108 protein-coding genes, 3 tRNA genes and 1 pseudogene (2 of these 112 only partly in view) are annotated in these 114,534 nt (G+C 65.6%); 59 read left to right on the top strand and 53 right to left on the bottom strand.

The features are described 5' to 3' along the window. Together BH683_RS19015 and BH683_RS19020 are read left to right on the top strand one after the other, a co-directional pair. Positions 1-765, top strand: partial view of an alpha-hydroxy acid oxidase gene (locus BH683_RS19015; protein ID WP_084837842.1) — the 3' portion only. 492 nt of this gene lie to the left of the window's left edge; only the last 765 of its 1,257 coding nucleotides appear in the window; its start codon lies beyond the left edge, outside the window; the stop codon is at positions 763-765. A 9-nt stretch (positions 766-774) separates the two neighbouring features. Then, positions 775-2,736 carry an amino acid transporter gene (locus tag BH683_RS19020; protein ID WP_084837843.1) on the top strand — a complete coding sequence of 654 codons (1,962 nt, stop codon included), beginning with the start codon at positions 775-777 and terminating at the stop codon, positions 2,734-2,736. A 10-nt stretch (positions 2,737-2,746) separates the two neighbouring features. Here the strand turns inward: BH683_RS19020 and BH683_RS19025 are convergent, their stop codons facing one another. Then, positions 2,747-4,153: an FAD-binding oxidoreductase gene (locus BH683_RS19025; protein ID WP_246833466.1), complete on the bottom strand. Its 1,407-nt coding sequence runs from the start codon at positions 4,151-4,153 to the stop codon at positions 2,747-2,749. A 169-nt stretch (positions 4,154-4,322) separates the two neighbouring features. Here BH683_RS19025 and BH683_RS19030 point away from each other — a divergent pair, with 169 nt between their 5' ends. Further along, positions 4,323-5,354, top strand: coding sequence for an alpha/beta hydrolase family protein (locus tag BH683_RS19030; protein WP_084837963.1), 1,032 nt, complete (start codon positions 4,323-4,325; stop codon positions 5,352-5,354). Here the strand turns inward: BH683_RS19030 and BH683_RS19035 are convergent. Then, positions 5,351-5,632, bottom strand: a complete 282-nt coding sequence (locus BH683_RS19035) for a hypothetical protein (protein ID WP_084837844.1) — start codon at positions 5,630-5,632, stop codon at positions 5,351-5,353. The genes BH683_RS19030 and BH683_RS19035 overlap by 4 nt on opposite strands. 156 nt (positions 5,633-5,788) lie before the next feature. Between BH683_RS19035 and BH683_RS19040 the strand changes: the two genes are divergently transcribed. The 5 genes from BH683_RS19040 to BH683_RS19060 all read left to right on the top strand — a co-directional run bounded on the left by BH683_RS19040 (position 5,789) and on the right by BH683_RS19060 (position 11,254). Continuing rightward, a complete protein-coding gene (locus BH683_RS19040; RefSeq protein ID WP_084837845.1) occupies positions 5,789-7,252 on the top strand; it encodes an aldehyde dehydrogenase family protein in 1,464 nt (487 codons plus the stop codon). Between the two features lie 91 nt (positions 7,253-7,343). After that, positions 7,344-7,868: a hypothetical protein gene (locus tag BH683_RS19045; protein WP_094647580.1), complete on the top strand. Its 525-nt coding sequence runs from the start codon at positions 7,344-7,346 to the stop codon at positions 7,866-7,868. A gap of 30 nt (positions 7,869-7,898) precedes the next feature. Beyond that, positions 7,899-8,762, top strand: coding sequence for an LLM class flavin-dependent oxidoreductase (locus BH683_RS19050; protein ID WP_084837846.1), 864 nt, complete (start codon positions 7,899-7,901; stop codon positions 8,760-8,762). Between the two features lie 57 nt (positions 8,763-8,819). Further along, positions 8,820-10,256 (top strand): cytochrome ubiquinol oxidase subunit I, encoded by a 1,437-nt coding sequence (locus BH683_RS19055; protein ID WP_094647582.1) that lies wholly within the window; start codon positions 8,820-8,822, stop codon positions 10,254-10,256. Next, complete coding sequence (locus BH683_RS19060) at positions 10,253-11,254, top strand: cytochrome d ubiquinol oxidase subunit II (protein ID WP_084837847.1); 1,002 nt, start codon at positions 10,253-10,255, stop codon at positions 11,252-11,254. Before BH683_RS19055 ends, BH683_RS19060 begins: the two co-directional genes overlap by 4 nt. 13 nt (positions 11,255-11,267) lie before the next feature. Here the strand turns inward: BH683_RS19060 and BH683_RS19065 are convergent, their stop codons facing one another. From BH683_RS19065 to BH683_RS19080, 4 genes are all read right to left on the bottom strand, one after another. Further along, a complete protein-coding gene (locus BH683_RS19065) occupies positions 11,268-13,763 on the bottom strand; it encodes a polynucleotide kinase-phosphatase (protein ID WP_084837848.1) in 2,496 nt (831 codons plus the stop codon). After that, on the bottom strand, positions 13,760-15,172 hold the full coding sequence (locus BH683_RS19070; RefSeq protein ID WP_084837849.1) for a 3' terminal RNA ribose 2'-O-methyltransferase Hen1: 1,413 nt from the start codon (positions 15,170-15,172) through the stop codon (positions 13,760-13,762). Before BH683_RS19070 ends, BH683_RS19065 begins: the two co-directional genes overlap by 4 nt. A 39-nt stretch (positions 15,173-15,211) precedes the next feature. Continuing rightward, a complete protein-coding gene (locus BH683_RS19075; RefSeq protein WP_084837850.1) occupies positions 15,212-17,218 on the bottom strand; it encodes a DUF222 domain-containing protein in 2,007 nt (668 codons plus the stop codon). Positions 17,219-17,340: 122 nt separating this feature from the next. Continuing rightward, complete coding sequence (locus BH683_RS19080; protein WP_084837851.1) at positions 17,341-18,225, bottom strand: hypothetical protein; 885 nt, start codon at positions 18,223-18,225, stop codon at positions 17,341-17,343. Between the two features lie 314 nt (positions 18,226-18,539). Between BH683_RS19080 and lon the strand changes: the two genes are divergently transcribed. The 3 genes and pseudogenes from lon to BH683_RS19095 all read left to right on the top strand — a co-directional run bounded on the left by lon (position 18,540) and on the right by BH683_RS19095 (position 21,379). Beyond that, positions 18,540-20,864, top strand: a complete 2,325-nt coding sequence (gene lon, locus BH683_RS19085; RefSeq protein ID WP_084837852.1) for an endopeptidase La — start codon at positions 18,540-18,542, stop codon at positions 20,862-20,864. A gap of 67 nt (positions 20,865-20,931) precedes the next feature. Continuing rightward, positions 20,932-21,051: pseudogene (locus tag BH683_RS29030) on the top strand (nitroreductase family deazaflavin-dependent oxidoreductase); the annotation flags it as partial. Position 21,052: 1 nt separating this feature from the next. After that, on the top strand, positions 21,053-21,379 hold the full coding sequence (locus BH683_RS19095; RefSeq protein ID WP_084837853.1) for a TfoX/Sxy family protein: 327 nt from the start codon (positions 21,053-21,055) through the stop codon (positions 21,377-21,379). 12 nt (positions 21,380-21,391) lie between these two features. On the opposite strand, the gene BH683_RS19100 is transcribed toward BH683_RS19095, so the two are convergent. Both BH683_RS19100 and BH683_RS19105 read right to left on the bottom strand, forming a co-directional pair. After that, positions 21,392-22,228: a DUF4436 family protein gene (locus tag BH683_RS19100; protein WP_084837854.1), complete on the bottom strand. Its 837-nt coding sequence runs from the start codon at positions 22,226-22,228 to the stop codon at positions 21,392-21,394. Positions 22,229-22,244: 16 nt separating this feature from the next. Further along, positions 22,245-22,622, bottom strand: a complete 378-nt coding sequence (locus BH683_RS19105) for a hypothetical protein (protein WP_246833467.1) — start codon at positions 22,620-22,622, stop codon at positions 22,245-22,247. Between the two features lie 75 nt (positions 22,623-22,697). Here BH683_RS19105 and BH683_RS19110 point away from each other — a divergent pair, with 75 nt between their 5' ends. Beyond that, on the top strand, positions 22,698-23,138 hold the full coding sequence (locus BH683_RS19110) for an SRPBCC family protein (protein ID WP_084837856.1): 441 nt from the start codon (positions 22,698-22,700) through the stop codon (positions 23,136-23,138). Between the two features lie 12 nt (positions 23,139-23,150). Here BH683_RS19110 and leuS read toward each other — a convergent pair whose 3' ends face one another. Next, on the bottom strand, positions 23,151-25,997 hold the full coding sequence (leuS, locus tag BH683_RS19115) for a leucine--tRNA ligase (protein ID WP_084837857.1): 2,847 nt from the start codon (positions 25,995-25,997) through the stop codon (positions 23,151-23,153). Between the two features lie 83 nt (positions 25,998-26,080). On the opposite strand from leuS, the gene BH683_RS19120 reads away from it, so the two are divergent. Then, positions 26,081-26,524, top strand: coding sequence for an SdpI family protein (locus tag BH683_RS19120; RefSeq protein WP_084837858.1), 444 nt, complete (start codon positions 26,081-26,083; stop codon positions 26,522-26,524). A 3-nt stretch (positions 26,525-26,527) separates the two neighbouring features. Here the strand turns inward: BH683_RS19120 and BH683_RS19125 are convergent, their stop codons facing one another. From BH683_RS19125 to BH683_RS19135, 3 genes are all read right to left on the bottom strand, one after another. Next, a complete protein-coding gene (locus tag BH683_RS19125; protein ID WP_084837859.1) occupies positions 26,528-26,785 on the bottom strand; it encodes a DUF3072 domain-containing protein in 258 nt (85 codons plus the stop codon). 21 nt (positions 26,786-26,806) lie between these two features. After that, entirely contained in the window at positions 26,807-28,840 is a 2,034-nt protein-coding gene (locus BH683_RS19130; RefSeq protein ID WP_084837860.1) for a CocE/NonD family hydrolase, read from the bottom strand. 103 nt (positions 28,841-28,943) lie between these two features. Beyond that, positions 28,944-29,519 carry a YqgE/AlgH family protein gene (locus BH683_RS19135; RefSeq protein ID WP_084837861.1) on the bottom strand — a complete coding sequence of 192 codons (576 nt, stop codon included), beginning with the start codon at positions 29,517-29,519 and terminating at the stop codon, positions 28,944-28,946. Positions 29,520-29,607: 88 nt separating this feature from the next. On the opposite strand from BH683_RS19135, the gene BH683_RS19140 reads away from it, so the two are divergent. Beyond that, positions 29,608-31,014 carry an MFS transporter gene (locus BH683_RS19140; protein WP_246833468.1) on the top strand — a complete coding sequence of 469 codons (1,407 nt, stop codon included), beginning with the start codon at positions 29,608-29,610 and terminating at the stop codon, positions 31,012-31,014. Beyond that, positions 30,983-31,831 (top strand): LLM class flavin-dependent oxidoreductase, encoded by an 849-nt coding sequence (locus BH683_RS19145; protein ID WP_084837862.1) that lies wholly within the window; start codon positions 30,983-30,985, stop codon positions 31,829-31,831. Before BH683_RS19140 ends, BH683_RS19145 begins: the two co-directional genes overlap by 32 nt. Positions 31,832-31,838: 7 nt before the next feature. Here the strand turns inward: BH683_RS19145 and BH683_RS19150 are convergent, their stop codons facing one another. Next, positions 31,839-32,528: an EthD domain-containing protein gene (locus tag BH683_RS19150; protein ID WP_084837863.1), complete on the bottom strand. Its 690-nt coding sequence runs from the start codon at positions 32,526-32,528 to the stop codon at positions 31,839-31,841. Positions 32,529-32,590: 62 nt separating this feature from the next. Here BH683_RS19150 and BH683_RS19155 point away from each other — a divergent pair, with 62 nt between their 5' ends. From BH683_RS19155 to BH683_RS19165, 3 genes are read left to right on the top strand one after another with little or no spacing between them, the layout of a single operon-like run. Next, the gene (locus tag BH683_RS19155; protein ID WP_143695264.1) at positions 32,591-33,004 is read left to right on the top strand and encodes a hypothetical protein; all 414 of its coding nucleotides are present in this window, start codon (positions 32,591-32,593) and stop codon (positions 33,002-33,004) included. After that, positions 33,001-33,417, top strand: a complete 417-nt coding sequence (locus BH683_RS19160; protein ID WP_084892657.1) for a hypothetical protein — start codon at positions 33,001-33,003, stop codon at positions 33,415-33,417. Before BH683_RS19155 ends, BH683_RS19160 begins: the two co-directional genes overlap by 4 nt. Then, entirely contained in the window at positions 33,414-34,226 is an 813-nt protein-coding gene (locus BH683_RS19165; protein WP_084837866.1) for a hypothetical protein, read from the top strand. Before BH683_RS19160 ends, BH683_RS19165 begins: the two co-directional genes overlap by 4 nt. A 1-nt stretch (position 34,227) precedes the next feature. Here BH683_RS19165 and BH683_RS19170 read toward each other — a convergent pair whose 3' ends face one another. Then, entirely contained in the window at positions 34,228-34,791 is a 564-nt protein-coding gene (locus BH683_RS19170; protein WP_084837867.1) for a hypothetical protein, read from the bottom strand. Positions 34,792-34,901: 110 nt separating this feature from the next. On the opposite strand from BH683_RS19170, the gene BH683_RS19175 reads away from it, so the two are divergent. After that, positions 34,902-35,993, top strand: a complete 1,092-nt coding sequence (locus BH683_RS19175) for an aminotransferase class V-fold PLP-dependent enzyme (protein ID WP_084837868.1) — start codon at positions 34,902-34,904, stop codon at positions 35,991-35,993. Here the strand turns inward: BH683_RS19175 and BH683_RS19180 are convergent. From BH683_RS19180 to BH683_RS19190, 3 genes are read right to left on the bottom strand one after another with little or no spacing between them, the layout of a single operon-like run. Further along, complete coding sequence (locus tag BH683_RS19180) at positions 35,987-37,153, bottom strand: acyl-CoA dehydrogenase family protein (RefSeq protein ID WP_084837966.1); 1,167 nt, start codon at positions 37,151-37,153, stop codon at positions 35,987-35,989. The genes BH683_RS19175 and BH683_RS19180 overlap by 7 nt on opposite strands. 16 nt (positions 37,154-37,169) lie before the next feature. Next, positions 37,170-38,735, bottom strand: a complete 1,566-nt coding sequence (locus BH683_RS19185; protein ID WP_246833469.1) for a glycerol-3-phosphate dehydrogenase/oxidase — start codon at positions 38,733-38,735, stop codon at positions 37,170-37,172. Then, complete coding sequence (locus tag BH683_RS19190; RefSeq protein ID WP_084837870.1) at positions 38,732-39,340, bottom strand: TetR/AcrR family transcriptional regulator; 609 nt, start codon at positions 39,338-39,340, stop codon at positions 38,732-38,734. Before BH683_RS19190 ends, BH683_RS19185 begins: the two co-directional genes overlap by 4 nt. A gap of 62 nt (positions 39,341-39,402) precedes the next feature. Here BH683_RS19190 and BH683_RS19195 point away from each other — a divergent pair, with 62 nt between their 5' ends. From BH683_RS19195 to BH683_RS19205, 3 genes are read left to right on the top strand one after another with little or no spacing between them, the layout of a single operon-like run. Beyond that, complete coding sequence (locus tag BH683_RS19195) at positions 39,403-40,980, top strand: FAD-binding oxidoreductase (protein ID WP_084837967.1); 1,578 nt, start codon at positions 39,403-39,405, stop codon at positions 40,978-40,980. Next, positions 40,977-41,903 (top strand): diacylglycerol kinase, encoded by a 927-nt coding sequence (locus BH683_RS19200; protein WP_084837871.1) that lies wholly within the window; start codon positions 40,977-40,979, stop codon positions 41,901-41,903. Before BH683_RS19195 ends, BH683_RS19200 begins: the two co-directional genes overlap by 4 nt. After that, a complete protein-coding gene (locus BH683_RS19205; protein WP_084837872.1) occupies positions 41,890-42,696 on the top strand; it encodes a transglutaminase family protein in 807 nt (268 codons plus the stop codon). Before BH683_RS19200 ends, BH683_RS19205 begins: the two co-directional genes overlap by 14 nt. Positions 42,697-42,702: 6 nt before the next feature. Here BH683_RS19205 and BH683_RS19210 read toward each other — a convergent pair whose 3' ends face one another. After that, positions 42,703-44,172, bottom strand: a complete 1,470-nt coding sequence (locus BH683_RS19210) for a CCA tRNA nucleotidyltransferase (RefSeq protein ID WP_246833470.1) — start codon at positions 44,170-44,172, stop codon at positions 42,703-42,705. Positions 44,173-44,275: 103 nt separating this feature from the next. On the opposite strand from BH683_RS19210, the gene BH683_RS19215 reads away from it, so the two are divergent. From BH683_RS19215 to BH683_RS19230, 4 genes are read left to right on the top strand one after another with little or no spacing between them, the layout of a single operon-like run. Next, the gene (locus BH683_RS19215) at positions 44,276-45,343 is read left to right on the top strand and encodes an NUDIX hydrolase (RefSeq protein WP_084837874.1); all 1,068 of its coding nucleotides are present in this window, start codon (positions 44,276-44,278) and stop codon (positions 45,341-45,343) included. 11 nt (positions 45,344-45,354) lie between these two features. Beyond that, a complete protein-coding gene (locus BH683_RS19220) occupies positions 45,355-47,856 on the top strand; it encodes a DUF6049 family protein (protein ID WP_143696094.1) in 2,502 nt (833 codons plus the stop codon). Between the two features lie 26 nt (positions 47,857-47,882). Then, positions 47,883-51,470, top strand: a complete 3,588-nt coding sequence (murJ, locus tag BH683_RS19225; RefSeq protein ID WP_246833482.1) for a murein biosynthesis integral membrane protein MurJ — start codon at positions 47,883-47,885, stop codon at positions 51,468-51,470. Continuing rightward, on the top strand, positions 51,470-52,087 hold the full coding sequence (locus tag BH683_RS19230) for a DNA-3-methyladenine glycosylase I (protein WP_084837877.1): 618 nt from the start codon (positions 51,470-51,472) through the stop codon (positions 52,085-52,087). The genes murJ and BH683_RS19230 overlap by 1 nt, the downstream gene beginning before the upstream one ends. Here BH683_RS19230 and BH683_RS19235 read toward each other — a convergent pair. Beyond that, entirely contained in the window at positions 52,084-52,644 is a 561-nt protein-coding gene (locus BH683_RS19235) for an NUDIX domain-containing protein (RefSeq protein ID WP_210405239.1), read from the bottom strand. The genes BH683_RS19230 and BH683_RS19235 overlap by 4 nt on opposite strands. An 86-nt stretch (positions 52,645-52,730) precedes the next feature. On the opposite strand from BH683_RS19235, the gene BH683_RS19240 reads away from it, so the two are divergent. Further along, positions 52,731-53,642 (top strand): phosphodiesterase, encoded by a 912-nt coding sequence (locus BH683_RS19240; RefSeq protein ID WP_084837878.1) that lies wholly within the window; start codon positions 52,731-52,733, stop codon positions 53,640-53,642. A gap of 16 nt (positions 53,643-53,658) precedes the next feature. Here BH683_RS19240 and BH683_RS19245 read toward each other — a convergent pair whose 3' ends face one another. Beyond that, complete coding sequence (locus BH683_RS19245) at positions 53,659-55,107, bottom strand: stealth family protein (RefSeq protein ID WP_084837969.1); 1,449 nt, start codon at positions 55,105-55,107, stop codon at positions 53,659-53,661. 316 nt (positions 55,108-55,423) lie between these two features. On the opposite strand from BH683_RS19245, the gene sigM reads away from it, so the two are divergent. Then, the gene (sigM, locus tag BH683_RS19250) at positions 55,424-56,014 is read left to right on the top strand and encodes an RNA polymerase sigma factor SigM (protein WP_084837879.1); all 591 of its coding nucleotides are present in this window, start codon (positions 55,424-55,426) and stop codon (positions 56,012-56,014) included. Between the two features lie 9 nt (positions 56,015-56,023). Here sigM and BH683_RS19255 read toward each other — a convergent pair whose 3' ends face one another. Beyond that, positions 56,024-56,755, bottom strand: a complete 732-nt coding sequence (locus tag BH683_RS19255; protein WP_084837880.1) for a TetR/AcrR family transcriptional regulator C-terminal domain-containing protein — start codon at positions 56,753-56,755, stop codon at positions 56,024-56,026. Between the two features lie 100 nt (positions 56,756-56,855). Between BH683_RS19255 and BH683_RS19260 the strand changes: the two genes are divergently transcribed. Then, a complete protein-coding gene (locus BH683_RS19260; protein ID WP_246833471.1) occupies positions 56,856-58,346 on the top strand; it encodes an MFS transporter in 1,491 nt (496 codons plus the stop codon). Between the two features lie 54 nt (positions 58,347-58,400). Continuing rightward, positions 58,401-58,964, top strand: a complete 564-nt coding sequence (mug, locus tag BH683_RS19265) for a G/U mismatch-specific DNA glycosylase (protein ID WP_084837882.1) — start codon at positions 58,401-58,403, stop codon at positions 58,962-58,964. 670 nt (positions 58,965-59,634) lie between these two features. Here the strand turns inward: mug and BH683_RS19270 are convergent. Continuing rightward, a complete protein-coding gene (locus BH683_RS19270) occupies positions 59,635-60,564 on the bottom strand; it encodes a phosphatase PAP2 family protein (RefSeq protein WP_168187079.1) in 930 nt (309 codons plus the stop codon). A gap of 188 nt (positions 60,565-60,752) precedes the next feature. Between BH683_RS19270 and trxB the strand changes: the two genes are divergently transcribed. The 3 genes from trxB (at position 60,753) to BH683_RS19285 (ending at position 63,485) form a co-directional block, all read left to right on the top strand. Beyond that, a complete protein-coding gene (gene trxB, locus BH683_RS19275; RefSeq protein WP_084837884.1) occupies positions 60,753-61,739 on the top strand; it encodes a thioredoxin-disulfide reductase in 987 nt (328 codons plus the stop codon). Between the two features lie 66 nt (positions 61,740-61,805). After that, positions 61,806-62,138, top strand: a complete 333-nt coding sequence (gene trxA, locus BH683_RS19280; protein ID WP_084837885.1) for a thioredoxin — start codon at positions 61,806-61,808, stop codon at positions 62,136-62,138. A 168-nt stretch (positions 62,139-62,306) separates the two neighbouring features. Next, positions 62,307-63,485: an N-acetylmuramoyl-L-alanine amidase gene (locus BH683_RS19285; protein ID WP_084837886.1), complete on the top strand. Its 1,179-nt coding sequence runs from the start codon at positions 62,307-62,309 to the stop codon at positions 63,483-63,485. Here the strand turns inward: BH683_RS19285 and BH683_RS19290 are convergent. The 9 genes from BH683_RS19290 to rpmH form a co-directional block, all read right to left on the bottom strand. Further along, entirely contained in the window at positions 63,456-64,163 is a 708-nt protein-coding gene (locus BH683_RS19290; RefSeq protein ID WP_094647586.1) for a hypothetical protein, read from the bottom strand. The two genes, BH683_RS19285 and BH683_RS19290, sit on opposite strands and share 30 nt — an antisense overlap. A 256-nt stretch (positions 64,164-64,419) precedes the next feature. Next, on the bottom strand, positions 64,420-65,403 hold the full coding sequence (locus BH683_RS19295) for a ParB/RepB/Spo0J family partition protein (RefSeq protein ID WP_246833483.1): 984 nt from the start codon (positions 65,401-65,403) through the stop codon (positions 64,420-64,422). Positions 65,404-65,504: 101 nt separating this feature from the next. Further along, the gene (locus BH683_RS19300; RefSeq protein ID WP_094647602.1) at positions 65,505-66,374 is read right to left on the bottom strand and encodes a ParA family protein; all 870 of its coding nucleotides are present in this window, start codon (positions 66,372-66,374) and stop codon (positions 65,505-65,507) included. A 134-nt stretch (positions 66,375-66,508) separates the two neighbouring features. Beyond that, positions 66,509-67,201 (bottom strand): 16S rRNA (guanine(527)-N(7))-methyltransferase RsmG, encoded by a 693-nt coding sequence (gene rsmG / locus BH683_RS19305; protein WP_084837890.1) that lies wholly within the window; start codon positions 67,199-67,201, stop codon positions 66,509-66,511. Positions 67,202-67,324: 123 nt separating this feature from the next. Next, positions 67,325-67,939, bottom strand: coding sequence for a protein jag (locus BH683_RS19310; RefSeq protein ID WP_084837891.1), 615 nt, complete (start codon positions 67,937-67,939; stop codon positions 67,325-67,327). A gap of 47 nt (positions 67,940-67,986) precedes the next feature. Then, on the bottom strand, positions 67,987-69,198 hold the full coding sequence (gene yidC, locus BH683_RS19315; RefSeq protein ID WP_084837892.1) for a membrane protein insertase YidC: 1,212 nt from the start codon (positions 69,196-69,198) through the stop codon (positions 67,987-67,989). Positions 69,199-69,201: 3 nt separating this feature from the next. Continuing rightward, positions 69,202-69,558: a membrane protein insertion efficiency factor YidD gene (gene yidD, locus BH683_RS19320; RefSeq protein WP_084837893.1), complete on the bottom strand. Its 357-nt coding sequence runs from the start codon at positions 69,556-69,558 to the stop codon at positions 69,202-69,204. Beyond that, positions 69,558-69,923, bottom strand: coding sequence for a ribonuclease P protein component (gene rnpA, locus BH683_RS19325; protein WP_246833472.1), 366 nt, complete (start codon positions 69,921-69,923; stop codon positions 69,558-69,560). Before rnpA ends, yidD begins: the two co-directional genes overlap by 1 nt. 47 nt (positions 69,924-69,970) lie before the next feature. Beyond that, entirely contained in the window at positions 69,971-70,114 is a 144-nt protein-coding gene (gene rpmH, locus BH683_RS19330) for a 50S ribosomal protein L34 (protein ID WP_084837894.1), read from the bottom strand. A gap of 439 nt (positions 70,115-70,553) precedes the next feature. Between rpmH and dnaA the strand changes: the two genes are divergently transcribed. The 11 genes from dnaA to BH683_RS19385 all read left to right on the top strand — a co-directional run bounded on the left by dnaA (position 70,554) and on the right by BH683_RS19385 (position 84,076). Beyond that, positions 70,554-72,131, top strand: a complete 1,578-nt coding sequence (gene dnaA / locus BH683_RS19335) for a chromosomal replication initiator protein DnaA (protein ID WP_084837895.1) — start codon at positions 70,554-70,556, stop codon at positions 72,129-72,131. 623 nt (positions 72,132-72,754) lie between these two features. After that, entirely contained in the window at positions 72,755-73,924 is a 1,170-nt protein-coding gene (gene dnaN / locus BH683_RS19340) for a DNA polymerase III subunit beta (RefSeq protein ID WP_084837896.1), read from the top strand. An 89-nt stretch (positions 73,925-74,013) separates the two neighbouring features. Then, positions 74,014-74,913, top strand: coding sequence for a phosphogluconate dehydrogenase (NAD(+)-dependent, decarboxylating) (gene gnd, locus BH683_RS19345; protein WP_084837897.1), 900 nt, complete (start codon positions 74,014-74,016; stop codon positions 74,911-74,913). Positions 74,914-74,936: 23 nt separating this feature from the next. Beyond that, a complete protein-coding gene (gene recF / locus BH683_RS19350; RefSeq protein ID WP_084837898.1) occupies positions 74,937-76,100 on the top strand; it encodes a DNA replication/repair protein RecF in 1,164 nt (387 codons plus the stop codon). A 2-nt stretch (positions 76,101-76,102) separates the two neighbouring features. Then, a complete protein-coding gene (locus tag BH683_RS19355) occupies positions 76,103-76,645 on the top strand; it encodes a DUF721 family protein (RefSeq protein ID WP_084837899.1) in 543 nt (180 codons plus the stop codon). Positions 76,646-76,935: 290 nt separating this feature from the next. Next, positions 76,936-79,098, top strand: coding sequence for a DNA topoisomerase (ATP-hydrolyzing) subunit B (gene gyrB, locus BH683_RS19360; protein WP_084837900.1), 2,163 nt, complete (start codon positions 76,936-76,938; stop codon positions 79,096-79,098). Between the two features lie 41 nt (positions 79,099-79,139). Beyond that, on the top strand, positions 79,140-81,647 hold the full coding sequence (gene gyrA, locus BH683_RS19365; protein WP_084837901.1) for a DNA gyrase subunit A: 2,508 nt from the start codon (positions 79,140-79,142) through the stop codon (positions 81,645-81,647). A 60-nt stretch (positions 81,648-81,707) separates the two neighbouring features. Then, the gene (locus BH683_RS29170) at positions 81,708-82,724 is read left to right on the top strand and encodes a DUF3566 domain-containing protein (RefSeq protein WP_084837902.1); all 1,017 of its coding nucleotides are present in this window, start codon (positions 81,708-81,710) and stop codon (positions 82,722-82,724) included. A 66-nt stretch (positions 82,725-82,790) separates the two neighbouring features. Further along, positions 82,791-82,864, top strand: a tRNA-Ile gene (locus tag BH683_RS19375). Between the two features lie 170 nt (positions 82,865-83,034). Further along, positions 83,035-83,107, top strand: a tRNA-Ala gene (locus BH683_RS19380). A gap of 42 nt (positions 83,108-83,149) precedes the next feature. Then, complete coding sequence (locus tag BH683_RS19385) at positions 83,150-84,076, top strand: LLM class F420-dependent oxidoreductase (RefSeq protein WP_084837971.1); 927 nt, start codon at positions 83,150-83,152, stop codon at positions 84,074-84,076. A 19-nt stretch (positions 84,077-84,095) separates the two neighbouring features. Here BH683_RS19385 and BH683_RS19390 read toward each other — a convergent pair whose 3' ends face one another. The 5 genes from BH683_RS19390 to BH683_RS19410 all read right to left on the bottom strand — a co-directional run bounded on the left by BH683_RS19390 (position 84,096) and on the right by BH683_RS19410 (position 87,318). After that, the gene (locus tag BH683_RS19390; RefSeq protein WP_084837903.1) at positions 84,096-84,611 is read right to left on the bottom strand and encodes a DUF1707 domain-containing protein; all 516 of its coding nucleotides are present in this window, start codon (positions 84,609-84,611) and stop codon (positions 84,096-84,098) included. Between the two features lie 6 nt (positions 84,612-84,617). Next, positions 84,618-85,241 carry a DUF4190 domain-containing protein gene (locus BH683_RS29040; protein WP_246833473.1) on the bottom strand — a complete coding sequence of 208 codons (624 nt, stop codon included), beginning with the start codon at positions 85,239-85,241 and terminating at the stop codon, positions 84,618-84,620. Between the two features lie 28 nt (positions 85,242-85,269). Further along, the gene (cwsA, locus tag BH683_RS19400; RefSeq protein ID WP_084837905.1) at positions 85,270-85,695 is read right to left on the bottom strand and encodes a cell wall synthesis protein CwsA; all 426 of its coding nucleotides are present in this window, start codon (positions 85,693-85,695) and stop codon (positions 85,270-85,272) included. A gap of 67 nt (positions 85,696-85,762) precedes the next feature. Then, entirely contained in the window at positions 85,763-86,479 is a 717-nt protein-coding gene (locus tag BH683_RS19405) for a GAF and ANTAR domain-containing protein (protein WP_084837906.1), read from the bottom strand. 56 nt (positions 86,480-86,535) lie between these two features. Next, complete coding sequence (locus BH683_RS19410) at positions 86,536-87,318, bottom strand: GAF and ANTAR domain-containing protein (protein ID WP_168187080.1); 783 nt, start codon at positions 87,316-87,318, stop codon at positions 86,536-86,538. A gap of 73 nt (positions 87,319-87,391) precedes the next feature. Between BH683_RS19410 and BH683_RS19415 the strand changes: the two genes are divergently transcribed. Both BH683_RS19415 and BH683_RS19420 read left to right on the top strand, forming a co-directional pair. Beyond that, on the top strand, positions 87,392-87,922 hold the full coding sequence (locus BH683_RS19415) for a peptidylprolyl isomerase (RefSeq protein ID WP_084837972.1): 531 nt from the start codon (positions 87,392-87,394) through the stop codon (positions 87,920-87,922). A gap of 10 nt (positions 87,923-87,932) precedes the next feature. Next, the gene (locus tag BH683_RS19420) at positions 87,933-88,811 is read left to right on the top strand and encodes a rhomboid family intramembrane serine protease (protein ID WP_246833474.1); all 879 of its coding nucleotides are present in this window, start codon (positions 87,933-87,935) and stop codon (positions 88,809-88,811) included. A gap of 1 nt (position 88,812) precedes the next feature. Here the strand turns inward: BH683_RS19420 and BH683_RS19425 are convergent, their stop codons facing one another. Together BH683_RS19425 and crgA are read right to left on the bottom strand one after the other, a co-directional pair. Next, the gene (locus BH683_RS19425) at positions 88,813-89,277 is read right to left on the bottom strand and encodes a PH domain-containing protein (RefSeq protein ID WP_084837909.1); all 465 of its coding nucleotides are present in this window, start codon (positions 89,275-89,277) and stop codon (positions 88,813-88,815) included. Between the two features lie 102 nt (positions 89,278-89,379). Then, the gene (gene crgA, locus BH683_RS19430) at positions 89,380-89,670 is read right to left on the bottom strand and encodes a cell division protein CrgA (RefSeq protein ID WP_084837910.1); all 291 of its coding nucleotides are present in this window, start codon (positions 89,668-89,670) and stop codon (positions 89,380-89,382) included. Between the two features lie 99 nt (positions 89,671-89,769). On the opposite strand from crgA, the gene BH683_RS19435 reads away from it, so the two are divergent. Next, a complete protein-coding gene (locus BH683_RS19435) occupies positions 89,770-90,450 on the top strand; it encodes an aminodeoxychorismate/anthranilate synthase component II (protein ID WP_246833475.1) in 681 nt (226 codons plus the stop codon). A gap of 11 nt (positions 90,451-90,461) precedes the next feature. Beyond that, positions 90,462-91,109, top strand: coding sequence for a TetR/AcrR family transcriptional regulator (locus BH683_RS19440; RefSeq protein ID WP_084837911.1), 648 nt, complete (start codon positions 90,462-90,464; stop codon positions 91,107-91,109). A gap of 19 nt (positions 91,110-91,128) precedes the next feature. On the opposite strand, the gene pknB is transcribed toward BH683_RS19440, so the two are convergent. The 7 genes from pknB to BH683_RS19475 form a co-directional block, all read right to left on the bottom strand. Then, positions 91,129-93,036, bottom strand: coding sequence for a Stk1 family PASTA domain-containing Ser/Thr kinase (pknB, locus tag BH683_RS19445; RefSeq protein ID WP_094647588.1), 1,908 nt, complete (start codon positions 93,034-93,036; stop codon positions 91,129-91,131). Then, positions 93,036-94,403, bottom strand: a complete 1,368-nt coding sequence (locus BH683_RS19450) for a protein kinase (RefSeq protein ID WP_084837974.1) — start codon at positions 94,401-94,403, stop codon at positions 93,036-93,038. Before BH683_RS19450 ends, pknB begins: the two co-directional genes overlap by 1 nt. Before the next feature lie 4 nt (positions 94,404-94,407). Then, positions 94,408-95,910 carry a penicillin-binding protein 2 gene (locus tag BH683_RS19455; protein WP_084837913.1) on the bottom strand — a complete coding sequence of 501 codons (1,503 nt, stop codon included), beginning with the start codon at positions 95,908-95,910 and terminating at the stop codon, positions 94,408-94,410. Beyond that, positions 95,907-97,340, bottom strand: coding sequence for an FtsW/RodA/SpoVE family cell cycle protein (locus BH683_RS19460; protein ID WP_084837914.1), 1,434 nt, complete (start codon positions 97,338-97,340; stop codon positions 95,907-95,909). Before BH683_RS19460 ends, BH683_RS19455 begins: the two co-directional genes overlap by 4 nt. Next, entirely contained in the window at positions 97,340-98,824 is a 1,485-nt protein-coding gene (locus BH683_RS19465; RefSeq protein ID WP_084837915.1) for a protein phosphatase 2C domain-containing protein, read from the bottom strand. Before BH683_RS19465 ends, BH683_RS19460 begins: the two co-directional genes overlap by 1 nt. After that, positions 98,821-99,285, bottom strand: a complete 465-nt coding sequence (locus BH683_RS19470; RefSeq protein ID WP_084837916.1) for an FHA domain-containing protein — start codon at positions 99,283-99,285, stop codon at positions 98,821-98,823. Before BH683_RS19470 ends, BH683_RS19465 begins: the two co-directional genes overlap by 4 nt. A 112-nt stretch (positions 99,286-99,397) precedes the next feature. Beyond that, positions 99,398-100,777 (bottom strand): FhaA domain-containing protein, encoded by a 1,380-nt coding sequence (locus BH683_RS19475; RefSeq protein WP_084837917.1) that lies wholly within the window; start codon positions 100,775-100,777, stop codon positions 99,398-99,400. Between the two features lie 314 nt (positions 100,778-101,091). Here BH683_RS19475 and BH683_RS19480 point away from each other — a divergent pair. Beyond that, positions 101,092-101,177: transfer RNA gene (locus BH683_RS19480), tRNA-Leu, on the top strand. Between the two features lie 107 nt (positions 101,178-101,284). Further along, positions 101,285-101,989: a hypothetical protein gene (locus tag BH683_RS19485; RefSeq protein WP_084837918.1), complete on the top strand. Its 705-nt coding sequence runs from the start codon at positions 101,285-101,287 to the stop codon at positions 101,987-101,989. 13 nt (positions 101,990-102,002) lie between these two features. Here BH683_RS19485 and BH683_RS19490 read toward each other — a convergent pair whose 3' ends face one another. Beyond that, a complete protein-coding gene (locus BH683_RS19490; protein ID WP_084837919.1) occupies positions 102,003-102,641 on the bottom strand; it encodes a vitamin K epoxide reductase family protein in 639 nt (212 codons plus the stop codon). Positions 102,642-102,763: 122 nt separating this feature from the next. Here BH683_RS19490 and BH683_RS19495 point away from each other — a divergent pair, with 122 nt between their 5' ends. Further along, a complete protein-coding gene (locus BH683_RS19495; RefSeq protein WP_084837920.1) occupies positions 102,764-103,717 on the top strand; it encodes a 2-dehydropantoate 2-reductase in 954 nt (317 codons plus the stop codon). A gap of 17 nt (positions 103,718-103,734) precedes the next feature. On the opposite strand, the gene BH683_RS19500 is transcribed toward BH683_RS19495, so the two are convergent. Next, the gene (locus tag BH683_RS19500; protein WP_084837921.1) at positions 103,735-104,853 is read right to left on the bottom strand and encodes a 3-isopropylmalate dehydrogenase; all 1,119 of its coding nucleotides are present in this window, start codon (positions 104,851-104,853) and stop codon (positions 103,735-103,737) included. 185 nt (positions 104,854-105,038) lie between these two features. On the opposite strand from BH683_RS19500, the gene BH683_RS19505 reads away from it, so the two are divergent. Together BH683_RS19505 and BH683_RS19510 are read left to right on the top strand one after the other, a co-directional pair. After that, entirely contained in the window at positions 105,039-105,821 is a 783-nt protein-coding gene (locus BH683_RS19505) for an SHOCT domain-containing protein (protein ID WP_084837922.1), read from the top strand. A 45-nt stretch (positions 105,822-105,866) separates the two neighbouring features. Further along, positions 105,867-106,223: a DUF2834 domain-containing protein gene (locus tag BH683_RS19510; RefSeq protein WP_084837923.1), complete on the top strand. Its 357-nt coding sequence runs from the start codon at positions 105,867-105,869 to the stop codon at positions 106,221-106,223. 23 nt (positions 106,224-106,246) lie between these two features. Here the strand turns inward: BH683_RS19510 and BH683_RS19515 are convergent, their stop codons facing one another. Both BH683_RS19515 and BH683_RS19520 read right to left on the bottom strand, forming a co-directional pair. Then, the gene (locus BH683_RS19515) at positions 106,247-107,611 is read right to left on the bottom strand and encodes an MFS transporter (protein WP_084837924.1); all 1,365 of its coding nucleotides are present in this window, start codon (positions 107,609-107,611) and stop codon (positions 106,247-106,249) included. A 25-nt stretch (positions 107,612-107,636) separates the two neighbouring features. Beyond that, positions 107,637-108,527 carry an alpha/beta hydrolase gene (locus BH683_RS19520; protein ID WP_084837975.1) on the bottom strand — a complete coding sequence of 297 codons (891 nt, stop codon included), beginning with the start codon at positions 108,525-108,527 and terminating at the stop codon, positions 107,637-107,639. A 100-nt stretch (positions 108,528-108,627) separates the two neighbouring features. Between BH683_RS19520 and BH683_RS19525 the strand changes: the two genes are divergently transcribed. Continuing rightward, positions 108,628-109,149, top strand: a complete 522-nt coding sequence (locus tag BH683_RS19525; RefSeq protein WP_084837925.1) for a DUF6328 family protein — start codon at positions 108,628-108,630, stop codon at positions 109,147-109,149. On the opposite strand, the gene BH683_RS19530 is transcribed toward BH683_RS19525, so the two are convergent. Further along, a complete protein-coding gene (locus BH683_RS19530; RefSeq protein WP_084837926.1) occupies positions 109,131-109,703 on the bottom strand; it encodes a GrpB family protein in 573 nt (190 codons plus the stop codon). The two genes, BH683_RS19525 and BH683_RS19530, sit on opposite strands and share 19 nt — an antisense overlap. A 52-nt stretch (positions 109,704-109,755) precedes the next feature. On the opposite strand from BH683_RS19530, the gene BH683_RS19535 reads away from it, so the two are divergent. The 3 genes from BH683_RS19535 to BH683_RS19545 all read left to right on the top strand — a co-directional run bounded on the left by BH683_RS19535 (position 109,756) and on the right by BH683_RS19545 (position 111,572). Continuing rightward, positions 109,756-110,217 carry a guanosine-3',5'-bis(diphosphate) 3'-pyrophosphohydrolase gene (locus tag BH683_RS19535; protein WP_210405245.1) on the top strand — a complete coding sequence of 154 codons (462 nt, stop codon included), beginning with the start codon at positions 109,756-109,758 and terminating at the stop codon, positions 110,215-110,217. A gap of 63 nt (positions 110,218-110,280) precedes the next feature. Next, entirely contained in the window at positions 110,281-111,150 is an 870-nt protein-coding gene (locus tag BH683_RS19540; RefSeq protein WP_084837928.1) for a hypothetical protein, read from the top strand. Between the two features lie 20 nt (positions 111,151-111,170). Next, positions 111,171-111,572 carry a nitroreductase/quinone reductase family protein gene (locus BH683_RS19545; protein ID WP_084837929.1) on the top strand — a complete coding sequence of 134 codons (402 nt, stop codon included), beginning with the start codon at positions 111,171-111,173 and terminating at the stop codon, positions 111,570-111,572. Positions 111,573-111,594: 22 nt separating this feature from the next. Here BH683_RS19545 and BH683_RS19550 read toward each other — a convergent pair whose 3' ends face one another. Beyond that, on the bottom strand, positions 111,595-112,011 hold the full coding sequence (locus BH683_RS19550) for a YccF domain-containing protein (RefSeq protein ID WP_084837930.1): 417 nt from the start codon (positions 112,009-112,011) through the stop codon (positions 111,595-111,597). 102 nt (positions 112,012-112,113) lie between these two features. Between BH683_RS19550 and BH683_RS19555 the strand changes: the two genes are divergently transcribed. Next, a complete protein-coding gene (locus tag BH683_RS19555; protein ID WP_084837931.1) occupies positions 112,114-112,329 on the top strand; it encodes a hypothetical protein in 216 nt (71 codons plus the stop codon). 1 nt (position 112,330) lies between these two features. Here BH683_RS19555 and BH683_RS19560 read toward each other — a convergent pair whose 3' ends face one another. After that, entirely contained in the window at positions 112,331-112,975 is a 645-nt protein-coding gene (locus BH683_RS19560) for a response regulator transcription factor (protein WP_084837932.1), read from the bottom strand. Then, entirely contained in the window at positions 112,966-114,081 is a 1,116-nt protein-coding gene (locus BH683_RS19565) for a histidine kinase (RefSeq protein WP_084837933.1), read from the bottom strand. Before BH683_RS19565 ends, BH683_RS19560 begins: the two co-directional genes overlap by 10 nt. 218 nt (positions 114,082-114,299) lie before the next feature. Here BH683_RS19565 and BH683_RS19570 point away from each other — a divergent pair, with 218 nt between their 5' ends. Further along, positions 114,300-114,534 carry the beginning of an MMPL family transporter gene (locus BH683_RS19570; RefSeq protein WP_246833476.1) on the top strand. Its footprint extends 1,913 nt past the window's final position, so only the first 235 of its 2,148 coding nucleotides appear in the window; its start codon is at positions 114,300-114,302; its stop codon lies off the right edge, out of view.

Consider the following 114,534-nt stretch of genomic DNA (forward strand, 5'->3'; position numbering starts at 1 on the left):
CGTGACCGGTCCATGGCGCTCGTCGACCGCGCCGCAAGAGCCGGCTACGACACGCTGCTGGTGACGGTCGATGTCCCGGTCGCCGGAGCCCGCCTGCGCGACAAGCGAAACGGCTTCTCGATCCCGCCGCAACTGACGCTGGGCACCGTCGCGAACGCGATCCCGCGACCCTGGTGGTGGTACGACTTCCTGACCACCGAACCGCTGTCCTTCGCGTCGCTGGACCGCTGGTCCGGAACGGTCGGCGAGCTGCTCGACACGATGTTCGACCCCACCGTCGACTTCGACGATCTGCGGTGGATCCGCGATCAATGGCCCGGCAAGGTCGTGGTCAAGGGCATCCAGAACCTCGACGACGCAAAGAAGGTCGCCGGCGTCGGGGTGGACGGCATCATCCTGTCCAATCATGGTGGACGCCAACTCGACCGGGCACCCATCCCGTTTCACCTGCTGCCCGAGATCGTCCGCGAGGTGGGCAGCGAGTATGAGGTGCACCTCGACACCGGCATCATGTCCGGCGCGGACATCGTCGCCGCGATCGCCCTCGGTGCCCGCTTCACCCTCCTCGGCCGGGCCTACCTCTACGGGCTGATGGCCGGTGGTGAAGACGGCGTGAACCGCATGATCGAGATCGTCGGCGAGCAGGTCGCACGGACCATGCGGTTGCTCGGGGTCACGTCCCTCGAGGAACTCGGACCACAGCACGTCACCCAGCTCGTCCGGCTGGCGCCGCGAATTCACACGTCGTTGTCGCCGAACCCATAGATTGAGCTCATGCGGCACCGACTGAAGGCCTGGCTCCTCAGTGACATCACCGAAGAACCGGCCGGCCAGCTCGGGCCGCTGCGCAGGCCCAGTCGCGATGAGCACAAACACTCGTGGTGGAAGGTCATGTGCCTCACGGGCGTCGACTACTTCTCCACCCTCGGCTACCAACCCGCCATCGCCGCGCTGGCCGCCGGCCTCCTCGCGCCACTGGCCACCCTCGTCCTGGTCCTGCTGACCCTCTTCGGGGCACTACCGGTCTATCGGCGCGTGGCCAGGGAGAGCCCCCACGGCGAGGGATCGATCGCCATGCTCGCGAGCCACCTCCCGAGGTGGGGTGGCAAGCTGTTCATCCTGGTACTGCTGGGCTTTGCCGCCACCGACTTCTTGATCACCATGACGCTGTCGACCGCCGATGCGTCCGCACATCTGATCGCCAATCCCTTTGCCCCGTCTTTCTTGTCGGGCAAGCAGGTGATCGTCACCATCGTGCTGTTGATGCTGCTCACCGCGGTGTTCCTGAAAGGCTTCACCGATGCCATCGGCATCGCCGTAGGCCTGGTGACGGTGTTTCTGACGCTCAACTTCGTCGTGATCCTCGACAGCTTCTGGGAGATCGCCCAGGACCCCCACCTCATCACCGAGTGGCGGTCGGCCCTGACGACGGAGCACAGCAATCCGTGGATGATGATCGCCATCGCCCTCATCGTGTTCCCCAAGCTGGCGCTGGGTCTGTCCGGTTTCGAGACCGGGGTCGCGGTGATGCCTCAGATCGAGGGCGATCCCGGTGACACCGAGGACAACCCCCGTGGCCGGATCCGCGGGGTGCGCCGGCTGCTGACGACGGCGGCACTGATCATGTGCGGCTTCCTCATCACCTCGTCGATCGTGACCACGATCCTGATTCCCCAGAAGGAGTTCGAGGCGGGCGGCGAAGCCAACGGGCGGGCCCTCGCGTACCTGGCCCACGAAAACCTCGGCAACGTCTTCGGCACGATCTACGATCTGAGCACCATCGCGATCCTGTGGTTCGCCGGCGCGTCGGCGCTGGCCGGACTCCTCAACCTCGTCCCGCGTTACCTTCCCCGTTTCGGAATGGCTCCCGAGTGGGCGCGGGCCGTACGGCCGTTGGTGCTCGTGTTCGCCCTGATAGCCATCTTCGTCACGGTCTACTTCAAGGCCAGCGTCGACGCTCAGAGCAGCGCCTACGCCACCGGTGTACTGGTCCTCATCACCTCGGCCACCATCGCGGTCACCCTCTCCGCGCACGCCCACCATCACCGCTCGAAGACCTGGATGTTCGGTGTCGTGGCCGTGATCTTCGCGTACACCACCATCGTGAACATCGTCGAACGTCCCGAGGGCGTCCAGGTCGCCTCGTTCTTCATCGGCGCCATCCTCGTGGTGTCGCTGCTCTCGCGGGTGAACCGGGCATTCGAGCTCCGTGCCACGTCCCTCGAGTTCGACGAGACCGCAACAGAGTTCATCGCCGAAGCAGCCGCGGAGGGGAACATCGAGATCGTGGCCCACGACCCACACAGCGTCGAGGTCGGGGAGACGGAGCGCAGCGGAGCTCGACCATGGAGCAACTACGACGAGAAGGCAGTACAGCAACGGGCAGACAGCAGGCTCGGACCCAACGTCCACATCATCTTCCTCGAGGTCAACGTCACCGATTCGTCGGAGTTCGCCACCGACCTGCTCGTCCATGGACGCAGGCGCGGTGACCACCGCGTGCTGTGGGTGGACAGTCCCGCCGTCCCGAACTCCATCGCCGCGATCCTGCTACACATCCGCGACGAGACCGGCACGGTCCCGAACGTGTACTTCCAGTGGTCCGAGGGCAATCCACTGCTGAATCTGCTGCGATTCCTGTTCATCGGGATGGGCGAGGTGGCCCCGGTGACCCGCGAAGTGTTGCGCCGGGCCGAACCGGCGGTCCCGGACCGGCCGAAGGTGCACATCGGCTGAGTCCGGATTCTCACAGCGGATAGGTCGAGAACACGCCCCTCGGGTCGTACGCGGCGCGCAGCGCTCGCAACCGCTCCAGGTTGCCGCCGAACGCCGCCTCGAGTTCGGCGTCGGTTTCGGCAAAACCCGGCCGTACCTCCACGCTGTAGAACCCCGTCGTATGGCCGGCCAGCACTGCGATGGTGTCTCGGGCCCAGTTCAGACAGGCGGGCCCATCCGCCGCATCGTCCCAGATCGCATTCAGCGGAATGTTCCACTCGCTGCCCCGGCCCCAGAACGCGGTGTCGGTGTCGCCCACATCAGCGAGTGCACCGCCGGTCTGCTGAAAGTCGATCCGGCAGAACGGCGTCGGGGCGGCTCGGACCTGCTTCGCCAGGGCCTGGGCGACCGATTCGTCCAGTGTCGGTCCGACGAACACCGCTTTCCCGTAGAAGGACCCGCGCCGATCTCCTGGCTCCGGCAATGACAGCGGTGCCGGGTCGGCGCCGCCGGCACCGGGTGGGGTGTACTCCGGAAGTCCGCTGAGATATCGCCCGGTCATCTCGGAGCGGTAGTACCGATGTCGAGAAGCGTTTTCCACTTCGCTTGCTGCCAGACGACTTTCGGCGATATCGGTTGCATCTTGGCTGGAACACGTTGTGTAGACAAAGAATATCGGTTCACCGGGCACCAGGTCGGAGTAGCCCAGGACCGCGCCCATCATCGTGTGCCGCGGCACCCGGGGAGCAACCCGGAAGTACGTCGGCAACGCATCGAGCCCGAGCACCATCCGATCCACCCACACGGGTCCCGCCTTGTGGGTACGCAACGTCGCGGAGGTGATGACGCCGAACGGGGGCGCACAACCACGCACGGCCCACCACAGATCAGCGTCGTGGCCGCCACTTTCGTCAGACAAACGAACAACACGGCCTGAGGGAAGTACCAGTTCGACCTCGACGAGGTGATCGATCGTCAGTCCGAGACTGCGGGTGAAGTACCCGACGCCGCCCCGCGACATCAGGCCGAAGCCGGCGTGCGCGGCGATCCCGACCGGAACGATCCGCCCCGCGGGAGCCAGGGCGTCGAGCATGGCTCCGACCGTGGCACCACCGGCGACCACCACCCGGTCACCCTCCTGACGTGCGGAGTTCATGTGTCGCGAAAGATCGAGCAGAACGGCGCCGTCGGCAACACAATTCGAGCTCAGTCCGCCACCGCGAACAGTGACGCCGAGGCCGCATTCATTCGCCGCACGCATCACAGTGGCCACGTCGCCGGTCGTCGCCGGTGACACCACGCAGGCGGGGCGCCGTCGCGAGGCGTCCGGGAAAAACACGCGCCCAAGAGTTTCGGCGTACCCCGCGGTGTCCGGTAGGTGAACCGACCCGGGCAGCTCGGCCGCCAAACGGTCGAGATGCGCTGGCTGGATGTCCACGAGGCGCCTCCTGATCACGGTGGCTCAGCGCCAGCCCGTTGCTGAAGTCTCGCAGAGAACGCCCGGAGACGACCCCTCTATCACCGACCTGTGGTATTCCTTCACGTAAGCCGCTCGGTTACGAACGCGGCAGTCGGGGTGAATCAAGGGGAAGTTCATGGGTACCTGCATGGGTCCAGCTGCATCACGCCGCCGCACAGCACGTCTGCTGATCGGCGTCCTCGCGACCGGCCTCGTGCTGGCCACGACCCCCGCGATCAGCTCCGCGGACGCAGACCCCGATGCCGCGACAGTGGCACCCGACGGGTCGCATCTGGTCAGTCTCACCCTCGGCGAGGGCCGCAGAGCGGACGCCGAGGTCTACTCCGCGGCGATGGACAAGAACATTCCGCTGAAGCTGCTCATAGCGCCCGGCGACGAACCGAGACCTACCTTGTACGTGCTCGACGGCGTCGGTGGCGCTGAGCCCGAGAACGGCATCTTGGACTGGGCCGACGCAGCAGAGTTCTATGAGACCAAAGACGTCAACGTGGTCGCGACGGTCGGTGGCGACTCCAGCTACTTCACCGACTGGCAGAAAGACGATCCAGAACTCGGGCGCAACAAGTGGGCCACCTTCCTCACCGAGGAGCTGCCCCCGATCATCAATTCGACCCTGAACACCACCGGCAAGAACGCGATCGTCGGCCTGTCCATGTCCGCGACGTCCGTCCTGGCCCTGTCGATCAAGAGTCCCGATCTCTACGAGGGGGTGGCATCGTTCAGCGGCTGCGCTCAGACGAGCGATCCGCTGGGCCGGGCCTACGTGTGGATCACCGTGGCGAACTTCGGCGGCAATCCTGACAACATGTGGGGTAAGCCGGATGATCCCGCTTGGGAAGCCAACGACCCCTATATCCACGCCGCCGGCCTGCGCGGGACCGCGCTCTACATAGCCAACGCGTCGGGGCTGCCGGGGCAATACGACAACCTCGAGGCCGACAATGTCGACGGTGAGGTGAGCCAGTTGATCGCCCAGCTCACCGCAGGAGGGGTGATCGAGGCCGCCACCAACCAGTGCACCCACAACCTGAAGAGTCGGCTCGACTCACTCGGCATCCCCGCGACCTACAACCTCAAGGACCGTGGCACCCACTCCTGGGACTATTGGCGGGACGACATCCACGACTCGTGGCCGCTGCTGGAAGAGTCGATCAACTAGAAACCCAGGCCCATCCAGTCGGTCGCGACGAAATCCCTTTCCAAAGAGCGCGCCTCGACTTTCACCTCATCCGGATCAGGGTCCAGGCCGTCGGCCGCGATCGCGCGTAGCGCCGCGGTCACGCCGGCCTCGTACGTCTCGAATCCCCCGATGATCTCGCTGTCGGCCCGCCACCACACCAACAGATGAGTGCCGTTGGGCGATGGGCAGAATCCGATCACCTGACCGTCTTTGGCCAACGTCGGGCAGTCGTCCGGGAAGCCGTCGGTTTCGCTCATGGGACGCACACTATGTGAAGGAGCGGACATTCATTTCTCCACGCCAGGCAGCTCTCGAACCGTGTTTTGGTGACGCGCAGCGAGGGCATTCGGTAGGTCAGCCAGCTCGGGTCGAACCAAGGCTCTCCGGGTCGAACGACGGAAGGGCAGCTGCCGATGACATCGCACTACAGCGGAATGGAATTGCTACCGATCGCAGGCAACTGGGGTGTGGGAGGCAGCCCCCAGACGCTGGAGAACATCGATCCGTACACCGGTGAGTCGCTGACACATATGCACTTGGCGACGACCATCGACGTGGACGATGCCTTCGCGGGTGCCGCAGAGCAGCAACCGGCGTGGGCGGCGCTACCGGCGCAGAAGAGGGCCGACGTGTTTCATCGCGCCGCCCGCATCATGGAGGACCGCAAGGACGAGATCGTCGATTGGCTCACCCGCGAGGCCGGCGCGATCAGGGCGCGGGCGGAGTGGGAGTGGATGGCCGTTCGGGCGGTGATGCTCGAAGCTGCCTCCTATCCCAGCAGGGTCAGCGGCCGCATCCTCCCGGCCGACCTCATACCGGGCAAGGAGAATCGGGTCTATCGGCGGCCGCTCGGGACAGTTGCCGTAATCAGCCCCTGGAACTTCCCGATGCAACTGTCGAACCGGTCAGTGGCCCCCGCCTTGGCGGTCGGCAATGCGGTGGTGCTCAAACCGTCCAGCGACACACCGGTCACCGGTGGCCTGCTGCTGGCAAAAATCTACGAAGAGGCCGGGCTCCCACCAGGGCTCCTGAGCGTGGTGGTGGGTAAGTCGAGCGAGATAGGTGATCACCTCGCGGCGCACCCCTCGGCAGGATTGACGTCGTTCACCGGATCCACCGCGGTCGGTCGGCACCTCGCCGAACAGGCACCGCTACAGAAGATGTCGTTGGAACTCGGTGGCAACGGCCCATTGGTGATACTCGAGGACGCGCCGATCGAAAGGGCCGTCTCCGCTGCGGTCTTCGGCTCGTACTTTCACCAGGGACAGGTGTGCATGGCAACCAATCGCATCATTGTCGACGAACGACTGCACGCCGAGTTCGTCGAACGCCTCCGCGAGCGCGTGAGCGCTCTGACGTGCGGCGATCCTTCTGATCCGGACACCGACATCGGTCCGGTGATCAACCAGAAGCAGTTCGACGCCGTCCTCGAGAAGATCGACTGTGCACGCCGGCAGGGTGCCGATGTGTTCGCCGCCGGCTCCCCGTGCGGTCCGACCGGCCGGGTGCTGCCGCCTCACGTGATCGTGGGCGACAACAACGTCGCCACCGCGAGCGAGGAAGTCTTCGGTCCCGTGGCGACGGTGATCAAGGCGACGGACGACGACCACGCCCTGGCGATCGCCAATGACACCGACTACGGACTGTCGAGCGCGGTGATCACCGCCGACACCGAGCGTGGTGTCCGGTTCGCGCTGCGCATGGAGGCGGGGATGACCCACGTCAACGACACCACCGTCAACGACGAACCGAACACTGCCTTCGGCGGGGAGAAGAACTCGGGCGTCGGCCGGTTCGGAGGCGAATGGGCCATCTCAGAGTTCACCACCGATCACTGGATCAGTGTTCAGCACACCGAACGGACTTACGCCATCTGATCACCACCTCTGGTCACGCCGGGCCTACGTGTTTGCCGTCACACCCGGCCGGGTACTCGCGCGGCACCATCGAACATGTCTGGAGCTGGTCATGAACACCGCAGTTTGGATCGTCATCGCCGTCGTCGTGGTCCTCCTTGTCATCGCGCTCATCGCGCTGCTGACGCGGAAGCGGCGCGCACAACGGCGCGTCGAGGCCGGTCAGATCCGGGAAGAGGCGTCGCATCGCGTGAACGAAGTGCAACGTCGGGAAGCCATCGCCGAAGAATCGGCGGCCAAGGCCCGCCGAGCGCAGGCCGATGCAGAAGCGAAGGCAGCCGAGGCCAAGCGGCTCCAGCACGAAGCACAGTCGCAACAGGGGCACGCCGCCTCATCGCGTCAGGAACTGGACGCCGAGTTCCAGCGCGCCGACAAGCTCGACCCGGACGTGCCTCGTTCGGGCCGCCACGAAGGCGACGTCCAGGACGTGAACGATCAGAACGTGAACGACCAGCGTGGCGGTCAGGCTCCTCCCACGGTCCCCAATGGCGGCAATCGGGGTGGCGGCGTCAACTTGGACCCGAACGGACAGACGCCTCGCCAGGACGGCCAACCGGGCCGGCACGCACCGCACTGATCTGTCGCCGGTCGGCGCTACTGTTTCCACATGCGCTACGGGATCTCGATTCTGCCGGACCAGTCGTGGCACGAGGCGCGCCCCAAGTGGGAGCGCGTCGAGGAGATGGGCTTCGACCACGGCTGGGTGTTCGACCACCTCGTCTGGGGCGGTCTGCCCGACGCGCGGTGGTTTTCCAGCATCCCGACCATGACCGCGCTGGCGCTGGTGACTTCTGAGCTCAAGCTCGGATCGTTCGTGGTCTCCCCGAACTTTCGTCACCCGGTGTCTTTCTCCCGCGAGGTCGAGACCCTCCTCGACATCGCTGGTGACCGGCTTCTGCTGGGGCTCGGTGCCGGCGGCACCCCCGACGACGGTCTCCAGGGTGAGCCCGCGATGACACCGAAACAGAAGGTCGACCGGTTCCAGGAGTTCACGCTGCTCCTCGATCGGCTCCTCGACGAGGATCACGTGAGCGCGGACGGTCAGTACTACCAAGCCCGCAACATGCGGCTGGTCGGCGGATCCGTCCGCGAGCGGGTGCCGTTCATCCTGGCGGGCAACGGCCCTCGCTCTGTCCGGTTTGCCGTCGAGCACGGCGACGCCTGGATGACGACGGGCGTGAAATCAGAGACGCTCGACGAGTGGTTTGCCGGAGTCGCACGCAGCTGCGAGGTACTCGAGGAAGCGTTGGTCCGAGCGAATCGAGACGCCTCCACCTTCGACCGGTACCTCAACGTCGATGCGTCACCCCAATTCTCGTTGGCCAGCCTCGACTCGTTCGACGAACTGGTGGGACGAGCGGGCGAGCTCGGGTTCACCGACGTGATCATCCACTGGCCCCGCGACGGTGATCCGTTCCGCGGTTCGGTGAAGATGCTGGACGCCCTGGCCGAGCGTGGTTTCACCCCGTAGTTGGGCCGAAACACGCGACATCCGGCGCGAACACCGGGTTCATGTTAAAAAAGTCACGTGAGCGCAACGCAGCTCGTCTTGGCTCTGCCCGAGGTCGACCCGCTGCCCTGGGCACGCTCGCAGATGGCCTTCACCCTTGCGTTCCACATCATCCTGGTTCCCCTCGGGGTCTCATGGGCGTTCATGACGCTGATCGCCAACTACCGCGGTCTACGTCACGGCGACGCCGACGCGATGCGTCTCGCGCAGCGATGGTCGAAATACATGGCGGTCACGTTCGCTGTCGGCGCGGTGACCGGGACCGTGCTCTCTTTCGAGTTCGGTCTGCTGTGGCCTGAGTTCATGAGCCAGTGGGGTGAAGCGTTCGGGATCCCGTTTGCCTTCGAGGGGTTGTTCTTCTTCACCGAAGCGATTTTCGTGGCCATCTACATCTACGGATGGAAGCGGCTCAAGCCTTGGACCCATTTCGTCACCGGTATCCCGATCGTCCTCGCCGGCATCCTCGGTAGTGCATCCGTCATCGCCGCCAACGCGTGGATGAACACACCCTCCGGGTTCACCCTCGACGCGGCAGGCAAGGTCGTCGAGGTCGATCCCCTCGAGGTCATCTTCAACAAGTCCATGCCGCTGCAATCGGCGCACATGATCGTGGCGGCCTACGTCGTGGGCGGGTTCCTGGTCGCATCCGTGTATGCGGTCGGCATGCTTCGCGGCAGGCGCGACCATTACCACCGCCTGGGCTTCGTCATCCCGTTCTCGGTGGCGAGCGTCGCCATGATCCCGCAGATGGCCATCGGAGATGCCCTGGCGCGCTGGGTCTATCAGAACCAGCCGATGAAGTTCGCCGCCATGGAGATCGTTCCGGAAACGAGCGGCGACGTACCCGAGACCCTGCTCGGCCGCATCAACGACGACGGCACGGTCAGCGGTGGCATACCCATCCCCGGGATGGCGTCCATCCTGTCCGACCCCTCGTCTGGCACGTCCACTGTGGTGCAAGGGCTGAACAGCTTCCCGGTGGCCGACCGCCCCACCTACTCCCAGGCCAACACCGTTCACCTCGCCTGGGATGTGATGGTGGGCCTCGGATCGTTCCTGATGGTGATCGCGCTCTGGTACGGACTGTGCTGGATCTTCCGGAAAGACATGCCACAGAGCAAACTGTTCCTGCGAGTCGCCGCGTGCTGCGGCGTGCTGGCCGTGATCACGATGGAGGCGGGCTGGATCGTCTCCGAGGTCGGCAGGCAACCGCGGATCGTCTACAACTACATGAAAGTGGAGGACGCAGCCACCGGAAACACCAGCGTCTGGATCACTTTCATCGTCGTCGTACTGATCTACCTGGCGCTCGGGGTGACCACCGTGCTGGTGCTCCGGCACATGAGCCGCCGGTTCCGTGCAGCCGACGCGGCCGAGCAATCGGACGACGATGTCGGTGTTCCGTACGGCCCGACCGGTGACCCCGAGCCTGCTTCATCGGTACCGGACCCATGAGCGACGTGATCGCGATCGTCCTGATGATCGGCATCATCGCGTATGCCGTGTTCGGGGGCGCCGACTTCGGGGCGGGATTCTGGGATCTCGTCGCCGGCGGTACGGACGCCGGAGCGCGCCCGCGCGAGGTGATAGACCGTTCCATCGGCCCCGTGTGGGAGGCCAACCATGTCTGGCTGATCTTCAGTTTTGTGGTTCTGTGGACCGCGTTCCCCGAGGTGTACGCGTCGATCACGTTGACCCTGTTCGTCCCTCTCACGATCGCAGCGCTGGGAATAGTGCTGCGGGGCTCGAGCTTTGCCTTCCGCAAGGCTGTGCTGCGCACCCGTGACCGGCGGCGCTTCGGCGCGGTCTTCGCGACGTCGTCGGTCCTGGTCCCGTATTGCCTGGGCGCGGTGATCGGCGCCATCGCGTCGGGGCAGGTGCCACCGGGCGGCACAGCCGGCGACTCGTTCGCGAGCTGGATGAACCCGGTGTCGATCCTGGGTGGTGTGCTCGCCGTCGTCGTGGCCGCCTACCTCGCCGCGGTCAACCTCATCTGCGATGCCCGCCGACTCGCCGACGACGAGATGGTCGAGTATTTCCGTCGACGGGCGATGGGCGCAGCGGTCGTCGCAGGGATCGCGCTCGCGGTCGGCGTTGTGGTGCTCCGCGAATACGCACCGTATCTCTTCGACGGACTCACCTCGAGGGCCTTGCCCTTGATGATCGCGTCCGGGATCTGCGGGGTGGCATCACTGGCGCTGATCGTCCGCCGCGATACCCGGTTCTCGCAGTGGCTCTCGGGTGCGGCGGTGGTGGCGGCGCTCGTTGCCTATGGCGTCGCGCAGACGCCCTACCTGCTGCCGGAGACCGTCACGGTGACCGAGGCGGCAGCACCGTCGGGCACGTTGGGTGCGCTGCTGGTGGCCACCGCCGCGGCCGGACTGATCGTACTTCCGTCTCTCGGCCTGCTCTACGTGCTGGACCGGAAGAACCTCTTGCCCGAGGAAGGCTGAACGAGCCGGGGCTTCACAGGCGTGGATCAACCGGTTCGGACTCCATGGCGAGAACACCGAACACGCATTGGTGCACTCTCCAGACGGGTTCACCCGCCACCGCTCGGCGGATGGATTCGAGACCGAGAGCGTACTCGCGCAGAGCCATCGACCGCTTGTGGCCGAGATTGCGCTGCTTGAGGCGCGAGAGCGTCGACGGGTCGGTGTAGTCCGCTCCGTAGATGATGCGCAGGTATTCGGGTCCACGGACCTTGAGTCCCGGCTGTGCCAGGCCTTTCGGGCCGCGGACCAGATTGTTCAGCGGCTTGACCACCATGCCTTCCCCGCCATTGGCCGTCAGGTCCTCCCACCACTCGACGCCGGCAGCAAGGGACGTTTCGTCGGCGGTGTCCACCACCAGACGCCTCGTCGACCTGAACAACTCAGGGTCGTTGTGTACCAGACGGTCCGCGATATCGAGGTGCCACAGGTGATCGTGTTTCTCGTAGGTTCCCGCGTCACTCGCCAGCACCTGGAAGGGCGCAACCTGAATACCCAGCGCATTGTCGATCGGCTGCACGTAGTGACGGTACGAGTCCACAAACCGCTGGGCGTTGTCAGCCCTCGACCGCGTTCGAGCGAGCAGATCTCCGACATCCGCGCCACGCGCTGCTGCTGCCTCGAGCACGCCTATGGTCGCCGGAACGGCGGCGGTCGCAGCCGCACCGACCTTCGCGTACTGACTGCGGACCATTGCCTCGGCCTTTGCGGTCCACGGCAGTATCTCGGTGTCGAGCAACAACCAGCTTGCCCCCAGTTCGGTCCAGATGCCTGCTTCGGCAACGGCATCAGCGATTCGGTTCAGTACCTCCGTCTGCCGGTCGGCATCAAAGAACGCCCGTCCGGTGCGCGAGTAGATGACGCCGGAACCATCCACGCTCACGCGCACGATGGCGCGCGACCCCATGTGCTTCTCCTCGCAGATGACGCGGTCGACGGCACGCTTCGCGTAGTGACTGAACGCCTCGTCCGGATATTCGAGGACCCCGTCCCGCGACGAGCTGTCGACCGGCGACATCGTCGGCGGCAGGTAGATCAGCTGCGCAGGGGCAATCGCGAACCGGCTCATGACTTCCAGAGCTCCGGCCGCATTCTCCTCACGCAACGACAGTCGCCCCATGTGCTCGGTCTCGATCACGCGGTGACCGAGGATGTCGGTCAGGGTCAAGACCTCCAGATCACGATCCGGAGGAGCCAACGGGCGCACCGGCTCGTAGTGGGTGGCAGTGGCAGGCACCGAGACCACCTCACGCTCTGGGTAGCGCAGCGCCGTCAGTGCGCCACCGAACACACACCCGGTGTCCAGGCACATGGTGTTGTTGATCCACTCGGTCTCCGGCACCGGAGTGTGCCCGTACAACACCATCGCGGACCCACGGTAGTCATCGGCCCAGGGGTACCGGACCGGCATGCCGAACTCATCGGTTTCACCACTGGTGTCGCCGTACAGGGCGAATGCTCGCACCCGACCCGACGCCCGGCCGTGGTACTTCTCCTTCAGACCCGCATGCGCGACAACGAGTTTGCCGTCGTCCAGCACGTAGTGAGCGACGAGCCCGTCGCAGAACCGACGTACGTCGCTGACAAACGACTCGTCCTCGGATGCCAGCTGATCGAGTGTCTCCTGCAGACCATGGGTTGGCTTGACGTCCTTGCGCCCCAGCGCGCGAACAAGTTTCGCCTCGTGATTGCCTGAGACACACAGCGCACTGCCGCTTCGGACCATGCCCATCACCAGACGCAGCACACCAGGCGAATCCGGTCCGCGATCGACCAGATCGCCGACGAAGATCGCTCTCCGGCCGGCGGGATGCGACGCGTCGACCGGGCGACCACTCCCATCACGGGTGATCACGTAGCCCAGGGAGACGAGCAGCGTCTCGAGTTCCTCGCGACACCCGTGCACGTCGCCGATCACATCGAACGGACCGTGCTGTTCGCGCTGATCATTGAACAGCCGGGTTCGAACGATCGACGCCTCCGCGACAGCCTCAGCCGAGTCCAGAACGTGGATCGTGCGAAATCCCTCGCGTTTGAGGCTGCGCAGTGACCGCCGCAACTGATCGTGCTGGCGCTTGATGACGTGCGTGCCGAAGTCGCGGTCAGGTCGAGACGCGTTGCGCTCCGCCGATACCGCGATCGGCAGGTCCAGGACGATCGCCACCGGGAGCACGTCGTGGTCCTTGGCCAACGCGAGCAACGACTTTCGGGACGAGGGCTGCACGTTGGTCGCATCGATCACCGTCAGACGACCCCGGTCGAGACGTTTGCCCGCGATGTACTCGAGCAGGGCGAACGCATCCGACGTCGCGGCCTGGTCGTTCGGATCGTCGGAGACCATCGCGCGGCAGGCGTCGCTGGACACCACTTCCGTCGGCGCGAAGTGTGTGGCGGCGAACGTCGACTTGCCCGATCCGCTGGTGCCGACGAGGACAACCAGCGACAGTTCGGGAATACTCAATTCGCTCATGCGCTTTCCCCCGTCTCCACCAGTCGCCCGAAGATGGCCATCTGTGTCGGCGACCCGACCTCGTTGTCGAGATCGCCCACCGGGCGCATCACGACGTCATAACCGTAAGTCTCACCGACAGACCCGGCCCAGGTGGTGAACTCACCTCGAGTCCACTCGAAGCGGTGGTCAGGGTGCCTAAATCCGCCGCCCTGTAACGCCGGATAGTGCACGTTGTATTCGGAATTCGGTGTCGTGACCACGACATGACGTGGACGCATCGCGCCGAAGACGTTGGCCACCACGGCAGGGAGCCGGTCGGGGTCGATGTGCTCGATGACCTCCATCAGGATGGCCAGATCAACCCCTTCCAGGCGTTCGTCCTCGTACTGCAGCGATGACAGCAGCAACGACAACCGGGCCGACTGGCGCTCGGTCATGTCTGCCACGTGCAGACGCTTCGCTGCCTTCGTCAGTGAGGTGTCCGAGACTTCCGTACCGATCACGCGTGCAACCCCCTGAACCTTGAGCAACGCCCCCAGGAGTGCTCCGGGACCGCATCCGAGATCGACGACCGTCGCCGGGCGCAGGTCATTCACGACCTCGAGAACCGCGTCGTGGCGCAGGCGGACGAGAGGGCGCGACACGGCAGGCTCCTCCTCCTGCACTGCTTCTTCGACGGGTCTGTCATCCAATTCGACCAGCCGCTGAGCCGCAGCGTCTTTCAGCGCGCGCTGGTGGGCAAGGTAGCGATGCGTGATCAGTTCGCGTTCCGGGTGCGTCGCAAGCCATCCCGATCCTGCCCTGACCAGCTTGTCGACCTCAGCATCATCGACCCAGTAGTGTTTGGCGTCGTCGAGAACCGGTAGCAACACGTAGAGGTGGTTCAGCGCCTCCGACAGCCGCAGATCGCCCTGAAGGGTCACCGACGCCAATGGGGCGTCGCCCCACTCCGGCCGGGTCGCATCCAACGGGATCGGATCCGCCGTCACGTTCCATCCCATCGGCTCGAACAGGCGGGTCAGCAGATCCGGGATACCCGGTACCGCAGGCAGCGTGATGGTCAGCGGTAGCTCAGTGTCGACCAGATCCGCACGTGCCGTGCAATGCCCGTTCAGCGCAGACCGGAAGACCTTGGCCATCGCCACCGACAGCAGCGAGGAAGCAACGTACGGACGATCGTTGACGTACTGCCCGAGCGCGAATCCGTCGTTCGCGCCAGATCGGCCACGTACCAACGCGACCGGATCGACCTCGAGGACCATAGCGACCGTGCACCGATCACCGCTGACCTCCGGATAAAAGACATGCGCCGTTCCGCCGTAGACGGGGAACTGCTGCACCTTCTCTGGATGCTTGTGCAGCAGGAAGCCCAGATCGCTCGGCACTGCAAAGGCCGGCGATCGTTCGGCGGAGATGGTCAACAGCATCAGGACAGTCTGACCTATGCACCCTGTCCAGAACACCGGTTATTCATCGAGCAGTTCTCGGCGCAGTCGGTTGCGATTGCGTTCCTGTTGTCGACGTTGATGTTTGGCTTCGGTTCTGGACCGGGTGCGGGTTGGTTGATCCGGTTTTCGTCTACGCGGCGGCGCCGGGGTCGGGTCTTCCCATTCTATGTTTCGCAACGCGGGAAAGAGATCGTCACCGGTCCAGGCAGGACCGTCGTAGGTGCGGCCTTCGGGTGTGATGACCACCGTTCGGGTACGCCCTTGACGGTCGACGTACTGGTCATCTACCCAATCCGAATGCGTCTTCAGCAGGTGATGGAAACGACAAAGCGCTTTCATCCCCGTCGGATGGGTATGGCCGCCCGCGGCGGGGTCCTCGTGGTTGTATTCGGTGCTGTGATCGAGATCGGCGGTCCAGGCGGACTGGTTGCAGCCGGGCCACATGCAATACAGGTCACGCATCCGAAGGTAGGCATCAAGAACCGCCGACGGTCGGTAGTGGTTGCCGCGTTTGACCGGCGGAAGCGGGATCACCTCGAAGGCGCGCGGTGTGACCTTGTCCCAGTCGACGTTGTCCAGATTGCCGAATCGGGGATCCTTCGGCGGCGCGGGCATGTTCATCGTCGTGGGGGCAGCCTTCTTCGCCGCGCGGCGGGCTGCGCGATTCGGTTGCGACGACGAGCAAGCGCCGTGTGCACCCGCATCCGAGTGTTCCCTGGACGCATCCTGGTGAGGAGCCGCGCCATCATTCGATGCGGTGCCGCCCGGCTCTTCACCGGTTTCGGCCTCGGCCTTGGTCTCGGTCTCGTGCTCGTGCTCGGTTTCGGATTCGTCGGTTTCGTCTTCGTCGGTGACGTCCTCGCCCGGGTCGACGGTCGCCTGTGCGCCTGAATCCTCTGCGCTAGCAGGTTTTTCGGATCCTGATGCTGGCTCTGCTGGTTTCGGCATGGGTTCTGCTGGTTCTGGCGTGGGCACTGCCGGTTCCGGTTTGGGCTCCGCTGGTTCTGGCGTGGGCTCCGGCGCAGCTTCGGGTGCTGGTCTCTTCTTGTTGCCCGTGGGCCGCACTGTGGTCGAGTCCTGCTTGGCGAGGTCGCGAGCGTGTTCGGCGGAAATGACGCCATGGCCTTCGAGGTAGCCGGGCTCGTCGTCTTCACCGTCGAGCGTGGACTGGTTGGCGATGGCATGGAGCACGATCTTGACGTCGACCCCACCGATCTGCTGCGTCTTGACCAGCGGCCAGATCTCCGCCTCACAGGGATGCTCGTCGTCCTCATCACACAAGCACTCGAACTCGCGGCCCATCGTGATCGCGAACAACGCATCAGACATCCGCTGAGCCTTCTTGCGCGGATCGCGTCGGCAGGTCGACTTCGCCAACATCTCCAAGCGCTTCATGATGATCGCTGTGTGCTCGGCCGACAACGTCGCGGTGAGGCTGCTCATCCCGTTCTGCTCACCGTCACTCCACACCCCACGCTTGTCCTTGGCGTCCTTGCGGTCGTCGCGGATCAGGTCCGGATCGCGCCGGAAGATGGTGGCATCGATCATGTCCCGCATCGCCTTGCTCGACCACGACCCTTTGCCGCGCAGGCTCTCTGCGATGTCGCGGTCGATGTCGGCGGCATGGTCAGTGCCCTCGATCAGATCGGTACGCGAGACGATCTTCGGGATGTGATGCCAGGCCACCAGACCGTGCTTGAGGGCCAATGCCACCTTCGGCAACCGGTCCCGCAATGCGAGCGCACAGGTGAGATGACTTTCCGCTGCCGTCTGGGACAGACGGTTCGCCAAAGCCAAGCGAGCTGCGGCCTGGACGTACGCGTCCTGCAGGAAATCATGGGAGGCTACGCTTTCGGCTTCGAGCTGCCGGTGCAGTTCGGCGGCATAGGTGTAGCGGGCCCATTCCAGATAACCCTGCCCGGTCAAGGCCCGCTCGATCGAGGCCAACAAGTCGTTGGCCCGCAACGACATCGCCGGCGTTATCCCGGTGATGGAAGGGTCCAGACTCGGCCACGGTTCGAACATACTTGCTAACTTACGGCAGGGGTCTGACACGCCGACGACCAAAACAGGCCTACCGCGACCCCGGATCAAGATTCATCTGTTCAGATGACAAACAACCCTGTTCGCTACTTCTATTTCGCGGTCTACTTCTTTTTGGTCCCAGGAAGTACACCGGAGTCGATAACGGCCTTCACGAAAGGCTTGGTGGCAGAGAGCAATTCCTCCGACTTCGAATCACCGGCCCACGCGGCGGCCGCAGCGTCGTCGGTGAGGTCTTCGATGTGGTCGTACAGTTCGCCGCCCGCGGCCGTCATGGCCTCTCCGGTTTCCGTTCGTTCGAGCAGGCCACGCGCGACGAGGCGCTCCACGGCAGCGTCCCAGTCGTCGTCGCTCCAGCCCCGGGTGATCATCACCAGCTTCTTACCGAGTGCGCGTCGCCGCAGGGTCGGATCGGGATGGGGCGATTCGTGCAACACCAACGCCTCGAGCCGATCCAGACCAGCGATCACCAATGCCGCGATGTGCGCGTCCCCACGCCACTCTCGGATGATCGCGATGGAATGCCACAACCGCACGTGCGGCTGGGTCGGTGGTGTCGACGCCGCCCACGCTGCGGCCAGTGGTCGTCCACCCATGGGCAGAGTCGCCGCTTTTTCGGCGTAGCGATCGGCCAGCTCATCGAGGGCCGGGTCAGCGATCCGGTCGCCGAGTATCGGGCGGAGGGTTTCGTCGAGCATCTGGTAGCGGCGGGCGTCGACCACGTCGAGGCCAACCGCCTTCGCCGCATCCCATCCCGGAGTGACGACAGCGGGACTGAAGTTGAAGAATGCTGCTGCAACGACCGACGCGTCACAAGGTCCCAGCGGCGCCCCTCGCGCCCCGACGTACCAGCCGTGAAAGTCCAATCCGGTGTCGGCGCAGGCGCCTTTGATCTCGGGGCTGAAGTACGCGAGGACGTGGAACGGCTCGAGGGTCTCGTACGCCGCGCGGGCGAGTGCCCGGTCGGACCCCGAGTACTTGAATGTCATCCGTTCTTCCTACCGGAGACGACCGGGTCACCTCAGCAGATCACCGGGTTCGGGTTCATTCCGAAATCGGGAGCTGCGGTCTGTTGGAGGTAGATGGTCGCGTTGCTGTCGACACCCCGGCAACGGTGATCATCACCTATCAAGTCGGTTCGACTCCCCCGCCGGCAACGAATTGCTTCGGTTCGGTCTGCTTACCTGCCTGATAGATAGGCCAGAAGCACACTTCCTGTTCGCCCTCGATGAACACCGCCACCTGGCGGAACAAAGCTCCTCATGCCGAAGTTGAGTCCGATGTACTTAACTTTGGAGGAAACATGACCGAACTCAATCGCCTGCCGGTGTTGTTCCTGACCGACCCTGTCCTGCTCCCCGGCATGGTGGTCCCGGTCGAACTGGATGACGCCGCCCGCGCTGCCGTCGACGCTGCGAAAGCCAGCGACGCCGGCAAACTATTGGTCGCGCCGCGCCTGGACGACCGCTACCCCGCCTACGGCGTCGTCGCCTCGATAGTGCAGCTCGGCCGGATGGCCGGCGGCCAGTCGGGCGCAGTGCTCAAGGGCGAGTCCCGCGCTCACATCGGCTCGGGAACCACGGGCCCCGGAGCTGCGCTCTGGGTCGAGGTCGAACCCGTCGACGAACCCGACGTCACCGATGACGTCCGCGAACTGGCCGCCGAATACAAACAACTGGTGCTCGCAATGCTGCAGCGCCGCGAGGCCTGGCAGGTCATCGACTCGGTGAACAAGCTGAGCGACCCCTCGGCTCTGGCCGACACCGCCGGATACGCCTCCTACCTGACCGATGTGCAGAAGCGCGAAATGCTCGAGACCCCTGATGTGGGCGAGCGTCTGCGCACCCTGATCACCTGGACCCGCGATCATCTCGCCGAGGTGGAGGTCAACGACAAGATCGCCGGCGACGTCCGCGACGGCATGGAGAAGACGCAGAAGGAGTTCCTGCTGCGCCAGCAACTCGCCGCGATCCGCAAGGAACTAGGCGAAGACGAACCCGACGGCAGCGACGACTACCGCGCCCGCGTGGAGTCGGCGGAGTTGCCCGACAACGTTCGTGAGGCTGCGATGCGTGAGGTCGGGAAGTTGGAGCGCGCCAGCGATCAGAGCCCCGAAACCGGTTGGATCAGAACCTGGTTGGACACAGTCCTCGACCTGCCCTGGAACGTGACGACCACCGACTCCACCGACATCAAGGGCGCCCGGGCGATCCTCGACGCCGATCACCATGGTCTGGATGACGTGAAGGATCGCATCGTCGAGTACCTCGCGGTCCGAGCAAGACGAACCGAACGTGGCCTGCAGGTCGTCGGCGGGCGTGGCTCTGGTGCCGTCATGGTGCTGGCGGGACCTCCCGGAGTCGGCAAGACGTCGCTCGGTGAGAGCGTGGCCCGGGCTCTGGGCCGTAAGTTCGTGCGCGTCGCATTGGGCGGCGTGCGCGACGAGGCCGAGATCCGCGGGCACCGGCGTACCTACGTCGGCGCGCTGCCCGGACGCATCGTGCGTGCGATCGGAGAAGCAGGATCAATGAATCCCGTTGTGCTGCTCGATGAGATCGACAAGGTCGGCGCCGACTATCGCGGCGACCCCAGTGCGGCATTGCTCGAGGTCCTCGACCCAGCGCAGAACCACACGTTCCGCGATCACTACCTGGACCTGGATCTCGATCTCTCCGACGTCGTCTTCCTGGCCACCGCCAACGTGATCGAGCAGATCCCGTCGGCCCTGCTGGACCGCATGGAACTCGTCACCATCGACGGCTACACCGAAGACGACAAGGTCGTCATCGCCCGCGATTACCTACTGCCCCGCCAGCAGGAGCGCGCCGCGATCACCGATGATGAGGTCGACGTGACCGACGCAGCGCTGCGCAAGATCGCCGCCGACTACACCCGTGAGCCCGGCGTTCGGCAGTTCGAGCGATTCCTTGCCAAGCTGATGCGCAAAGTCACCACAGCACTGAGTGACTCGGACGACGGCGCCAAGATCACGGTGGACGAACCCGATCTCGTGAGCTATCTCGGCAAGCCTCGGTTCACCCCGGACTCGGAAGAGCGTACGGCGGTGCCGGGCGTGGCGACCGGACTGGCGGTCACCGGACTCGGTGGCGACGTGCTCTACATCGAAGCCGGTTCCACCGACGGCGAAGGACTGGTCCTCACCGGGCAACTCGGAGACGTGATGAAGGAGTCCGCCCAGATCGCACTGAGCTATGTGCGTTCGCACGCAGTCGAATTCGGTATCGATCCGAAGAGCCTCGAGCGGAGTATCCACGTCCACGTACCGGCCGGTGCCACTCCCAAGGACGGACCGTCCGCGGGCGTCACCATGGTCACCGCCCTGGTGTCGATGGCGACCGGGCGCAAGGTCCGGGCGGATGTGGCGATGACCGGGGAGGTCACCCTCAACGGCCGGGTTCTGCCGATCGGCGGCGTGAAGCAGAAGCTGCTCGCCGCAGCGCGATCGGGGATGACCACCGTGTTCATCCCGGCACGCAACGAGCCTGATCTCGATGACGTACCGGCCGAGGTGTTGGAAGCACTGACCGTGCATCCGATGACCGACGTCGCCGACATCATCGCCCAGGCACTGGAGCCGATCGAGCAGAACGCGACAGCCGCAGCCTGACCATCGACACCAAGACCCCACCGACATCTCGACTGTCGGTGGGGTCTTCGTCTATCGTCCATGTCGTGCTTATCTGCTCCCCGACGATGATGCAGCCGCACGCCTCGAGACGCTGCCCACTCTCAACAGTTTCGGCGTCCGGACGTTCGGCACCAACTTGCTGACCATCCGCATCGATTTGGACTGACATGGCCTACGACGACGACCTCGCCGATCGGATCCGCGAACTGGTAGGCCCCGAGCCCGGGGTGTCCGAGAAGCGGATGTTCGGCGGGCTGGCGTTCCTGATCAACGGGCACATGGCCGTTGCCGCCAGCGGTCAGGGCGGACTCATGGTCCGGGTGGACCGTGACGAGCGCGAGGCACTGCTGAAGGGCAAGTTCGTATCACCGATGATCATGCGCAACAGAGAGACCCGCGGATGGTTGCGCGTCGACGCCGACGGCCTCAAAACGAAACGGCAGCTGCAGACGTGGGTCGCGCGAGGCGTCGAACAGGCGCGGTCTGCTCGGTGAGATCGGGCGCTGTCAGGCAGCCTGTTTCCACCAGGCGATCACGTACAGCGCCAGCGATGTGACCAGACCGACGAGCACCCAGAGCACGACCGAATAGTCGACCCACGATCCGAACGGCGGTGTACCGGGGAAGATGTTGCGAAGTGGCAGCACTGCGAACAACATCACCGCGAACCACGTCACCATCGGGGGCTGAAATGCCTTGCGGTGACGTACCGTCTGGATCGAGACAAAGAGGGTGCAGATCGGCAGGACGATGAGCATCACGCACAACGCGAGATCGAATGTCAATGAACCGGCAGTCCTCGACGACGTGATCGTGAACGCCTGGCCCTCGGTCGGGTCGGTGTCGCCTGCCTCGACGTCCCAGCCGATGAGCGAATCGGTGATCGCGACCTCGGTGGGCAATGCCGTGTCGTTCGGGCCGTAGGCCCGGACGGAAACCGACTCCGAGGTATAGGTGTCGAAGGGCCAGTGTCGAATGTCGCCGTCGCTGTACAACGTCACCGGCAGCGTGCCCGGCCGCGACCCGCTCGAGAACTGGATGTTCGAGGCAGAGAGCATCGGCGACACATCTATCAGCAGATCCTCTTTGAGGTCGCCCCTCGCATCGAGCAGATCGGCGCCGGGATAGACGGAAACGTGACCGCTCACCGAGAAGTCGGCACCGTTCACGGCATCTACGTCGAGGTAGATCAACACCCCGTTCGCTGCCGGTTCACGCGAATCCGAATCGTCGTCGGCGTTGCCCGCGGCGTAAGCCACCAGCACAGCGATATAGACGATCAACAGACCGACCACAATCGCCAGACCCTTTATCCACGTTGGTCGTTTACCGGTCTCCACCATTCGGTGAGTGTATCGGCTAGAGCTCGAAATAGAGGACGTTGTCGGTCCAGTTGCCGTCGCCGTTCGATGTGGTGACGACATGTAGGAGGATCGGAGTGAAGCCGCAATCGAAGGCAGTGGCAACGGACGACTCCCCGGGCTCGAGAGTGCCGAAGGTGTACGGCCACAGTCCCGGCTGGACATGCACCGTGACGTCTCTGGCGACGTGATCGCCGCGGTTGGTCACCCGGACGGCGCAGGCGTTGAGTCCCTCGCCCTGCGCACGTTCGATGCCGACGTCGGGCACACCTGTACTCCCCCACGGTGCCGCGCCGGCGGTGCCCGCACCGGCCGTCGCGATGGCCAGGCCCACAATCATCCCCAGCCCGGCCCCGAGCCGCTGTCGAAATGTCATCAGATTCCTCCCCACGGTGCCCTCATGCCTGGTTAGGTTACTCGGCAGGAAGTACATACGAGGGGAAGATCGAGCATGGGAACAGTACGGCACAGCTCGCAGGTCAGCGCGCCCCGGGAGCGTGCGTTCGCGTACGTCAACGACCATGAGCACGTCCCGGACTGGATGTTCGGGGTGAAGAAGTTCGACCCGGTCTCCGAGGTCACCTATGGACTCGGCTCCGCCTTCGACGTGGTCATGAACGTAGGTCCGAAGGCCTTGTCCGCAACGGTCGAGGTCACCGAGTTCGTCGAGAACGAATTGATCCGTCTCGAGTCGATCAAGGGGTTCAACGCGGCGACCGTCTGGCGATTCGCCGACACGGAGAGCGGGACCAATGTATCCGTGGAATTCTCCTACGAGCTTCCCGGCGGCATCGCCGGGCGCGCGTTGGGAGCGATGATCGAACCCTTTGCAGGACAGGTCATCAAGCACACCGATTCATCGCTCAAAGCCAAACTGGACGCGCCCGCCTGACCCCCACCGGGATCAGGGGACGATGTTCACCATCCGGCCGAGTACGACGATCACCTTACGGGGTTCGCCGTCGAGGAGTTCGACGATCTTGGGGTCGGCGAGTGCCGCGGCGCGAACCGTTGCCTCATCGGCGTCGGCGGCAACCGTGATCCGGCTCTTGACCTTGCCCTTCACCTGGATCGCGTACTCGATGGTGTCGTCGACGAGCCAAACCGGGTCCGGGGTCGGGAACGGTCCGTGCGCCAAGGATTCGGTGCCGCCCAACCGCTCCCACAGTTCCTCCGCCGCATGCGGTGCCACCGGCGCCAGCATCAACACCAGTGGCTGCACCGCATCTCGGGGGGCACCTGCGGGATACTGCTTGGTCAGATGATTGGTCAACTCGATCAACTTGGCGACGGCGGTGTTGTCGCGAAGATTGCTGTAGTCCTCACGCACTCCGGCGATCGTCTTGTGCAGCAACCGGTTCGTGTCGTCCGTGAGTGCGTCCTCGGTGACCCGGGTCGCGCCGCTCTCCTCGTCCACCACCAGCCGCCACGCTCGCTGCAGGAACCGCTGTGCTCCGACGACATCCTTGGTCGCCCAGGCCCGCGAGGTGTCCAGCGGACCCATCGACATCTCGTACACCCGCAGGGTGTCGGCACCGTAATCGCGGCAGATGTCATCGGGCGCAACGGAGTTCTTGAGCGACTTGCCCATCTTCCCGTATTCGCGGTTGACCTCGTTGCCCTCGTAGAAGAACTTTCCGTCTTCTTCGGTGACCTCTTCGGCCGGCACGTAGATGCCTCGCGAGTCGGTGAACGCGTACGCCTGGATCATGCCCTGGTTGTAGAGCCTGCGGTATGGCTCGGCCGAGGACACGTGACCGAGGTCGAACAGCACCTTGTGCCAGAACCGTGAATAGAGCAGGTGCAGCACCGCGTGCTCGACACCACCGACGTAGAGGTCGAGTCCACCGGGATCGGTCGGACCATGCAGGTCCGGTCGCGGACCCATCCAGTACGCCTCGTTCTCCTTGGCGCACAATTCCTTCGAGTTCTCGGGATCGATGTACCGCAGCTGATACCAGGAGCTGCCCGCCCACTGCGGCATCACATTGGTGTCGCGGGTGTAGTCCTTGAGCCCGTCGCCCAGATCGAGTTCCACATTGACCCAGTCGGTCGCCTTTGCCAGCGGCGGTGAGGGCTCACTGTCCGCATCGTCGGGGTCGAACGAGATCGGTGCGTAGTCGACTACGTCGGGCAGCTCCACCGGCAGCATCGAGTCCGGGATCGAGTGTGGGGCTCCCGCAGCGTCATAGACGATGGGGAACGGCTCGCCCCAGTACCGTTGCCGAGCGAACAACCAATCCCGCAGCTTGTACTGGATCGTGCCGCGCCCGGAGCCCTCTGCTTCCAGCTTCTCGATGATCGCGACCTTGGCCTCGTCGACGGACTTGCCGGTCAAGAAACCGGAGTTCACCAGGGGCCCGTCACCCGTGTACGCCTGTTCGGCGACGCCCTGCTCGGATCCGATCACCTCGATGATCGGGAGCCGGAAGGCGGTGGCGAACTCGTAGTCGCGACCGTCGTGAGCTGGCACGGCCATGATCGCGCCGGTGCCGTAGCCGATGAGCACGTAGTCGGCTATGAACACGGGAACCTGCTCGCCGTTCACGGGATTCGTCGCGTAGCTCCCGGTGAAGACACCGGTCTTCTCCTTGTTCTCCTGGCGCTCGAGATCGGACTTCGCCGCGATGGTCTCGCGGTATTTGGCGACTGCGGCCGCGGGGGTGGCAGCGCCGAACGTCCACAGCGAGTCGACGTCGGCCGGCCACGCTGCGGTCGTGAGCTGGTCGACCAACTCGTGTTCGGGGGCCAGCACCATGTACGTCGCACCGAAGAGGGTGTCGGGGCGGGTGGTGAAGACCTCGATGGGTCCGGCCGGGGAATCGAACGAGACCTGTGCGCCACGGGATCGTCCGATCCAGTTGCGCTGCATGGTCTTGACCTTCTCGGGCCAGTCCAGCAGATCCAGGTCGTCGAGGAGCCGATCGCTGTACGCGGTGATCCGCATCATCCACTGCCGCAGATGTTTCCGGAACACCGGGAAGTTTCCGCGATCACTGCGCCCGTCGGCGGTGACCTCTTCGTTGGCCAGCACGGTGCCCAGCCCCGGGCACCAGTTGACGAGCGAATCGCTCTGGTAGACGAGCCGGTACTCATCGATCACGTCGTTCTTGGCCGCCTGGTCGAGATCGGCCCAGTCGCGGCCGTCGCCCAGAGTTCGTGCTCCGGAATCGAGTTCGGTGATCAGTTCGGGGATTCGGCGGGCCTTGCCCTGCTCGGTGTCGTACCAGGCGTCGTAGATCTGCAGAAAGATCCACTGGGTCCAGTGATAGAACTCGACGTCGGTGGTGGCCACCCGACGGCGCTCGTCGTGCCCGAGGCCGAGGCGGCGGATCTGCTCCAGATACCGCTCGATGTTGGCCTCGGTGGTCGTCCGTGGATGCGTACCCGTCTGCACCGCGTACTGCTCGGCGGGCAGCCCGAACGAGTCGAAGCCCATCGTGTGCAGGACGTTGTGGCCGTTCATCCGGTGGAACCGCGCATAGACATCGGTGGCGATGAAGCCCAGCGGATGGCCTACGTGCAGGCCCGAGCCCGACGGGTACGGGAACATGTCCTGCACGAACAGCTTGGCGTCGGGCCCGGCGAACTCCGAGAGATCGCCGGCCAACTCGCCGACGGGGTTGGGCGCTTCGAAGGTGCGCCGCTCGGTCCAGTTCCGCTGCCAGCGCTCCTCGATCTGCCCCGCGAGCTGCGCCGTATAACGGTGCTGCGGGGAATCGTCAGGGCCAGGAGTCGTCGAACCAGTCACTTGACCAGCGTAAAGCGTTGCTCACGCGCACCTCACCGCGGCCTGCGCAGTGCTGATTTGCACCGGGCTCGTATCCTGTTCTGGTGACCGTTGCTGCCCTGATCTTCGCCGCTCTCGCGCTGGTGCTGGCGCTGGTCTGTCTGACCGCAGGCGTCCTCGGAACCCTGTCCCGTCTGCCACGTAACCGCTGGCTCGGCATCCGTTCCACTGAAACACTGCAGAGCGATGAGGCCTTTGTACTCGCCAACCGGGTCGCAGGACCAGGCGTCATCTGCGCCGGAGTGGTGCTGGCCATGGGCGCGGCGCTGGCCGCGGCGGTCGGTGGCGGAATCGGACTGATCGTCGCCCTCGCCGCCATCACCGTCGGCATCGGTATCGCCGGCGTGGTGGGCTCCCTTGCCATCCGCGCCGCCGCCGTTGCCGCACCCGCCCCGGCGTCCGACTGCGGCGTTTCCGGCGGGTGCACCAGCTGCTCCCTGCAGAGCATGTGCGTGACCGAGGACAGCGCCGCAGGCCCAAAGGCCTGAGGCTCACTCCTTGTTGGTGGCCTTCCGTAGCCGCTCGATGTGTTCGGACGCCTCCGCTTTAGTGAGGTCGGCCGTGATCGTCTCGCCCGCATCGCGGGCCAAGGTGTCGAGGTAACTGCGCTGCGCACCGGTCATCGGTTCGTCCCCGGTCACCCAGTCGTCCGGATCCTTTTCCGTGGTGTTGCCTGCGCCGGCACCCAGGACTTCACCGGTGTCGGCTTCCGACGAGGTGCCATTTTCCGAATCTTTGTTCGATGTCATGTCCTCGGTCTACCCAGAAGTTCAGGGAACCAATCGTGACACCGGCACATTGATGTAACTCGGCGCATTCGGGTCGAGTTGGATGTGTTCGGGCTTGAGTTCCGACTCGTTCAGGAGCGGCCGCAGCGGCAGTCCCTTGGGGAAGTTCATCGCGAACACGTCGATGCGCAGCCGATGCCCGGGTTTGATCAGTGCATCCGTGGCCAGCAGACCGACGTCCAGTTGCACCGGCTGACCGGGGACCACCGGCTGACGGGTTTCCAGGGTCAGCGAGTTCACCGGATCGATGACATCACCGTTCGGCGCGTAGCCGGTCTTCTCCTGGTCGAGAGCGCGCAGCGATGCCATCAACTGGCCCGAGGTCAGCACCGTCGACGTTCCGTCGGGTGCCACGTCGTTGAGTGTTGCCGTCCAGTAGCCATCTGTGGCATCCATGACCGTGTTCAGGTGCAGGTTCACCGGGCCACTCACCGTGGTTGCTTCCGTGACCGGCGGGGTGGTGAAGGTGAGCGCGTTGGTCTCGGCGATCCGGGCGTCGTCGGCGCAGAACGAGAACACACCCACGATGCCTGCGGTCTGCTGAGCGGCGTCCCGCGAACACAGGGTCGTCAGTCCGGGCGCGATCGTCATCCGGCCACGACTCGCGGACGGCGTCGCGGACAACGAACCGTCGCGGACGGCGTGCGGCGCCGTGCCACTGGCCCGGTCGGACAGGTACAGCCGCTGGTTCTCCATCCCCGGCTGCGGGAAGTCCGGGGCGGTGATCCACCCGTTGCCCTGCTGGTACAGCGTGGCCGGACCGTAGTTCTCGATCCCGTTGTCGATGCCCTTGAGCCACTTGTCGAACCAGGCCTGTTGCAACACATCCAGCCGAGGCGGATAGCCCGGCTCACCGAATCTGGTGCCCGGATTGATGTGGTACGTCGGGCCCATGATCAGTTGCTTCTTGCCGCCGGAGAGCGGGATGTTGTCGAACATCCGCCACTCGCTGTTGGTGAACAGGTCGTGCCAGCCGCCGTAGATCATCGTCGGAACCTTGATGTTCTGGGCGTAGTCCTGCCACCCGGTGCGTTCCGCAGAACTCTCGTCGAGCAGGTTCATCGTGCGCGGCGGCAGTTCACCGATGCTGGGAGCGGTCAGCGCGTCGAGCAGCTGGGGTGCGAAGACCGCCGGATCGGACAGCCGCGACGACAGCCACTTCCAGTCGAAGGTGCCGTCCAGCATCGACCCGACGTCCGGCACGAACTTGAGCCCGTTGACCAGGGTCAGCCACAACGGCAGGAATCCGAAGCCGAGTGCGCCACCGGGAGCGACGATGTCGCGGATCAGGTCACCACCTGGCTCCACCGGGAAGATCGCCTTGAGCGCTTCAGGATTCTTGTTCGCAGCGTGGATCTGGTTGATCGCCGAGTAGGAGATACCGCTCATGCCCAGCTTGCCGTCGGACCACTTCTGTTTCGCGGCCCAGTCGATGACCTCGAGGGTGTCCTGCTGTTCCCGCGCGCGGAAGACATCCCAGACACCTTGGGAGAAGCCGGTGCCGCGAACATCCACGACCACCTGGGTATAGCCGGAGCGTACGAGTTTGGAGTCGACCGAAAAGGCCTGGACGCCGCCGCCTTTGAGGGCCTGGATCAGATCGGCGAGGCCGTCGATGGGGGTGCCCGAGAAGTTCAGCAGATCAGCGAGCTGGATGGCCAGCGGTCCGAGCACCGGGTTGGACAGCGCCGCCTCGGCGACCGCGGAGACCAATTTGGTGTACGGCGTCATATTGAGGATCACCGGCGTCTTGGTGTCGACCGGGCGGCCGGCCGCATCGGCGGGCCGGTAGATGTTCGCCTTGAGTACGGTGCCGTCGCTCATCGTGATCGGGACGTCCCACTGCACGTGGGTTCCCGGGTACTGCAGATTGGTGTCGTGCTCGGCTAGCCAGCGCTTACCGTCGGCGCCTCCACTCGGATCTGCCACCGCGGCAACGGGATTGATCAATCCCGCTGTCAACGCCAGTGACATCGCGCCTGCGACGATCCCCACGAACCGAACCGAAAGCCTCATCGGCTCCCCCTCTGTACACCCCGACCCCAAGCATCGCCGATGAGACGACGCTCACAACTGCTGAGGAAGAGTAACAGGCTCACAACAAGGTGTGAACGGGACGTCAGTTTCTCTCGAGCTCGATCGGGTGGGTCGCGAGCAGCGGCAGGGGCCACGGCTGGCGGCGCATCACCTGCGACCACAGGTCCATCTCCGCCGGGGCGATCACGTCGTCGGGTAGCGAGGGCGCCACGATCCAGCTACCGGTCCTCAGTTCGTCTCCCAGTTGCCCGATCCCCCAGCCCGCGTACCCCGCGAAGATCCGGACGCCCGACAGCGCCTCGGCCAGGTCCTCGGCGTCGGCATCCAGATCGACCAGCACCACCCGGCCCTCGACGTGGCGAAGAGCCGGCAGATGGCCGATGCTCACCCCCGGCCGGACCACACCCAGACACAGGGCCGAGTCCTGTTTCACCGGACCGCCCACGAAGATCGCCTTCGGCCGGGCGGCGGTGTCGGTCCACGCGGGCAACAAGTTGTGCACAGCCGTCTGACTCATCCGGTTGAGGACGACGCCGAGACTGCCCGCGTCGTTGTGCTCGATGATGTAAATCACCGTGCGCCGAAAGGTCGGCTCGGCCAGATCCGTCGAGGCCATGAGCAAGCTGCCTGCAGACACCTCGATTGAACTGGGTGACATCGCTTCATCATGTCACGGTCAGGGGCGATTTCGCGTGTGCAGTTCCGCTGCGGCAGCACGCCGAGGCCACAAGGTTTGTACGCTGGTGATGGTGAACGTAGAACCGACCGCGGCGGCCTCTGGGCTGCCCTCCTGCTCCGGTAGCCATCGCCTGCCGCTGCGGCAGTTCGTGCGGTCGTTTCGCGCTTCACCCGGACTTTTCCGGCTGCTCTCGGTACGTCTCGGTAGCCAGTTCACCGATGGTCTGTTCCAGGCCGCGCTCGGGGGCGCGATCCTGTTCAACCCCGAGCGGCATGCCGATCCCATGGCCGTCGCCGGAGGCATGGCAGTACTGCTGCTCCCCTACTCGGTGATCGGTCCGTTCGCCGGCGCACTACTCGACCACTGGGACCGCCGCACCGTCCTCGTCTGGGCCAATGTCTTGCGTGCTGTACTGGTCTCTCTGGTCGCGCTGGTGATCGCGACGGGTGCGAACGACACCGGCGTCCTGATCGCGGCGCTGGCGGTCACCGGCGCCAGCAGGTTCGTGGCCTCGGGGCTGTCCGCGGGCCTGCCACATGTCATCGAACGCGACCTGCTGGTCGGGATGAACTCCTTCTTCACCACCATCGGCGCCGGAGCACTCGCCCTCGGCGCAGGCGGCGCCCTGACGTTGCGCGAGATCTTCGGGTCGAACAATTCCGGCAGTGCGGCGACGGTCATGGGGGCAGTGGTCGTTGCGCTGGCCGCCGCCGCGATCGCGCACCGCTTCGAACCCCTGCAACTCGGTCCGGATCATCCGGACGTCGTCGGTAAGGTCACCCCGCAGCATCCGAGCGGGTCGGCTTTTCGTGCGGTCACCGTGGGCCTCGGACACGGTGCCCGGGCGGTGTGGCAGGCCCCGCCTGTCGCCGCCGCGCTCGCCGGGGTCGGGGCGCACCGGCTGGTCTTCGGTTTCAACACCCTGATGCTGCTGGTCCTGACCAAGAACTCGACGCTCGGCGGAGGTCTGTCCGGATTCGGCCTGGTCGCTGCCATGACGGCGGTCGGGATGCTGTTCGCCGCACTGCTGACCCCGTTTCTCGTCGCCCGGTTCGGGCGTCGACGAGCGGTCGTCTCCGCTCTGGCGGTGGGCGTCGTCGCGCAGCTGACCCTGTGGAGTTTCAACGGGATCGTCATCTGTGTGGCCGCCGCAGTGCTGGGACTGATCGGCCAGGTGTGCAAGCTCTGCGGCGACGCCGCCATGCAGATGGACGTCGCGGACGCCCGGCGCGGCCAGGCGTTCTCGTTCCAGGACGCGCTGTTCAACTTTGCGTTCGTCGGAGCGATCACCGTCGGCGCCCTGACCATCGCCGACGACGGGCGCTCACCGGGCCTGGTCGTAGCAGGTGCGGCCATCTACGCGATCGCCATCGTTGTCGTAGGACTGATCCACAATCGCGAGGAAGCGACAGTCCCGGACACCGACCATCCAGGAGACCACCATGCGATACGGAATCGTCTTTCCCAAAGGTGACGCCGCCGACTTCGCGACGATGGCGGTTGCGGCCGAAGACGCGGGCTGGGATGCGGTGTTCGGCTGGGAGGCGCTCTGGGGCAACGACCCCTGGATCTCACTGACCGCCGCAGCGATGCGCACCGAACGCATCGGGCTCGGCACCATGTTGACCCCGGTGCCGCGGCGCAAACCGTGGGACCTGGCGTCCACCACCGCAACCCTCGACCGGCTCAGCGGCGGACGGGTGATCCTCGGGGTCGGGATGGGTGCACTGCACCCGGGCTGGCTGGCGTTCGAACGCGACCAGGGCCGCAAGACCCGCGCAGAATTGTTCGACGAAGGTCTGGACGTGTTGTTCGGGCTCTGGGGCGGACAGCCTTTCGAGTATTCGGGCAAGCACTACCAGGTGCGCCCCACCGATTTCGAACTCCCCGACCCCATCGTCTCCACGCCGCGGATCACCACCTGGTGTGTCGGATTACAGGGCGCGCGCAGGTCGATGGCGAGGGCTGCGCGCTGCGACGGACTGCTACCGAACTTCAGGCGGCCGGATGGATCGATGCCGGACGGCCCCGTCACGGTCGGGGTCGAGCAGTGGGCAAGCGTCGCGGCCGAGATCCGGGGGCTGCGCGAGGAGCTCGGTTTCACGGGAAACTACGACATCGTCTTCGAGGGCACCGCCGATCTCTCCGATCGTGACGGCGAACGTCGCAAGGCTGCGCAGCTCGCGGATGCCGGCATCACCTGGTGGCTCGATTCCGACTGGGAGGCCCGGCCGGCCGATCCGGTCGCGTACCAACTCGAGCGCATCAAGGCCGGCCCACCGTCGTTCTGATCGCACGTCAGCGAGTGAAAGGGTCCCGGTAGAGGTAGTGACTCGTCGGGACGGTGTCGATGTTCTGATCCGCCCCGAATGCGCCGGTGCTCGCCAGCATCCGGGTCATCCGGTCGGTCAGCTCCTCGTCGTCCGCGGCACCGAAGAAAGCATGGACGTCGTGCACCGCCTCGATGGGGAAGAACTCCTCGACGATCGCGTCCACTGACGGCGCATCCGGGGTCAGCGACCGCACGACCGCGTTCTGGACGTAGCCGAACGTCGCCTGGGTCTCGATCGCGATCGGAGTGTGGTCGTGGTGCCAGCGCCTGCGCCATGACGCCTCGTCGAGGTCGGCCGGTCGGCGGATGAAGGCCAGATTCGACAACCCGGGGGTGCGCTCCCCCGGGTCGACACGGGGCACGGGCAGCGGTACCGATTCCGTCACCAGATACGCCGAAACATGACCAAATGACCCGCCCAGAAGGTCGATGAGTTCCGCGATCGGCTGCCCGTAGTGTTGCTCCGTCCAGACGCTGACCACCGCGACAATGGGCGGATCGAGGGTTGTCAGCGTCATTTTAGAACCGGATACCAGATTATCTCGGACGTTGATCGCGACGCCCTCAAAGTGCATCTCGGACCCTTGTTTACGCAGGTCAGAGCACCATTCTGCAGTCGGTACCGAACCCCTGACAGCGAGCATGACCTTCTCCACGTGAGTGACCTTAGCCGCTCACATAGCGACAAAAGGGCTATTCACCTGGCACTATGGTCCGCATGCGCAATCGTGATGAGGTGTCTGAGTTCGCAATCGAGCTCAATAGGCTCTGTGCGTCCCGCTGGCCAGGTGGCTCTCGGACGGCAAACGCAGAGATCGCCGACTGGGTCACGGCCGAAACCGGCCGGACCATCGATCGGCAGTTCGTGTGGCGGATCCGCAAGGGGCGCGTGATGAAGGTGGACGGCGCCGTGCGGGACGCCATCTGCTCGTTCTTCGGTGTCTCCAAAGACCATTTCTCCTCGAGTCCCCGGACCCTTGGTGAAGAGGTTCAGGCAGCGATCGAAGAGACCGGATTGCAGGTCGCGGGTCTCCGTGCCGATCAACTGTCCTCGACCGGGCGGGCCGAACTGGTCACCTTGCTCCGCGAGGTGAGCCGGGTACTCGAGGCCGAGAAGAGCGTCGGACAATGATGACCCGCCAGAAGATGTTTCGGCTCGCCGCTGCCATCTCCCCCGAGGGTGACTGGTCGTGGGAGGCGTTCGAGATCCGGCTTGCCAAGGAACTCGGTTGCCCTGTCCGTTGCATCACTTCTGACAGTCTCAACTCGGGCGAGGTGACCGGCGCGGCATTGCGGACCAGTCGCGGTACCGCCATCATCGTCATCCCGGCGAACGTGTCCAAGGCCCACAGCATTCACATCGCGGCGCACGAGGCCTGGCATCTGCTCGCCGGTCACGAGGGTTGCGATCAGAACTCGCGGCGAGAAGCCCAGTCGGAGGCCTTCGCCACGACGGTCGGCACCCTCGCCGAAGGCCGTGGTAGCCAGCCTCGTAACAACCGTGCCTTGACTGCTGCGTTCGGAGCTGTTGGCATCGTGGCATGAGAGATGCGCTCGGCGCGCTTGCCTGGACCGGCGTGGTCCTGGCGGCGCTGGTGGCGCTGCGCGGCGGGTGGTACCGCCACGCGACCACCATTTCATTCGGCGTGTGCATGGCGTTCTACTCCCTCACCGGCGAGAACTACATCAGCCTCATCCCACTCGGCGGTGTGCGCGAACCTCTGAGCACCTCGGAGCGCATTTGGGGCGCAACATCGGCCGTCATCGCCGGGTGCGCCCTGATGGGCGCTCTGATGGCCATCCGTCGCAAGAGCCGTGATCCCGACGGCGACGAGTGGACCGACCCCGATCTGCACCAGCGCTTGATGATGCTCGTCCTCGGGGCCGCCGGCTCGGTGGCAATCATCAATCTCACGTTGGTGCACTCGAACTTTCCTCCCAGCGCTGATTTCCTCGCGGACTACGGGAACGTCTTCAACGTGGTGCTCTACGAGGCCGTCTTCTCGATCTGGATCGGGCTACCCGCAGGCTTCCTCGCCTGGACCGTCGTGCGATCCGAACTGGGCAAGTTGCGCTTCGTCGTCGGGGTGGGTGGCATCTTCGCCGTCGCCTGGTCCGTATGGAAGATCATCGGGACGGGCCTCATCTGGGCCGCAGACATCCACGTTGCCGAGAACAGTCCGGTCAGCGTGACCCTGGGTCTGCTCGCCCTCAGCTTCTGCATGGTCGGGACGCTGCTGCTGGGCCTCGAGGCGGCGTTTCGGGTATGGCGAGCCGGACGCACCTATCGCACCGCACGTGCGCTGGAGGATCGGCGGCTGCGGCACCGGAGCACCGGCGAAGAGGCGGCCTGACTCACAGCCCGAACCCCGGCTGTCCCACCGACAGGGCGGCATCGGCAGTTCCGTCGAGATCGCTGTCGACGATGACCTGGTCGAGTGTCGAGTCCAGGTCGGTGTCGAGGTACAACCGCCCGCCGGAGCGCATCACCACGATCTCGGCGAGACCATCGGAATCCCGGTCACACACCCTGTCGTCGGTGCCGCCGTCACCGGCGACGTCCACACTCGCGCAGGATCCGTGGAGATCGGTGGTGGCCGGACTCGTGTGCTGCTCCCCCATCGGATCGCTCCAACGCAGATCGGCGTCTCCCTGCTCGAGCTCTCGACCCCACACCCCCGAACCGTCGTCGGTGTACCAGGCGTCGGGCCGACCATCGTCGTCCAGATCCAGCACACTGCAGTCGGCACGGCCGTCTGCGTTGCGGTCCCACATCGCATCGTCGAGGCGGCCGTCGCCGTCGAAGTCGATCCGGACCGCGTCGAGACCACCCGATCCAAGGGTCAGATCCGGCGGAGAGGTCCACGACTGGGTCGTACCGTCTCCCGATCCGAAGACGTACTCGATTGTCGGCTCCATGACGGATATGACGGCGCCATCGGGTGTCTCGGTTCCATCGGGTGTCTTCGCGGTAGCGTGAGAACCGACAAGCACCCGAGCGGGGGCTCTGCGCCCAGGAGGTTCTACGGATGTACGTGAGCGAGCTCGGTGACCTCTGGCATCGCGCCCGTACCGAGCCGGTGAGCATCCACCTGGACTCGGCATCGGCATCACGTTCGTCGAAGCGGGTGATCGAGACCATCACCTCGCACCTGTGGCGTGAGGCGGAGCGAGGTGCGTACGTCGCGGAGGAACAGATCGCCGAATCACTCGACAGGTGCCGCCGTGACATCGCCGAGCTGGTCGGACACCAGGCCAGCGAGCTCGCATTCCGAGAATCCGCCAAGGCGGCGCTGCGAGCCCTTCTCACCCATTGGAACCTCCCCATCTCCGCGTCGGTGTGGGTGGCGACGAACGAGTTCGGGCCCAACCTCGACGAGTTCGAGCGTCGCGGTTACGCGGTGCACACGATCCCGTCGGCGGATGTCTACGGGCACGTCGACACCGACGCCCTCGAGAACATGCTCCAGTTCGAGCAGCCCGACTTCATCCACATCTGCCACATCGGATCACACAGCGGTGTGGTGCAACCGGTCTCGAAGATCGTCGACCTCGCGCGCGCCGCGGGCGTACCCGTGGTCGTCGACGTCGCGCAGGCACTGGGCCAGCGGGACTGCGCATCGGGCGCCGACGTGGTCTACGGGACGAGCCGTAAGTGGCTGGCGGGACCCCGCGGCGTCGGCTTCCTCGCCGTGCGGGCCGATTCGGTCAGGCCCGTCGAGGTCGAGAGCTCCGAGGCCTTCATCGCGGGCCGGCTCGGGCTCGGCGTAGCGATCCAGGAATTGCAGAGCTTCGGGCCGGCGCGGGTCAACCGCGAGCTCGCCACGATCGGGCAGTTCACCAGGGAACGGCTGACCGGCATCGGGAGCTGGGAGGTGCTCGAGCCCATCGACGAACCTTCGGCGATCGTCACGCTGGCACCCCCGCCGGGATGGGAGGCGGGTGACGTGCTGGCGGCGCGCAACAAGCTGCGCTCGATCGGCATCCTCGTCACCTGCGCCGATCCCTGGCGGGCGCCCCTGAGTTCGGAACAGACGGTGCTCAGGATCTCCCCGCACCTCGACGTACAGCGGGCGCACCTCGATCAGCTGGCGAACGAGTTACGCGGGATGGGTTACTGATTCCGCTTCTTCTCGGCGCGCACCAGTCCCCCACCGATGATCAACCGCTGGATCTCGCTGGTGCCCTCATAGAGTCGCAACAGCCGGGCGTCACGGTAGATCCTCTCCACCACAACACCGTTCATGTACCCCGCGCCGCCGTGGATCTGCACGGCCAGGTCGGCAACGTTGCCGAGCATCTCGGTACAGAAGACCTTCGCCACCGACGGCGCGATTCTCCGGTCCTCATCGGCGACCCACTTCCGCGCGGCCTCGGCGACGAGCGCCCGGCCGGCCATCACCCCGGTCTGCTGGTCGGCGAGCATGGCCTGCACGAGCTGGAAGTCGCCGATTGCCTTGCCGCCCTGCGTGGTCAGCGCGGCGTGGCGGACCGATTCGTCCAGCGCGCGTTGTGCCTGACCGACCGCGACCGCGGCGATATGGATCCGGCCGCGCGCCAAGATGGTCATCGCGGCCCGGTAACCCACTTCGGGATCGCCTCCCACCAGTGCGGACCCGTCCACCCGCACGTCGTCGAAATACACCTCCGCCGTCTGTGATCCGGACTGGCCCATCTTCTTGTCCTTGGGGCCGACCCTGACCCCCTCGGCGTCGGCGGGAACGAGAAACACCGCGATGCCCGGGCCGTCGGAGTCGGCGTCGCGGTAGCGGGCGAAGACCACGAACAGGTCTGCCGACGGCGCGTTGGTGATATAGCGTTTGGACCCGTTGATGATCCAATCGTCTTTGTCGGCAACGGCTTTCGTCCGCAGGCCCGCGGGGTTGGACCCCGCGCCGTCCTCGGTGAGTGCGAACGACGCGACCACCTCCCCCGAGGCGATCCGGGCCAGCCAGAGCTGCTTCTGCTCGTCGGTCCCGAACTCGACCAGGACCTGGCCGGCGATGCCGTTGTTGGTTCCGAACATCGAGCGCACCGCGAGTGAGGTGTAGCCGAGTTCTTGGGCCAGTGCCACATCTTGCTCCAGGTCCAGGCCGAGACCACCCCATTGCTGCGGGATCGCGAATCCGAACAGGCCCATGTCCTTGATCGCGTCACGCAGATCGTCGGGAATGGCATCTGCGTCGGCGATCTCCTGTTCACGGGGAATCACCTGTTCGCGGACAAAGCTGCGGGTGGCAGCCACGATGTCGGCGAGATCGTCGGCACTCACTTCGCTCATGAGAGCCCACACTAACTCAGGCCGACGTCTCCGCAGCCCCGTCGAGGATCTCCGCGACGGCGCCGGCCGATCGGTCGGCATCGCCCCGCACCAAACCGATCCTCGTACGTCGGTCCACGACGTCCGAGACCGTGCACGCACCCTCGTGGGTGATCGCGAACTCGATCTCCGCGCGCGTGACGTCGATCCCCGGGGCGATGGGTGCGGCCGGACGATCGGTGGTGGCGACCGCCAGGACGTGCTCCGCTTCCCCTCCGAAACGCGCGATCATCGACGGCGGTAGCGCCGAATCTGCCGCGGCACCGGAGGCGCCGATCAGGGGAAGGGTTGCGGTGATACACGGTCCGGCAAGCACTCCCGACCGCGTGAGGGCCACGTCCACGGCCTGCTCGGCCATCTGCCGGTACGTCGTGAGCTTGCCCCCGACCACCGTGATCATCCCGCCGGTGTATGCGACGAGGTGCTTGCGGGACAGGTCCGATGTGCTCATCTCGACGCCTGCGCCGACCTCGTCCACCAGCGGACGCAGGCCCGAGAAGACCCCGAGGATGTCCGACCGGTCCAGTGGCCGGGCCAGTGCCCTGTTGATCGTCTCGAGGAGCATGTCGATCTCGGCCTCGGTGGGCCGTGGTTCATCGGGTATCGGCCCCGGCGCATCCTCATCGGTCAGCCCGATGAACACACGGCCGAGTTGTTGCGGCAATGCGAAGACGAACCGGCTGATGCTGCCTGCCATCGGCACGGTCAAGGCGCCGGTCGGATTCCCCAGCGCCTGCGCGAAGACCACGAGATGCGTTCCGCGACTGGGGCGCAGGGTGATCGACCGGTCGACCTCCCCGGCCCACACCCCCGCTGCGTTGATCACCGACCGGGCCGCGACGGCGAAACGGCGTCCGGTCCTGACGTCTGTGAGCGTGGCGCCGTCACCGGTCACCTCGGTGGCGCGGGTGTACGTGAGGATGACCGCGCCGTGTGCGGCGGCGGTGCGGGCGACCGCAACCACCAGCCGGGCATCGTCGACGAGCTGGCCATCGGCTGCGAGCACGGCCGATCGCAGACCCTTCCTGCGCACGCCCGGGACGAGTTCGGCCGCCTCCTCCCCCGAGGCCTTCCGAGACCGGGGAAGCAGTTCGGACGGCGTCTTCGCATTGTGGCGCAACAGGTCTCCGGCGAACATGCCGGCGCGGGTCACTATCCTGCCCAATACCGGGCTGTCGTCGAAGACCGGCAGCACCTGTGTCATCGGGCGCACCAGATGAGGTGCGATGTCGGTCATGATCCGGTGCCGCTCGACGGCGGATTCGTGCGCGATCCCCACGTTGCCGCTGGCCAGATAGCGCAGGCCTCCGTGCACCAGTTTGCTGCTCCAGCGGCTGGTACCGAAAGCCAGATCCTGGGCCTCGACCAGCGCCACCGACAGTCCCCGGGAGGCGGCGTCGAGCGCGACCCCGACGCCGGTGATCCCTCCGCCGATGACAAGAACGTCCAATGGCTCTGTACGAGAGGCCAACTCGACCAGTTCGCGACCACGCCGCGACGCGTTCAGCGCACCGGCCGGGAAATTCTCTGGTTCGACGGTCACGACTGGTTCCTCAGGTAGGACAGGAGGGCGTATCGCAACTCCGCGGTCCACCGGTCACCGAGGATGGGAGCGACCAGGGCATGTGACTGGATTGCCGACTGGCAGATCAGCAACACCATCGCGGCCAGTTGGTCGGGCCTACCCGGGCGGATGTCGCCGCGCTCCTGCCCCTCTCCGATGGCCCATTCGATCATCGCCAGCAGCATCTGCTGGCTCGTGCCCAGGCGCACCGACACGTATTGCGCCAGGGCCGTCGCGGGTTCTCGCCACAGCGCGGCGAACAGTGAGTTCTCATGCAGGCCTTGGGCGACGTCGACAAAGCGGTCGACCTGCTCTTCCAGCGAGCTACCGCGTTCGGGCACCGCGGCCAGGACCGCCGCCATCTCACGATTGAGGAGTTCGCCGGTCAACGACTGCACATCCGGCCAGCGGCGGTACACCGTCGGCCTGCTGACGCCGGCGGCCCTGGCCACCTCCGCGAGGGCGATCTTGCCGCCCTCTGACCGCAGCATGCAGCTCCGGGCCGCGTCGAGCACACGGTCGGTGATGTTCGCCGTGTCGGAGTCACGAGAACTCAGGTCAGGACTATCGTTACGGATTGACATTATGTGTAAAACTGTAACGCATGAGCGCCGAATACCCCCAGCACGTACTGCCACTTCCTCCGATGCGGTGGAACGCCTGGGGCTCCGCCGAGTCCGCCACCACCCTTCCCCAGCCCATCAAAGACCTGCTCGGCCAGGTACTCGGTATCTCGGGCGAGCCGATCTCCGCGCCGACCGCCCTAGAGGTCCAGCTGTCCCCCAGCCGCCTGACAAGCACCGACGTCGCTGAACTCGAGTCCATCGTGGGCCCTGTCGGAACCGCCGACGGAGACCGTCTGATCAGGTCAGGAGGCAAGTCGACCCTCGATCTGTTCCGGCGTCGGCAGCCCCACCAGGACGCCCCCGACGCCGTTGTCGCGCCGGCGACGAGTGAGCAGATCGCCGAACTCCTGCGCTGGTGCGCCGACCGGTCGATCGCCGTGGTGCCCTTCGGCGGCGGCACCAGCGTCGTGGGCGGCCTCGACCCCGAGGCCGGCGGTCTGCGCGGTGTCCTCTCGGTGGACCTGCGCAACTTCGACCAGCTGGTCTCCATCGATCCGGTGTCCGGTCAGGCGACTCTCGGCGCCGGGGTCACCGGACCGCGGGCCGAGGAACTGCTCGGCGCGCACGGTTTCTCGCTCGGCCACTTCCCTCAGAGCTTCCGGTTCGCGACCATCGGTGGGTTCGCGGCCACCCGATCGTCTGGGCAGGCGTCGGCGGGTCACGGAAGGTTCGACGACATGGTGACCGGCATGCGCGTGGTCACCCCGGCCGGCGTGCTCGATCTCGGCGGCGCCCCCAAGACCGCCGCCGGACCCGATCTCCGCCAGTTGTTCCTCGGTTCGGAAGGCACCCTCGGGATCATCACCGAGGTCACCCTGCGAGTACGTGCCACTGCACCGGTCACCCTCCACGAAGCCTGGCACTTTCCCGACTTCATCACGGGCGCAGCAGCATTGCGTGCCGTGGCGCAGCAGGGTGGCGGTCCGACCGTGATGCGGGTGTCCGACGAGGCGGAGACAGCGGTGAACCTCGCGAGCCCCGGCAAGATCGGCGCCACCGACGACACCGCATCCGGCGGCGCCCTGGCGATCACCACCTTCGAGGGCACGGGCCCTGTCGCGCAAGCCCGGCAGGAGCTCGCCGCGGCGGTGTTGACAGACGCCGGCGGACGGTCCCTCGGCGCTCCGCGCGGGCAGGCCTGGGAACACGGCCGATTCGACGCGCCCTATCTGCGCGACGCGCTCCTCGACGTCGGGGTCGGATGCGAGACCCTCGAGACGGCCACCACCTGGAGCAACCTCACCGCACTGAAGGACGCCGTGACCACCGCGCTCACCGATGCGATCGCGACGTCAGGATCGCCCGCCCTGGTGCTCTGTCACATCTCACACACCTATCCGACCGGGGCCTCGCTGTACTTCACCGTGGTCTACAAGTGCAGCGACGACCCCATCGTGCAATGGCAGGCCGCGAAAGCCGCTGCGTCCGAGGCGATTGTCGCCGGCGGCGGAACGATCACCCACCACCACGCGGTCGGTGCCGACCATCGACCGTGGGTGGCGGCCGAGATCGGTGACGTCGGCGTGCGGATCCTGCGTGCGGTGAAAGACGCCCTGGACCCCACCGGGATCCTGAACCCGGGCAAACTGATCCCATGACCATCCGGCGCATTGCCGCACTGATCAACCCCACCGCACGTCACGGTCTCGGCGCCGGTGCCGCCGAGACCGCACTGGGCGCCCTCGATGCCCACGGCCTCGACGTCACCGAGATGATCGGCCGCGACGCGACACACGCGCAGGAATTGGCCCACATCGCCGCCCGGTCCGATCACGACGCCATCGTGGTCATCGGCGGCGACGGCAGTATCGGTATGGCGCTGGAGGCGGCGCGGGGGACCGGCATGTCCATCGGCCTCATGCCTGCCGGTACCGGCAACGATCACGCACGCGCACTTGGTATCCCGATCGACCCGGTCGCTGCAGCAGCGGTCATCGGCGCCGGTCACGAACGCAGTGTCGACCTTGCCCAGATCACCCTCGGCGATGGCAGTACGTCGGTGTTCGGGACGGTCGCGGCGACCGGTCTCGACGCACTGGTCACCGAGCGGGCGAACATGCTGGCGCGGCCCAAGGGCCAACTGCGGTACCCGATCGCCGCCGTTGCCGAGATCGCGAAACTGAAGCCGTTCCACTACCGGATCACCGTCGACGGCACCACCATCGAACGCGATCTCGTCCTGGCATCGGTCGGCAACAGCCGTTCGTACGGCGGAGGGATGCAGATCACACCCGACGCCATCATCGACGACGGGTTACTCGACCTCACCCTCGTACTCAGCGGCTCCCGCCTGCGCCTGCTCACCCTCTTCCCAACCGTGTACAGCGGCAAACACATTCACAGGCCCGAGGTCGAACAACTGCGGGGCCGCAAGATCGTGCTCGAATGTGAGCCCGCTGCACCCATCTACGCCGACGGTGACCGGGTCGGCATGCTTCCCGCGACCATCGAAACCCTCCCCGGTGCCGTAACCTTTCTCGTACCTCGTATTCCCTCGAAGGAGTCCCGTGCTCAAACGTGATGTATCTGCCCATCTCGACGTCGACATCACCGGTGAGACCGATCTGGAGTTCCAGATCGCGATCGCGCCGCATCCGGGTACCGAGGTGACCGAATCACTGTCGTTCCTCCTCGACGGCCGCCCCTTGGACGTACGTGAGATCAGTGGCGCCCACGGCAACCGCATCCACATGATGCACGCCGGCGTCGGCAACCTGCAGGCCAAGTACGAGGCCACCGTGATCGGCAACACCGAGCCCGCACCGGTGTCCGACTACGACCTGTCGCTCTATCTGCGTCCCAGCCGTTATGCCGAGGCGGACAAGTTCTTCGGTTTTGCCGCAAAGCAATTCGGCGACATCACCGAGCCCGCCAAGTTGCTGGAGAAGGTATCGGCCTGGGTGGGAACCCATCTCGACTACGTGCCCGGTTCGAGCGATCCCATCGACGGCGCTGCCGACACGCTGCTGGCCGGCGCCGGGGTGTGCCGCGACTACGCCCATCTCGTCGTCGCCTCGCTGCGCGCGGTGAACGTGCCTGCCCGGCTGGTGGCGGTCTACGCGCCAGGCTGCGACCCGATGGACTTCCACGCCGTCGCCGAGGCATTCGTCGACGGACAGTGGCGGGTGGTGGACGCGACCTGTCTCGCGCCCCGCCAGACGCTCGTCCGGATCGCCACCGGCCGCGACGCCGCCGACACCGCGTTCCTCGACAACCACAAGGGCGGCATCGTGCTCAACAACGCGACCGTCACCGCGGTGGTCGACGGCGAGCTCCCCAACGATGACCTCGGCCAGTTGGTCTCGCTCACCTAGACGCTGTCAATCCTGCTGCTCTGCCCACCACTGACGGAGGGCCTCTTCGGCCTCGTCATGTGACATCGGACCCCGATCGAGGCGGAGTTCTTTCAGGTACCGCCAGGCCTTACCGACCTGAGGACCCGGCGGCAGGCCCAGCAGCTCCATGATCGCGTTGCCGTCCAGATCGGGCCGCACACGTGCGAGATCCTCCGCCTCGGCGATCTTGTCGATCCGGGCTTCGAGGTTGTCGTAACTCTGCTGCAGACGCTTTGCCCGGCGCTTGTTGCGCGTGGTGCAGTCCGCCCGCACGAGTTTGTGTAGCCGGGGGAGCAGTTCGCCGGCGTCCGTCACATAGCGGCGCACCGCCGAGTCGGTCCACTGTCCCTCGCCGTACCCGTGGAATCTCAGGTGCAGGAACACCAGGTTGGCCACGTCCTCGACCACGGCCTTCGGATACTTCAGCGCACGCAGCCGTTTACGCACCATCTTCGCGCCGACGACCTCGTGGTGATGAAAACTGACGCCGCCATTGGGTTCATGCCTGCGCGTCGCCGGTTTGCCGATGTCGTGGAGGATCGCGGCCCACCGCAGCACCAGATCGGGATCGCCGTCCTCGAGATCGATCGCCTGCGAGAGCACCGTGAGGGAGTGGGTGTAGACGTCCTTGTGCTGGTGGTGTTCGTCGATCGCCAGCTTCATCCCGGGGATCTCGGGCATCACGCGTTCGGCCAGCCCCGTTTCGCACAGCATGTCGACGCCCTCGACGGCATGCTCGCCGAGGATGAGCTTGTCGAGCTCCGCGGCGACCCGCTCGACCGTGATGCGGTCGATCTGCGCAGCCATCCGGACAGTAGCGGCGAACACGCCGGGGGAGAGGGAGAAGCCGAGTTGCGAGACGAATCGGACGCCGCGCAGCATGCGCAACGGATCGTCGTTGAATGAGTCCTCGGGCGCCGCGGGCGTGTCGATCACCCCGGCGAGCAGAGCGTCCAGGCCGCCCAGGGGGTCCACGAATTGCTGACTGCCGTCGGCACCGATCTTCACCGCCATCGCGTTCATGGAGAAATCGCGGCGGATCAGATCGTCCTCGAGGCGATCACCGAACCGCACCTCGGGGTTGCGCCCGACCCGATCGTAGGAATCGGCCCGGAACGTCGTGATCTCGATCTGGTGCCCGGCCTTGGCGGCGCTGATGGTGCCGAAATCGATACCGGTGTCCCAGATCGCCTCCGCCCAACCGTGCAGCAGTTCCTTCACCTTGTCGGGCCGGGCGTCGGTGGTGAAGTCGAGGTCGTTCGTGAGGCGCCCCAGCACCGCATCACGCACCGAACCCCCGACGAGATACAGCTCGAATCCCGCGGCCGCGAATCGCGCTCCGAGCGGGTCGAGCACGTCCGACAGACTCCTCAGCGAGACCGCAGCCGCAGCCAGCAACCTGGTCCGTCGTTCGGCGGCGGCCAGGTCATCTGTGGAATCAGCAGGAGTTGTCACGAAACGCCAGAGTACCGAGGTACACCTCCGGCTTCGTCTCCCGGCACGGTCCAACGGCCACGCTGGAGCAAACAGCGGGTTACACACGACTAGCATCTAGTGGGTGTCAGCCGAACCCACCGAGCCGAATAGGGACGTCGCCCGACGCCCACGGCGCAGGCGCGGCGGTAGGCGCGGCGCGGCTCGAGATGCCGGCGCGAACCAGAACGGAACCGAGCCGCGTCAACAAGCCGCAGGTGGCGAGCAACAATCGGCGGGCGCGAACTCCGCGACCGAGTCGGGTGGCGGCGGCTCGCGCCGATCCCGGCGGGGCCGACGCCGCAAACCGTCGAGGCCTGCCGACAGCAGCGCCGAGGCGGCCCGCAGTGAGGCGACCGGAGTGGCCGGGAACCCCGTCACCGAGGGCAGGACCGCACAGGTCAAGCCGTCGGACGTCGGTAAGTCCAAGGCGCCACCGAAGGTGCCCGCCAACCTCGCCAAACAGCGTCTCCGCACGGTCAGGGAGACCTCCGCAGGCGGCTTGATGGTGTCGGGCCTGGACGGGCCCGGTGACGAGCGTTGTGCAGCGCTCATCGGCAGGGTGGACCGTCGCGGCCGGATGATGTGGTCGTTGCCCAAGGGTCACATCGAGACGGGGGAGACGGCCGAACAGACCGCCATCCGCGAGGTCGCCGAGGAAACCGGCATCAAGGGAAACGTCGTCGCGCCCCTCGGCAAGATCGACTACTGGTTCGTCAGTGAGGGCAAGAGGATCCACAAGACCGTCCACCACTACCTGATGCGGTTCACCGGCGGAGAACTCTCCGACGCCGACTACGAGGTCGCCGAGGTGGCCTGGGTGCCGTTGACCGATCTACCCCGCCGGCTGACCTACTCCGACGAGCGTCGGCTCGCACGGGTCGCCGAGGACGTGATCGCCGAACTGACCGCCGACCCGGACCGGATGGCGGAATCGGAGTCGCAGGGTGCCCGCACCGAGCCGAACGCCTACGAGAAGGCGGCGGCCGCCCGCAACCAGAAACGCAACGAGCCGCTGGTGGTCGCGAAACCCCGGCGACGACGGCGCCGCGGACGTCGCGGGGCCGGCCGCGGCGGCGACGGTGACGACTCCTCGGGCGCACCGGCTGCACACAGTCCGCCGGCCGACCCCGGCCCACCTGACGCCACGTGAAGGCCCGATCGATGCGGGTACTGATCGCGCTTCTCGGGGTGCTCGCGGTGGGGGTCGTGTTCGTGCTCGGGTCGGGACCACTCGCCGGTGCCGCACCCGGCGACGGAGACTCCGGGACAGAAGAGTTCTTGAGCATCTCGCTCGACGCGATCGACCCCTCCACGGTCACCACCACCAGCCCCGGAACGGTGACCGCGCGCGGCACCCTCACCAACGTCGGCGATCGCCCGGTCCGCAACATCGCGATGCGTCTGCAACGGGCACCGCAGGTGACCACCAGCGCGGGACTAGGGGACTCCCTGTCCGCCGACGCCAACAGCTTCGACGTCGTCGGCGAGTTCCAGGACATCTCCGAACAGCTCGCGCCCGGCAAGACCGTCCCGTTCACCCTGCGGATCAATCTGTCGGACAACAGTTCCGGCGATCCCAGTCTTCAGATCGACAAACCCGGCGTCTATCCGCTTCTGATCAATGTCAACGGCACCCCCGATTACGGTGTGCCGGCCAGACTCGACGACTCGCGCACCCTGCTGCCCGTGATGGGGCTGCCTGCGGACCGCGACCGGGCCCAGATCGCTGATCAGGGCGCGGATCCCGCCACCGCACCGATCGGGGGAGACGGCTCCATCCCACCGGACACATCGTCGCCGGTCGGCTTGACGATGTTGTGGCCGATCGCCGCCCCGGCTTCGCTTGCGCCCGGCGTCACCGGCGGGGGAGACGAGACCGTGCGCCTGATGGACAACGGTCTGCAGCAGTCGATCTCACCGGGCGGTCGCCTCGATCATCTGCTCATGGCGATGGAGCAGGTACACGCAGACGATCCCGACTCCCAGCTCTCCCGCAGCCTCTGTCTGGCGGTGGATCCCGACCTGCTGATCAGCCTGCAATCGATGACCGAGCCCTACCTGGTCTCCACCGATCCGGGCGACCCCACCGGACCGGCCCGGGAAGGCACCGGAACCCCGCAGGCCATCGCATTCCTGGACAGGCTCAGCGCCCTGGCCGGCCAGACGTGCGTCGTCGCGACATCGTTTGCGCACGTGGACACCGCCGCCCTGACCCAGGTGGCGGACAAAGAGCTCTCCGAGGTCGGGCTCCGCGCCCCCTCGGACATCGTCGACACCATCCTGGGCGTCAAGAGTGTGCGCGGACTGGCCATCCCGGCATCAGGGGTCGTCGACGACGCCGGGGCCGACCTGGTCCGCGACACCGGGTCGACGGGCGCCATCGTCGCCGCCTCCGGGCTCGCCAACAGCGCGCCCACCTCGCCCGACGGCGTGTACCCCCTCGGCGCAGACCTCGCGGCGCAGACCTACGATCCCGCCCTCGCCAGCGCACTGGCCGCGGTGGGGACGACCCCGCATTCGGCCCAGGTCACGCCGAACGCACAGCGTGCGGGCTGGGTACACGGCTCCGAGCAGGCCCGCAGGCAGACGGCGATCGCCTCGCTGATGTTCTCCGCGCTCGCGCCGTCGGCGAGTGGCGCGACACCCCAGGCCACCCAGGCGCAGAGCCCACCGCCGCCGGCCGATCCGATCGCCGACCGGATCGGCCGCGGTGAGGTGCTGATCGCACCACCGACGTGGTCGGCCACACCCGAGGACACCAAGGCGGTGCTCTCGGCGATGACGATGCTCCTCGGTTCCGACCTCGCGGTGCCGCGGGCACTGCCCGACATCGCCTCGGAACTGGCGACCGCCTCCTCCACACCCGCAGGGGCTGCCCTCGTCGCTCCCCGTACGGCGCAGATCCAGGGCCCGAGCCCCCAGACGATCGCAGCGGTCCGCTCCAGCAGCGCGCAGATCTCGGAGCTGCAGGACGCGATGACCAGACGGGCCGATGTCCCCGTCACCCCGGCCGCCTACATGGCTCCGCTGCGAGAAGATCTGCTGCGCGCGATGGCGTCGGTGGCCCCGCAGGATCAGCACGCGGCGGGCCACGCCGCGACCATGCGTACCTCGGCGGTCTCGATCACGGTGGCGAGCATCCGCGACGGTGTGGGCATCCTCGATCCGGGGGGCCGCTTCACACTCGCCTCCGAGCGCAGCCCTCTGCTGCTGGTGATCCGGAGCGATCTGCCGGTGGCGATGCGGGTGCGATTGAACATCGCGGTGCCCGACGGGATGACCGTCGGCGACCTGGGCGTGATCGAGATCCCCCCGAACGGCACCCGCCAGATTCAGGTCCCCACCCGAGCGGACCGGTCGAGATCCATGACCGTCGCAATCGGTCTGGTGACCGCGAACGGCGTCCCGTTGGGCGATCCCATCAACCTGTCAGTACATTCCAACGCATATGGAAAACCGCTCTTCATCATCACGATCTGCGCCGGGGTGCTGCTGGTCTTACTGGCCGGACGGCGTCTGTGGCACCGTTTCCGAGGTGAGCCCGACCCGGCTGACCTCGACCGACCCGAGCCCGACGAGCGAGATCGCCTGATGGCCGACTCACGCGCCTTGCACAGTCCACCCGAACGCGGTGGCCACCACCCGGACGGCGGACACCGATGACCCAGGGTGGATCACCACCTCCGCCGATGCGGGGTTCGACCCCGGTGGTGGTGCCCAAGCAGCCGTCCGACGACAGCGTCCTGCGGACCAGCGGTTCGATCGCGCTCGCCACCCTCATCTCCCGCATCACCGGTTTCGTGCGCACCGTCCTCGTGCTCGCACTCCTCGGCGCGGCCATCGCGTCGTCGTTCCAGGCCGCGTACGTGCTGCCGAACATGGTCGCCGAAGTCGTACTGGGCGCGGTGCTCACGGCGATCGTCATTCCCGTCCTGGTCAGGGCCGAACGCGAGGACGCCGACGGGGGAGCGGGCTTCGTCAACCGCATCTTCACCCTCACCGTCGTGGTGCTGGGCGTCGCAACACTGCTGGCCCTCGTCGCGGCACCGGCGCTGACGATCCTCAACCTGGGTGACGGCAAGGTCAACCGAGATCTCGCGACCGCGCTGGCGTTCTTGCTGCTGCCCTCGGTGCTCTTCTACGGATTGTCGGCACTGTTCATCGCGATCCTGAACATGAAGGGCCTGTTCAAACCGGGTGCGTGGGCGCCTGTGCTCAACAACATCGTGCAGATCACCACCCTGATCGCGTACGCCGCGGCGCCGGGGGACATCTCGTTGAACCCGGTCCGGATGGGGGACACCAAACTCCTCATCCTCGGAGTCGGCACCACGCTCGGCGTGGTGGCCCAGACCTTGATCCTGGTACCGGCCATCCGCCGTAGCGGCGTGAAACTGCGCCTGCAGTGGGGTCTGGACGCGCGGCTGCGCAAGTTCGGCAACATGGCGCTGGCCATCGTCATCTACGTCGCCGTGCTGCAGGTCGGCCTCATCGTCACCTACCGGATCGCGTCGAGTGCCAGTGAGGCCGGCGTCAGCGTCTATGCCACCCAGTGGCAGCTGCTGCAGCTGCCGTACGGGGTGCTCGGGGTGACGATCCTGACCGCGATCATGCCGCGGCTCTCCCGCAACGCCGCCGCCGACGACACGCACGCCGTGGTCGACGACCTCTCGCTCGCGACGCGGCTGACGATGGTGTCGATGGTCCCGATCATCGCGTTCATGACGTTCTTCGGACCGGCGATCGGTGTCGCCGTGTTCAACTTCGGCAAGTTCGACGCCGACACCGCATCGCAGCTGGGCAGCGTCCTCTCCTGGGGCGCTTTCACGATGATCCCGTACGCGATGACGTTGGTGCAGCTGCGCGTCTTCTATGCCCGAGAGGACGCCTGGACCCCGACGTACATGGTCATCGGCATCACCGCCGTCAAGGTCGCGGCGTCCTATCTCGGGCCCGTCCTCTTCGACGATCCCGACGCGGTGATCCGGTGGCTGGCGCTGTCCAACGGACTGGGTTACCTGGTCGGTGCGATCGTGGGCCATTACCTGCTCCGTAGTCGACTCGGCGGGGCCCGGATGGACAACGTGGGCCGCACGGTCCTGTGGACCATCGGCGCCTCCGTCGCCTGCAGTGCACTGGTCTGGGGCCTGGCGGAAGTGTCGGGGCTGCACCGGATGTCAACCGAGCACGGCAAGCTCGGCTCCGTCGCGTACCTGTTCCTGGTCGCGGTGGTCGCCATCGGGCTGACCTACACCGTGCTCACCCTGCTCCGGGTCCCCGATGTGCTGGCCGTGGTCGTCGCCGTACGCCGGCTGCTCGGCAGGTTCATCCCGGCCATCGCTCCGGCACCCGAACCGGACACCGACGGTGCGGCCACCATGACCGTGCAGTTCCCGCGGATCTCGGCCGACGAATCCGTTCCGTATTCTGGTCAAGTCGAGGTCATCCGACGTTTCGACCGGGGAACATCGAGCTGGCAGGCCTATGCGGTCACCAGTGGTGGCGCGGCCGGACCCGACTCACGGCCACCACAAGATCTGCGCTATCGACGGAGAGGAGCTGCTGCTTTGGGTAAACAAGAGGCCGACAAGCCGGACGTGCCACCCACGCCGCCGCGCCCGTCGTCGACCGCCGACGAGACCGCGAAGATGGATCTCGGTGCCGGCAAAGTCGAACGCCCTGCGAAGGCCGACAGGGCTGTCCGTCCGGCGCCACAGGGGAACAGGCGGGGACCCAGGCTGGTCCCCGGGGCGGCCGTCGCGGGTGGCCGCTACCGATTGCTGCAGCACCACGGCGGGGCACGCGGTCTGCAGTTCTGGCAGGCCCGTGACATCAATCTCGATCGCGATGTCGCTCTGACGTTCGTCGATGCCCAGCAGGTGGCACCGCCACCGGAGCCCGGTGCCCGCATCGACCCGCGAGACGAGGGCCCACAGGCCATCTTGTCGCGCACCCTGCGGCTCGGCCGGATCAATTCACCCGGGATCTCGCGCGTTCTCGACGTGGTGCGCGGCTCCTCGGGTGGAATCGTTGTGGCCGAGTGGGTTCCGAGTTCGTCGCTGGCCGACGTCGCGAAGTCGGGTCCCTCACCGGTCGGCGCCGCCAGGGCTGTCCGTGCACTCGCGGCCGCGGCCGAGTCCGCACACCGCAACGGGGGTGCACTCTCGATCGACCACCCCGAGCGCATCAGGATCAGCCAGGAGGGCAACGCCTTCGTGGCGTTCCCCGGAACGCTCGCCGATTCCGACAAGTCGACCGACGTCCGCGGACTCGGCGCAGTGCTGTACGCGCTACTCCTGGCCCGCTGGCCGCTGGACCCCGACACCGGCTCGACCTTGGCCACGAGCCGCAAGTCCAACGAGCCGGTCGGCGGCCTGCTGCCCGCGGCCCCCGGCCCGGACAATCTCCCTCGCGAACCGCGCGCCGAACGACCGGACGTGCCGTTCGAGATCTCCGCCGTGGCCGCCCGGGCGCTGGAGGGCAACAGCGGTATCCGAACGGCAGCGACGGTGCAACACGTTCTCGATCAGGCAACGGTGCTGGATCAGAAGACCGACCTCATCGCGCAGGTCGGTCCCGGGGGAGCCCCGGTCAGCTCGACGCCGCGAGCGAAGCCGCGCATGTTGGGCTCGGGTGCAACCGAGCAGAAGAAGCCGCGTTCGGTGCGGATGATCGCCACCATCGCGGGCGCCGCACTGCTGACGCTGTTCCTGGTGATAGCGCTGGTCGTATGGGCGAGCAACTCGTTCGGCGCCGACGACTCGACACCCGACATCGACTCGATCTTCTCGTCGTCGGCCCCGAGCACCGGGGCCGGGGGCGCCCCGGTGGCAGCAGCTCCGGTACCCCTGGCCGCGGTCACGATGCTGGACTACTCCGATCAGGAGCCCGACAGCAGGCAGAACCTGAACAACGTCATCACCGGACAGGCACCACCCTGGCAGACCGACGAGTATCGCGGCGGACCCAGATTCGGCAACCTCAAACCCGGTCTCGGTCTGATGTTCACCCTCGAGCGCGATGCCACCCTCACCGAGGTCGTCATCCGGACACCGACCCCAGGGATCCAGCTGGAGATCCGTACCGCCGACGATCCGGAGGCCGCTTTCGAGACCACCCGCCGGGTCGGCGCGGCCACCCTGGAAGCGCAGGAGACGCGCATCCCGATCACCGGTGCCGGGGCGTCCAAGTACGTACTCGTGTGGCTGACGTCGTTGCCGCGCAATGACAACGGCCGCTATCAGGGTGCGATCAGCCAGGTCTCGATGACGGGCTGATGGCCCCGACCCACGAGGATCTGCCCGAGGGCGCCGTGCGGTGTGAGGACGGACTCGTCCGCCCGGTGTGGGCGGCACAACAGGGACTGATGCGCACCTACTACGACACCGAGTGGGGCATGCCGGTGTCCGGCGAGAACGCCCACTTCGAACGTCTCGTGCTCGAAGGGTTTCAGGCCGGTCTGTCGTGGGCGACCATCCTGCGCAAACGTCCCGCGTTCCGAGAGGTGTTCTGCGATTTCGACGTGGACACCGTTGCCGGGTTCGGCGACGCCGAGATCGACTCCCTGTTGACCGATGCCCGGATCATCCGGCATCGCGGGAAGATCGAGGCCGCCATCGGCAATGCGCGCGCCACCCAGCAGCTCCGTGCCGGCGGTGGCCTGGTCGACTTCCTGTGGTCGTTCAAGCCGCAGCAGACGCCGCGCCCTGAGTCGGTCGCGGACGTACCCACCACCTCCCCCGAATCAGTTGCAATGTCGAAGGCGCTGCGTAAAAACGGTTTTCGGTTCGTCGGGCCGACGACGATGTACGCCCTGATGGAGGCGATCGGAATCGTCGACACCCACCTCCTGTCGTCATTCCGGCGCGGCAGTTCCGGGATCTGGAATGACTAAGCCCGGTGTCGCCGGACCAGTTCCGCGAGGTTGACCGGGAAGATGAACTCGGTGCTGGCCTCGATCTCTTCAGGGCTCCACCACCGATGATCGAGAAATGAAGTGCGCTCCAGCTCCGTCCATCCGGCCGACCTGGGTTCGAATGCGGGCACGTGAGCGACGAAGTAGACCTCCGACTGATGGATCGGCTCGCCGACGAACACGATGTCGAACTCACGGTGAAGCACCGGACCCGACATCTGCCCCACCTCGAATCCCGTCTCCTCCAGCACCTCGCGGCGCGCGGTCTCTTCCTGTGTCTCGTCACCCTCTCGACCACCGCCAGGGGTGAACCACCACGACCCCGCGGCCGGATCCGTGGGGTCGAGACCTCGGATGAGCAGGGTTCGGCCATCTTCGTCGATGAGGACGATGCGGGCCGCTTCTCGCCGTCGACGATCCATTGCCACCTCTCCCGCGCGGGCACACCGCGTACCAGCGTGCCAGAGCGCACCCATCGCCGCGCGCACCTTGCCGGTGGCCCACTGTTCACACCACGAACCCGGGTATGTACCCATCAGGGCATCCTCAGTGTGTTTGGCTAGTGTGAGTGGCGGCAATCGCCGGTATTGCAGCGCACGTCCAATTGCGAAACGAGAGTGCGATGACCGTCCGCAGAGCCGAGTATCCCCGGCCGAACCATTGCCTCGTCCACGTCAGTGACACGCATCTGATCATCGGCGACGAGAATCTCTACGGCGGGGTCGACAGCACCGCCCGGCTTGCGCAGATTCTCGCCGAGCTCACCGGGTCGGGTGTGGACATCGATGCGATGGTGTTCACCGGTGACCTCACCGACCAGGGTGACCCGACGGCGTACCAGACGCTGCGGACCATGGTCGAGCCCGTGGCGGCCGCTCTGGACGCCGACTTGATCTGGGCCATGGGCAATCACGACGACCGCGCGAGCTTCCGGGTCGAATTGCTCGGCGAAGCACCCGGGACCACCCCGATCGATCGCATCCATGACGTGGACGGACTCCGGATCGTCAACCTGGATTCAACGGTCCCCGGCGAACACCACGGCGAACTGACCGATGCCCAGCTCGACTGGCTCACGGAGGTGCTGGCGACCCCGGCAGAGCAGGGCACCATCCTGGCGATGCACCATCCACCGGTCCCCTGCGTGCTGGACCTGGCGGTCGTCGTCGAGCTACGCGACCAGCACCGGCTCGCAGATGTGTTGCGTGGCAGCGATGTCCGGGCAATCATCGCCGGGCACCTGCACTACTCGACGACAGCGACCTTCGCGGGTATCCCGGTCTCGGTGGCGGCAGCGACATGCTACAACCAGGACCTCAACGTGCCGGCCGGTGCGATGCGGGGACGTGACGGGGGTCAGGGTTACAACCTGATCCACGTCTACGACGACACCATCGTGCACTCGGCCGTACCCATCGGCACGTTCGACACGGTGGGGGAGTATGTCTCACCCGAGCAGACCGCGGCGAGGCTCACCGAGGCAGGCGTGTACATCGCCGACAGCACCCGACGACGCGCGCGCACTCGCGTCTGAACCGGCCCGTCTCGCGTCAGGCCCTGATCACCGCGTCCGTGGTCGATGCCGTTGTCTCCCAAGGGGCCACGATCGGGAAGTAGCGGTCGAGGAAGTCGGTGACCGTCTTGGTGCGCAGCTCGAGGTCCACCTCGGGAAAGCTCCCGTCGTTGAGGCAGAAGAAGTCGACCGCCCGCTTGGGCAGCATCTTCTCCATCGCCTTGAGTCCGGCGTAGCCGGTGGTGTCGATGTACTTGACCTTTGCGTCCTTCTGCACCACCGCTCGACCGCTCATCAGCGCGTAGTAGTGGTACAGCGAGTTGGTGACCGAGATGTTGGTGCTGGCCCGGAACACGCTCGCTGCGGTGGCCGCGAACTCCTCGGGGAACTCGCGCTCCATCTCGGCCATCACGCTCTTGCGCAGCGGGGTGGCGGCATGTTCGAGGTGACGGGTCGTCATGAGGCCGAACCGTTCCTGCAGCAGACGCCGGTTCACCCGGGCTGCGTTTTCGAAGCCGCTGCGGTCGGTATCGCTGTACCCCAACCCGATTCGGGTGTCGGCTTCGATGAACATGCTGATGCCGCCAGGGGAGAAGAACATCTGCGGCCCCACCGGACGGCCGAAGAACATGTCGTCGTTCGAATACAGGAAATGCTCGGAAAGCCCTGGTATGTGGTGCAACTGACTTTCGACGGCCTGCGAGTTGTGCGTCGGCAACACCGAGGTGTCGGCGAAGAAGTCCTCGCTGGCCATGAAGGTCACCCGCGGGTCGTCGGCGAGCCACGCAGGCCTTGGCGAATCCGTCGCCACGAAGATCCGTCGGATCCAGGGCGCGTACATGTGCACCGACCGCAACGCGTACTTGAGCTCGTCGATCTGGCGAAAGCGAGCCGCTGAGGTATCTCCCTCACCGACAACGTAATTCTTCATCCGCTTCGCACGCTGCGCCTGGAACTCGGCCGACGAACCGTCGACCCAGGAGAACACCAGGTCGATGTCGAAATCGATGTCGGAGGCGTGTCCGGCGAACATGTTCTCGATGGACGGCCAGGTCTTGCCGAAGCGCTCGACGGTGCCCCGCACCGCCTCGTCGCGGCGAACGGTGCGACGGGTCAGCGAGTTCTCGATGGGCAGCACGATGTCGGTGTCGTCGAACGACCACAGTTCGATCTGCACACCTGTCGCTGCTCCGTAGTTCAGGCCACTGACCGGCTCGACCCGCGGCCGGTAGAGCCGGAAGATCCGGGCCTTCGGGGATACCGAGAGCAAACCGTCGCCCACCAGCACAGCCTTGCCGCGCTCGGCATCCACGGTCTTCGAGTAGAACGGTTCCCGAATACAGGCGTCGACGAGCGCCGCCTTGAGGGCAGCGCGATCGGTCCACCCGATTGCGATGACCGGGCGTTCGTCGTTCCCCCGGACCAGCAGGTATTCGATGCCGGCCGCATCCAGCACAGCGCGGATGAACAGCAGGTCCTCGACCATCGCCTCCTGCGGCGTCGTCGAGGTGATCTTCAGGGCATACCTGCCCTCGAACCCGACGACATCCGAGCGCTCACCGAGCCGGGCCACCGATGCGGCCGATTCCTGCAGAACCTTCTCGTGACGGGAGGGTTCCGGCGGAAGCAAGTAGATCTCGTGCGGCGCAGACGACAAAGTGGTGTGAATCCTTCCGGGGACGGCGAACGGCCGAGAAGTCCCCGGGATCAACCCAGTGTAGTGCTGTGCACCCGTTGTCCATCAAACAGATGCTTTGCAGTTCCCCCTCGCGCGAGACATAACCGTCCATTAGTCTCCATCCATGGCCGAGTGGGGGAAGGTCGGTGGGGATGATTCGCGTACCGATGAGGAATTGTTGTCTGCGCACGTGTCGGGGGATCGTGATGCTTTCGGCATCCTGATCACCCGCCATCAGGGCCATCTGTGGGCGGTCGCCCGGCGGACCTCGCATACCGGTGAGGACGCAGCCGACGCACTGCAGGACGCGCTTCTCAACGCCCATCGCATGGCCCACCGCTTCCGCTCCGACTCGAAGGTGAGCTCCTGGCTGCACCGCATCGTGGTCAACGCGAGCCTGGATCGTATCCGCCGCAACAAGTCTCGGCTGACGGTGCCGTTGCCGGAGTTCGACGTCAGTCAGTACGCCGATCCGCGAGACCACCACGGCGACATCGATCTGTCGATGTCGATCGGACGCGCTCTCGACACCCTCCCGCCGGAGCAACGCGATGCCATTGTGGCAGTGGACATCGAGGGTTACTCGGTCGCCGAGGCCGCGGCCCTGCTCGGCGTCCCCAGCGGGACGATCAAGAGTAGATGTGCCCGCGGCCGCACGAAACTCGCCGTGGTGCTCGGCCATCTGCGCGATACAGCGGACGAACCGACCACCTGAGCCACGAGCTCAATTGAATCTCTTCTCCAGCCCGTCGAACAGGACCCCCAGCCCGAAGTCGAGTTCGTCTGCGTAATAGCTCCCCCCGGTGGCGGGTTGCGCTGTCACCGTGTCGAGCAGGAGTGGATACCGTTTCGGGTCTGCAAGACGTGCGATCGTTGCCTCGTACGTCCCGTCGTCCTCGGTCACCGTCCCTCGGGTATCGACCGCCCCGAGTTGGACGGATTGTCGTACATGGTTGCGGATGAAACCGTCCACCAAGAGCAGCGCCGACAACTTGTCCTGGGCGCGGAGTTCGACATCTTCGAATGCACGAAGTCCGGATTCGGTCCAGGTCAACACATTTGGCGTGACGGGGGCATCATTCATCGGAACCATCACCACCCAGGGTCGGCGGACCAGGGCCGCGGCAACCTCTCGTGCCCATCGATCCAGGCGGGTTCGCCATGGTCCGGTCGACGTCCAGGCCGGATCCGCTTCGCCATAGGCGATGTCGAGCATCACATGCTGTAGCTCCTCTCGGGAATCGACGTAGCGATACAGCGACATGGTGGTCACTCCGAGGGCGCCTGCGACCGACTTCATCGACACGGCATCCCAGCCTTGTCCGTCCGCGATCGCCACCCCCGCCGAACCGATGTCCCAGATGGTCAGCGCGGGTTTCGGTCCACGCCGCGTCGTGGGTTCCACACCCCACAGCAATTGCAGGTAGCGGGGCACGGCGGCAGTCGAAGCGCTCATGGCCCGATCCTACTTTCTGCTTGCGACATACACAGATAGGTGCTTATCATCATCCGCGTACGTCATAAACAGTATGCGAGATACACAGAACGGACACCTCATGACTGCTCCTGTCCGCAGCCCATGGCTCGGCCTCGCCGCGCTGTGCCTGCCCATGCTCATCGTCTCGATGGACGTATCGGTGCTGTTCTTCGCGGTGCCGTTCATCTCTGCCGATCTCAATCCCACCGCGGCGCAGCAGCTCTGGATCTTCGACGTCTACGGTTTCGTGTTGGCGGGCCTGCTCATGTCCATGGGAGCTGTGGCAGACCGGGTCGGGCATCGCCGCCTGTTGGTCATCGGTGCGACCGGATTCGGCATCGCGTCGGTACTCGCCGCCTATGCCGGAAGCGCCGAGATGCTGATTGCCGCCCGTGCGCTCCTTGCCGTCGCTGGAGCCACCCTCATGCCGTCGACCCTGGCCCTCGTCAGACATCTCTTTGTCGACGAGAAGGCCAGGACGAAGGCCGTCGCGATCTGGACCGCCGTGATGACGGGCGGGGTGGCCGTCGGTCCGATCATCAGTGGTACACTGCTGGAACACTTTTGGTGGGGGTCGGTCTTCCTCGTCAATCTGCCGGTCATGATCATGCTCCTGGTCGCCGCCCCCATCCTCCTCCCCGCACGTACCGGTGATCGCGCACGCCGAATCGATCTCTGGAGCTCGGTTCTGGCGCTGGCGGCGATCTTGCCGGTGGTCGAGGGGATCAAGACACTCGCCTCCGAGGGCTGGGCCTGGTGGCGGCCATTGATCATTACCGCCGGTGTGCTGGCCGGCTGGCTGTTCGTGCGGCGCCAGCGGCGGGTCAGCCATCCGCTTGTCGACCTCTCACTCCTGACCGATCGCAGATCGGCCGCGCCTGTCTGGATCAACCTGATCGCCATGTTCGGAATCCTCGGTAACGCGATCATCATGACGCAGTACCTGCAGTCCGTCCTGGGCTTCTCGCCACTGACCGCGGCCCTGTGGAGTCTGCTGCCGTCTGTGTTCATCGCATTCGTCGCCCCACTGGCCGCGACGCTGTGTCCCCTGGTCGGCCGTCCCGCGGTCATGATCGGCGGGCTGCTGATCGCGACAGGGGGATTCGTGGTGCTGGCGGGCTTCGCGACGACCAACTCATTGGTCGTGGTGCTCACGGGCGCCACGCTCCTGTCGTCGGGTCTGGTCGCCACCAGCACCATGGTCTACGACCATGTGATCGGCGCCGCGCCCACGGAGCGGGCGGGAGCGGTGGCCGGACTACTCGAGACCACCAGCGAGCTGGGCGGTGCCCTGGGGATCGCGGCGCTCGGCAGCGTCGTCAATGCTCTGTATCGCAACACATTCGACTACCCGGGTGCGGTCGGGCAGGAGGCCCGGGCCAGCTTGTCCGGTGCCGTCGCCACCGGCCGCGACGGTGTCGTCGAAGCGGGACGAGTCGCGTACGTCCACGGTCTGGTAGGTGCCGCAAGCCTGGGCGCGGCGGTGCTGGCCTGCACCGCGGTCATGGGGGCCTGGCTGCTGAGGTCGTCTGCCCCACGGTCCGAGCGGGAATCGGTGCACGCGAGTTGATCAGGCCGGATGGCTTCTCGAGGCAACGGTCCAGCGATGGTGTCTACTGGAACAATGGGTTTCACCCGCGCTGAACTCGAATCCTTCCGGGACGCCGTGATCGATGACCTGATCGGACCGGGCTGTCGGCTGCTGTTCGTGGGCATCAACCCCGGCCTGTGGACCGCGGCGACCGGTGCGCACTTCGCGCGGCCCGGCAATCGGTTCTACCCGGCGCTCTACCGGGCCGGCATCGTCGATCGGGTCATCGATGCGTCAGCCGGGATGAAGCCGGCCGATAGGGACCTGCTGATCGAGCGGGGTGTGGGGATCACGAACATGGTCCACCGGGCCACCGCGCGTGCCGATGAACTGTCCGCGGACGAGTTCCGGGCCGGCGCCGACGAACTCGTCGCAACCGTCGAGCAGGTGGCGCCCCAGGTCGTCGCCGTCGCGGGGATCACCGCGTACAGAACGGCGTTCGGAGAGAAGAAGGCCGCGGTCGGCCGGCAGGACCGACGCCTGGGCGACGCCGAGGTCTGGGTGGTGCCCAATCCCAGCGGGCTCAACGCACATCACACGGTCGAGACCCTCGCGGCGGCCTATCGAGAGGCGGCTGTGGCCGCAGGAGTCGTTTGAGAAAACTCGGGTGGGGAAACCGGGAACCAACTGTCACACCACGGCGTCCTAGCTGGGAATCACAAAGACGATGGAACTGGAGCTGGCGACGATGTTCGGTATCGGAAGTCGGGGTCACCCGCCTCGGGAACTGCCCGAACCTCCCTATTCCGTCGACGTCGTGGCCGATCTGCATGCCGGCGTCTATCCCGAGGACATCGCCGAGCAACTACGTCCTCGGGTGCTGGCCGATCCCGACTCCATGGCGATCTGGAATGCGCTCGAGACCACCACCGGTCAGCTCCGGGGCAGTGTCACCGGGTCCCGGCCTCTTCCGGACCACGCGCAGGCCGCGGTGGACGACACGCTGCGGTCGTTGCAGGACGACTGGCCGGCAGATACCTCAGTACCGCTGTGGCGCAGACATTCCGGTGCATTGATCGGTCTTGCCGCAGCTGCCGCGGTCGCAGGCATCGCCGTGGCCACCACCTTCGCGTTCACCGGTGATTCGGCGGAGCCGGCACTGGCCGATGGCACGCAGAATCCCACCAGTGTCGAGGTGCCTACGGAGGCCACTCTCCTCGCGGCTCTCGGTCGCACCGACACCGCTGCGTTTCCCGACGTCGCGGCGCGCGACAGGTGTCTGGCCGCGAACGGCATCGCGTCGAGCGCGACGATTCTCGGGATCGGGTCACTCGATGCCGGCGGTGATTCGTCCACGGTGATATTGCTGGCCACGGGCACCATCGGACGGTTTGACGCGCTCGTGGTCGGTGCCGCGTGCGACACGGGAAACCCTGCGACGATCAGCCGGACCACCATCGGCGACCAGTGAGGCCATGGCCACAGCAGCCACGAGGCCGACGGGCGCCACGGCGAGATGATCGGTTGCGACCGCCCACAGGAGCGGACCGACGGCGGCTGCCAGTGCCGTCAGCACGGCGATGAACGTCCGCCCACGCATCGCCGAACTCCTGCTCGCCCCGCCCGTGGCCCCCGGGACCAGGTGCATCAGCGCGGCGGCCAACAGTATGGAGCCGAGCAGATCGCTCGGCCGGTGCCATCCCCACACCATCAAGTCTTGGCTCACCAGCGTCAGCCACCCCACCCCGGCCACGGCCAGAAACGGAGCGATCCGGCGCGGCGCGGCGCGCACGATCGCTGCGACACATCCCGCGGCAGCAGCGGCGTGTCCGCTCGGGAAAGTGTTCATCGCCCAGGAGAACCCGTCGAAGTCCGCACGGGTGAGCAACTCGTCACGCAAGAACTGGGTGATCAGGATCGACACCACCGGAAGGGCCAGGAGCGGAGCAATACTGAGGCGGCGTCCGGCCAGGAGTCCGAGTCCTACGATGGCGACGATCGAGACCAGCCAGAGTCGTACGTCGGTCACCGAGCCCAGCCCGACGACGTGCGGGACGTCCGCGGTGGCTCCCGTACCTCTCAGGGTCAGAAAGGCCCGCTGGTCGAGGTCTTGCCCCCAAGGGGTCTGGACAGCGATCAGATAGACACCGGCCATCAGGGCCACCAGCAGCGCTGACCACACCAGTGACGGCACCATCCCGCCGGTCGCTGACATGGCGCGCGGAACGCCCAGCCGGCGCAGGGACCTCGAATACATGCGCTCCATGGTGCACGACGAAGCTGAGTGCATCCAGAACGTCGGGTGCGGGAACAGATCCCCTTACCCTGGTGTTATCCATCGCGGGTAGAGAATCAGACACGACCAGACCAGATGCCAACCCCGGATCATCTGCTCGCGGCACAAAAGCCCAGGCCAGATCACCCAGATAGGAAAGTGGAGCACCGATGAGCGCACCAGGAACCGACACCGTCCACGACGTCATCATCGTCGGATCGGGACCGGCCGGATACACCGCCGCCGTCTACGCGGCACGCGCCGAGTTGTCGCCTGTTGTCTTCGAGGGCACCCAGTTCGGTGGCGCGTTGATGACCACCACCGAAGTGGAGAACTTTCCCGGGTTCCAGAAGGGGATCCAGGGTCCGGAACTGATGGAAGAGATGCGTGAGCAGGCAATCCGCTTCGGTGCCGACCTGCGCATGGACGACGTCGACGCGGTCCGTCTCGCGGGTGAGATCAAAGAGGTGGACGCCGGCGGCGAGACCTTCCGGGCGAAGTCCGTCATTCTCGCGATGGGAGCCGCAGCCCGTTACCTCGACATCCCGGGGGAGCAGGACCTGCTTGGTCGCGGTGTGTCGGCTTGTGCGACCTGTGACGGCTTCTTCTTCCGCGATCAGGACATCGCCGTCATCGGCGGCGGCGACTCCGCGATGGAGGAGGCGACCTTCCTGACGAAGTTCGCCCGTAGCGTCACCGTCATCCACCGGCGCGAGGAGTTCCGGGCTTCGAAGATCATGCTCGAGCGCGCCCGCGCCAACGACAAGATCCGCTTCGTCACCAACGCCACCATCGGCAAGGTGCTGGGCGAGACCTCGGTCACCGGCCTCGAACTCGTCGACACGGTGACCGGCGCCACGTCGACCATTGATGTGACCGGCATGTTCGTCGCGATCGGCCATGATCCGCGCAGCGCCCTGGTCAAAGGCCAGGTCGACCTCGATTCCGAGGGCTACGTCAGGGTGCAGGGACGCAGCACGTACACCTCCCTGCCAGGCGTTTTCGCCTCGGGCGACCTGGTCGACCACACCTACCGTCAGGCCATCACCGCGGCCGGCTCCGGATGTGCGGCTGCGATCGATGCAGAGCGTTGGCTCGCCGACCAAGCCGACATCGCGCCCGCCGAGGTGCCCGAGGCCGCCGGCGTGCAGGTCTGACCCCAGAACCACCCACTTCCGTTCATCCGAACGGACCTCGACCACGTGTGAAAAGGAGAACAAAAAATGGGAGACAACACCGTCGCCGTCACCGACGCCACGTTCAAAGAAGAGGTGCTGGGATCCGGCAAACCGGTCCTGGTCGACTTCTGGGCAACCTGGTGTGGACCCTGCAAGATGGTCGCCCCCGTCCTCGAGGAGATCGCTGGTGAGAACTCCGAAAAGCTCACCATCGCGAAGCTCGACGTGGACCAGAACCCCAACGTCGCAAGGGATTTCCAGATCATGTCGATTCCGACCATGATCCTGTTCGAAGACGGCAAACCCACCAAGACGATCGTCGGTGCCAAGGGCAAGGCCGCGCTTCTGCGCGAACTCGACGGAGTTCTCGGCAAGTAGCGCGCCTGCGCACCACCGCTCACCGCCGCGGCCAGACACCAGTAGCTTGATCTCAAAGGTCACCAAACTGGTGCCTGGCCGTATTGGCTCCCGAGGGTCATTGCTGAGACACTCTTAGCTAGTTCGGGTGCTGACGTGCCACCGATTGTCAGAAGGAAGGCCAAACCGATGCCGCTGTTCCGGTTGGGAGACCACGGGTCGGCTGTTGCCGAGATACGTGCCATCCTCACTGGCCAGGGCTTCCTGTCCGACGCACAACTGCCTGCAGGCCGCCTCGTTGACGCCAACGGCTGGGCACTGCCCGAGGCCGTGTTCGATGCCGAGACGGATCAGGCAGTGCGCGCTTTCCAGCAGCAGCGCGGACTGCTCGTCGATGGAGTCGTCGGCCCGGCCACCTTCGGTGCGCTTCGCGAATCCTCCTACCGCCTGGGTGCGCGAGTGTTGTGCTACCTCACCTCGGCGCCCATGCACGGCGACGACGTCGCGACTCTGCAGTCTCGGCTGCAGAACCTGGGTTTCTACACCGGCCTGGTCGACGGGCACTTCGACGTCGACACCCACAACGCCCTGCGGAACTATCAGGGCGACTACGGACTCAATCCGGACGGCATCTGCGGCCCGGCGACGCTACGGTCGCTCAAGCAACTCGGTACCCGCGTCACCGGTGGTTCGCCCCACGCAATCCGTGAAGAAGAGCACGTCCGCCGCCGTGGACCTCAGCTGTCCGGCAAACGCATTGTCATCGATCCGGGCTCTGGCGGTGACCACCCCGATGCCGACCCTGCAGAATCCGCCATCGAGGCCGAGATTCTGTGGGATCTCAGTGATCGCCTGGTAGGCCGGATGACCGCCGCCGGGATGGAGACCTTCGTGTCCAGGCGCGAGGACGAGAACCCCACCGACGAAGAGCGGGCCGGTACCGCGAACGCCATCGGCGCAGACCTGCTCATCGCTCTCAGATGCGCGCATTACCCGAACAGCCGGGCGAGCGGGGTGGCCAGTTTCCACTACGGGACCACCCACGGATCCTCGTCGACCATCGGCCGTTCACTCTCTGGATTCATCCAGCGCGAGATCGTGGCCCGGACCGACCTGCGGGACTGTCGTTCGCACGAACGCACGTGGGAAATCCTGCGCCGCAGTCAGATGCCGGCCGTCCAACTCGACATCGGATACATCAGTAATCTTCACGATGCGACCCAACTGAGTGATCCGGCTGTCCGCGACACCATCGCCGAGGCGATCTTGGTGGCCGTCAAACGTCTCTACCTTCTGGGCCGAGACGACCAACCCACCGGCACCTACACCTTCGCCGAACTACTCGCCTCGGAGCAAGTGGCGCGCTGAGCCGACCGGCACTGCCGTCCGTTCTCGGCCCGCCACATCGATGGCCGCCATCACCACCAACTTCTCCAACGCACTCTCGACGCCCGCTTTCCAGCCGAGGTCGTTATCGAGAGCAAGCCGCAACCTGGGATACCGGTGATGGGCTGACACGACGTCGAAACCCTCGCCCTTGAGGAAGTGGGCGTCGATCATGCAGCGTGCGCAGATCGCGTCCTTCTCGGGATCCTGGTTCGGACTGGTGTGCGCCGACCGGACGATGCCGAACGCTTCGATGGCGCGGACTCCACGCCGGGTGAGGTCGATGATCACCGCTTGTGTCAGTGCGGCGGCCGCGTCGTCGTAGCCGGGGTCCACCCACAATGAGTTGAGGATGACCGCGTCCGGGGAGACCGGGGACGTGGGGAAGAGCAGAGACCTCGGGACGCTACGTGGGGGACCATAGAACGCGGCACCGACGACCTTGCCGGTTGTTCGACTCACTGCGACCTGTCCGCAGGTGCCCCACTCGAGAAGGATCATCGAGACCCAGGCTTCTTTGTCGAACTCGCTCTCGAATGCGACGCCGCCCGGGTTGTCGGGGATGAGGTTCGGATCCATCTCCCAGAAGACACAGCGTCTGCTGTGCGAAGGGAGATTTTCGAATCCGTCCATCGTCAGTGGCGCTATCGTTACCGACACGGCACCGACGCCTTTCCTTCAAATCGTCGAGCTCCGGCTCTCATGAGATCGTCACGTCGCCCGAATCGACCGAAAACTGCTGTGAACACTCTCCAGCATAAGCGATCGGAGCCGTCGGTCTGCGGTGAGCGGTCACTGGGACGAAATCTCTTGTCCCAGAGCCGCTTCGGCGCCATCCTAAGGCTCGCAACCCATACTTTGTCACAGTGACGTTTTGGCCGCATACTCCCGTACTCAGAATTTCGCGGCGGAATTTTCACTTTTGCGCGATGATCTCAACGAGGCGCTCGAGGTCCCCGACAGACCCGAATTCGACAGTAATTTTGCCTTTTCGTTTCCCCATGGCGACAGTCACCCGGGTGTCGAGCTTGTCCGACAACCGCTCCGCAACGTCTTGGAGTCCCGGCATCTGCATCGGTTTGCGTTTCGGGGAGGGGGGAGCGGTCTTGCCGTCACCGCGATTGGCAAGCGTCACCGCCTCCTCCGTCGCGCGCACAGACATGCCCTCGGCGATGATCCGGGCGGCCAGTGCTTCCTGGGCATCGGCGCCCGCATCGAGCGAGAGCAGTGCGCGTGCATGTCCGGCGGAGAGAACTCCGGCCGCGACCCGACGCTGCACCGGGATCGGTAGGCGAAGCAGCCGGATCATGTTGGTGATCACCGGCCGAGACCGGCCGAGCCGACTCGCCAGTTCATCGTGGGTGACGCCGAACTCCTCGAGCAACTGCTGATATGCCGCTGCCTCTTCCAACGGATTCAACTGCACCCGGTGGATGTTCTCCAGCAGGGCGTCGCGCAGCATGTCGCCGTCGGCAGTCTCGCGAACGATCGCCGGGATCGACTCGAGGCCTGCTTCCTGGCTCGCACGCCATCGCCGCTCGCCCATGACGAGTTGATATTCGGCGTCGCCCGCCGGCTCGGGCAACCGCCGCACGACGATCGGTTGCATCAGTCCGAACTCGCGAATCGAGTGGACCAATTCCGCCAGCGCTTCTTCGTCGAAGGCAGTGCGGGGCTGCTGAGGATTGGGCTGGATCAGCTTGGGTGGGATCTCCCGATAGACCGCCCCGACCTCATCGACCCCCCGCGGATCGGTGACCGTTGGGGGAGTGGGCACAGGCGCATTGGCGCTCTGCGACTCCGGCTCCGCCTGCCGGTTGGCGGCACCGAACATCACATCTGTGGCCGCGGAGCCCATCCGGGGACCCTCTGTAGGCCCCGTCGGGATGAGCGCGGCCAGACCTCGGCCGAGGCCGCCTTGCCGTTTCGTAGGCCGAGCGCCGGCACTCTTGGCGGCCGGCTTACCCGCACCGCTTCCTTTGTTCGCCTGTCCCGGATCGCTCACGACCGCCCCTCCTCTTCTCTCTTCGAACGCAGTGCGAGTTCACGTCCGGCGTCCAGATAGCTCATGGCTCCACGTGAACCAGGGTCGTATTCGATGATGGTGGTCCCGTATCCGGGAGCCTCGGACACCTTCACGCTTCGGGGGATCACCGCGTTCAGGACGCGATCACCGAAGTGCTCACGGACGCTCTCCGCGACCTGGTCGGCAAGCTTCGTCCGACCGTCGTACATCGTGAGAACAACGGTCGACACGTGCAGCTCAGGGTTCAGGTGCGCCTGGACCAGGTTGATGTTCGACAACAACTGACTGACGCCCTCGAGTGCGTAGTACTCGCACTGGATCGGGATCATGACCTCGCGTGCCGCGACCATCGCGTTGATCGTCAACAGCCCGAGAGAAGGCGGGCAGTCGATGAGGACGAAGTCGAAGTCGTACTTCTCGAGTGTCGCCTTGTCGAGAGCATTTCGAAGACGATTCTCCCGCGCGACCATCGACACCAATTCGATCTCCGCTCCCGCCAGATCCAGCGTCGCCGGGACGCAGAAGAGGTTCTCGTTGCTGGAGCTCTGCACGATCGTGTCGGCGAAGTCGACCTCGCCGATCAGCAGCTCATAGACCGAGGGGATACCGGACCGGTGGTCGACACCGAGCGCGGTACTGGCGTTGCCCTGGGGATCGAGATCGATGACCAGAACACGAAGCTGGTGCACCGCGAGCGCCGCCGCCATGTTCACTGCGGTCGTCGTCTTCCCCACGCCACCCTTCTGGTTGGCGATGGTGATGATGCGGGTGAACCGCGGACGGGGGAGCGCTCCACTCCCTCCTGGTGTCAGCACTCGACTGGCTCGCTCTGCTGCGGCAGCGATCGGGGTGTCGTCATGTGGTTGGGGTCTGGCCTCGTACGCGCTGGTTTCACGTGAAACAGTTTCACGTGAAACATGCGATTCGTTGGACACGCTTTCACTCCTTCGGCTACGCCTGCTGAACATTCTGCGCTCTGTCACCGACGACCACCAACCCGCGTCGCCAACACCACAGTTGTCGGGGTAGGCAGCGTGGAAACACCGCATTGCTCGACGTGCAGACCCGACAAGCCGATCCGTCCCAGAGTCCCCAAGTGTGTGGCGATCTCCTCGGCCGCCGACGAACCCTTGATGGCGACCAACCGACCGCCAGGACGCAGCAGGGGAGTAGACCACTTACCCAACCGATCGAGGGGCGCCACGGCGCGCGACGTGACCACATCGGCGCGACCGGCCGCCTTCACGACAGCCTTCTCTTCAGCTCGTCCACGTATCACCCGAACATCGATACCGAGTTCTGCCACGACCTCCTCGAGGAATGTAGATCGGCGTAGCAGCGGTTCGACCAGAGTCACCTTCACACCCGGCTTGGCGATCGCGACCGCCACACCCGGCAGTCCCGCGCCGCTGCCTATGTCGACCACAGCCTCGCCGTCTTCGAGGATCTCCGCGATCACCGCACAGTTCAGAATGTGTCGTGCCCAGAGCCGGTCTACTTCTCGCGGCCCGATCAGCCCGCGTTCGACACCGGCGTTCGCCAGCGCCTCCCAGTACTTTTCAGCCATCGGCAGTCGATCGCCGAACACCGACACAGCGGCCGTCCTCAGCTGGTCTCCACCCTCGCCCTCGAACTCAGCGGTCATCCCGGTCCTCCGTTTCACGTGAAACATCACTCGCACCCATCGCCGCCCGGGAACCCAGGACCGGCGGTAAACAACACCGTTGTAACTATGCCTGCAGATAGCAGTGGGCCCCGGCGACACCGCCGGGGCCCACTGCTTCAGTTCTGCGATTCAGCCTTTGAGGACGACGACTCGTCGGTTGGGCTCGGTGCCCTCGCTCTCGGAGTACACCCCGTCGACGGCAGCAACCGCGTCGTGCACGATCTTGCGCTCGAAAGGGGACATCGGGTCGAGCTCTTCGCGCTCTCCGCCATCGCGCACACGCTCGGCAACCTCGTTGCCCAACCGCGCGAGCCGTTCCCGACGGTCGGCCCGCCACCGCGCGACGTCCAGCATCAGCCGACTCCGGTCGCCCGTCGTGCGCTGGACAGCCAGGCGGGTGAGCTCCTGGAGAGCGTCGAGGATCTCACCGTTCTTGCCGACCAACTTCACGAGGTCCGACCCACCGTCGATGCTCACGACAGCTCGGTCGCCGTCGACGTCGAGATCGATGTCACCGTCGAAGTCCAGAACATCGAGCAGTTGCTCGAGATAGTCGCCCGCGATCTCGCCTTCCTCGACCAACCGCTCTTCGTCCGTCAGACCCGCATCGTCCGACTCCGCATCCTCCGCAGTGGTATCGGCGTCGGTGTCCTCACCGCTAGCCGGCGAGCCGGTCACCTGTTCATCGGTCACCGGCTCGTCGATCAATTCCTCGACCACCGCATCCTTGGTCTCTGCACTCATCGAACTTCCCTCGCTTTGCACTCATCGGGGTACTGACCACTCATGGGTCAGCGCCGCTTCTTACGTCGTTGCTGGTTGCCGCCGCGTGCTCCGCCGGGCCCTGTGGCCGGACGTCCGCCTGTCGGTTTCTTCGCGCCGTTGGAACTGGGAGAACCGCTCGCCTTCGGTTTCTCTGCAGACGCAGTCGCCTGCTCCGAGTCCTCAGACGAAGTAGCTGGATCGGCCGTCCCCGCGTCATCCTTGGAGATGTTCACCTTCTGCGCACCCGACTTGCCCGCTGCCTTTGGCTTCTCAGCGGGCTTCGCCCCGGGCTTGGGCTTGGTCGTGACCGCCTTCGCCGCCGCAGGCTTGGCGCCGGGTTTCGGTGCGTTGTTGGAACGCTTCTCGAGCTTGGCGGCCTTCTGGGCTTCTTCTTCCTTCTCGATGTTTCCGAAGACGATGTGTTGCTGCACATAGGTCCAGAGGTTGTTCGAGACCCAGTAGAGAAGGATCGCCACGGGGAAGAAGGCACCTGAGACGAGAATGCCTAGCGGGAACACATACAACGCGAGGTTGTTCATGATGCGCGTCTGCGGGTTCTCCATGGCGGCTTCGCTCTGCCGGGCCACGGACGCCCTCGAGTTCATGTGTGTCGCGATCGACGAGATGATCACGAGTGGGATCACCAGGATGATGATGTTCAGCCGGGTGAAGTCGACCGGCTCCCCGGGGGGGCTGAAGGCGACCCATTCGGAAGTGGGCTGAATGATGTAGGACGACAGCGGAACGCCGAAGAGTCGGGCGTCCAGAAAGTTCTGCACCTGGTCGACGTTGAAGATGTAGTTGCCGTACGACCGGGTTTCTTCGGCTGTCATGCCCAACTGGCCGAAACCCGTACCCATCCGGTTGAACGAGCGCAGCACGTGGAACAGACCGATGAAGACGGGGATCTGAGCGAGCATCGGCAGACACCCGAGCAGGGGATTGAACCCGTGCTCCTTCTGGAGCTTCTGCATCTCCTCGGTCATCTTCACGCGATCCTTGCCGTACTTCTTACGGATCGCCTGCATCTGCGGCTGGATCTCTTGCATCTTCCGCGTGGTGCGGATCTGCTTGACAAACGGCTTGTAGAGAATCGCGCGGAGGGTGAAGACCAGGAACACCACCGACAGGGCCCAGGCGATGCCGTCGCCACCCGGTGAGTTGGGCAGGAGGAAGCTGAACGCCTCGTACCATACCCACATGATGGCCGAGACCGGCCAGTAAATGAAATCGAGCACGCGTCAGTTCCTCACTGTTACAACAAGATCCGGCTCTTTGGCCGCGTTTGGGTCGAGTTCCGCAGGTTGCTGCCGGCAAGTGTGCTCGTCATCGGCGTTCCGGCGCTCAGGAATGGGGTCGTAACCTGGCTTGTGCCAGGGTCCGCACTTCGCGAGCCGAACAAGCGACAAGAGACTTCCACGAACTGCCCCGTATTCGGTCAGTGCCTCGACGGCATAAGTACTGCACGTCGGTTCGAACCGGCAGGTCGGCAGGCGCATGGGGGAGACCCACGTGCGGTAGAGCTCGATCAAGAAGATGATCGCTCTGCGAGGCCAGGTGACGAAGGTCGACCTGCGTACGCCGCGGGGGCTCACCATCACACAGTCGCCTCGATGCGACGCATTGCCGTGGACATTGCCGACGACAACTGCCGTTCGAGATCTGGCTGCGAACAGTTCGCACTGCCGCCGAGTGCGCGCACCACGACCAACGCCGCAGGATCACAGTCGTCGAGAAGTGTCCGAGCGGCAGCGCGCAGCCGACGCGACACCGAGTGGCGAACCACCGAGTTGCCGACGGACTTGCCCACGATCAACCCGAACCTCGGTCCCCCGGAGGTGACGAGTTCGGGCTGGGATGGCACCAGAACATGCGCGATCACATCACGCCGACCAACCCGCACCCCTTGTTTGAGGATGCGGGTGAAGTCTGACCGCCGGGTGATCCGGTTCGGTGGTGCCAACACGATAAGTTGCGGCCGGCTAGGCAGGCTGCGATACCGCGGCCGACTCAGGCCGTGAGACTCGCGCGTCCCTTGCGGCGACGGGTGTTGACGATTGCGCGTCCCGCACGGGTACGCATACGCAGCCGGAAGCCGTGCACACGTGCGCGACGACGGTTGTTCGGTTGGAAAGTCCGCTTGCCCTTGGCCACGGCCAAATCTCCTCATGGTGACGGGCTCGCGTCCATGATTGAGCCCAGCTTGTTAATCGGTGGTCTGGTCGCTACCTCGATGCGTCGGCTACCTCTCAGCTCCCCGAGGGCGCTGAAACGCGTAGCCGGAATCGACGATCGGCGACCGTTCGAGACTACTGATGACCGGCGTCAGGGTCAAACCGCGACGAGATGCACGAAACACCCGCGACCTGCGGCATCGATGTTCGACACGCCTGTTCCGGGGAGATTCTTGCCTTTACCTGCAACATGTGGTGTTCAGTTGTGGCCCCGCGCCGATCTCTGTTAACTTCACCCAAGCTATCCACCCGGGGCGGAATCGCGTTAACCCTTCTGGGGTTCGCTGTGTCTTCCTATTGCTCCACACCTGTGGATAACGGTGTGGACAATTGGTGACGAACCACCAGGAGGGACGACCATGCCAGCGGATTCCGATCACGACTCTTTCAGCGTGATCTGGCACCAGGTCGTCACCGAACTCAACGACGACACCGCAGGCAACCGGATCCCGTTGTCCAAACAGCAGAAGGCCTGGCTCTCGCTCGTCCGACCGCTGACCCTTGCCGAGGGCTTCGCACTACTGACCGTGCCGACCCCCCGGGTCCAGGAACAGATCGAGCGCGGACTCCGCGAGCCGATCGTGTCCGCACTCAGCCGCCATCTCGGACACACCGTGGATCTGGCGGTCCGCATCGACCCGATCGCCACCGATTCCGTGCCGGGCGGCGCGACCGAACTTCCCGAAGAAGACAGTCGACCGCTTCCAGTCGACGACTACGGGAGCTCACGGGTCCCGCGCCCCGACAACTACGGACGTCCCGAGATCCCGGGACGAACCGACATCTCACCCCCGCCCGAAACATTCGCAGACCGCGACCGCGACCTCACCAGGGCCGGCGGCAATGGAGGCGAGTGGTCCAGCTATTTCTCGGCCGACTCGTCGTCGAAGTCCGACTCCAGCGGCGACTCGAGCCTCAACTCGAAGTACACCTTCGAGACGTTCGTCATCGGCGCCTCCAACCGGTTCGCACACGCCGCCGCGGTCGCGATCTCCGAAGCCCCGGCGCGGGCCTACAACCCGCTGTTCATCTGGGGTGAGTCGGGACTCGGCAAGACCCACCTGTTGCATGCGGCCGGTCACTACGCCCAGCGGCTGTTTCCCGGGATGCGCGTCAAATACGTCTCGACCGAAGAATTCACCAACGACTTCATCAACTCGTTGCGTGATGACCGCCGGGTGGCGTTCAAACGCCGGTACCGCGACATGGACGTCCTCCTCGTCGACGACATCCAGTTCCTCGAGGGCAAAGAAGGTATCCAGGAAGAGTTCTTCCACACCTTCAACACCTTGCACAACGCGAACAAGCAGATCGTGGTCTCTTCGGATAGGCCGCCGAAACAGCTTGCGACGCTGGAGGATCGTCTGCGTACCCGCTTCGAATGGGGTCTGATCACCGACGTCCAGCCGCCCGAGCTGGAGACCCGGATCGCCATCCTGCGGAAAAAAGCACAGATGGACGACATCCGCGTACCCGACGACGTCCTCGAACTGATCGCCTCGAAGATCGAGCGCAACATCCGCGAACTCGAGGGCGCATTGATCCGGGTGACGGCCTTCGCCTCGCTCAACCATTCTGAACTCGACACTGCACTCGCCGACGTGGTCCTACAGGCTCTGCTACCCGATTCGGCAAGTCTGGAGATCACCGCGGCCACGATCCTCGCGGTCAACGCCGAGTACTTCGACATCAGCATCGAGGAGCTCCGCGGACCGGGTAAGACCAGGTCCATCGCTCAGGCCCGCCAGATCGCCATGTACCTGTGCCGCGAACTGACCGACCTCTCGCTGCCGAAGATCGGTGAGACGTTCGACCGGGACCACACCACCGTCATGTACGCGGACAAGAAGATCCGCAAGGAGATGGCCGAGCGTCGTCGTGTGTACGACCAGGTCCAGGAACTCACCGCGCGTATCAAACAGCGCTCACGCCGCTAGCTTCTGCCGCCCTTCACCGGGCTCTCGCGCACGTCGAGCGCGGCCCCTCCATGCCTCGAGCCACGCCCGTTCCGTGCACCCGTATGGGCGTCCGCCGCGGCACTCTCCACGCGGACGACAACACCTCCCGACGCGACACTCTCGACCCCGCCATGAGACTTTCCGGTTGTTCTCCGACCGAATCACACGTTCACCGCGAGCAGATCTGCCTGTGTACAAGCCGGTGGATAACTACCGAAATCTGTGGATAGACAGTGCACCTTTCCCGAACGGAGGCGCCCCGTTCACATGCACGTCACGTGTGTTCATCGGCGACTGACATTTCGCCCCCAGGCCTCCGGTCCCGATACCAGCCGAATCTGCCTGTCATCCACAAATTCACAGGACCTATTACTACGAAGAATTTATCTCTCAACAAAGCTCTTTAAAAGCAAGGGTGTGCACAAGTCATCTCCACAGGCATCGGCCTGGGCAGAATCACAAGGAGTCGAGACGACCCCATCGGCACCGAATACTTGTCATCCGCCTTAGAGTGGAGACCCTGGCGCACGCCGCACGGTCGAAGGCTGTCTTCGCACCGGAGCAGGCACAGCTCGAACAACCAGAAGGGCAAGCTGAAGACAATGAAGTTTCGGGTGACTCGCGACGAGTTCGCAGATTCGGTCGCGTGGGTTGCACGTAGCCTGCCGAGCCGACCTCCGGTACCGGTCCTCGGCGGTGTGCTGCTGACGGTGACCGACACCGGACTCTCGGTGTCGGGATTCGACTTCGAGGTCTCAGCGCAGGTCAACGTCTCGGCGGAGGTCGCCGACGAAGGCCAGGTGCTGGTGTCGGGCAAGCTGCTTGCCGACATCACCAGGGCTCTCCCGGCCAAACCCGTCGACGTGCAACTCGACGGAACGCGGGTCGCGATCGTCTGTGGCAGCGCGAAGTTCTCGCTGCCCACGATGCCTGTGGAGGACTACCCGCAGCTGCCCGACGTCCCGGAGAACACGGGGTCCATCCCGTCGGACGTCTTCGCGGAGGCGATCACGCAGGTCGCCATCGCAGCAGGCAAAGACGACACCCTGCCCATGCTGACCGGCATCCGCCTCGAGATCGACAACAACACCGTGGTCTTGGCCGCGACGGACCGGTTTCGGCTCGCCGTTCGCGAACTCACCTGGACCCCGGAGGTCGCGGACACCACGTCCGCAGTGCTGGTGCCCGCCAAGACCCTGGCCGAAGCGGCCAGGACCGCGGGGTCGGACGGCACCTCGGCCGTCGGACTGGCATTCGGTTCCGGTGGCAGCATCGGTGCAGACGGTCTGCTGGGCATCCTGGGATCCGGACGACGCACGACCACCCGGCTGCTCGATGCCGAGTTCCCGAAATTTCGGCAGTTGCTGCCGCCGAGTCACACCTCGGTCGCCAATATCGAGATCGGTCCGTTGACCGAGGCGATCAAGCGCGTTGCCCTGGTTGCCGAACGGGGCGCACAGGTGCGGCTCGAGTTCGGTGAGGACACCGTGCTGCTGACCGCCGGCGGTGACGACGCAGGCCGGGCCGAGGAGCAGGTCGATGTGAAGTTCTATGGCGACCCGCTGACCATCGCCTTCAATCCGGGATACCTGCTCGACGGGCTCGGATCGCTGCACGCCGGGACGGTCGACTTCGGGTTCACCACCCCGTCGCGTCCCGCGGTACTGCGTCCCGGTTCCGACGCCGAGCCCACACCTGACGACAACGGCGCCTACGCGGCGCCGAACAGCGAATACACATACTTGCTGATGCCGGTCCGGCTGCCGGGCTGAAAGATGAGCGGCACCGGTGCCGCTGGACAACAATGGTTGCAGCGGAACCGGACCGCAGCGAGACGTCATCGGCAAAGGAGTGATCGACCATGCAAATGGGTTTGGTGGGACTCGGCAAGATGGGTGGCTTCATGCGCACCCGCATCAAGGATGCAGGCATCGAGGTCGTCGGGTACGACCCACGTCCTGAGGTCACCGACGTCGGCTCCCTCGCCGAACTCACGGAGGCACTCGACGCGCCGAGGATCGTCTGGGTCATGGTCCCCTCCGGGGAACCGACCAGGTCCACCGTGCGCACCCTCTCGGAGACCCTGTCGCCCGGTGATCTGGTGATCGACGGCGGCAACTCGAAGTACACCGATGACGCGATCAATGCAGAACTGCTCAGTGCCAAGGGAATCAGCTACATCGACTGCGGTGTCTCCGGCGGCGTCTGGGGTCTGGAGAACGGTTACGGCCTGATGTGCGGCGGCGCGAAGGACGATGTCGCCCGCGCCATGCCGATCTTCGACGCGCTGCGCCCGCCGGGGGAGCGCGCCGACGGATTCGTCCACGCCGGCCAGGTCGGCGCAGGTCACTACGCCAAGATGGTGCACAACGGCATCGAGTACGGACTGATGCATGCCTATGGTGAGGGATACGAGATCCTCGACGCCGAACCGCTCATCGAAGACGTCACCGGAACGCTACGCGCCTGGACCAACGGCACCGTTGTCCGGTCCTGGCTGCTCGAACTCCTGGTCAAGGCGTTGCAGGAAGACCCCGGTCTGGCCGAGATCTCCGACTACACAACCGATTCCGGCGAAGGACGCTGGACGGTCGAAGAAGCCATCCGACATTCCGTACCCGCCAACGTCATCTCCGCAGCGCTGTTCGCCCGTTTCGCATCCCGGCAAGAGGGCGGTTCGCCGGCACTCAAGGCGGTCTCGGCACTGCGCAACCAGTTCGGCGGTCATTCGGTGGTTCCCAAGTCCGCAACGTCCGAGTGACTTGCGGGAGATGATCTGACGAGGTGTTCGTCCGCAACCTTGGCCTGCGCAACTTTCGCTCGTGGGAAGACGTTTCTGTCGAACTGGGCACCGGCACAACGCTTTTCGTTGGGCGTAACGGTTTCGGCAAGACCAACCTGCTGGAGGCGCTCTACTATCTCGCGGGCCTGAGGTCACATCGGGTGAGTACGGATGCGCCGCTCATCCGTACCGGTGCCGACCATGCGAAAGTATCGGCGACCGTCGAGAATGACGGGCGTGAGTTGACCGTCGATCTGCTGATTGCCGGAGGGCGGGCGAACAAGGCTGCGATCAACGGCGCCCCGTGCAGGCGTCCCCGCGACATCCTCGGGATCCTGCGAACCGTGATGTTCGCGCCCGAGGATCTCGCGCTCGTCCGGGGCGACCCCGGCGAACGCCGCCGATTCGTCGATGAGCTCATCGCGATGCGGGGACCGAGGTGGGCGGCGGCGAAGGCGGACTACGATCGGGTGCTCCGTCAGCGGGCCGCCCTCCTCAAGACCGCATCGTCGGCGTTGCGGCGCGGTGACGGAGAGTCGGTGATCAGCACCTTGGATGTGTGGGATGCCCAGCTCGCCGACTTCGGAGCGCAGGTGACCGCGGCGCGGATAGATCTGGTTCGGGAGCTCGAACCTCATGTGCAGCAGTCATATTCGACCATTGCCCCGCAGTCCCGGCCGGCCGGTATGCGCTATCGTCCATCGATCTCGGTGGACATCGAGCCGGCGCCGGGCGAAGCGGCGGACGTCGACTACATCGAGGCGGCGATGCTGAACGATCTCGGGACCCTGCGTCAGAAGGAGATCGACCGGGGCGTGTGTCTGGTCGGACCACATCGAGACGACATCGAACTGCTGCTCGGGACGGAGACTGCCAAGGGATTCGCCAGCCACGGGGAGTCGTGGTCGCTCGCACTGGCGCTGCGACTCGGTTCGGTGGAACTGGTGCGATCGGACGGGGTGGAACCGGTACTACTGCTCGACGACGTGTTCGCAGAACTCGACGCCCGCCGTCGTGAAAAACTTGCCGACGTCGCCGGGACCGCAGAACAGGTCCTCATCACGGCGGCAGTCGCAGACGACATACCCGCCTCGATCGGCGGCAGGACGGTTGCGGTGAACATCATCGAGGCCGATGGTGTCCGTACCTCGGAACTGGTGAGTTGAACATGGCCGAAGAACCCGAGTCCGGACAGGGCAGTGGATACGACATGGCCCGCAAGGCGCTCGAAGACGCCCGCGCGGCGGCCCGTGCCGCAGGAAAATCGGTCGGTCAGGGGCGCGCATCACCCAGTAAGAGGACGTCCGCGCCCCGGCCCGCCTCACGCCGGGGCTGGACCGGCGCCGGCCCCGACGTCCACGATCCGCAGCCGATGGGCAGGGTTGCGGGCAACCTCGCAGGTCGCCGTGGCTGGAACTCGAAGATCTCCGAAGGCACCGTGATGGGTGCCTGGGACCGCATCGTCGGGGCCGAGATCGCTGCGCACGCACAGCCCAAGTTGTTGCGCGACAAGGTGTTACACGTCACTGCCGAATCGACTGCCTGGGCGACCCAACTGCGGCTCATCCAGTCGCAGATCCTGGCGAAGATCGCTGCCGTGGCCGGCAACAACGTGGTGACCAGCCTCCGGATCACCGGGCCGCAGAGCCCGTCGTGGCGCAAAGGTGAACGCCATGTGAAGGGTCGCGGGCCGCGCGACACGTACGGCTGAGACCGGAGCTCCGGTCCCGACGCCGCAATGGGCGACGAATCCCGCCAGAGCGGCAACGGCACGCCGATAGCGTCGGTCGGACTAGGTGCAAACCGAAAAAATCCGTCTGTGGACACATCAGGGGTGTTGCAGGGCTATTCCTCGTCGCATGACCCAGTAGTATGTAGGGAGTTGCCCCGAACCGGGGTAGACCGCCACGTCGAGGGCCCCGGACTCAGCAGCCGATACCGTGCTGCCCGGTGCCTCACGCGTGCGCGACTGAAATGGCGATGTAAGGAGCGGACGCACTCGTGGCCGACAGCACCGAACCCCAGCAGCCGGAACAACCGGACAAGCCGGAACCCACCAAGAAGGTCCCGGCGAAGAAGAAGGGGAACCCCGAATACGGTGCCGATTCGATCAGCATCCTCGAGGGACTCGAAGCGGTTCGTAAACGCCCGGGTATGTACATCGGTTCCACCGGTGAACGCGGACTTCACCACCTGATCTGGGAAGTCGTCGACAACTCGGTCGACGAGGCGATGGCGGGTTACGCCACCCGCGTCGACGTGACCCTGCGGGCCGATGGTGCGGTGCAGGTCGTCGACGACGGTCGAGGTATCCCCACGGGTATGCACAAGACCGGCATCCCGACGGTCGAGGTCGTCATGACCCAGCTGCACGCAGGCGGAAAGTTCGACTCCGATTCCTACGCGGTGTCCGGTGGTCTGCACGGCGTCGGCATCTCCGTGGTCAACGCCCTGTCCAAGACGGTGGAGTTGGAGATCAACCACGCGGGCTTCGAATGGCAGCAGACCTACACGAACGCTGTCGCCGGTGAGCTCAAGAAGGGTTCGCCGACCAAGAAGACCGGCACGACGGTCCGGTACTGGGCCGACGAGAAGATCTTCGAGACCACCTCCTACAACTTCGACACCATCGCGCGGCGACTCCAGGAGATGGCCTTCCTCAACAAGGGCCTGACCATCACGCTGACCGATGAACGACCCGCCACCATCGAGGCCGGCGACGCCGAGGACGTCGAGGTCGCCGAAGCGCCGAAGTCCGAGGACGAGCTCGCCGAAGAAGTGGCGAACACCGAACTCGCCGACGATGTCGATGTCCCGGTGGACGCCGAGGGCAAGCCCGAAGGCCGCAAGTCCAAGAGCCGCAGCCGTATCTATCACTACCCCGGCGGACTCGAAGACTTCGTGCGCCATCTCAACAACGGCAAGACCGCGAGCAAGACCGCGATCCACAACTCGGTCATCAGCTTCACGGCAAAGGGCACCGGGCACGAGCTCGAGGTCGCGATGCAGTGGAACAACGGCTACTCCGAATCCGTCCACACCTTCGCGAACACCATCAACACCCATGAGGGTGGTACGCACGAAGAGGGCTTCCGTTCAGCTCTCACGGCGACGGTCAACAAGTACGCCACCGAGAAGAAGCTGGTCAAGGACAAGGGCGACAAGCTCACGGGCGACGACATCCGCGAGGGTCTGGCCGCGGTCATCTCGATCAAGGTCTCGGATCCGCAGTTCGAGGGACAGACGAAGACCAAGCTGGGCAACACCGAGGTCCGCAGCTTTGTGCAGAAGGTGAGCAACGAACACCTCGCGCACTGGTTCGAGTCGAATCCCGCCGAGGCGAAGATCATCATCCGCAAGGCTGTCGAATCCGCGAACGCCCGGATGGCTGCCCGCAAGGCGCGAGAGTTGGTGCGCCGCAAGAGCGCCAACGACATCGGTGGTCTTCCGGGTAAGCTCGCCGACTGTCGCAGCAAGGACCCCAGCAAGTGTGAGGTCTACATCGTGGAGGGCGACTCGGCCGGCGGCAGCGCCAAGTCCGGTCGCGACTCGATGTACCAGGCGATCCTCCCGATCCGCGGCAAGATCATCAACGTCGAGAAGGCACGCATCGACCGCGTCCTCAAGAACACCGAGGTCCAGTCGATCATCACCGCGTTCGGCACGGGTATCCATGACGAGTTCGACATCGCGAAGCTGCGCTACCACAAGATCGTGTTGATGGCCGACGCAGACGTTGACGGACAACACATCTCGACGTTGCTGATGACGCTGCTGTTCCGGTTCATGCGCCCGCTCGTGGAGCACGGCCACGTCTATCTGGCCCAGCCGCCGCTGTACAAACTCAAGTGGCAGAAGGGTGCTGCACCGGAGTTCGCGTATTCCGATCGTGAGCGCGACGGATTGCTCGAAGCAGGTGCGCAGGCGGGCAAGAAGATCAACAAGGACGACGGAATCCAGCGCTACAAGGGTCTGGGCGAGATGAATGCCAAGGAACTGTGGGAGACCACGATGGACCCTTCGGTTCGGGTACTGCGGCAGGTCACGCTCGATGACGCCGCCGCCGCCGATGAACTGTTCAGCGTGCTGATGGGGGAGGACGTGGTGGCACGGCGGAGCTTCATCGCCCGCAATGCCAAAGACGTTCGCTTCCTGGATGTCTGACATCCTCGCGCCCGCCGACCTGACCCGACGAAAGTGAACTGATGACCGACACCTTGCCACCCGACAGTGGCCCCGGAGACCGCGTCGAACCGGTCGACATCCAGCAGGAGATGCAGCGGAGCTACATCGATTACGCCATGAGCGTCATCGTCGGCCGCGCCCTGCCCGAGGTCCGAGACGGCCTCAAGCCGGTACATCGCCGGCTGCTCTATGCGATGAACGATGCGGGCTTCCGGCCGGATCGCAGCTATGTGAAGTCTGCGAAACCTGTTGCGGAGACGATGGGTAACTACCACCCACATGGTGATACCGCGATCTACGATGCGCTGGTCCGTCTGGCGCAGCCGTGGTCGATGCGATATCCGCTCGTCGACGGCCAGGGCAACTTCGGCTCCCGCGGCAACGACGGTGCTGCAGCGATGCGGTACACCGAGGCCCGCCTGACGCCGCTGGCCATGGAGATGCTGCGTGACATCACCGAGGAGACAGTCGATTTCACGCCGAACTACGACGGTAAGACCCAGGAACCGACGGTCCTGCCGTCGCGGGTCCCCAACCTCCTCATCAACGGCTCCAGCGGCATCGCGGTCGGCATGGCGACCAACATCCCACCGCACAACCTCGGTGAGGTCGCTGACGCGGTCTTCTGGGCGCTAGACAATTACGAGGCCGACGAAGAGACCACACTCGCGGCGTGCATGGAACGGGTCAAGGGACCCGACTTCCCCACGCATGGACTGATTGTCGGCGGCCAGGGTATCCGCGACGCGTACACCACCGGCCGCGGAAGCGTCCGTATGCGCGGCGTGGTGCGGATCGAGGAGAACAAGGGTGCGACCACCCTCGTGATCACCGAACTGCCGTACCAGGTGAACCCGGACAACATGATCCAGTCGATCGCCGAACAGGTGAACGAGGGAAAGCTCAAGGGCATCAGCAGGATCGACGACGAGTCCTCGGACCGGGTCGGTATGCAGATCGTGGTCACCCTGCGCCGCGACGCCGTGGCGAAGGTGGTGCTCAACAACCTCTACAAGCACAGTCAGCTGCAGACCAGTTTCGGTGTCAACATGCTGTCGATCGTCGACGGTGTGCCCCGCACACTGCGGCTCGACCAGATGATCCGCTACTACGTCGAGCACCAGATCGACGTCATCATCCGGCGCACCCGCTACCGGCTGCGCAAGGCAGAAGAGCGCGCGCATATCCTGCGCGGTCTCGTCAAAGCCCTTGACGCACTGGACGAAGTGATCGCCTTGATCCGCCGGTCGCAGACTGTCGACATCGCCCGCACCGGATTGATCGACCTGCTCGACGTCGACGAGATCCAGGCCGACGCCATCCTGGCGATGCAGTTGCGAAGGCTCGCGGCTCTCGAGAGGCAGAAGATCGTCGACGAGTTGGCCGAGATCGAGATCGAGATCGCCGACTACAAGGACATTCTCGCCAAGCCAGAACGTCAGCGTGCCATCGTGCGTGACGAGTTGGCCGAGATCGTCGAGAAGTTCGCCGACGAGCGGCGCACCAAGATCATCGCCGCCGACGGTGACGTCTCCGACGAGGATCTGATCGCCCGCGAGGACGTGGTGGTCACGATCACCGAGACCGGGTATGCCAAGCGCACCAAGACCGACCTGTACCGCAGCCAGAAGCGTGGCGGTAAGGGCGTACAGGGAGCGGGGCTCAAACAGGACGACATCGTTCGGCACTTCTTCGTGTGCTCCACCCACGATTGGATCCTGTTCTTCACCACCAAGGGTCGCGTGTACCGCGCGAAGGCGTACGAACTTCCCGAGGCGAACCGCACCGCGCGTGGCCAGCACGTCGCGAACCTCCTGGCATTCCAGCCCGAGGAGCGGATCGCGCAGGTCATCCAGATCAAGAGCTACGAGGATGCGCCCTACCTGGTGCTCGCCACCCTCGGCGGCCTGGTGAAGAAGTCGCGTCTGGTCGACTTCGACTCCAACCGGTCCGGCGGCATCTTCGCGATCAACCTGCGCGGAGAAGACGAGCTGGTCGGTGCTCAGTTGTGCAGCGCCGACGATGATCTGCTGCTGGTCTCGACCAAGGGCCAGTCGATCAGGTTCTCCGCGACCGATGACGCCTTGCGTCCGATGGGCAGGCAGACGTCTGGCGTCCAAGGCATGCGGTTCAACGACGAGGACCAGTTGCTGTCGCTGAATGTGGTGCGGGATGACACGTACCTGCTGGTCGCGACATCGGGTGGCTATGCAAAACGGACTGCGATGACCGATTATCCGGTGCAGGGCCGCGGCGGCAAGGGCGTGCTGACCATCCAGTACGACAAACGCCGCGGAGCACTGGTCGGAGCCCTGATCGTCGACGACGACAGCGAGCTGTACGCGATCACCTCCGGTGGGGGTGTGATCCGCACCGCTGCGAAGCAGGTCCGCAAGGCCGGCCGCCAAACCAAGGGCGTCCGCCTGATGAACCTGGGCGAAGGAACTACGCTCTTGGCTATCGCCCGTAACGCCGACGAACCGGATGAACTGGCCGAGACGGACAACGGGCCTGCCGGCAAGAAGTAGCAGCAAGCAAGCGGAGCCCGATCAACGCTCCTCCTCACCGGAGGCGAGGCAAAGGAACGCATGAGCACACCCAACGAGCCGAACAAACCGACTCAGACCCCGGCGGGTCCGGCGCCCAAGGGGCAGCCGGGGAGTGGCGACCAGGAGTCCGGGAACGGATCCCGGCCCGCGGTCTCCGTGCAGGAGTCTGCCGCGCGTTCCGGTGAGACGCCCGCAACGAAGGCGACCCCGGCGGCCGGTCCGAACACGCCGCCCGCGGGACAGGCCGGACCCACCCGCCCGGTCGGCAACGGCCAGGGTCCGGGTGGGGTGCCCCCATGGCAGCGAGCACAGGGTCCGGGCCCTCAGGGACCGGGTAATGCGGGCGCTCAGGGACCGCAGGGTGGCCCGGGTAAGCCGCCGCCGCCCGCGGGCAGCCAGCCGCCTCCTGGATCCGGTAGCGGGCAGCAGCCCGGTGCGCCCGGGCCCGGCCGTGGTCCCTCGGGGCCGCCGCAGGGTCGTGGTCAGGGACCGGGGAATGCGCCGGGGGGCAAGCGTCCGGTGATCACCGGCACCGCGGCCCCGAAACCGATCGACGGGCCGACGCGGAACATCGATCGCCGGGACCTGCCGCAGGAAGAGCTGCCCGACCTCGACGCCATCCATCACCCTGAGGTGGCGGCGACCGGCCCGTCACGGTCCATCGAGGCCGTGCCGTCGCCAGGTGCGATGGGAGCGCTCCGGGCGTCGGTGCAGCTGCGCCGTATCGACCCCTGGTCGGCCTTCAAGGTGTCCGCGGTGCTGTCGGTGGCCTCCTTCTTCATCTGGATGATCGCTGTCGGTGTGCTGTATCTCATCCTCGACGGCATGGGTGTGTGGGATCAGCTGAACAACTCGTTCGGGACCCTGGTGTCGAGTGACACGACCACCGAGTCGTCGTTCGAGATCAGTGCCGGGGGTGTGTTCGGGATCGCGGCCCTCATAGGTGCGGTCAACGTGGTGCTGTTCACCGCACTCGCCACTGTCGGATCCTTCATCTACAACCTGTCTTCCGACCTCGTCGGCGGAATGGAGATCACCCTTGCGGACCGCGACTAGAGCCCGATCTGACCAGGCGTTTTGTCGCCTGGGCGTGCGGTCGGGTAATCTCTGACTTCGGTTCACGGGCCTATAGCTCAGGCGGTTAGAGCGCTTCGCTGATAACGAAGAGGTCGGAGGTTCAAGTCCTCCTAGGCCCACCGTGACGACGAGACAGAGAGCGGTAAAACCCCCCGAAAGGAGGGCGCGATGAAGACAGTTCTGATCACCGCAGCCGTACTCGCACTCATCGTCACAGGCCTGCTCACGGAGTCTCGACGCAATATCGAGGTGTGGCACGGCCTACCCGAAGACCAGTGAGAACTGGCACGGGGCCTTAGCTCAGTTGGTAGAGCGCTGCCTTTGCAAGGCAGATGTCAGGAGTTCGAATCTCCTAGGCTCCACAAGTGTTTGCACGGGCAGCCATCGCGCGCCAGAGTGGGATCATGGAACTTCGCATTTTCGTCGAACCGCAGCAGGGTGCCACTTACTCGGATCAGCTCGCGGTCGCCCGCACGGCCGAGGCCGCTGGATTCGGGGCCTTCTTCCGATCAGACCACTACCTCGCCATGAACGTCGAGGGAAACCCGGGACCGACTGATACCTGGACCACGCTCGCAGGTCTGGCCCGCGAAACCACCACGATCCGACTGGGCACACTCGTCACGTCGGCGACGTTCCGGTATCCGGGACCGTTGGCGATCGCGGTCGCCCAGGTGGACGAGATGTCCGGCGGCCGGGTGGAGTTCGGATACGGCGCAGGTTGGTTCAGCGCGGAGCACGAGGCCTACGCGATCCCGTTCCCTTCGCTGGGGGAGCGCTTCGACAAACTAGAGGAATCACTCGCAGTCATCACCGGACTCTGGAAAACCCCAGTCGGAGAAAAGTTCTCATACTCAGGCGAGCATTACACCGTGAAGGACTCGCCGGCGTTGCCGAAGCCGATCCAGACGCCGACGCCGCCCATCGTGCTGGGCGGGCAGGGCAAGAAGCGGACCCCGGCATTGGCCGCGCAGTATGCCGACGAGTTCAACGTCCCGTTCATCTCGGCGGGAGACGCCGCGCAGGCTTTCGAGCGCGTGCGGACGGCATGTGAGGCCCGTGGGCGCGCCGCAGACGACATGACCTACTCGGCCGCGCTGACGGTGTGCGCCGGCGCCGACGACGCGGAGGTCACTCGCCGCGCCACGAACATCGGGCGCGATCTGGCGGAGCTGCGCAAGGACGGCTTGGCGGGGTCGCCGGCCGAGATCGTGGACAAGATCGGCAGTTACCGCGAGATCGGGGCGTCGAGGATCTACCTGCAGGTGCTCGACATGTCCGACCTCGAGCACCTCGAGTTCATCGCCGACACGGTGATACCACAGCTCTGACCGGGCGGCCGGGGAACTCTCAGTAGCCTAGTTCGCCTCGGCGGCGTGACTCGATGTCACGTCGCCGCTGCTGCTCGTCGGCGTCGAGCCCGGGTGCATCGGTGTTGTCGGGGCCCGCCCAGATCCGAATCGCGCCGAACGACAGGGGGAGCAGGATGAACACGAGCCAGGCCATCGGCACCCCGAGTGCCAGGAGCAGAAAGAACACCAGGACGGTGCCGCCGCCGGCGAACAGATTCAGTGTCCGGATGACCTTGTCCCTGCGTCCGGTACGGGGAACCGGTGCCGCCGCGGCCCGGGCCGCTGGGGTCAGCTGAGAGCTGCCGTCACCGGGTCCGAACGGGGTCGGCTCCGGCAGGTCCATGAACAACTCCGACAACTCTGACCGGGTGTGTGCCGTGGTGACCGCATCGACGCGCTCGGAGTACTCGGCGTTGTCGAGTCGTCCGCTGGTGTAGTGCTCACCCAGAGCCTCGAGTGCGGTGGTGCGCTCGGCGTTGCCTATCCGGATCTCGCGGGGCTTCTCTGAATCCATGGGTGTTCAGCTGCCCTTGCCGACGATGTAGAGGTATCCGCCGAGGACGAGGACCCCCGCGGCCAGATAGAGGTAGCCGACCCAGAGCGCAGCAACCGCGAATGATGCACCCTGTTCGCCGGTACGGCGTATCTGCGCGCGGGCGACATGTCCGCACACTATGCCGATCAGAAAGGTCAGTCCGATCACGGAGAGGATCAGTGCGACGATCGCGGTGACGTTGGTCTTGTTCGTCCGGCGGGCCGGTGCGGGACTCATCTGCGCTCCGGACTCCTCTTCGTGGCCGTACGTGTGCTGCGGCTCGTCATTGCGGGTGTCGGCGGGGTCCGCGGTCTGGGAGTAGGCATTCGAGTTGGTGTTGGGGGCCGGGCTCGCTCCGATTCCGGCAGCGGGCCCGCTCAGTGGTGAGGGGGAGTAGGGCGGTGGCGGCCTGCGCACCGGGGGAGCCCCCGGACCTCCGCGGCCGCGGAAGGGCGGCTGACCGCCCGGGCCCTGGGGTGGGGGGCCTGCCGGACCTGGTTGGGCCGGCCGGTACGCGGGAGCAGGCCCGGAGGACCCACCGCGCTGCTCCCAGGCCGGAATCGGTTCGACATCTCGTCGCCGTCGGCCCTCACCACTGTCATAACTCACGAGTCACACGGTACCTGCCGCAGGCAGGTCAGCTGCCCGACTGCCCGTTGGCCGAAGGGGAGGCCGGATCCAGCGTCTTGGCTTCCTCGCCGGCCACGGGCACGTCTGCCAGGCGCGGCGGGGCTGCGGCGACGCTCGGTGGTTGAGGCCGGGTGCGCCGGGTGATCGAGAAGGCTGCGGCCCCCGCGACGAGGACGGCAACCGAGACCAACGCGATCTTGAGGCGGCGCCGTGATCTAGGCCGTGTCGTGGCCAATTGCTCGGGCAAGGCGTCGGCGAGGCCGGCGCGCTCGAGTCCGGACACGACCGTCGGGCTGGTGATGTGCACCGGGAACACGTCCGAGGCCTGGGCGGTGAGCTTCTTGCCGCCGGACCACAGCGCCGCCGCCGCGCTCTGCGTCGTGGCGACGGCTTGATCGCGTACTGCCTTCAGTTCGGATTCGAGCTTGCTCATATATGACTCCTTTGGCCCCGCGCCGACTCGCTCGCGCCCGGGTGGTCTCGGCTCAGATCACTCCACCCTAATGTTTCGGGGACCCCGCCGGAGGATGCTCACGGAGCACCAGCTTCCGGGCGACGTCCGCGAGCCGCGTATTGGCGTCCTGAGAAAGACGCTTGAGCAGATCGAACGCCTGTACCGCGTCGAGGTCGTAACGTTCCATGATCATGCCCTTGGCCTGTCCGATGACATCTCGGGAAGCCAGCGCGCTGTCGAACTCACTGTTGCGCCGCGCCGCATAGAGAGTCACCGCCGCGTGCGTGGCGTGGATCAGGCCGATCTCCTCGGCACCGGCCCCGAACGCACCCGGTGTCTCCGAATAGAGATTCAGTGCACCCGCCGCCTCCCGGTCGGTGTACAGCCGGAACGACAGACTCGCGCGGACCGGGCTCTGCGCCAACACCGCTGCGGTGAAAGCGGGCCAACGGCTGTCGGAGGAGAGGTCATCGGCTCGAACGGTGTCCGACTGCAGGGCGGCGTCCACACAGGGGCCCTGTCCGAACTGACTCTGCAGCGAGTCGACCAGTGCCGCGGTCGGGTGCGTGGCGGCTGTCGAGCTGACATCGTGGCCCTTCGAGATGATCGTGATCCCTCCGCATTCCGCACCGGGGACGGTGTCGACGGCGCTCGACATGATGCCCTCGAGCACGGAGGCGATACTTTGCGGCAGTCGCGTGCGGATGTGTGCGGCCAGATCGGCCGTCACTGCACCCAGATCGTTGTCGCGTTCGGTCTGCATCACAGTCCATCCGTTTCAGGTGTCGATGTGTCGTGGTGGCCCGGGTCGGAGAGGATTCATCGGCCTTCCACCTCGTCGGTGTCACGCAGGGTGAGGCGGCGGGCGACGATGTCGTCGGCGACGTCTTTGATCGACCGCCCGTGTTGATAGGAGTATGCGCGCAGGATGTCGAGGGCCTCGTCCGCCGCAATGGCGAGCTGCACCGCGACCATGCCCGAGGCGAGGTAGACCTGCGAGCGGGAGAACTCATCGGCCGCGACGTCAGGGTCGGCGTCGTCGACGGCAGTCAGGTAGTCGTCCCAGTTCCGGCGGACGGTGCGGCCGGCGGAGGTGGCGATGGTGACGGCTGCGGTCTGCGCGGCCACCTCGAGCCCGCCCTCTGTGCCCCGGTACAGCTCGAGGACGCCGAGGGGATGATCGCTTTCCACAATCGGGAACGCGAACACGGCGCGGGCGCCGACGGCAATTGCCTCACCGCTGAACACCGGCCAGCGCTCCAGCGCCGACCGATCGCGTAGGTCGGGCACCAGATGCGGCGTTCTGTCGTGAAAAGCGTCGAGGCAGGGTCCCTCACCGAGGGTGAACTGCAGCTCGTCGATCTGCTGGGAGATGGCGTCGGTGGCGAACACCAGGTCGCGGACCCGGCTCGTCCGGGTCATCAGGGCCACTGCCGCCCCGTCGACGCCGGAGAGACGGACCGCCGTTTCGCAGAGCCGTCCGACACCGAGGAAGCCCGGGTTGCGTGCCGAGTCCGTTGCCGAAGAAGTGCGATCCGGCATGTCGTGCGGGTCGCCACCGCCGCCCGGGGGATGTGCGTCGCGGTCCGAGGTACCGCTCATGTCAGCTCCCATCGCTACTGGTAAACGTACTCCAGCTCAGGCCCGGTGGCGGCCAGATGGCACCATGGAGGTCGTGACCACAGCATTGAAAACCGCAACCGCGATCCTGCACACCAACAACGGTGACATCAGGATCGCCCTGTTCGGAAACCACGCACCCAAGACGGTTGCCAACTTCACCGGCCTGGCCGATGGCAGCAAGGACTACTCCAAGCCGAACGCCTCCGGCGGCGACGCGGGGCCCTTCTACGATGGCGCGATCTTCCACCGCATCATCTCGGGCTTCATGCTCCAGGGCGGCGACCCCACCGGCACCGGCATGGGCGGCCCGGGATACGAGTTCGAGGACGAGTTCCACCCCGAGCTGACCTTCAGTCAGCCCTATCTGCTGGCCATGGCGAACGCCGGCCCCGGGACCAACGGCTCGCAGTTCTTCATCACCGTCGGCCCGACCCCCCACCTCAACCGCAAGCACACCATCTTCGGTGTGGTCGAGGACGAGGAGTCCAAGAAGGTCGTCGACAAGATCGAGGCGGTCTCGACCGACCGTCGTGACCGTCCGCTCGAAGACGTGATCATCCAGAAGATCACCATCGAGTCCTGATCGGTTCTATGTGACATTCCAGCCCCCGGCGCCCGGGCGTCCATCGCCTCCGGCCCAGGTGTGCGTCCGGCACCCCGATCGCCCGACTGGACTGTCGTGCAGTCGGTGCGGCCGTCCGGCCTGCCCCGAATGTCTGCACCCGGCCGCAGTCGGCCAGCATTGCGTCGACTGCGTCCGGGCAGCGGGCAACCGGGTCCCGCGCGCCAGGACGATCGGCGCGAGCAGGCCGTACGCCACCTACACCCTGCTCGCGGTGAATCTCGTCATCTTCGCGATCACCGCCCTGCAGGCCGGCAGCGTCACGGAACTGCGTTCCTCGGAGGTGTTCACCGAAGGCGCCCTCTGGGGACCGTTCATGGCCTCGGGCGAGTACTGGCGGGTGCTCACCGCCGGTTTCCTGCACTTCTCGTTGATCCATGTCGCGGTCAACATGTTCTCCCTCTACATTCTCGGCCGTGATGTCGAGATCACGCTCGGCACAGCACGATTCGTCGGGATCTACCTCACCTCGCTGCTCGGTGGCAGCGCGCTGGTGATGCTCTTCGAGAACCCGCTGGCGATCAACGCCGGAGCCTCGGGTGCGATTTTCGGTCTGATGGGTGCGACCCTCGTGGTGGTCCTCAAGGCCAAGATCCCGGCCGGCATGGTCCTCGGAGTCATCGGCATCAACGTGGTGCTGTCGCTGACCATCCCGAACATCTCTTTGTGGGCCCACATGGGCGGCCTGTTTTTCGGGGCCGCGGCCGCCGCGGGGATCCTCTACGGCCCCGAACTGCTGCCCGCCGGCAAGAAGACCTCCCGCAACGCCGCAGCGATCGGGTGGATCGTGATGGGTGGCCTCATCGTGCTCGCGCTCGTGCTCAGTGCCGCCCGCGCCCAGACCCTGTGAGCTACTTGCGTTCTTGAATCGCCAGTCCGGCCTCGCGGAGTGCATCGGCGACGTCGAGTGGGTTCGCGCCCAGGTCCCAGCGACCGAAGATCACCAAACGTTCGCCGTCATGGGCGGTCGCGTCGTCGATGTCGAACTCCAGATGCGGCACCCGCCTTCCCAGTCGCGGGTAGCTGATCACCTGGGCCCGGCGGACCTCGTCGAACGCATAGCGCCGGACGCCACCGGTGAGCGTCCTGATCGCGAGCGTGTGGGTGTCGACCACCGCCAGTCGCGGGCGGACGCGTAATCCGATCGCCCCGAGTACGAGCAGCAGCACCGCAGCGATGACCATCAACAGGACACCCGCGGGATCGGGACCTGCGACCAGCGCGGCGACACCCAGCAGGACTCCGCCGGCCACCATGACGCCCGCCATCGCGGGAGGTGTCGACCACGACAGGGTCGACGAAGCAGAGTTATCCACAGGCCTTATCCACAATGGGGACTAGTTACACACATGTTGTTCCACAGCTGTGGATGAATTACACACATGTAGTTCGGGTGCTCACAGGCATCGACGTCGAGGTCAGCGCCACTTCATGGTCATCAGCAGTCCGGCCACCATGAAGCCGAAGCCGATGAGAAAGTTCCACGGGCCGAGCTCGTACATCCAGTTCAGGATCTTGCCCTCGGCGCCGAGTGATTCGGGGGTGGCGACCAGATAGAAGACGATCAGCCACAGCAGGCCGAGCAGCATCAGGCCGAGCATCGTCGAAACGTAGACCGTGCTCGACGGTCCGGTTTTCACCTTGACCGGAGTGCGGCTCGCCGGGTTGATCGTGTAATCGGTCTTCTTGCGGACCTTTGACTTGGGCATAGAATTCCTCGGTTCGCGGGCAAAACGTGTCACTACAACCTAGCTCACCAGGCAATAGAGATGTGAAGCCGCAGCGTCGTCCCAGGTAGCCTGATCGTTGTGACCGACCCGATCCATACCGGGCCCCAGCAGGCCCCCGCCCGCATCCTCGTCGTCGACAACTACGACAGCTTCGTCTACAACCTCGTCCAGTACCTCGGACAGCTGGGGGTGCACGCCGAGGTGTGGCGTAACGACGACGCCAGGCTCGCCGACCCGGCCACCGCGATCGCCGAGTTCGACGGGGTACTGCTCTCGCCGGGACCGGGGACGCCGCAACGGGCCGGTGCCACCATGCCCTTGGTCGCAGCGGCCGCCACGAGCGAGACTCCCTTGCTCGGGGTCTGTCTCGGGCATCAGGCAATCGGCGCGGCATTCGGTGCCACGGTCGACCGCGCCCCGGAGCTGCTGCACGGCAAGACCTCGCTGGTCTCACACGACGACGACGGTGTCTTGGCCGGTCTGCCCAATCCGTTCACCGCCACCAGGTATCACTCGCTGACCGTTCTCCCGGAGACGATCCCGACCGAGTTGGTGGTCACCGCGACGACCGGCACCGGCATCGTGATGGCCATGCGCCACCGCGAATTGCCGATCCACGGCGTCCAGTTCCACCCCGAGAGTGTGCTGACCCAGGGCGGGCACCGGATGCTGGCGAACTGGCTGACGGTGTGCGGGATGATCGTTCCCGATGGTCAGGTACGTGTCCTGGAAGAGCAGGTCGCCGCGGCACTCGGCTGACGGGACACGTGATGGTCTCCGACACCGAGCGATCCACCCGATCGGCCGCGACCCGCGACCGGATCCTGGTCGCGGCAGAGCGACTGTTCGCCGAACACGGGCTGTTCGCGGTGTCGAATCGCCAGGTGAGCGAGGCGGCCGGACAAGGCAACAACGCCGCTGTCGGCTACCACTTCGGGACCAAGACCGACCTGGTGCGGGCGATCGTGACGAAGCACGCGGGACAGATCGAGGAACTGCGCGCTGCAGCGCTGCGCGAGATCGAAGGTTCGACCGATGTCCGGGACTGGGTCACCTGCCTGGTACGTCCGTCGACCGAGCATCTCGCCGCGCTGGGCACTCCATCCTGGTATGCCCGCTTCAACGCTCAGGTGCTCACCGATCCGACCCTGCGCGTCCTCGTCTACACCGAGGCGTCCGGGGCCTCACCGAGTCTGGCGAGGTTGCTGTCCGGGCTCGGGAGCACCGTCGACGACATACCCGAGGACATCCGCCGCGCCCGGGCCGACATGGGCCGGTCGCTGATGGTCCACATGTGTGCCGAACGAGAGTTGCGGCTCGCCGGCGAGGGCGGCCCCGAGACCATCGGTTGGCACGACTTCGGCACCGACCTGATCGACGCGATCGTCGGCATCTGGACCGCGCCCGTGACCCGCTGAACCTGCGATCCGCCCGAGCCTAGGGCAGCAGACTCGCGCGTCCCACGGTGATGGAGACCGAACCGTCCTTGCGGACGAGACCGCCCGCTGCGGGTGTCTGGTCGAGGATCTTCTCGTCGTCCGGACTGCCCAGTGGAACGTTGCGGGGCACCGTGGTCAGCGTTGATCTCTCCCACCCGGCGGCGACCAGCGCGGCCTGCGCCTGCGCGGCTGTCTGTCCCCGCAGATCGGGCATCGTGAACATGTTGCCGCGGCTGACGGTGATCTGGACGATGCTGCCCTCGTCGACCTCGACGCCCGCCTCGGGCGAACTGCTGATGACGGTGCCCTCGGGTAGTTCGGAATCCGCCGCGACCACCGCTGGGTTGAGTTCGAGCTGATCGAGGTTGGTACGCGCCTGGGACTCCCGCTGCCCGGTGAGGTCGGGGACGGAGACCCGGCGAGGGCCGGTACCGACCTGAATGGTGATCAGTGCCGTCACCGGTTGGGTGCTGCCCGCAGCCGGAGTGGTGCCGACGACTTTGCCCTTGAGCGCGGTCGTCGACGGGACATCCACGGGGCGTACGTTCCCGAAGCCCAGATTGCTCAGCTCCGTGGTCGCATCCTCTGGGGATTTGTTCCTCAGGTCCGGTACCTGCTGTCGTTGCGGTCCGGCGGAGACGTACAGGGTCACCCGGGATCCCTTGTCCACCTTGACGCCTTCGCCCGGGGTGGTCCTGGTCGGTGCACCGGCGGCTACGGTCGGACTGGGTTCGTCGAGCTGGTTGACGCGAAAGCCCATCTTCTCCAGCTCGGCGCGGGCCTGTTCCGTCGACATCTCGGTGACCTGGGGTATCGACACCTGCGGGGTGGCCTCGGACGCCCAGGGACGTACGAGCAGCAGGGTCACGCCGACGATCAGCAACAGGGCCAAAGCTCCGAATCCCGCGATCTTCAGGGCGGTGCGGTTCGTGCGCGGTGGATCGTCGTCGTTCTCGTCGCGCCGATGCGATCCCGACGGGCCCACGCGAGCGACCCGGGCGCGGGGCCCGGTGTCGATGAGTGCCGTGCGGTCTTCGTCGCTCATCACCATCGGCGCGCTCGGCTTGCCGCCGGCGAGGACCTTCATCAGATCCGAACGCATCTCCGCCGCGGACTGATACCGGTTGGCGGGGTTCTTGCTCATGGCCTTGAGGACAACGGAATCGAGTTCGGCAGGTACCCCTGCGAGCACCGACGACGGGGTCGGCGGATCTTCCCGGACGTGTTGATAGGCCACTGCCACCGGTGAATCGCCGGTGAAAGGCGGTTCGCCGGTGAGTAGTTCGAACAGCACGCAACCCAATGAGTAGACGTCGCTGCGGGCATCGACGCTCTCGCCGCGGGCCTGCTCCGGCGAGAGGTACTGCGCGGTTCCGATGACGGCCGCGGTCTGGGTCACGGAGTTGCCGGTGTCGGCGAGCACCCGGGCGATACCGAAGTCCATCACCTTGACGGCACCGGACTTGTCGATCATCACGTTCGCCGGTTTGACGTCTCGGTGAACGATGCCGTTTTGATGGGAGAAGTGCAGAGCCGCAGCCACATCGGCGATCCACGTCATTGCCTGACGCGGCTTGACATGACCTTCCGCGCGCAGCACGTCGCGCAGCGTCTCGCCGTCGACGAACTCCATCACGATGTACGGCAGCGGGCCCTCGGGAGTGGTCGCCTCGCCGGTGTCGAAGACCTGGACGATGGTCGGGTGATTCAGCGCCGCGGCGTTCTGTGCCTCACGCCGGAAGCGGAGGTAGAACGTCGGGTCACGGGCGAGGTCGGCACGCAACACCTTGATCGCGACGTCGCGGTGCAGGAGGAGATCCCGCGCGAGGTGGACCTCTGACATGCCACCGAAACCGAGCGTCTCGCCCAGTTCGTAGCGGTCCGAGACCTGTCGGGGGTCAGCCATCAACCACCGTCCTGGGGTCCGGGCTGTTCGCTTTCGCTCAGCTCGTTGTCGTTGCCCTGATCATTGTCGCTCTCGCGCGCCGGTAGGCCCGGAATCTGGATGCTCGGCAGCGTCGGGAACGTCGGACCATCGTTCGTGGTGGTCGTCGTGGTCTCCGGGGTGGTGGTCGTGGTCGTTTCCTCGGTCGTCGTGGTGGTCGTCCGAGTGGTGGTCGTGGTCGTTTCTTCGGTGGTCGTCGGTGGCGGCGTGGTGGTCGTGGTGGTACTCCGCGTGGTCGACGACCTCGGCGCCGGCGTATCGGAGTCGCCGGTCGAGCGCATCAGGAGGAAGCCGACGAGGACCAGCGCGCCGATCAGCAGGATCACCGCGGCGGCGGCGAGCGCCTTCTGCCCGTTCGACCAGCCCTGCTCGTCGTTGCGCGCCGGCGGCTGTGGTCGAGGTTGCGGTGCCGGAGCCGGCCGGGGTGCGACGACAGGCGCCATCATGGCGGTTGCCGGGCGCGGACCGGTCGCTGCGCCGGGCTGTGGGGGGCGCCGTCCGGCGCGGACCGCGGCCACCGCGTTGGCGAACTCGCCACCGTCGGAATAGCGCTGAGTGGGATCTTTGGCCATGGTGATCTCGATGAGCTCGCGCACATTTACCGGCAAGTCGGTCGGTAGCGGCGGCGCCTCTTCGCGGATGTGCTTCATCGCCACGGTGATCGCGCCATCGCCCAGGAACGGTCTGCGGCCCGCGATGGCCTCATAGCCGACGACCCCGAGCGAATACACATCCGACGCCGCAGTGGCGTCCTCACCGAGGGCCTGCTCCGGGGAGATGTATTGCGCGGTACCCATGACCATGCCGGTCTGCGTGACCGGCGCGGCGTCCACTGCCTTGGCGATACCGAAGTCGGTGATCTTCACCTGGCCGGTCGGCGTGATGAGGATGTTGCCCGGTTTCACGTCGCGGTGCACCAGACCGGCGTCGTGGGCCGCCTTGAGAGCTCGACCGGTCTGCTCGAGCATGTCGAGGGCGTTGTTCAGAGAGAGTCTGCCGACCCGGGTGAGTACGGCGTTGAGCGGCTCACCGTTGACGAGTTCCATGACGAGGTAGGCGACATTGCCTGCGCCCGGATCCTGGGCCTCGCCGTAGTCGAAGACGTTCGCGATGCCGGGGTGATTGAGCATGGCGGTGGTACGGGCCTCGGTACGGAACCGCTCGAGGAACTCGGGGTCATCGGAGAATTCGGCCTTGAGGGCTTTGACGGCGACGCGACGATCGAGCCGGGTGTCCATGGTTTCCCACACCTGGCCCATGCCGCCGGTCGCGATCAGTCGCATCAGCCGATACCGGCCCGCGATGGTCGTGCCTCCCTGCAAAGTCACCCGGTCACTCCTCACCTGCGAGCGCGTTGATCACTGCGCGCCCGATCGGAGCGGCTGACGAGCCGCCCGTTGCCTGTAGTCCCCCATCGCCGTTCTCGACGATCACCGCGACCGCCACCTGGGCGTTGCTCGACGGACCGAACGCGATGTACCACGCATACGGTGTCTCGTCGGTGCCCTGGGTATCGGAATGTTCGGCGGTGCCGGTCTTCGATGCGATCGGTACCGGGCCGCCGGAGCCACGAGTGTTGCGTTCTGAATCGATCATCATTCCGGTCAGCGTCGCGGCAGTCTGGGAAGAGATCGGTTCGTTCAACGACTCGGGGCGGGTCGTGTTCAGTGTCTTGAGATCGGGACCCTGCAGTTTATCCACGAGATAGGGCTGCATGCGAACTCCGCCGTTGGCGATGGTCGCCGCGATCATCGCGTTCTGGATCGGGGTGAACCGCACGTCGCGCTGGCCGATGGCGCTCTGGCCGAGGGCGGCGAGGTCAGGAACCGGGCCCATGGTCGACTCCGACACCGGCAGCGGGGTGTCCGGGAGTTGGGTGTCGACGCCGAACGCGTTCGCCTGGTTCTTGACCGAATCGATGGGGTTCTGCAGCTTCTCGGTGGCGAGCTGGACGAACGCGGTGTTGCACGAGTACTCGAGCGCCTGGTGCATCGTCACCTGTCCGCCACTCGAGTCCGGGCAGGTCTCGCCGCCGTAGTTGGTGAGTCCGGTGGTGGTCTGCGGGAGGTCGATGCTGCTGGCCGCGGTCAGCCTGACGTCCTCGGTGACCCCCTGCTCGAGCGCCGCCGCGGTGGTGATGACCTTGAAAGTCGAACCCGGAGGGTACGTCTCGTTGAGCGCGCGGTTGAGCATCGGCTGGAAACCGGTCGAGGTCTCGGTGGGATTCCACTGGGCCCAGGCGTCTTCGCGGACAGTCGAGTCGTGATTGGCCAGCAGGTTGGGGTCGTAGCTCGGTGTCGAGACCATCGCGAGGATCGCGCCGGTACTGGGCGCGATGGCGACGACGGCGCCGCGGCAGCCACCGTTGCATCCCTTGCCCATCTCGTCGAACGCCACCTTCTGCAGCTTCGGGTTGATGGTGGTGATGACGTTGCCGCCACGAGGATCGCGTCCGGAGAACATGTCGGCGAACCGCTGACCGAAGAGGCGGTCGTCGTTGCCGTTGAGGATCGAGTCCTCGGCCTGCTCCAGTCCCGAACTCGCGTACTGGAACGAGTAGAAACCGGTGACCGGGGCGAACGCGTCGGCCCACGGACCGGGGTAGGTGCGCAGGTACTTCAGCCGGTCGTCGGTGGGCACCGATTGCGCGATCACCTCTTGGCCGGCGGTGATCTGCCCGCGTTGACGGGAGTACTCATCGAGCAGCACCCGCTGGTTGCGTGGGTCGGCGCGCAACTCATCGGCCTTGAACACCTGGACGTAGGTGGCGTTCAGGAGCAGGGCAAGGATGATCACCATCACCGCGATGACCACACGGCGGATCGGAATGTTCATGTGCGCTTGACCATCTCGGTGGGCGCGTCCGCAATCGGCGTCGGCTTCTTCTTTGTGGGGTCGGGTTCGCGCGCAGCGTTGGAGACGCGGATGAGCAACGCCACCAAGATGTAGTTGGCGAGCAGCGACGAACCACCGTAGGACATGAACGGAGTCGTCAGACCCGTCAGTGGGATCAGCTTGGTTACGCCCCCGACGACGACGAAGATCTGCATCGCAATGGTGAACGAGAGCCCGGTGGCGAGCAGTTTGCCGAAGCTGTCGCGCACCATGATCCCGGTCCGCAGTCCCCGCACGATGAGGATCAGGTACAGCAGCAGGATCGCGGCCAGGCCGACCAGACCGAGCTCTTCACCGATCGTCGCGATGATGAAGTCTGTGTTGGCGAACGGCACGATGTTCGGGCGTCCCGAACCCAGTCCGGTGCCGAAGAGGCCACCGGTGGCGAGCCCGAAGAGGCCTTGCCCCACCTGATAGCCCTGGCCGTAGAAGTCGTTGAACGGATCCTGCCAGATGCTCACGCGCACTTGCAGATGCGAGAACAGCTGGTAGGCCACGATGGCGCCGAGGGCGAACAGACTCACCCCGATGATCAGCCAGCTGACCCGTTCGGTCGCGACGTAGAGCATCACCAGCATGGTCGAGAAGATGAGTAGCGAGGTGCCGAGGTCGGCCTCGAACGCCAGCACGCCGATCGAGATGACCCAGGCGGCCAGCAGGGGTCCGAGGTCGCGGGCGCGTGGCAGGTCCATGCCGAGGAAGTGTTTGCCGGCGGTGGTGAACAGATCGCGCTTGGAGACCAGCAGCGATGCGGTGAAGATGATGATCAGGATCTTCGAGAACTCGCCGGGCTGGATGTTGAACAGCGGGGTTCGGATCCAGATCTTCGAGCCGTTGATCTCCGACATCGACGCAGGCAGGATCGCCGGGATCGCCAGGAAGATCAGACCGCCGAGTCCGAGGATGTAGCTGTACCGCGACAGCGTGCGGTGGTCGCGGATCAGGATCAGGACCGCCGAGAACGCGACGATGCCGAGCACCGCCCACAAGACCTGCTGGTCGGCGTCGTGGGTACGTTCGATCGGGTTCGCCGTCTCGCCGTTCTGGCCGGTGCCGAGGTCGAGGCGATGGATGAGCACCAGTCCCAGCCCGTTGATGGTGGCCACCAACGGAAGGATCAGCGGGTCCGCGTATGGGGCGAACCGTCGCACCACGAGGTGCGCCAGCCCGAAGAGCGCCATGTAGGCGAGGATGTATTTCGCCAGATCCCAGGTGAGACTCTGCGACTGAGCCACCTGCACCAGGATCAGGGCAACCGCGACGATCACCGTCGACAACCCGAGCAGTAGCAGCTCGGAGTTGCGGCCGGTGTAGTTCCGTGACGTCGGCCCGGTGGCCGGTGGTTTTTGGGTGACGGCTGCCTGCGACATCAGCGCCCCCGACAGTTGGCGGGCTGGGTGACCGGCGGGGTGGTGGTGCTGGTCAACGGCGGCTGCGTGCTCGCGGTCCCGGACTCCGGGGGTGCCGGTTGGCCCGACGGTGCCGGGGGCGCGGGGGATCCGGGTGGCGGTGTCGCCGGGGCAGGGCTCGCCGGGGCGGGCGTGACGCCCTGCGCCGACGCCGAATCCTCTTCCGGACACAACGGCAGCAGGTTGTTCATGAGCGTGCGGACCTGGGCCTCGGCGTCGTCGAGCGGCACCGGGTCGCGCCCTTCGAGCGAGGCGGGAGCGGTTCCGGTCAGGTCGCTCACCTTGAGGGGAACGCAGTCGGCGGGCCGATTGTCGACGTCGACGAGGTCGACGGTCGATTGATCGGTGTCCATCCCGTGGGTACAGGTGATCTTGCTCAGCTCTTGCAGGTCGAGTCCGAGGAACGAGCCCTGCATACCGCGGTAGAGCACCACCTCGCCATTGCTGCTGCTGACGTAGTAATTGGAGCGGACGATCGCGCGACCGACGAACACGCCCGCCACCAAGATCACGATGATCGCGAGCGCGACCCCGCCGATGATCCACTTGCGCCGCGGATGCGCCTGCGGGGGTTCGGGTTCGGGTGTGTTGATGGTAGGTCTGCGAGGAGACTGCGCGGGAGGCCGCAGGGCCGCTGCCCGCCCGGCGGAGGTGCGGGGGTCCGGGACGTACTCCTGGTCGTCGCCACCGGCCGCCCCACCCAGGATCGGCTTGCTGTCTCCATAGTCGACATCCACCACGTCGGCGACGACGACGGTGACGTTGTCGGGCCCACCGCCGCGTAGCGCGAGTTCGATCAGTCGATCGGCGCAGTCCTTGTGGTTGGCAACCGACGACATGGTGTCGGAGATGGTCTCTTCACTGACGACGTCCGACAGCCCGTCGCTGCACAGCAGGTACCGGTCGCCGGCCCTGGCCTCGCGGACGGTGAGGGTCGGCTCGACCTCGGTCCCGGTGAGCGCCCGCATGATCAGGGATCGCTGGGGATGGGTGTGCGCCTCTTCGGCGGTGATCCGGCCCTCTTCGACGAGGGTCTGGACGAAGGTGTCGTCGCGGGTGATCTGCGTGAGCTGTCCGTCGCGGAGGAGGTAGCCGCGGGAGTCGCCGATGTGGCACAGACCGAGACGCGAGCCGGCGAACAGGATGGCGGTCAGGGTGGTGCCCATACCGTCCAGTTCTGGTGCTTCGGCGACCTGATCGGCGATGGCCTCGTTGCCGTGCCTGGTGGCGGCGTCCAGTTTGGCGAGCAGGTCGCCGCCGGGTTCGTCGTCGTCGAGGGGACGCAGCGCCTGGATCACCAGCTGACTGGCGACCTCGCCCGCGGCGTGACCCCCCATGCCGTCGGCCAGTGCCAGCAGGCGGGCTCCGGCATAGACGGAGTCCTCGTTGTTCGCGCGGACCAATCCGCGGTCGCTACGCGCGATATAGCGCAACACCAGGGTCACGGGCGCAACTCAATCACGGTTTTGCCCACGCGTACCGGAGTTGCGAGCGGGACGCGAACGGCGGTGGTCACCTTCGCGCGGTCGAGGTAGGTGCCGTTCGTCGAGCCGAGGTCTTCGACGTACCAGTCGTCGCCGCGGCGGATCAGGCGAGCATGTCTTTCAGAGGCGTATTCGTCGGTCAGCACCAGCGTGGAGTCGTCGGCACGGCCCAATAGGACCGGCTGGGTGCCGAGCGTGATGCGGGTGTTCGCCAACGCGCCATGCGTGACGATGAGATATCTGGGGCCGCCTTTGACCCTCGCGGGGGTCCCGCCTCGATTGCGGCGTTCGTACCGCGTGAGCGGCCGCTGGCCGGTCGCGGCGTACACATCGCTGCGGATCACACGCAGGACGGCCCAGATCATCAGCCACAAGAGCAGCAAGAAGCCGACACGCGTCAGCTGCAGCACTATGCCCTGCACGTATTTTCACCTCCCGGGCCAGCCAACAACGTCCTGTGCATCTTATGGCCCAGTGGCGGCCCGGTTGGTATTCGGATGTGTCACTTGTGTATCGGACACCCAATTTCGGACGTCACTGGAACCGGACGGTGATGTCGGAATGTCCTACGCGGATGCGGTCGCCGTCGGCGAGTTCCCAGCTGCTGACCTGGACGTCGTTGACCGTCGTGCCATTGGTGGAGTTGAGGTCGTTGAGCAGCGCGCTCGAGCCGTCCCACCGGATTTCCACGTGCCGACGCGAGACGCCGGTGTCCGGCAGCCGGAATTGCGCATCCTGGCCGCGGCCGATCACGTTCGAACCGTTGCGGAGCTGGAACGTGCGGTTGCTGCCGTCCTCGAGCAGGAGGGTGATGGCCGTCGGTGCGTAACCGGCGGGCGCCGCGTAGCCGCCGCCCGCTGCATAGCCGCCCTGGTCGTATCCGCCGGGCTGATCGGCGTAGGCGCCTTGCTGGTCCGCGGCGTAGCCGCCCTGGTCGTATCCGCCACCCTGCTGGTAGCCCTGGGCGTATCCGGGTTGCTGCTGGTCCGGGGCGTAGGCGCCACCCTGGTTGTAGGCCGCCGGCTGCTGGTCGTACCCGCGGTCGTAGCCACCCTGCTGTTCGGGCGCGTAGCCGCCCTGGTTCTCGTAGCCGGCCTGTTGGTAGCCCTGGTCGTATCCGCGCTGGTCGTAGCCCTGCTGATCCGGTGCGTAGCCGGGTTGCTGGTAGCCGCCGGCCTGGTAACCCGCCGGGTCGTACGCGCCCTGCTGGTCGTACCCGCGCTGGTCGTAGCCCTGTTGGTCGTAGCCCTGTTGGTCGAAGCCCTGCTGGTCATAACCCTGCTGGTCGTACCCACGCTGGTAATCGGGCCCGCCCTGCTGGCTGTACGCCTGAGGGGGGCCGTCCACCGGAGCCTGATCCTGACCGTCATACGGCTGCTGGCTGTATGCCGCCGCCGGCGGGTAGGAGCCCTGGTCGTATCCTCCGCGCTGGTCGTATCCGGAGTTCTGCGTCATGGGGGTGGCTCCTGCTTCTCGGTTGCGTGGTGGTGCGGGGGGCGGGACGTTGGGCGGCTGCGGTGGTGGAACCGGCATCGGACGCGCGTCCGGGTTGATCGAACCGCGAGCCCGGAACTGTCCGGTGTGCAAGGTCGGCGAGTGCGCGAACTCCACGACCACGTCACCGTATGTTTGCCAGCCGTTGTCGCGGATGAAGTTCTCGAGATGCCTCGAGAACGTCTTGCGATTCAACTCGTACTCGGCCGCCATCTCCTGGTGGTCGGTCGAGCTGACGACCAGTGTGTAGGCGTTGGGAGCCAGCTTTCCGCCGTCTCCGAGGTCCTCGAGGCTGTCTTCGGCCTCGCGTTGCAAAGCGTTCTCGACCTCTTGCGGTGCCACCTTGCCGCCGAACACCCGGGCGAAGCCGTCGTCCACAGCGCCCTCGAGTTTGCGCTCGATTCTCTGAAGTATTCCCATGGCCAGACGACCTCCCTCCGGATTGTCAGCGTGTCGGCGTGCCAATCGTGCTGTTTGATGATAGCGACTCCGGCCCTGCGATGGCACTCCAGGGAGAACATCTGCAACGCCAGCCCCAGTTGTCCCAGGTGACGTGAGCCGAAGTCGTCTGATTGAACGGTAGGCCAGTGACGCCCGATTTCAGAATGACGGTGCCACTTCACGGGAGTCGACCAGCTCGAACGTGGGGGCCGGATACGGATTTCAGGACCCACGGGTGCTCGTGTTACCGTTTTCCGGTTCCGTTTCGAAGCACTTCGACGCGGAGCAGCCACGGGCGAGTGGCGGAATGGCAGACGCGCTGGCTTCAGGTGCCAGTGTCCTTCGGGACGTGGGGGTTCAAGTCCCCCTTCGCCCACCACGAGGTCAGGTCGCAGAAATGCGGCCTGACCTTTTTTGATGCTTTCAGTGCGCTCCGCGGAGCGCGGGTAGGAGCCAAGCGCGCATGTCAGCGCTCAGACCCCTGGCATGCTGGAGCGAGTGGATGCCTTTTGGAACTTCGTCGGCAACTACTGGTGGCTGGTGTTCGTCTTCGGCGGCACGGTCGGCGGTGCGTTCAAGGCGGTCGGTGCTGCCAACGAGCGCCGGGCACAGCGTCGGCAGGAGCGGTACCGGCTCAAACAGCAGGCCAAGATTGCCGAAGCCGAGGCTTTGGGCAAGCGCCGAATCGATGTCGCGGCGGTGAAGCGGGACATCGCCAAGTCGATGGACGAGCACAATCAGACCGACGCGCGCTGGTTCGCCTACGAGACCGATGCCGCGACCCTCTTGGACTATCCGATGATGATCGATCTGCGCGACCCGTTGACCATCGATTTCCACCGGGCCAAACGCCGCGCCGATCTGTTGCGGCCGGAGCAGGTCGAAGACCTCGTGGACGACCACGAACGGCAACGTGAATATCGAGACGTGGTGCACGACTACGCCACTGCCTTCGACGTCGCCGAGACCGAGGCGAAGCGCCGCCGCAGATCCGGGTTCAGCGTCGACGAGCAAGAACGCCTGTTGCGCGCCCAGCGTCTGCTCAATCTCGCGCAGGATCCGGGTGCCAGCCCGGAGGAGCGACGCAGCGCCTACGCCAAGGCGCGCAAGGAACTCGACGGCCTGATCGTGTTGCCGGTGGCGACCACCGAGCAGCTGGAACAGCGCGTCGCCGGCCAGCTGGAGAGGTGACGGCGCCGAAGCGTCAGAGCAGGGTCGACCAGTAGTACCAGAACCGCTCGGTGATCAGGGCGATCACGACGAGTACCCACAGCACCGGGACGACGGAGTGGATCGAGACCAGTCGGTCGACCACTCGCCGCGACCGTGCCGTGGTGGCGAACTCGTCTGCGGTGCGCAGACTCACGTACCAGAAGGCCAGCACCACGGCGACCCACACCGCCATGCAATACGGACACAGGGCACCGATGCGGTAGAAGCTCTGGAAGATGAGCCAGTGGACGAATACGAGGGCGGCGGTCAGGCCTACCTGCAGGCCGATCAGCACGAATCGTTGCGGCGTCCGGCCCATCATGACCGCGACGGCGAGCAGCGCGGCAAAACCGGCGATCCCGAGCAGCGAGTTCGGGAATCCGAACACCGCCGCCTGGGAGGTGTCCATGATCGAGCCGCAGTTGACGACCGGGTTGATGCTGCACGAGGGCACGTAGCCGGGATCGGATGCCAGCTCGAACTTCTCGACCGTCAGGGTGAAGGACGCGATCAACCCGATCGTTCCGCAGATCCCGAGCAACCAGGGCAGCAGTTTCGGGAACAGGACCGGGTCGTTGAGATCAGGCGCCGCCCCCGAATCGGGCGTCTCCGAGTCGAGCACTGCCGCCATCTGTTCCTCCTGAACTGCCCCTACTTCGCCCAGTAGTTTACGCGGGCCCGGGTCCGACTGAGCTGAGCGATTGCTTAGTGTGATCCACTGAATACTTCCCCGGTGCAAAGAAGGACACGAGCATGGCCAAGGTGGCAATCGTCGGTTGTGGCGCAATGGGTTCGGTGTACGCCGGACTGATGCAGGAGGCGGGTCACGAGGTGCACGGCGTCACGCTGTGGACCGACCACGTCGCCGCTGTGAACGCCGCCGGGCTGCGTGTCTACGGCGATTCCGGCGACCGAACCGTCCGCCTGGCTTCGATGTCGACGACTGCGGACGCGATCGGCGAGTGCGACCTGGTCATCATCGCGACCAAGTCCTTCGACGCCGAGGCGGCCGCGAAGTCGGCCGCAGCACTGATCGGACCCGACACCGTGGTGCAGACGATTCAGAACGGCCTCGGTTCTCCGGATGTCGTCGCGAACTCCATCGATCCCGACCAGATCGCGGTGGGGGTGGTGGGCGGCTTCGGGGCGTCGATCCCGACCCCGGGGCAGGCGCATCACAACGGTCGAGAGATCACCCGGTTCGGGGCGTACCGCGGGCTGTCCCGCGAACGCCTCGAGTTCGGGGCACAGGTCTGGTCGAGCGCAGGATTCAAGGTCGCGCTGTTCGATGACATTGATCAGATGGTCTGGGAGAAGCTGCTGATCAACGTCGCATTCTCCGGATCGTCGTTCCTGACGGGACTGACGATCGCGCAGATCATCAACGACCCGAAGGCGTGGCGGGTGGCTTCGGCGTGCGCCCTGGAGGCACTCGACGTCGCGAACGCTCTGGGTGTGACCATCGACGTCGGTGATCCGATCGAGTACATCCGCACGCTGGGCCTGCGCATCGGCGACGCGAAGCCGTCGATGCGGCTGGATGCAGAGCTCCGCCGCCGCGCCGAGGTCGATGCCATCAACGGGTCGATCGTGCGTATCGGGGCGGAGACCGGTGTGCCGACCCCTGTGAACTCGGTGGTGGTCGATCTGGCGCACGCAGCAGAGTCCGCATACATCCACGAAGCGGACGTCACCAGGATCGGCTGACCCTGGGCCGCCCCAGGTCAGGCGTGCTGGGGAGCGAGTGACGCGAGGGTCTGCATCAGCGATCCGCTCGTGGTCGGGACGTCGATCTCGGCCACCCGCGTCGCGATGCGGGCACTCACTTCCGCGGTGTCCACCTGCTGTCCGGCCTTGTCGCCGCCCTCGGCCAGTACGGAGGCCGCTGCGGCCTCCAGGGTCAGAGCGGCCTCGCGTTCGCCGAGTCCGGCCAGGCACAGCGCTGCCGACAGCACTGCGGCGGTGGGATTCGCCCGGCCGGTACCGGCGATGTCCGGTGCCGAACCGTGTACCGGCTCATACATGCTGGGCGCCGATCCGGAGACGTTGAAGTTCGCACTCGCGGCCACGCCCAGGCCGCCTTGCACGACGGCTCCGAGATCGCTGATGATGTCGCCGAACAGGTTGGGTGTCACCACCACATCGAACCGGCCCGGGTCCAGGATCAGGTGCTGGCACATCGCATCGGCGTGAACGTAGTCGTGTTCGACGTCGGGGTAGCGCTCGGCGATCTGGTCGACGATCTCTTGCCACAGCCGGCCGGTGTAGAGCAGCACGTTCTTCTTGTGACACAGGGTCAGCCGCTTGCGACGCGCCGACGCCATCCGGAAGCCGAACTCCACGATTTCCGACGTCGCGGGGACCGTGGTGATCGAATGCTGGATTGCGATCGCGTCGGGTGTTCCGTCTTTGACCATCACGCCGCCGCCGGTGTAGATGCCCTCGGTGTTCTCCCGCAGGATCACGAGGTCGCAGTTGTCCGAGCTCACCTCGGTCACCGGGCTGACGACACCCGGGTAGAGCCGAACGGGGCGGATGTTGACCGACTGATGGAACAGGGTGCGCAGGGCCACGATGAGGCCTCGCTCGAGGACCCCTGGATCCACACGCGGATCCCCGACGGCACCGAGCAGGATGGCGTCATAATCACGCAGTTGCTCCGCGACCGCGGCCGGGAGCGCCTCACCGGTACGCAGGTACGCCTCGGACCCGAGGTCGAAATCCGTTGTGCGAAGTCCGAATCCGAACCGATCGGCGGCGACGTTCATGGCCGCCAACGCTGAGGCCGTCACCTCGGGCCCGATTCCGTCGCCGCCGATGACTGCCAGGTTGTGTGTGCTCAAGCGAGTGTCCTTCTACGACTGGCTGCCGACGACCGGAAGCTCATTCTCGATTGTTGCAAACATCATTTACATTGACCAGCGCGGTTCTGCTCCAGCCGGCGCGGAGAGCGGTTTCTCGAGGCCACCGGACCTCCCGGGGTGCGTTAGGCTGCGGTCGTATCCGTCACGACGAAAGATCCACGACTATGAGGGCAGCGGTCACCCCCGAAGCCGAGAGCGCCATCGCCGACATCGCGCAGCGCTACTCGCTCTCCCATGACGCAGTGTTCGCCATGCTGATCGCCGTCAACAACGGGGGCGGCACGATGGCGCAGTTCTCCATACCCGAACTCGGTGGGTCAGGGCAGTGGATGCGTGGCGGCATGACGATGGTCGGCAACATGTTCGACAACGGCCTCAAGGCCCGGGTCGACGGACTGTGCCGGGAGCTCTCCCAACTGCTTTCCACCACCACGGTGTTCCCCCCGGTCACCACCAACGCCCAAGGCGGTTTCTCGTCGAACAACTGGTGGCCCGCCGACCTGGGTAGCCCCAGTTCTTCCGGCGCGCAGAACAGCACGCGCTACGCAATCTTTCCGAACGCGCGTCGGCTCGCGATTCAAACCGGCGGCGTGACAAAGGTTTACGACACCGGTGATCACCGGATCGGCGGGGTGCAGCAACAGCAGGGTGGTCCGTCCGGCTCCGTGAACTTCACGAGCCAGTTCGGCACCTTCGACGTATCGAGTCTGTCCGAGATCGGCGTGCAGGCGCCGGCCCCCGCACCCACTAACGAACCGTCGTCCTACCCGCCGCCGCCCCAGCCGTCCCAGCCTCTGCAGGCGCCGACTCAGCAATCCTCGGGCGCGATCAGTGACGCCGACGCCATCGTGGCAGCCATCGAGGCGCTGGCGGGCCTGCACCAGCGCGGCATCTTGTCTGACGAAGAATTCTCCGCGAAGAAGGCGGAGTTGCTCGGCAGGCTCTGAGTACGGGGTTGACTGGGCTCACACCCACCAACCCGAGGAGTAACCATGCCGGACACAACCACGATCGATACCTGGCGCCGCCGATCACTGGCTGCGACGTTCGTCGCCGCGTTCGTGACGCAGAACGCCATCGCTGTGCCATACGTCAAGGAGAACGGCCCGAAGTCGGTGCTGGACTTCTTCGTCGGCGACATCCACAAGACAGTCCCCGGCCGATTCGCGATGGTCGATCTGCTCTATGTGGTTGTCGGGTTCCATCTCTGGGCGATCGTCGAGGCCAAGAAGCTCGGCATCATCCGCTGGTGGGTCGCGTCTTTCGTGATGACTTTCGGGGTTGGGATCGCCACTGCCATACCGTTTTTCCTGCTCGCCAGGGACGTCGCTGTCGAGCGACGCGGCTGAGGGTACGACGCAGTGGGCAGGCCTCAGCGCACCTCGCGCGGCGTCAGGATCCACGCCCCGACGCCCGCGAGCGCGAAGACCGACGACATCGTCAGCAGTGTCAGGACAAAGCCGTGCTCGCCGCCGCCGTACACCGTCACCAGGGCGACACTGGCTGCGCTGCCGACGCAGAAGCCGAGATACCGCAGCACGGTGTTGAACGCCATCGCACTGCCGGTCTCCTCTTGCGGGATGTGGGGCACGATCAGGACGGCGAGTGAGGAGAAGGTGAAGCCGCTGCCGAGGCCACCGACCCCGGTCCAGATGAAAACCCAGACGATGCTGCTGTGGGAAAGCGCCAAACCAACTGTCGAGCAGATGAACACCGCACAGCCGATCGGCAGGATGATCCTGGGGCCGAGTCGCCGTGCGGCGGCGAGTGCGAATCGGCTCCCCGTCACGCTCATGATCGAGTAGGGCAGCAACGTCAGTCCGGCCATGATGATCGACCGCCCGAGTCCCCACTCCGTGTTCTGCACCATGACGATGGTCAGCGTCAGCAGCGTGTACATCGCGAGCCCGGCACCGAATGCGATCAGATTGGGTGCGGCCACTCCGGGCCGGACAGACAAGCGGAGATCGACGAGCGGATGACTGCTGCGCAGCGTCCAGATGACGAAGACACCGACCAGCAGAACGCCGACCGCTGCGAGTCCGATGGTCAGGGCCGATGCCCAGCCCCAGTGATCGCCCTGGCTGACGGCGAGCAGTACGCCCGCCATCCCGAGTGAGAGCAGCAACGCGCCCCACCAATCAACCCGCATGCGGGTCGTCGCGGTCGACACCGGGATGAAACGCAACGCCATCAGAAGTGTGAACGCACTGAGGACTGCACCCAGCCAGTAGGCCATCGATACGCCGAGATACTGAGCGACGGTGGCGGTCAGTGGATAACCCAAACCGGCACCGGCGACCACCGCGACCGAGAGCATCGAGACCGCGGACGGCAGTCGGCTCGCCGGGAGCGCCTCTCGCGCAACAGCCAGTGCCAAAGGAACCAACGCGAGGCCCACACCCTGCATGGTGCGTCCCAGCACCATCACGACGAATCCGACCTCGACAGCGGACAGGATGGATCCGATCGTGACGATGACCAGGCCGGCCAGGATCGTGGGCCTCCGCAGCGGGCCGGCGCCGAGACGTCCGACGATCGGTGTGGCGACGGCAGCCGTGAGAAGTGTTGCGGTCAAGGCCCACTGGGCTTGGGTGATCGCGATGTCGAAGTCGTCGGCGATCGCGGGGATGAGCGGCGCGCCGAGGCTGCTCACGATGGCTGTGATCGTGGTCAGCAGGCCGAGTGTGAACAGCAGGATCCCATGGCGCGGTGGCCGGGTGTCTTCCGGCGCCATCAACGCGCAGACGCGATCGCGGTGTTCACCGCCGGCTGTCCCAGTGTGCCAACACTGTTCGCAGGGTCGCCACCAACGGCAACGGCTGATCCATCATCGGATGGTGACCGGCATCTGCCAGTTCGACCACGGTCGCAGGTCGACCGAACAAACCGGCGATCTCAGCGCTCATCTCGGGACTGACCATCCCGAGTTCGCAGCGGATGTACATCGCGGGGATCTGTACGTCGGGGAGCATCTTGCGCAATTGCACGCGGTCCCCGCTCTGATGACGTTTGCGGAACATGTCCGGGTCGAACTTCCAGATCCACCCCGCCTCGGTCTCGCGTACCGACTCTTCGGCAACGTGCCGTGCCACATACGGCAAAAGAGTGTCCTGCCTCGGTTCCGTCCGGAAGCGGCTCAGGATCTCGTCTCTGCTCGGGTGGGCCCGGGATTTGCGGTTGAGCTGCCGGAGGATGACCTCCTCTGGCGGTTCATCGAACAGCGGGGAGTCGATGATCACCAGACCTGCCGCGTCCGAGCCGCGCAGCGCACCGACTGCGGCGGTCACCCACCCGCCCATACTGTGCCCGACGACGTACGGGGTGCCGGCGATACCGCCTGCCTCTGCGGCCGCGACCACCTCGTCGGCCCAGAGGCCCAGCGGATACCGAGACCGCACATCGCTGTCACCGTGGCCGGACAGATCGAGTGCCACCACGCGGTGCGACGCTGCGAGGAGCGGCGCGATGTGGTCCCACCAGCCGGAATGAGCCGATCCGCCGTGAACCAGTACGACGCCGGGTGTGTTCTCGGCGCCCCAGCAGCGCAGCCGAATCGATGCCCCGGCGACCTCGACCTCCCGGGGCTCGGGCAACTCCTCGATCGCGGCCCGGAACCACCGGGGCGCCGTATCAGCCACGTCCGCTGTCATCACCATCTCCTCGTCCGCAGGCTCAACCTCTACTTGGACCATATCCACCACCGACTCCCGGCCGCTTGCCAGTGGGGTCGAACGGGCAGACGATGATGAGGTGGAATACAACCTCGGCGATGACGACTGGGATCGGCGTGAGCGCAACGAGACCCCGACCCAGCGTCTCGACCGAAACTGGTCTGGCCTCCTGCAGGAACTCCGGGTGGTGCAGACGGGTGTCCAACTGCTGACCGGTTTTCTGCTGACTGTTCCTTTCCAGGACCGGTTCTACGTGCAAGACAACATTTTTCAGTCGATCTACCTCGTGACGGTGAGCGCCTCGGTCGGTGCGACGATCTTGTTGCTGGCACCTGCCTCGATGCACCGGATCCTATTCCGCCGACACCGTCTCAAGACTCTCATCGACGCGTCCCAGCGCTGTGCCCTCGGCGGTCTCGTACTCCTGGGGATCGCACTGACCGGAGTGATGATGTTGGTTTTCGAACTCGTCATCGGACGAACAGCGGGCTGGTTCGCCGGCGCCGTCACGGTCGTGTTGTTCGTCGCGTTCTGGTTCGCGATCCCGTGGCGCTACCGCGAACTCGATACCGGCGAGGATCTTCACGACCGGGCGTCCTGAGCCCGCACCGTCCAGCCGGAACGCCGGGCCCACTGCTCGGCCCGGATGGTGATCTCCCCGATGAGCGGACCTTTTGCGGCGGCGTACTCGTTCATGTCCGACCATTCCTGCGCGGCCAGGGTCTTCTTCAAGGCTCCGTAGGCCGTACGGTCGTCCTCGTTGTGTCGCAACCAATCCCGGAACAGCAGATGTCGGCGTTGCCAATCGCTGTCGGGAGCGCACACGTGCACATGTACATCGAGTTCCGGGGTCCGGACCATACGATGGCCGCGCTCGCGAACCCGGAGCAGGTATCCGGCGGACTCGAGGGCGGGGAGGTACGCGGCCTCGTCGTCGGGATCGCGCACGGTGAGGTTGATATCGATGATCGGTTTGGCCGACAGACCGGGAATCGAGGTGGAGCCGATATGGTCGATTCGGATCGCCGCGGCGCCGAGAGCGGTCTCGATCCGGCGCTGTTCGCGAGCGAAGTCTGCGGGCCACTCCGGGTTGTAGGCCACCAGCACTATTGCCCGCTGCTCCATTCCACCGATCAACTCGACGCCGCGATCCATGTGTGTCAGCCTAAAACGACCACACAGGTCGAGGAGCGTGCCTATGACAACGGTGTTGAGTGGCCGTGAATTGATCGGTGTCGCCGATGCGATCGCCGAGCGCGCACACAGCGGACAGGTCGACAAGGTCGGTGGGGAGTACATCGTGCATCCGCGGTCGGTGGCATCGCGGGTCGCGCCGCGCGAGCCCGAGTACATCGCGACAGCACTCCTGCACGACGTCATCGAAGACTCCTCGTATACCGCCAACGACCTGCGCAAAGCCGGGATCCCGGAATCGGTCGTCGTCGCGGTGACGCTGCTGACCCGCAGAGATGACGTTGCGCCCATCGACTACTACGCCGGTATCCGGACCGACGAGATGGCTCTCGCTGTGAAACTGGCCGACCTTGCCGACAACACCGATCCGGTACGGCTGGAGCGGCTGCCCGCCGACACGCAGGACCGGCTGCGCTCGAAATACCGGCAGGCTTACTGCGAGCTGGGGGCAGCGGAGCTCGCAGCCGCCCTGTAATAGATCGGATCGGGCATCGCACAAACGTGTCGGTGCCGCGGCGGCAGTGGCATTCTCGAACGCATGGCCATCGACCTCTCCACTGCGCGGCGCCTGTGGCGGCTGCTGGAACCGATCCACGCCGTCACCTACTTCTCCGACGAGACCCGTGAGGCGATGTCGGCGGCCGGCTACCGCGGCTTCTGGATGGGGTACTTCGCGGGCCGGTCCGCGCCGCTCGGCGCGGTGGGACCGGAGATCGTCACCGCCCTGTTCTACAACTTCGCGCCGGGACGCGTGGCGCGAGCACTCCCGGATGCCTGGGACCACGCACCCCCGGAAACTGCACTGACGGTGCGGTGCGACGCCGCGGTCGCGACGCTGACGCGGATGCTCGGCGATGACGGCGGCGATGCCGCAGACCGTGCAGTTGCGCTGCTTCGTCCGGCCGCGGCGGGCGCCGACCTCGGTGGTCGGGCACTGTTCGCTGCCAACTCAGCGCTCCCGTGGCCGGACGACCGGTACGGTGCGCTTTGGCATGCGGCGACCTTGCTGCGTGAGCATCGCGGCGACGGCCATGTCGCGGCGCTGACTGTCGCTGGCATCACCGGACGCGAGGCGGGGGTCCTCCATGCGGCGGCTACCGCGACGCCACGGTCGGTGCTCGAGACCAGCCGTGATTACACGGAGGACGAATGGAACGCGCTCACAGCAGCTTTGGCCGACCGCGGACTTCTCGAGCATTCCGGTGCCATCACGCCGGCCGGCCGCGCACTCAAGAGCGAGATCGAGCTGACCACCGATCGACTGGCGGCGCCGGCCTACGAAGACCTTCGCGATGATGACGTCGCCACCCTGTCGTCTGCGCTGATGTCCCTGGCAAAGGTCGTGGTCGCCAGTGGCGAAATTCCGGCCCAGACACCGATCGGCCTCGATCTGGACGACGTCGGCTGATCGAGGATTAGACTCCCACCATGGGTTTCAATGACGACATCATCGCGGAGTTCCGGGCAAACGACGGCAAGGTCGGTGGCAATTTCGAAGGCGCCCCGTTGTTGCTCCTGCATCACAAGGGCATCAAGAGCGGCAAGGACTACGTGGCGCCGCTCGTCTACCTCGAGTCCGACGGCAAGCGATACATCTTCGGCAGCTACGCCGGCGCCGACTTCGACCCGCAATGGTTCAAGAACATCAAGGCTGAGCCGTCCACCACGATCGAGGTCGGTACGGAGACCGTGCCGGTGACGGCCACCGAGGTCACCGGCGCCGAGCGCGACCGACTCTTCGCAGCGCAGGTCGAGGTCATGCCGGGATTCGCCGATTATGAGAAGAAGACCTCGAGGGTAATTCCGGTCATCGAACTCGTACCCGCCTAGACGAGATCGGTGCCAGGGCGTTTCAGTACGCGGTCTGGCGAGGCGGCGGCGCGTAGATGCCGCCGCCGTCGGCGTCGACGATCTCCGCGCCCAGCGGAAGCAGCGACACCGGGACCATCTTGAAGCTCGCGATGCCCAACGGGATTCCGATGATGGTGATGCACAGTGCGATGCCCGTGACGATGTGCCCGAACGCCAACCAGATCCCAGCAAAGATCAGCCAGATGACATTGCCGATCGCGGAGCCGACTCCCGCCGTCGGCTTCCGCACCACGGTGCGGCCGAACGGCCACAGCGCATAGGCCGCGATTCGGAATGACGCGATCCCGAAGGGGATCGTGATGATCAGGATGCAGCAGATGATTCCGGCGGCGATGTATCCCAACGCCATCCAGAATCCGCAGAGCACGAGCCAGATGACGTTCAGAATGGTCTTCATCCGTTCATTCTGCCAAATGTGACCCGCGACGCACGGTGAATGGTTTTGGACCCCGTGTTTGTTTGAGTCTGTGAGGTCACATTCACATGCGAGGTGTCAGAAATGAAGTACGGACTGCGCGAGGCGCTGTGGTCGGTGGGCGTCCTACTCATCGTCGTGGTGCGGGTGGTCACGACGCTGAGCACGGCGTTGTTGGTCATGGGGTGGGTGGTGGTCGCGTTTCGGTCGGACCTGCTCAACGGCTGGCTCTGGCCGGCGGTGATCTCCGGCGTGTTGCTTGCGGGCAGCACCCTGCTCTACAACGTGGCCAGGGGCTGATTCAGACCCCGAGGTAGGCGAGCACGGCCAGCACCCGGCGGTTGTCGTCCGCCGACACGGGTAGATCGAGTTTGGTGAAGATGCTGTTCGAGTGCTTGCTGACGGCCTTCTCCGACACGAACATGGCTTCCGCGATGGCCGCGTTGGATCGACCCTCCGCCATGAGTGCCAACACTTCTCGTTCGCGTAAGGACAGACGCTCCAACGGCCCGTCGGCTCGTTGACCGGTCAGCAACTGCGACACCACTTCCGGATCGAGCACCGTACCGCCCGCGGCCACCTGGCGGACCGCGTCGATGAACCCGGCGACGTTCGCGACCCTATCCTTGAGGAGGTATCCGACGGCACCCTCGCCGCTCTCGAGCAGCTCTCGGGCATACAACTGTTCGACGTACTGGGAGAGCACGAGGACGGGAAAGCCGGGCCGGCGGCCGCGGATCTTGATGGCGGCGCGCAAACCCTCGTCGGAGAACGTCGGCGGCATCCGGACGTCGAGTACCGCCACGTCCACGGTTTCGTCCGTCAGTGCGACGTCGAGTTCTGTCGCGTTGTCGACGGCCGCGACAACCTCCATGTGATGCGCTGCGAGAATTCTGGTCAGACCGTCACGCAGCAACGCGTGGTCTTCGCCGATGACTACCCGCACGGGACCTCCATGGACACGATGGTGGGGCCACCTACGGGACTGTGTACGAACATTTTTCCATCGAGAGCGTCGAGTCGTTGCGTGACACCGTGCAGCCCCGAGCCGGTGGCGGCCGCCCCGCCGATACCGTCGTCTCCGACCTCTACGCGCAGCACACCGTCGAAGATACCCATGGCGATCCAGGCGTTGCGGGCGCGGGCGTGTTTGCCGACGTTCGCGAGGGTCTCGGCCACCGCGAAGTACACCGCATTCTCCATGGCTGCCGGAAGCCGCTCCCTGACACCGAGATTCAGCGTGATGGGCAGCGGCATGTCGAGGGCCAGGGCCTCGACGGCGGCGCCGACCCCGCGGTCGGCAAGGACCGGCGGATGGATACCGCGCACGACCGAACGCAATTCGCCGAGTGCAGCGGTCGCAGAGCCCCGAGCCTCGGCCATCAGCTGTTTGGCGGCGACGGGATCGCTGTCGATCTGACTCTCTGCCAGACCGATGGTCATCCCGAGGGCGGCCAGGCGTGCCTGCGTCCCGTCGTGCAGATCCCGCTCCACCCGACGCAATTCGGATGCTGCGGAATCAACTGTTGCGGTACGCGATTCGGTGACCTGCTGTACACGCGCCTGCAGCACCTCGGTGCGACTTCGGTTCAATGCCCACAGATCCATGGTGGCGCGCGCTTTCATGAGAGGTTCGACGAAGGGGATGAGGACCAGCGTCGCGGTGAAGACGACACCGACGAGAGAGACCGCGAAGCCGATGGTCGACGCCAGGAACAACCATCCGAGGTCGCGCCACCGCAGCGAGTCGGAGGTCCACACGTAGAGCAGGTGCAGGATGCTCCTGCTGCCTCCCGGTGCGTAGTCGCCTCGTTGCGCCGGCCGGTCGAGCATGCCCGCCGCCATCCGGCGGTGCAGATCGCAGAGGGCAGCGGTCAGCGGCACGAACAACCACAGGACCAGCGCCCCGACCGTCACCAGCACCAGCGGGATGGCCACGACCACCACGATGAGCAACGCCAGGGTCAACGGGAAGGCCAGGGTGGTGACGAGTGCGAACATCGCCGCCCGCAGCCAGCGGATGGCGAGGGTCGGGCGCTCGTCGGTGTCCACAGCGTGCCTTTCCTGATCGGGATGAGGACTTCATGATGACCGCATCTGCCGGAAGAAAACAGTGGTGCCAGGTCTACCCCCTCGGTCGGACTATTCACCTCCAGGTGGGGGGTCTGACGTTCCTGACCAGCGTCGCCGCGCCGAGCAACCTTGAGCACAGCCCGGTGTCGCCGGGTGTCCCACCGAGGCGGATGCCGCCTCATGCACGAGGAGCTCACATGGGAAGAATGACACGGGGACCCCAAGCGGTGGCCCGGTGGAGTGCGCGCAACCCCTGGCGCGCAATAGGTTTGTGGCTGGCGCTGGTCATCGTGGCGGTAGGGTTCAGCGCGCTGATCCCCACCCAGAACGCGGACGACGCCGACTACCGGGTCGGTCAGTCCGGCCGGGCGGATCAGATGATCCACGAGGCGGGGCTCGCCGCTCCCGACACGGAGTACGTACTGATCACCG

Origin of the sequence: Williamsia sp. 1138 (genome assembly GCF_002095435.2) — a bacterium.
Taxonomy (GTDB): Bacteria; Actinomycetota; Actinomycetes; order Mycobacteriales; family Mycobacteriaceae; genus Williamsia.

Excerpts from the sequence above, each read along its gene's own strand:
- BH683_RS19050 (WP_084837846.1), top strand. The coding sequence starts at position 7,899 with ATGCGCTACGGGATCTCGATTCTGCCGGACCAGTCGTGGCACGAGGCG.
- BH683_RS19355 (WP_084837899.1), top strand. The coding sequence starts at position 76,103 with ATGGCCGAAGAACCCGAGTCCGGACAGGGCAGTGGATACGACATGGCC.
- BH683_RS19165 (WP_084837866.1), top strand. The coding sequence starts at position 33,414 with ATGAGAGATGCGCTCGGCGCGCTTGCCTGGACCGGCGTGGTCCTGGCG.
- yidD (WP_084837893.1), bottom strand. The coding sequence starts at position 69,558 with ATGGTGAGCCCCCGCGGCGTACGCAGGTCGACCTTCGTCACCTGGCCT.
- BH683_RS19440 (WP_084837911.1), top strand. The coding sequence starts at position 90,462 with ATGGTCTCCGACACCGAGCGATCCACCCGATCGGCCGCGACCCGCGAC.
- BH683_RS19145 (WP_084837862.1), top strand. The coding sequence starts at position 30,983 with ATGCGATACGGAATCGTCTTTCCCAAAGGTGACGCCGCCGACTTCGCG.
- BH683_RS19390 (WP_084837903.1), bottom strand. The coding sequence starts at position 84,611 with ATGGATTCAGAGAAGCCCCGCGAGATCCGGATAGGCAACGCCGAGCGC.
- BH683_RS19035 (WP_084837844.1), bottom strand. The coding sequence starts at position 5,632 with ATGAGCGAAACCGACGGCTTCCCGGACGACTGCCCGACGTTGGCCAAA.
- BH683_RS19285 (WP_084837886.1), top strand. The coding sequence starts at position 62,307 with ATGCCGCTGTTCCGGTTGGGAGACCACGGGTCGGCTGTTGCCGAGATA.
- BH683_RS19100 (WP_084837854.1), bottom strand. The coding sequence starts at position 22,228 with ATGGTGGAGACCGGTAAACGACCAACGTGGATAAAGGGTCTGGCGATT.
- BH683_RS19030 (WP_084837963.1), top strand. The coding sequence starts at position 4,323 with ATGGGTCCAGCTGCATCACGCCGCCGCACAGCACGTCTGCTGATCGGC.
- crgA (WP_084837910.1), bottom strand. The coding sequence starts at position 89,670 with ATGCCCAAGTCAAAGGTCCGCAAGAAGACCGATTACACGATCAACCCG.
- BH683_RS19410 (WP_168187080.1), bottom strand. The coding sequence starts at position 87,318 with ATGAGCGGTACCTCGGACCGCGACGCACATCCCCCGGGCGGCGGTGGC.
- dnaA (WP_084837895.1), top strand. The coding sequence starts at position 70,554 with ATGCCAGCGGATTCCGATCACGACTCTTTCAGCGTGATCTGGCACCAG.
- BH683_RS19040 (WP_084837845.1), top strand. The coding sequence starts at position 5,789 with ATGACATCGCACTACAGCGGAATGGAATTGCTACCGATCGCAGGCAAC.
- BH683_RS19510 (WP_084837923.1), top strand. The coding sequence starts at position 105,867 with ATGCCGGACACAACCACGATCGATACCTGGCGCCGCCGATCACTGGCT.
- BH683_RS19060 (WP_084837847.1), top strand. The coding sequence starts at position 10,253 with ATGAGCGACGTGATCGCGATCGTCCTGATGATCGGCATCATCGCGTAT.
- BH683_RS19235 (WP_210405239.1), bottom strand. The coding sequence starts at position 52,644 with ATGGGTACATACCCGGGTTCGTGGTGTGAACAGTGGGCCACCGGCAAG.
- BH683_RS19070 (WP_084837849.1), bottom strand. The coding sequence starts at position 15,172 with ATGCTGTTGACCATCTCCGCCGAACGATCGCCGGCCTTTGCAGTGCCG.
- BH683_RS19105 (WP_246833467.1), bottom strand. The coding sequence starts at position 22,622 with ATGACATTTCGACAGCGGCTCGGGGCCGGGCTGGGGATGATTGTGGGC.
- BH683_RS19190 (WP_084837870.1), bottom strand. The coding sequence starts at position 39,340 with ATGTCAATCCGTAACGATAGTCCTGACCTGAGTTCTCGTGACTCCGAC.
- BH683_RS19155 (WP_143695264.1), top strand. The coding sequence starts at position 32,591 with ATGCGCAATCGTGATGAGGTGTCTGAGTTCGCAATCGAGCTCAATAGG.
- murJ (WP_246833482.1), top strand. The coding sequence starts at position 47,883 with ATGCGGGGTTCGACCCCGGTGGTGGTGCCCAAGCAGCCGTCCGACGAC.
- sigM (WP_084837879.1), top strand. The coding sequence starts at position 55,424 with ATGGCCGAGTGGGGGAAGGTCGGTGGGGATGATTCGCGTACCGATGAG.
- BH683_RS29170 (WP_084837902.1), top strand. The coding sequence starts at position 81,708 with ATGAGCACACCCAACGAGCCGAACAAACCGACTCAGACCCCGGCGGGT.
- BH683_RS19095 (WP_084837853.1), top strand. The coding sequence starts at position 21,053 with ATGGCCTACGACGACGACCTCGCCGATCGGATCCGCGAACTGGTAGGC.
- pknB (WP_094647588.1), bottom strand. The coding sequence starts at position 93,036 with ATGGCTGACCCCCGACAGGTCTCGGACCGCTACGAACTGGGCGAGACG.
- BH683_RS19545 (WP_084837929.1), top strand. The coding sequence starts at position 111,171 with ATGGGTTTCAATGACGACATCATCGCGGAGTTCCGGGCAAACGACGGC.
- BH683_RS19195 (WP_084837967.1), top strand. The coding sequence starts at position 39,403 with ATGCGGTGGAACGCCTGGGGCTCCGCCGAGTCCGCCACCACCCTTCCC.
- BH683_RS19140 (WP_246833468.1), top strand. The coding sequence starts at position 29,608 with ATGGTGAACGTAGAACCGACCGCGGCGGCCTCTGGGCTGCCCTCCTGC.
- BH683_RS19240 (WP_084837878.1), top strand. The coding sequence starts at position 52,731 with ATGACCGTCCGCAGAGCCGAGTATCCCCGGCCGAACCATTGCCTCGTC.
- BH683_RS19020 (WP_084837843.1), top strand. The coding sequence starts at position 775 with ATGCGGCACCGACTGAAGGCCTGGCTCCTCAGTGACATCACCGAAGAA.
- BH683_RS19550 (WP_084837930.1), bottom strand. The coding sequence starts at position 112,011 with ATGAAGACCATTCTGAACGTCATCTGGCTCGTGCTCTGCGGATTCTGG.
- BH683_RS19485 (WP_084837918.1), top strand. The coding sequence starts at position 101,285 with ATGCTGGAGCGAGTGGATGCCTTTTGGAACTTCGTCGGCAACTACTGG.
- BH683_RS19495 (WP_084837920.1), top strand. The coding sequence starts at position 102,764 with ATGGCCAAGGTGGCAATCGTCGGTTGTGGCGCAATGGGTTCGGTGTAC.
- gyrA (WP_084837901.1), top strand. The coding sequence starts at position 79,140 with ATGACCGACACCTTGCCACCCGACAGTGGCCCCGGAGACCGCGTCGAA.
- BH683_RS19180 (WP_084837966.1), bottom strand. The coding sequence starts at position 37,153 with ATGAGCGAAGTGAGTGCCGACGATCTCGCCGACATCGTGGCTGCCACC.
- gnd (WP_084837897.1), top strand. The coding sequence starts at position 74,014 with ATGCAAATGGGTTTGGTGGGACTCGGCAAGATGGGTGGCTTCATGCGC.
- BH683_RS19490 (WP_084837919.1), bottom strand. The coding sequence starts at position 102,641 with ATGGCGGCAGTGCTCGACTCGGAGACGCCCGATTCGGGGGCGGCGCCT.
- rsmG (WP_084837890.1), bottom strand. The coding sequence starts at position 67,201 with ATGTTTCACGTGAAACGGAGGACCGGGATGACCGCTGAGTTCGAGGGC.
- BH683_RS19230 (WP_084837877.1), top strand. The coding sequence starts at position 51,470 with ATGGCCCCGACCCACGAGGATCTGCCCGAGGGCGCCGTGCGGTGTGAG.
- BH683_RS19475 (WP_084837917.1), bottom strand. The coding sequence starts at position 100,777 with ATGGGAATACTTCAGAGAATCGAGCGCAAACTCGAGGGCGCTGTGGAC.
- BH683_RS19455 (WP_084837913.1), bottom strand. The coding sequence starts at position 95,910 with ATGAACATTCCGATCCGCCGTGTGGTCATCGCGGTGATGGTGATCATC.
- BH683_RS19110 (WP_084837856.1), top strand. The coding sequence starts at position 22,698 with ATGGGAACAGTACGGCACAGCTCGCAGGTCAGCGCGCCCCGGGAGCGT.
- BH683_RS19385 (WP_084837971.1), top strand. The coding sequence starts at position 83,150 with ATGGAACTTCGCATTTTCGTCGAACCGCAGCAGGGTGCCACTTACTCG.
- BH683_RS19555 (WP_084837931.1), top strand. The coding sequence starts at position 112,114 with ATGAAGTACGGACTGCGCGAGGCGCTGTGGTCGGTGGGCGTCCTACTC.
- cwsA (WP_084837905.1), bottom strand. The coding sequence starts at position 85,695 with ATGAGCAAGCTCGAATCCGAACTGAAGGCAGTACGCGATCAAGCCGTC.
- BH683_RS19505 (WP_084837922.1), top strand. The coding sequence starts at position 105,039 with ATGAGGGCAGCGGTCACCCCCGAAGCCGAGAGCGCCATCGCCGACATC.
- BH683_RS19540 (WP_084837928.1), top strand. The coding sequence starts at position 110,281 with ATGGCCATCGACCTCTCCACTGCGCGGCGCCTGTGGCGGCTGCTGGAA.
- BH683_RS19200 (WP_084837871.1), top strand. The coding sequence starts at position 40,977 with ATGACCATCCGGCGCATTGCCGCACTGATCAACCCCACCGCACGTCAC.
- BH683_RS19245 (WP_084837969.1), bottom strand. The coding sequence starts at position 55,107 with ATGGTCGAGGACCTGCTGTTCATCCGCGCTGTGCTGGATGCGGCCGGC.
- BH683_RS19515 (WP_084837924.1), bottom strand. The coding sequence starts at position 107,611 with ATGGCGCCGGAAGACACCCGGCCACCGCGCCATGGGATCCTGCTGTTC.
- BH683_RS19130 (WP_084837860.1), bottom strand. The coding sequence starts at position 28,840 with ATGAGGCTTTCGGTTCGGTTCGTGGGGATCGTCGCAGGCGCGATGTCA.
- BH683_RS19520 (WP_084837975.1), bottom strand. The coding sequence starts at position 108,527 with ATGACAGCGGACGTGGCTGATACGGCGCCCCGGTGGTTCCGGGCCGCG.
- lon (WP_084837852.1), top strand. The coding sequence starts at position 18,540 with ATGACCGAACTCAATCGCCTGCCGGTGTTGTTCCTGACCGACCCTGTC.
- BH683_RS19255 (WP_084837880.1), bottom strand. The coding sequence starts at position 56,755 with ATGAGCGCTTCGACTGCCGCCGTGCCCCGCTACCTGCAATTGCTGTGG.
- mug (WP_084837882.1), top strand. The coding sequence starts at position 58,401 with ATGGGTTTCACCCGCGCTGAACTCGAATCCTTCCGGGACGCCGTGATC.
- BH683_RS19170 (WP_084837867.1), bottom strand. The coding sequence starts at position 34,791 with ATGGAGCCGACAATCGAGTACGTCTTCGGATCGGGAGACGGTACGACC.
- trxA (WP_084837885.1), top strand. The coding sequence starts at position 61,806 with ATGGGAGACAACACCGTCGCCGTCACCGACGCCACGTTCAAAGAAGAG.
- BH683_RS19080 (WP_084837851.1), bottom strand. The coding sequence starts at position 18,225 with ATGACATTCAAGTACTCGGGGTCCGACCGGGCACTCGCCCGCGCGGCG.
- dnaN (WP_084837896.1), top strand. The coding sequence starts at position 72,755 with ATGAAGTTTCGGGTGACTCGCGACGAGTTCGCAGATTCGGTCGCGTGG.
- trxB (WP_084837884.1), top strand. The coding sequence starts at position 60,753 with ATGAGCGCACCAGGAACCGACACCGTCCACGACGTCATCATCGTCGGA.
- BH683_RS19045 (WP_094647580.1), top strand. The coding sequence starts at position 7,344 with ATGAACACCGCAGTTTGGATCGTCATCGCCGTCGTCGTGGTCCTCCTT.
- BH683_RS19125 (WP_084837859.1), bottom strand. The coding sequence starts at position 26,785 with ATGACATCGAACAAAGATTCGGAAAATGGCACCTCGTCGGAAGCCGAC.
- BH683_RS19220 (WP_143696094.1), top strand. The coding sequence starts at position 45,355 with ATGCGGGTACTGATCGCGCTTCTCGGGGTGCTCGCGGTGGGGGTCGTG.
- BH683_RS19075 (WP_084837850.1), bottom strand. The coding sequence starts at position 17,218 with ATGTTCGAACCGTGGCCGAGTCTGGACCCTTCCATCACCGGGATAACG.
- BH683_RS19065 (WP_084837848.1), bottom strand. The coding sequence starts at position 13,763 with ATGAGCGAATTGAGTATTCCCGAACTGTCGCTGGTTGTCCTCGTCGGC.
- BH683_RS19310 (WP_084837891.1), bottom strand. The coding sequence starts at position 67,939 with ATGAGTGCAGAGACCAAGGATGCGGTGGTCGAGGAATTGATCGACGAG.
- BH683_RS19160 (WP_084892657.1), top strand. The coding sequence starts at position 33,001 with ATGATGACCCGCCAGAAGATGTTTCGGCTCGCCGCTGCCATCTCCCCC.
- BH683_RS19460 (WP_084837914.1), bottom strand. The coding sequence starts at position 97,340 with ATGTCGCAGGCAGCCGTCACCCAAAAACCACCGGCCACCGGGCCGACG.
- BH683_RS19135 (WP_084837861.1), bottom strand. The coding sequence starts at position 29,519 with ATGTCACCCAGTTCAATCGAGGTGTCTGCAGGCAGCTTGCTCATGGCC.
- BH683_RS19175 (WP_084837868.1), top strand. The coding sequence starts at position 34,902 with ATGTACGTGAGCGAGCTCGGTGACCTCTGGCATCGCGCCCGTACCGAG.
- BH683_RS19260 (WP_246833471.1), top strand. The coding sequence starts at position 56,856 with ATGACTGCTCCTGTCCGCAGCCCATGGCTCGGCCTCGCCGCGCTGTGC.
- BH683_RS19405 (WP_084837906.1), bottom strand. The coding sequence starts at position 86,479 with ATGCAGACCGAACGCGACAACGATCTGGGTGCAGTGACGGCCGATCTG.
- BH683_RS19270 (WP_168187079.1), bottom strand. The coding sequence starts at position 60,564 with ATGTATTCGAGGTCCCTGCGCCGGCTGGGCGTTCCGCGCGCCATGTCA.
- BH683_RS19530 (WP_084837926.1), bottom strand. The coding sequence starts at position 109,703 with ATGGATCGCGGCGTCGAGTTGATCGGTGGAATGGAGCAGCGGGCAATA.